A 113,805-nucleotide genomic window follows, 5' to 3' on the forward strand; every position below is an offset into this window, starting at 1 on the left:
GATCTCGTCGGCCGCCTTGTCCTGCCAGTACTTCTGGTCGCGGCGGAACCGCAGGAAGTGCATCCATGATGAGCAGGCGAGCTGGTATGAAATCAGTCCACCGTCTCCACCAAGACGCCGGGCCGTATGCACATAACCGTGATGCGGGCGGTAGGAGTGGTCCGTCTGCTGGATCCAGAGTGTGACCGGCTGGGCGATCAGCGTCTTTAGCTGGACGTCGCCGGACGTGGACACGACATCAATCGTCCACGTGAAATCGCGCCCGATCCGTGAGCGTCCGATAGCCCGCTGGGGAAGCAGGACATTATTTCCTGCCGGAGTGTCCAGTTTAAGCAGGCGGTCCTGCTGTGCAAGGCCGCCCCTGATCGCCCCGATTATGTTCTGGGTATCCATACCGCCTCTGACTTTATTTTCAGCCCGAATCGCGCAATTCTACAGACCAATTGTCGGCAGGAAAATCAACCAACTCCAAAGAAATGTCAAACGGATGAAATTCACGATATTTATATGCACGGCGAATCAGATGCCCGCATTAAGGTCAACGGCCGTGACATAGGGCGAACGTCCGCGAGATGCGTTCGAGCAACGCGCTGCAAAGTCACTTTGCCGGAGATCGGGCACGAACGCTTTCGTCTTATGCTGACGGCCGGACAGTCAGAATAATCCGACCGGTTGCGTGGATTCGTCCCAGCTGAAAATAATCAGTTCCTTCCGAGCAGCCGACCGATCAGCGCCGCCAACGATGTAGTTAATGTCGACGGTCTCAATGTGAAAGCCGTCAAATGCGCGCCGGATATCCGGATGATCATTCAAACTCACGATCGCCCTGCCTTTCAGTGAACGGAGTCGTGACGCCATCTCCACGTACTCGGGGTAAGGGAACGGCACGCCATAGCCTTCCGTCTCCCAGTAAGGCGGATCGAGATAAAACAGCGTGTGTGGCCGATCGTACTTGTCGATACAGGTCTTCCAGTCGAGCCGTTCGACGTAGGTGTTTGACAGGCGGAGATGCGCCTCCGACAGTGTCTCCTCCAGCCGCAGCAGGTTGAGCTTCGGCGGGGAAGTCGTTGCGGTGCCGAATGACTGATTCTCAACCCGTCCACTGAAGCAATTTTGCTGCAGGTAGTAGAAGCGGGCAGCCCGCTGGATATCGGTGAGCGTTTCCGGGATCGTGTCCTGCAACCACTTGAACACCTGCCGGCTCGACAGTGCCCACTTGAATTGCCGCACGAACTCCTCGAGGTGGTGTTGCACGACACGGTAGAGGTTCACCAGCTCGCCGTTGATGTCGTTGATCACCTCGACCTTTGCCGGCGGACGCATGAAGTAAAGCGCGGCCCCGCCCGCGAAAACCTCGACGTAGCACTCGTGCGCCGGAAAGCGCGGGATGATGTGATCTGCCAGACGGCGCTTGCCGCCGATCCATGGAATGATGGGTGTTGCCATATGTGGATTGCCTTGTTGGGAATTTGTTAGAATTCGCCCCGCCTACCGGTAGATGTCAGGGCCTTGGCTAATTCACTGGCACAAGCAGTGGAAAGGCGGCCGGGAAGATGCTCGAACATCGCCCCGGTCGCCCTGTCTTCTTTTGCGTCGCAAAGACGCGGTCAAAGTTACTTTGGTACGGTCCGCCACCGACGGCGGACAGCAGGGACAAAATACTGTATGTTTACACAGTGACCCGCCTTCGTTCCCCCGTCGCTGGCCGAGCTGCGCGCACTCTGGCGTGCGCACCGGGGCAACCATGACATCGAACGGCTGATCCTTGAGATCCTGCATCAACGCCAGACGCTGATGCAGATGCGCTCGCTCGTCGATGCGAGCGTCAAGGAAGTGCGCTCCGTTGCTCTGGCGCCTGTCGATCACGCCTCGCCGCTGATCGCGCTTCAGACAAGGCTGGTCCACGAGGTCATGCACGCGAGTGAATCGGGTGGTCATTTGCCGCCTGTGCGATATCACGGCAGGAAAAGCTCACTCGACGAGGCATGAATGGAATCGGAACCATTTCATACTGTCTGACCGCGCGACGCGGCCCTACGATTGCGCTCGCGTTCAGAGTTGTCTCTCCCCGGACGCTTGCGCCCGCTCGTTTGAGCGGGCGTCTTTTTACTTCAATCGTCGCACCCACCCGCAATGCGCTGCGCCGGCTTCGTCATGCGCAAGGATCGCCTGCGCAGTCGCATCGGTCAGCACATCCAGCGCGCTCACGTAGATCGGCCGCGACCAGCCGCATCCCATATCAATGATCCGGGTCTTGGCCTGCACTTCCGGCTGTACGATCGGCGCCATCGCCACGCGACCACTGGTCGAGCAACCGCTGCTGAGCACCACCAGCAGGCAAAGCGCTAATAACGTTTTCCACATGGGTTCTCTCCTTTACGGCTTGCTCCGCCGCCTGTGCGGCCGTCGCGTTCGCCTGTGCCTCGGCATCACGCACCTCAGCGGTTTCGGTCTTCGCCTGAGCGGCGACGGTCTGCGCTTCAGCAACCTGCTGTGCGGATCGCGCGACCTTTGTATCGGCCGTCCTGCCCTTCACAAAGGCATAGAGGACACTGCCCGCTGCGACGGCAGCCGCGACGATGACGGCCCACGCGGAACTGAAAACAGCCGTCAACATGGATTTCCTCCGTTGAGAATGAAGGAAGCACGCAGCGTGTCGAGCGCGTGTTGCGGCTGCCCATAGCCGTTGCCGGGCAGGGACGCCCAGATGTTTGCGCATCGCGCAATCGCGGTGGCCAGATCACCGTCGAGCAGCGGCTGGATCGCGCGCCGCTCCTTGAGCAACTGGATACACCAGCGGTCCTGCGACAACGGTCCGAAGTCAGGCAGACGAAGCAGGTCACGGTAGTGAGGCCAGTCCCTGAGCATGTGCTGGTAACGGCCGGACGCATTCGACGTGAGCCCCCTGCTGTTCACGACAATCGACGAGCGCCCGTTCGCGAACGGGTGCGTCGAGAAGTCGTCGAAGCGATGCCGGCCGTCGACGCCAGTCACGATGACGTCGTAGCCGTCGCATCGGGTGATCGGGCTCGCACTCGTTCCCTCGGCCACCGCGAGCATCTCCATGAACGCGACGACCTGCGTGCCGCCGGCGGCGTCACTGCTGATGACCGTCATCCGCATCCTCCCTTGACTCCTCCTTCGGCACGCGGCGGATCGCCGTGTACCGTACGGCGACGATCGACGCGAACAGGATCGCGTACGCGATGGCCTGCTGTGCGTGGGCCGGAATGATGGCCTTCAGGTCATCAGGAACGTTGTGCCAGGCGTCACGAATAGCAGGGCCGAAAGCCGATACGGCAGCAAGCGCAGTCGACAGCATCACGCTGCCTCGCATATGCAGGCGCCGCCAGCCATCAGCCAGCGTCAGTTTGAGTTTCATCGGGTCCATCCTTTGGTATCCGGCCGCTGCCCTGCCCCGGCCCTGTTGTAGAGGAGCTGGTCGAGCTTCAGATTGGTGTCCTTGATGTCGGAACTGATGCCCTTGAGCTGGTCCTTTACGTCGCTGCGCAGCGCGGCCTGGTCACGCTCGATGTTCTGGAAGTGGACTTCCTGCTGACGGTCGCGCTCCTCGAGGATCAGCACGCGCTCGGCGACGTTGTTGTAGAGCCCGACACAGAAGCCGGTCGCGCAGACCGCCGCGCCGATGACCGAGATAACGGTCGGGATGTTGATGGTTCCGTCGAACCAGGTCCGACGGGCGTCGGGAGGGTGCTGCGCTGAAGACATGGAATCCCCGGTAAAAAAGCCACTTTGAAAGCGGCCATAAAAAAACCGCCCGAAGGCGGTTCGCGAAACGTTGTAGTGTTCTACTGACGGTTTATCTGGGTGGTGATGGCACAACAAGGTTGATCTGCTTCGTCGCCTTCTTCCCGTGCCCGGCCTTCGTCTTGCCGTTGTTGCCGGCATTGAGTTCGACCCGCGTTTCCCAGCTGCGCCCGGCATAGTCGTGCGTGACCGACTCGATCAGGAAATCGCCATCCGCCTCTTTCTTGAAGCCCTTGAGCGTGACGGTCTTCTCGGCAGAGAAGTCCGAGCGCCCCTGCATCGACATCGTGCTCTTCGCCGTGTGGTGGTTTAGCTTCTGCAACCGGGCGGCCGCCGCCGCTTTCGCTGCCTCATGGCTCGCGAAGGCATGCCGTTCCGTATGCACCGCTGTCGCCCCCTTCGGCGCATCAGGGTTCGGAATCACGAGATCGATTTTCTGGCCGGTTCTGGTGTCATGCACGCGTGTCCGGACTGCGGCAAAGCTGGCCCGGTCGGCAAACGTGATCTCGTACTCGAGCAGCATGTCCGGTGTGAGAGTGATCGACGGCAGCGGCAGGCCGCTCGCGCTCGTTCCCGCACCGCGAGACGCGACGATCAGCTTGCCCGCCCTCACCGTGGCTGTCGCCCCATGCTGACGCGACAGGCGTGTCAGAAAGTGCAGATCGCTCTCCCCGAACTGGTCGGCTCGCGGCACGGTCACGTCGATTGCACACGCCGCCGTCCACCCGTTGCGCCGCGCGATGTCGCCCACGATATCGGCCAGCTTCGCGTTCTCCCGGCTACCGTACCGGTGGGTTTTCGAACCCGCCCGCATGTTCGACGGGCGGCCGCGAATGATCACCGATGCCGGCGGCCCCTTGAGCGCTATCTCGTCGATCGTGTATTCGCCGAGCAGGGCGAGACCTTGCCCCTGCCACCCAAGCGAGATCCGGAGCGTCGCCCCTTTGGGCGGGAATTCGATCTTCCCGTCCCGGTCGTCGAGTTCGATCTCACACTCGTCGGAATCGAGCCCCGGCTTGTCGACCGTATGAATGCGCAGCACCCGGTCCTCGATCACCTTTGTAATGTCATCGCCATTGGCGACGATCTGGAAAACTGCCTGCATGCTGGTTTCCTTGTTTCATGCCGCTCCTGGTTATGTCCACAACTGCACCGGCTCACTACGCGGCGCGTCCACGTCCGGCAGCGTGATCGTGATGCCGGCGACGAATGGCTGGTCGTGCGCCGCAAGACCGGGATTGGCCTCATAGACCGCCTCCACCATCCCCGTCACCGAGCCGTATACCGCGTGGCAGATCTTGTCGAGCACGTCGCCATCGCAAGTTCTAAACGTTCTTATAGTCTTCGCCATAGCGGCCAAACTCCAGGCTAAAGGTCTGTTTGCGGGGGGCACCATCCGACATCAGTGCCTCCTGCTCCTCATCGACACCCTGCAGATACCAGCGGCCGAGTACCTCGCCGTAGCCGGTCGTCAGCAGCACCGGCATCATGCGGCCGCCGATCGCGCGCAGAGCGTCGAGCTGCCGCATACCTGGACTACCCGCACTACGTCCCGCACCGAAGGCCGCAAACACCACACCCGAGAGCGTGATGGTCTCGCCACCCTGGCTGACCGCCTGAAGCGCTTCCTGACGGTTCAGACGCTCCTGGGAGGCGACCTTGTATTTCGTGGTGCGACGCAGTTTGTCGAAGGCCGCGGTCGACAGGTTGAAGTGGAAGGTGTCGCCCCTGTCCGAACCCAGCGTCAGGAGGTGGGGCGTCGCGCTCGACGCCCCGTCCAGCAGACCGGAGAACAGTGCGCCCGCACCGGTCGATGTCGCGAGAGCAGACGGTGCAGGCGTTCCCTTGATGCCTGCCCACGCGTTGAACTTCGTTCGAACATCGCCCAGCGCGCTGTTGACCGCTTCAGCGGAGGATCTGATCGCGGGGTTACTGGACGCCGTTGCCATTTTGAGTACGCTGCCGACCGACGACTGCACGGCGTTAAGGCTGCGCACGACCGTCCCGACCTTCGGATTCACGTCGCTCGCGACCGACAGCGCACTGCTTGCACCCGAAAGAAGTTCGGCCGCATTATCGAGGTTGCCCGTCGCCAGCTTCTGCAGCACGGCCACCGTGTTCGCGCTGGCCGGCTGGTTACGCTCATACACACGGTTCATGCTGCGCACGCGCTCGGTGGCGATACTGGCCTGCGTCGCCGCCTGCGTGATCTGTGTCTGAAAGTCCATGACATATCCTTCTGTTCTGCTACAGATGCGGCGAGTCGAACATCGCCGAGCGGTTGCTCTTCGCGAGCTGGTCTTTCATCATGCGCTGCAGCTGCGGCGAGACCTTCGCGAGGAAGCGGTCGGCCGCATCGCTACCGTTGCCACCCTGGTCGCCCTGCAACACCACGTGGAAGACCGGCGCAAAGGTGTTTTTCTGGTCCACTTTCACGACCGGCTTGTCCACTGCACCCGGCTTATCCAGTGCCTTCGCCTTGACCAGTGCATCCGCTGCAGGCTGAGCGTCCCCACGGGAGAACGCCCATTTCGCAGCAGCGCCCAGCGCCTTCTCGCCGGCATAGGTTCCGATTGCGCCGCCAATGAGTCCACCGATCGCCACACCGATCGGGCCACCCACAGCGCCCACCAGTGCCCCGGCCTTCGCGCCGAGCACACCACCTGCGAGACTGCCAGCGATGCCAGCGAAGCCTCTGGCCTTCTCCGCCCGGTTCCCGTCGCCCGTTGCAACCGCCCACCCGCGACCGCCGCATGTGACCATGATTCAAGCCGGCGAAATGCTCGGCCTTAGTCGACACACTATAAGCAAGATGGTGAAGGCAGGCCAACTCAAGCTCAACAAGTGCGGCCTGATCCCGGTTGCGCAGGTAGACGCGGCCCTCGAAGCGGTTTAAAGCCGTGCCGCGATATCCTTCGCCGACTCGCGGTAATAGACATCCAGCAGCATCTTCAAATCCTTGTGCCCGCTGATCTTAGCCAGCGTCATAACGTCCACCTTGCGGGCCAGTCGCGTAAGCGCCTCGGCCCGCGAGTCATGAAAGTGAAGCCCCTCGACCATTACCCTGTCCCGCGCCTTTCGGAACAGCGTGGCGAGTGAATCACTCCCCACCGTGAAGCACCTCCCCTTACCCGCCACTGGCTTTAGCAGCCGCACGGCATGACGCGTCAGGGGAATCACACGCGGCTTCTTCGTTTGGTACTGCATCTTGTGCTTCACGGTCGCGGTGCGATCCGCGAGGTTCAGCGTGTCGTCGCCGAGAGTCAGAATCTCGCCTGCACGCATGGCGCTCCTGAGAGCCACGAGCCACGCGAGCGCAACCTCCTGGCTTTTCGTTTCCGGCGCCTTGCCGCTCACGTAGCCAAGCGCGCGCACAATAGGCCGCACCTCGCGCCAAGGGTCGACGCGCCGATCACGCGGGGCACCCTCGCCGGGATGCCGGAAGCCTTCGAACGGATTGTGCTGCATCCAGTGCCATTCGAGCCGCGCAACCGAACAAGCATTGCGCAACCAGTTCACGTCACGCTGAACCGATGCGGGCGCCACCTTCACTACCTTGCGGCCGTCTGGCGCCTCGAACCCGGCGAGCCGAGCATCGCGCCACTTCCCGAGCACGGGCGTGGTGAGCTGCCCAAGCAGCAGGCCCGATATATTCGGAAAGTCACGAATAAATGCCTTGATGCGTAATTGCTCGTGGCGGGCGCCTTCTTTCTTCTCTGATATCTCCTCGCTGTAGCGCGTCAGCATGGCTCCGACCGTGTGCTTTTCAGATTCAGGCTTGCCGGCGGCCGCGCGCAGTTCTGCCTCGCGAGTCGCGCCCCATGTCTTAGCCTCGCGCATCGTACGGAATGTCAGAGAATCGCGCTCTTTGCCTACCTTGACTTGGACGCGGTAGCCGTCTTTGTGGGGTGTGATTGATGCCATCGTAGGGAGTCTCCGTGGGGCCGACCGTGGGGCCGAAATGGGGCGAACGAGCCGCATTTTATACCTTTCAATGCAGAAAGGTGCGTGGAGACATGGCAAGACAATCAGCTTAAGTCATTGTTTCTACAGAATTCTACCTTCCATGCATTATTACGGAAACCCTACATGGTGCCGGGGACCGGACTCGAACCGGCAAGCTGTTAAGCGGCGGATTTTCGTCACACCACGTCTTTCGACGCCGACGATACCGGGCGGCATCCTCGTTCGTGCGCTGGACTATGCCTTCGCCATCGCGGCTACGCTGCGCTGCAAACCCGCCAGCACTCACCGCCTTAGGCGCCCCCCGTCTAGTCTCTACACCTTCCGCACCCTCGCATGCTTGCGACGGCGGGCTTGGCTCGGCGTTGCCTCGGTTATGCGCAGTGCACAAAACCAGGGGTTTCACCGAATTTGAGGGGTTCTGCACCGGCCGTTTCCGGTCGGGCACTCAATTTTTTAAGTCCGCTATGTTTACCAATTTCATCACCCCGGCAGGGGCGGACGCGATTCTACCATCGCGTCGCGGCTGCACCAAACGCACGCCTTGCCATGTCATCCGAGTCATCGCCAAGTCACAAAGGATCCCGATAATTCCCCTCACGAAAACGTTTACAACTGAGCGGAAACCCCAGTGATGACCCCCACCATCAAGGATGTCGCGGCACACGCAGGCTTCTCGATTGCCACGGTTTCGCGCGCCATCAACGCGCCGCACACCGTCAACCCCGTCACGCTCGACAAGGTCCGCCAGTCGATCGATGCCCTCAATTTTCGTCCTAGCCCGCTCGGCCGTCAGTTGCGCGGCGAGCGCACCCGCCTGATCGGCGTCGTGCTGCCCACGCTCGCCAACCCGGTATTCGCCGAGTGCCTGCAAGGCATCGACGAGCTGGCCTGCGCGTCCGGCTACCGGCTGATGCTGATGACGACCCAGTACGACGCCGACCGCGAGCGCCACGCCATCGAAACGCTGCGCGAACACCGCGTCGAAGGCCTGATCCTGACGGTGGCCGACGCCGATACCCACCCGCTGCTCGACGAGCTCGACCGCGCGGGCATGCTCTACGTGCTGATGCATAACGACACAGTACGCCGTCCGTCGGTCTCGGTCGACAACCGCCTCGCCGCCTACGACGGCGTGCGCATGCTGATCGCCCACGGCCATCGCCGTATCCTGATGCTGGCGGGCACGCTGGCCGCCTCGGACCGCGCCCGTCTGCGCCACCTCGGGTACGCGCAGGCCATGCAGCAGGCGGGGCTCGCGCCCGCCCCGGCGCTTGAAATCGATTTCAATGCCGACGAGCTGGCGCCGTCCGTGCTCGCGCATCTGACGAGCGGCCCGAACCGCCCCACCGCCCTCTTTTGCAGTAACGATCTGCTGGCGATGGTGGTGATGCGCGGCCTGCGCCGGGCGCGCCTGCAGATCCCCAACGACATGTCGATTCTCGGCTTCGACGGCCTCGCCATGGGCGAGCTGCTGCAGCCGCCGCTCGCCAGCATCTGCGCGCCGAATCGCGAGATCGGCTGCGCGGCCTGGCAGCGCCTGCTGGCGCGCATCGACGGCAGCTATACGGACGCCTCGCTGTCGCTCACGCTGCCGCACTCGCTGCGCGAAGGCGCCACCATTGCCGCGATTTCCAGCAGCAGCACGACCACCGGCGATATCCAGCGCGCGCGCTCGATGCAACCGCTGGTCTAACGGCACGCGCCATGCCCGTGCGCGTGCGCGTGCTGATGCATCCGCTCACGCGCCGGCCCAGCCCTGTAACCCTTTCCCCACGCGGCTGACCGCCTCGCGCGTCCCGCCGCAGTACGATCGTGTAATGCACCGCCTCTCGCACCTTTCCTTCCAAGGAGACTCGCTGTGACTCGCCGTTCCTCCAGTTTTGGTTCTCTCTTGCACGCCGCGACCGGTTCCCTGACCGGCCGCCTCACCAGCGCCCTAAGCACCACGAGGCGCACGAGCGCCGCCGTGCTGTCGGCCTCGGCCCTCTGCGCCGCAGCACTGACAAGCCTCGTCGCGCCAGTCGCGGCTCATGCCGACGAAACCGCGATCTGCTACAACTGCCCGCCCGAATGGGCCGACTGGGCAAGCCAGATCAAGGCGATCCAGGCCAAAACCGGCATTCGCGTGCCGTTCGACAACAAGAACTCCGGCCAGGCCATCGCCCAACTGATGGCCGAATCAAAGAGCCCGGTGGCGGACGTCGTGTATCTCGGCGTCTCGTCGGCCTTCCAGGCGAAAGACAAAGGCGTGATCCAGCCGTACAAGCCGGCGCACTGGGACGATATCCCCGCCAACATGAAGGACCCGCAAGGTTACTGGGTTGCCATCCATTCGGGCACGCTGGGCTTTTTCGTCAACAAGGACGCGCTCGAAGGCAAGCCGGTGCCGCGTTCGTGGGCCGACCTGCTCAAGCCTGAGTACAAAGGCATGATCGGCTACCTCGATCCGTCGAGCGCATTCGTCGGCTATGCCGGTGCGGTGGCGGTAAACCAGGCGCTGGGCGGCAGCTTCGACAACTTCCAGCCGGGCCTCGACTGGTTCCGCAAGCTCAAGGCCAATGCGCCGATCGTGCCGAAGCAGACCGCCTATGCGCGCGTGCTCTCCGGTGAAATTCCGATCCTGCTCGACTACGACTTCGACGCCTACCGCGCCAAGTACAAGGATCAGGCCAACGTCGAATTCGTGATTCCGACGGAAGGCACGATCTCGGTGCCGTACGTGATGAGCCTCGTGAAGGGCGCGCCGCATGAAGCGAACGGCAAGAAGGTGCTCGACTTCGTGCTCTCCGACGAAGGCCAGAAGCTGTGGGCCAATGCCTATCTGCGTCCGGTTCGCGCCAATCAGATGAGCCCGGAGGCGGCGGCGAAGTTCTTGCCGGCGAGCGATTACGCCCGCGCCAAGGCGGTCGATTTCGGCAAGATGGCCGAGAAGCAGCAAAGCTTCGGCGAACAGTATCTGCAGGTGATGCATTGAACGACGTCACGTTCCCGCTACGCTGGCGCATCGCTCTGATCGCGCCGGCGCTGGCGGTTTTCATCGCGTTCTGGCTGCTGCCGATGGGCGCGCTCGCGCAGCTGAGCGGCAACGGTCACGCCTTCGAGACCTATCGCGCGATGCTCACCAACTCGCGCTACATGTCGAGCCTCGGCGCGACCGTGCTGCTCTGCGCGGCGGTCACGGCGACCACGCTGGTGCTCTCGGTGATCTCTGGACTGCTGCTCGCGCGGCGCGAGTTTCCGGGCAAGCGCACGCTGCTCGCGCTGCTGACCTTTCCGCTGGCGTTTCCAGGCGTGGTGGTCGGCTTCATGGTCATCATGCTGGCGGGGCGCCAGGGGCTGATCGGCGCGCTGTCGCTGAAGCTGACCGGCGACCGCTGGGTGTTCGCGTATTCGATGAGCGGCCTGTTTCTTGGCTATCTGTACTTCTCGATTCCGCGTGTGATCGTCACGGTGATGGCCTCGGCGACCAAGCTCGATGCATCGCTGGAAGAAGCGGCCCGCTCGCTCGGCGCGTCGCCGTGGCAGATCATGCGCGACATCGTGCTGCCGGCGCTCTCGCCAGGCCTGATCGCGGCGGGCGCGGTGTGCTTCGCGACTTCGATGGGCGCGTTCGGCACTGCCTTTACGCTCGCCACCGATATCGACGTGCTGCCGATGACCATCTACACCGAGTTCACGCTGAACGCGAACATGGTGACGGCCGCAGGCTTGTCGATCGTACTCGGTCTCGTCACGTGGCTGGTGCTCGCACTGGCGCGCAGCGTCACCGGTTCGGCTGTTGCGGCCAGCGCCTAGCAGGTGAGCACGAGATGCGCGCGCAGACACTGCTGAATGGCCCTTCGAGCCGCTATCAACCTAGATGAAAACACCCCGATGAATTCCGTGACCCAAACCGCCGGACCACCTGCCGCGCCGCCCACGGCGCCCACGACGCGGCGCCGCGCTTTGCCGCGCCTGTCGTCGCGCACCCTGCTCGCGGCCGGCCAGTGGCTCGTAACACTGCTGCTGTGCGCGTTCCTGATCGTGCCGGTCGTGATGTCGATCATGGCCGGCCTCACCGTCAACTACTTCAAGGGGGTGTCCAGCGGCCTCACCCTGCGCTGGCTCATCGAAGTGTGGACGCAGTATCACGGCTCAGTGTTCCTGTCGCTCGAAGTCGCGGCGGCGACGCTCGTCGTCACGCTGCTGACCGGCGTGCCGGCAGGCTACGTACTGGCGCGCAGCAAGACGCGGCTGTCGCGCATCATCGAAGAGTTTCTGGTGCTGCCCATCGCCCTGCCCGGTCTCGCATCCGCGCTCGCGCTGCTGGTGGTCTACGGCGGCATCACGATGTTCCGCATGAGCATCTGGTTCATCGTGGTCGGCCATGTGGTGTTCACGCTGCCGTTCATGGTGCGCGCGGTCGCCGCCGTCTGTGCGAGCGCCGACCTGCGCACACTCGAAGAAGGCGCCGCCAGCCTCGGCGCGAGCTTCATGCAACGCTTTCTGACCATCGTGCTGCCGAACGTGCGGCCCGGCATCGTCGCGGGGGCGCTGGCGGTGCTGACGCTCTCGATTGGCGAATTCAACCTTACGTGGATGCTGCACACGCCCGACACCAAGACGCTGCCCGTGGGTCTTGCCGATACCTACGCGTCGCTGCGCATCGAAATCGGCAGCGCCTACACGATCCTGTTCTTCATCATGACGATGCCGTTGCTGGTCGCCATGCAATGGCTCGGCGTCGACGCCACCGGCCAGCGCAGCAGCAAGCCCGCCCGCAGCAACGCCGCTCCGGCACGTTCAACCCGTTCCAACGACACACCATGAAACTCGCTCCTGTTCCCATCACGCTCACGCAATGCGCCAAGACGTTTCGCGGCACCCGCGTGCTCGAGCCGCTGGACCTGCAGATCGGCGCCGGCGAAACCCTGGTGCTGCTCGGACCGTCCGGCTGCGGCAAGACCACCACGCTGCGCATGATCGCCGGCCTGGAAACGCCCGACGCAGGAGGCACGATTGCCTTTGGCGAAGAAGACGTCACCGCCTTGCCGATCGAAAAACGCCAGGTGGGCATGGTGTTCCAGAGCTATGCGCTGTTTCCGAATCTGACCGTGCGCGGCAACATCGGCTATGGGTTGAAGATCAAACGCGTCGCCGCGGACATCGCGCGTCAACGCGTGGACGAACTGCTCGCGATGATGCGGCTCACCGTCCACGCCGACAAGCCGATCGATCAGCTCTCCGGCGGCCAGCGCCAGCGTGTCGCGCTGGCGCGTGCGCTAGCGATGCAGCCGCGCGTGCTGCTGCTCGACGAGCCGCTGACCGCGCTCGACGCCCGCTTGCGTGATGCCTTGCGCGGCGAGATGAATACGCTGCTGCGCGAGCTCGGCATCACCACCGTCTACGTGACGCATGACCAGGCCGAGGCGATGGAACTGGGCGACCGCATCGTCGTGATGAGCGCCGGGCGGATCGAACAGATCGGCACGCCACGCGATATCTACTACCGGCCGGCCAATCGTGCGGTGGCGCAGTTCGTCGGCACGATCAACCGTCTCGCCGGCGAACGCCGCGACGGCGTGCTGACCACCACGGGCGGCGCGGTGCCGCTGCCATTGCACACCCCCGGCGCGCCGGCGGCCGCGCAACACGAACTGTTCTTCCGCCCCGAAGATGCCTACCTCGCCGATCCGGCCAGCGCCCATCTGCGCGGCACCATCGAAGGCGCGGCCTTCCTCGGCGAGCGCACGCGGCTGACGATCGGCGGCGCGGCGCCCGATGCGCTGATCGTCGACGTGGCAGGCCGCGTCGAACTGGCGCGCGGCACGCCGGTCGGCATTTCAATCGCTGCCGAAGCGCTGATTGCGCTATCGTGACGTTGGCGACTCCCCAAGCAAAGCCAGGCGAATCCACAAGGACATCCTCATGTTGCTAGCCCAGATCAGCGACCTGCATATCAAACGGCCCGGCGCGCTCGCTTACCGCCGCGTCGACACCGGCGCCGCCCTCGCCCGCTGCGTCGCGGCGCTCAATGCACTCGAACCGCGTCCCGACGTCGTCATCATGACCGGCGACCTCGTCGACCAGGGCGACCCGGAGCAATACGCCCACCTCAAGGCGCTGCTCGCGCCACTTGAAATTCCCTACTACCTGCTGGTCGGCAATCACGACGACCGCACCGCGCTGCGCGATGCGTTCAGCGAGCGCGCCGAGTTGCGCTCCGGCGGCGACTTCGTGCATTACGCGGCCGATATCGGCCCACTGCGCCTGATCGCGCTCGATTCGATCGTGCCGGGCCAAAGCGCGGGCGACCTGTGCGAGGCGCGTCTTGAATGGCTCGCCAGACAGCTCGACGAAGCGCAGGGCAAGCCAGTGGTAGTCGCTCTGCATCATCCGCCGTTCGAATGCGGTATCGGACATATGGATGCTCTGCGCCTCGACCCGCAGGCCGCGCAGAAGCTGGCGGCGCTGATCGCGCGCCACCCGAATGTCGAGCGGGTGATCTGCGGCCATGTGCACCGGCCCATGTTCGTGCGCTTCGGCGGCACGATCGCCTCGGCGGTGCCGGCGCCCGCGCATCAGGTGGCGCTGGACCTGCGCGAGGACGCGCCGTCCGCGTTCATGCTGGAGCCGCCTGCGTTTGCCCTGCACCGCTACGACGCCACAACGGGGCTGGTGACGCATCACGCATATGTCGATGCCTCCGAGGGACCGTATCCTTTCTATGAACCTGAAGGCGCGTTGATCGACTAGGAAGCGGTGACGAAGAACGACGACCAGAAGGTCTTGCAGCATCAGCAAGACCTTGTGGCCGATACACGCTCAGTGCGCCGCGAGCCCCGGCACACCTGAAGCAGCCGCCGTCACCGCGCCATGCGCTTTGACGTACCAGTAGTCGACGACCCAGTCCACGTCGTGATAGGACTTCGGCACGATGGCCGGCCAGCCGAACGTCGTCTTGTAAGCGATGCGCGCATTCGGCGCGTAGAACTCCGGCACCATGTAATACGCATTGATCAGCACGCGGTCGAGCGCGCGGGTGGCGGCTTCGAGATCGTCGAGGGTCTGCGCGGACAAGGCGGCCTGAATCAGCGCATCGACCACCTTCGAATGCACGCCTACATAGTTCTCCGATCCCACTTCCGACGCCGCCGCGCTGCCGAAGCGGCGCAGCAGTTCGACGCCGGGCACGGGGATCGGCAGATAGCCGCCGGTGGTCATGTCGAAGTCGAAGTTGTCGAGCCGCTTCTGGTACAGCGCGCTATCCACCTCGCGCCATTGGGTATGGATGCCCAGCGTGTTCAACGCCTGCATGTAGGGCAACAGCAGCCGGTCCATCCCCGGTTCGTCGTCGAGCACCTCGATCGTCATGGCGGTGCCATTGGCATCGCGCAACGCGCCGTCGCGGTAGTGCCAGCCCGCCTCAGCCAGCAGGTCGCGCGCCTCGCGCAGATTGCCGCGCAGCGAGTTGGGCGGCAGCGTCGAGGGTTGCTTGAGCATCGGGCCGAACACGGCGGCCGGCAGGCTGGTGCGATATGGTTCGAGCAAGGCCAGCTCCTTCGGGCCAGGCATGCCGGTGGCGCCGAACGTGTCCGGGTCGAAATAGGTGGTCGAGCGCCGGTACTGATCGTAGAACATCATCCGGTTCATCCAGTCGTAGTCGAACGCGAGCGTCAGCGCATGACGCACCCTCACGTCCTGAAACATCGGCCGGCGCACATTGATGACGATGCCTTGCATATACGGAGGACCGTTGGGAAAGATCCCTTGCTTCAGCTCGCCATTTCGAAACTTCTCGCCGACATAGCGGCGCGCCCAGATGGTAGCGCTGCCCTCGACGTTGACATCGAGATTGCCCGCCTTGAAGGCTTCGAGCGGTCCGAAGTTGTCCAGAAAGAGCTGGAACGTCACGCGTTCGAAGCGAAACATGCCGCGCCGCGACGGCAGATCCGCCGCCCAGTAGGCCGGGTTGCGCCGGTAGGTGATGGTCTTGTCGTTGCTGCGGCGCTCGATCAGATACGGGCCGCTTGCGATCGGCGGCACGTTGGCAAGCTGGTCGAAGGGCGGGCGCGTCCCGTCTGGCCGCATGCCCCACTTCGGCGAGAACACCGGCAGGTCGCCCGCGATCAACGGCGCGTCGCGTTCGGGACGCCTGAAATCGAAGCGGATGGTCGACGGGTCGAGCACGGTTGCGCTCTTGATGACCTCAAACTGGGAATTGAAAAGCGGCGAGGCTTGCGTACTCGTTAGTATGTCGAACGAATATTTGACGTCGGCTGCCGTGATGTGGTCGCCATTGGAAAAGCGCGCCGCCGGATTGAGGTGGAAAGTCGCGGACGTGAGGTCCGCCTGCACCTGAACATCGTCTGCGATCAGCGGATATTCCGAGGCGGGTTCGTCCCAGCTACGCTGCATCAGCGTATCGAACATCAGGTTGAGAATGTCCGGGGCCGGCGCGCCGCGCAGCAGAAACGGATTGAGCGAATCGTAGCTTTGCAGTGCGTTGTAGTTGCCGATATTCAGGACGCCGCCGGCGGGCGCGTCCGGGTTCGCGTAGTCGAAATGGGTGAAGCCGGCAGGGTAGCGTGGCTCACCGAACTGGGCGATCGACGGTGCGGCGAATACCGGCAGCATTATCAGCAGCGTGAGCGCGGCGAGGACACGGCCTGGCATAGCTGGCAGTGAGGGCAAGCTCAGGAGCCGCAGGCGGGGAATGGCGGCAGGCGCGTCATGACGCGCTGGGATGACATGAGGCAACCTGAACGTCGCGAGCTTCATCGGCAGTCCACCTGGAACAGTGGACGCTATTGTACGAGAGCCGCGACTAAAAAGAATTGGCGTGCCGCGCCCGGGACGCAGAGCGGATCAGCGGGCAATGAACGTATTGCGCACGCGTTGCGATTGCCTGAGATATGGAATGATCAGAACCGCTGTCACAACGGCGATTACGAAGCCATCGCAAGGAATGGCGATGGCGATCGCAATCGCGTGGCTCATGTAGTCACCGACCAGCCACGCGATGGTACGCATTGCAACGATGGCAAGCAGCCACGCCTGCAGATGCACCGGAAAGCGCGCCGAGCGGCGCCACGCGAGCAACAGCAACCAGCCCGCGCCAGCCACGATGAACACGCCGGCCGCCACGTCCATGCCGACCATCGCGATCACGGTGCGATACCAGCCGTGCGTTTGCGGCCGGACAAATACAGCGAGAAGTTCCCATTCGAGCATCATCTTGAGCGGGTCGTGCAATTCGATGACGGTGGCGAGCACCATTGCCGCGAGCCCAGCAAGCGCCAGCAGCAGACAGCCGCCGAAGCCATTCGGTTGCCGTTCCGTTGTGTGTCCAAGCCTGTTCATGTTGTGCCGTGCCGCGCCGAAAATTGCCAATAGCCCCACACGGGGCCGGGCGATTGTACGGACGGAAAGCGAACGACCATCTCATTTTCACGGGGTGCGCACGGCTCGGAAGGTTCGGGGAAGTCCGCGAGCTTCACCCCCGAAAGGACAGCGCGTCAGCACGATCCGCCCCGCTCCGGTATGATCGGCTCGCCTGGAGATCGTCCATCCTGGTAGCCCATCAAACGCCCCCGCTTATGTCCACTTCCGATTCCGCCGCACCCGTCACCACTGACCGCTCGCTGCGGGCGCTGCTGCTTCTGCTCGCCGTCATCGCGGGCGTCTCCGTCGCGAACATCTATTACAACCAGCCGCTGCTCGACAATTTGCGCGAGTCGTTCCCGAAGAGCGCGTCGTGGGTCGGCGCCGTGCCGGCCGTGACACAGTTGGGCTACGCCGCCGGCATGCTATTTCTGGCGCCGCTCGGCGACCGCTTCGACCGGCGCTTGCTGATTCTTCTGCAGATCGCCGGCATCTGTGTGGCGCTGGTGATCGCCGCGAGCGCGCCGAGTCTCACCGTGCTGATCGGCGCCAGCCTCGCGATCGGCGTGCTCGCCACTATCGCGCAGCAGGCCGTGCCGTTCGCCGCCGAACTCGCGCCGCCCTCGGGCCGTGGTCATGCGGTCGGCACGGTAATGAGCGGGTTGTTGCTGGGGATCTTGCTGGCGCGAACCGCGGCGGGCTTTATCGCCGAGTATTTCGGCTGGCGCGCGGTGTTCGGCGCCTCCGTGGTGGCGCTGCTGGTGCTGGCCGTCGTCATCTGGCTGCGCCTGCCGAAAAGCCGGCCCACCTCGACGCTGCCCTACGGCAAGCTGATGGTGTCGATGTGGCATCTGATCGTCGAACACCCGGGCTTGCGCGAAGCTTCGCTTACCGGTGCGTGCATGTTCGCGGCCTTCAGCATCTTCTGGTCGGTGCTGGCGCTGCTGCTGGCAGGCGCGCCGTTCCATCTCGGACCGCAGGCCGCGGGGCTGTTCGGCATTGTCGGCGCGGCCGGAGCGCTCGCCGCACCGCTGGCCGGCAAGTTCTCGGACCGGCGCGGGCCGCGCACGATCATTTCGCTGTCGATCGGGCTGGTGGCCGTGTCGTTCGTGGTGTTCGGCCTGTCCGGCGCGAGCATCGCCGGGCTGGTAGTGGGCGTGATCATCCTCGATGTGGGCGTGCAGGCCGCGCAGATTTCCAACCAGTCGCGCATCTACGCGCTTTCGCCGGATGCCCGCAGCCGGGTGAATACGGTCTACATGGTGGCGTATTTCATCGGCGGCGCGGCGGGTTCGGCGGTGGGCGCCGTGGTCTGGTCGTCGTTCGGATGGATTGGCGTGAGCATCGCCGGTCTGGCGTTCGCCGGGCTCGGGGCGTGGAATCATGCGCGCCGGCCAGCACGGCCGGTGGCGGCTTCCTGAGCGCTGAGCCTGATCAACGCATCGGCGCGTAAGCAATGCCGGCCGCGTCAGGCGCCCGGCTGCTCTCCCTGGCTGCGCGTCTGCGCATAATCATGCAGCGCATCGATCACGCGATCGAACTCAAAGGATTTGTCGTAGAAATGGCGCACGCCGTATTGCAGGCAGCGCTCGCGGTAAGCCGGCAGCGCATGATTGGTCAGGACCGCCGCAAAGGTCCGCTCGATCAGACCCTCGCGCTGCAGGTAGGCCAGCACCGGCACCCCTGAGCCGTGCTTGAGTTGCAGGTCGATGATCACCGCGTCGAAGCTCTCGCCGTTCAACAGCGCGATCGCCTCGTCCGACGTATCCGCATAGGCCACGACATGTAGCACCCCGGACGCGTCGATCGCTTCGACAAGACTGCGGCGGATCAACGCCGAATCCTCGATCAGCAGCACCCGCAAAGGCGGCTGGCCGGCGTTGGGGGAAGTGGTCGAATCGCTGCTCATTGCTATGGGTCCGCACGGGGCTCCGCATCACTCGATCAGGCCGTTCTTGATCGCGTAGTAAGTCAGGTCGGCGTTGTTGGTCAGACGCATTTTCTCCAGCACCCGCGCCCGGTAGGTGCTCACCGTCTTCACCGATAAATGCAGCTCTTCTGCAATGTCGGTCGGAATCTGCCCGGCGGCAAGCTTGCAGAAGATCTGGAATTCCCGCTCCGACAGCGCCTCATGGGGGCGGCCGGCCGCCGGCTTGTCGAGATTGTCGGCGAGCGTGTCGGCCACCGCCTCCGACAAATAGCGATGCCCGCGCGCCACCGCACGGATCGCCCGCACGATTTCGTCGGGCTCGCAATCCTTGTTCAGGTAGCCGTTCGCGCCCGCGCGCAGCAGATTGATGGCGTACTGGCTCTCGGGATAGCCGGAGAGGATCAGCACGCCCTGCTCCGGGCGCACCTGCTTGATGATCCGCAAGGTGTCGATACCGTTCTTGTCGGGCATGGCGATATCGAGCAGTACGACGTCGAAGGCCTGCTCGCGCACGAGGCTGATGGTTTCGTCGCCGGTCGCGGCTTCCGCAGCCACGAACATATCCGGCTCGTCGGCGACGAACTGTCTGAAACCGCCCCGGACGATCGCGTGATCGTCGGCTATCAACACTCGAATCATCGGCTTCCTGTCAGTGCGGTGGAGAAACGCTGCACAGTCCACATTGTAATGACGTCCCGCCTCAAGCGAGGCGAAACGTCCGGGCAGGCCCTGCGCCCCTCGCTCACTCGCGGCCCTCGAGCAGGTCGGCCATGTCGTCGGCATGCTCTTCCTCGACGGCGAGGACTTCCTCGAAGATCCGGCGCGTGGTCACGTCGTTATCGCCGAGGTAGCGAATGATCTCGCGATAGGTGTCGATAGCGATCCGCTCGGCCACCAGGTTCTCGCGAATCATGTCGGTCAGGTTGGCGCCTTCCTTGTACTCGGAGTGTGAACGCGTCTGCAGACTCTCGGGGGCAAAGTCCGGCTCGCCGCCCAGTTGCACGATGCGCTCGGCAAACCTGTCGGCATGCTCCTGCTCCTCGCTGGCGTGCTCGGCGAATTCGGCCGCGACCGCTTCCGAGTTGATGCCCTTGGCCATGAAATGATGCCGTTTATAGCGCAGCGTGCAGACGATTTCGGTGGCGAGCGCGTCGTTCAGCAGCTTGAGCACGCTCTGGCGGTCGGCGCCGTAGGTCTGCGTCACCGGCCCATCGGACATATGCTTGCGGGCCTGTTCGCGGATTTTCTGCAGATCCATCACGAACGGATCGTGGGACTGGGTTGAGGTACTGGAAGACTTCGACATTGAGCTTCTCCTTGATCCGGTATGGGGGAACTGCACATCCCGCACGAAACGCGCCTGATGCGCCGGGGTTGGAAGCCGTGCCGCGACTACGTCCGGATTACGCCGAGCAGCAGCGTGACGACGAACACGACCAGAAAAATGTAGAACAGGATCTTGGCGATCTCGGCCGCGCCTGCCGCGATGCCGGTAAAGCCGAACACGGCGGCAATGATGGCGATGACGAAGAATACGACTGCGTAGTGAAGCATGGCGGCTCTCCTTCCTGAAGTGGCTGTTGTTGTTTCAGCATGATGGATTGCTCCTGAAACGCGGAGCGAAGTGACACAGTCATCCTAGTGATCTGGACGGCATACCGCATTCCGACTCACGCCGTTTTTCGTGTGAGAATCCGCCGACATTGCATTACAGGGGCTTTACGGGAGCGGGGCATGCGCCGTGCTGCGGGCCGGGTAACCCCACCCGCAATGCGCGCTGCTTCGGCAGTCAGACAGACAGGACAGCTGCCCCACCCGGCGCTGCGACCGCTACACTGGTGCCTCGGGAAAGGAGCGAGGCGTGCAAAAGGTGAAAATGGTGCGAATGGTGCAAAAGGTCCAAAACCTCGCCGCGGCGACGAGACTCAACGACTGGATGCGCAACCGCAGCTGGGCGATAGCGATGACGGTCGCGATCGTCATCACGGTGGGCGGCCTCGTGATTCTCGAGACCGCTCGCGAGCGCATCGCCGCCGAATACGAGAGCGCACTCGAAGCACGCGACGTCAGCGTGCAACTGAGCACGCTCGAAAGCCAGCTTGCGCGGCTAGGCGCCTACCAGAGCGGCTTTCTTCTGACGAAGCAGGCCGCCAGCGCGCAGGCCTATTGCACGACGGCGGCGCGCCTGCGGCAGACCGCCCAGCAACTGAACCTCTACTACCACCGTCGCGAAGCGGGCAGCGCGGGAACCGCGAGCTTCACCGAGATCGCGGCGCAGATCGACGCGCGCATTGGCGCCGGCGCCGCTGCAATGCAGCAGGCCGCGCCGCAACCGCTCGGACTCGCCGCCTGCGGCACCGCCAGCGACGCGGGTCTGGTGGACACGGCACTGGTCGACAGCACGCTTTCGCTGCTGCGCGACAACGAGGCGCGGCGCGCCCAGCATGCGCTCGACGCGAGCCGCGCCGATCAGCGCGTTTCAACCTTCGTGGCGGCTGGGCTGTCGGCGTTGAATATCGTCTTGTTCATCCTGCTGTTTCGCAACCTCGGCATCCAGATCGACCGCCAGGCGCGCGTGCAGCGGCAACTGATCACCCAGCAGGAAGAACTCGACCAGCTCGTCAACGAGCGCACCCGCCAGCTCGAAGCGCTGGGCTGGCATTTGCAGGCCGTCAGCGAAAACGAAAAGACGCAACTCGCGCGCGAGCTACACGACGAACTGGGCGCCATTCTCACGGCGAGCAAGATGGATGTCGCCTGGGCCAACCGCAAGCTGAAGGACAGCGAGCCGGCGATCTCCGAGAAGCTCACCCGGGCGCTTGCCAACCTCGATCAGGGCATTGCGCTCAAGCGCCGCATCATCGAAGACATGCGGCCCACCGTGCTGGCGAATTTCGGTCTGGTCACTGCGCTGCGCACGCTTGCCGACGAAGCGGCGCAACGCAACAACTGGGTGCTCGACCTGCAACTGCCCGCGGACGACATCCAGCTCGACGAGCAGACCGAGATCGCGCTGTTCCGGGTCGCGCAGGAGTCGCTGACCAATGCGGCGAAGTACGCCCGCGCGTCGCAAGTCTCGATCGGTCTGCAGGTAGAGGATGCGCAGGTCGCGCTGTCGATTGCCGATAACGGTGTGGGCATCATGCCCGCCGATCTGAAGCGCACTCACACGCATGGTTTGCTCGGCATGCGCCAGCGTGTGGCGGCGCACGGCGGCCACTTCGATATCCGCCGTGGCGTGCCGAACGGTACCGATATTCACGTGGTGATGCCCTGCGTCCGCGCGAGCGTGCCCGAGGCGCCGCCGGCCGGCACTTCGCCAGGCTCCGTCTAGCCCTGTCACGCAGAACCGCGCATGTAGGACTGCTCCGACACAAACAACGGAGCACACCTACAAGAAAATCGCGGGCGCGCTGACAGCGTCGCGACCGCTCATTTTTTAAGATGCAATCAGACCGGATCGGCTGGCGTGATGCCCGGTCGGACGCCAGGGAGGGTGCCGAAGTGGCGGCGCGTCCATCAATGCATTCTTCAAAAGGAGAACACTCATGACTCGACTCATCGCTTTGCTTCTCATTGCGGGGACTGCGGCACTCGCCGGCTGCAATACCATGGCAGGCGCCGGTCAGGACATTTCGAACGGCGGTCACGACCTGTCGAACGCTGCGGAACAAGCCAAGTAACACGGCTTGACGGCGCCCGAACGGCGCCGTCGGCATCGATTCAATCTCAGCTGCAAATCGGGCCCGGTGCGTTCGTGCGTCGGGCTCTTTTTTATGCGTGCTGCGCTGCTTCGGCCTCGTCAAAAAACAAAGCGGCGATCCACCCGTGATGGACCGCCGCCCCGCCCCTCCCTCCTATGCCCATTGTCGTCCCAGCGTATTGGACACTTATCGAGCCCTTTTCGAGCCTTGCTTGAGCGCCTATTGCCCCGTCAGCGAGTTGGTCAACTCCAGCGCCGGCTGGCTGGTGTTGCCGCCCTGCGCCACCAGCAAGTGAATCTGACCCGGCAGCAACTGGCTCAACGTGCCGGCGATCGGCACCGTCGTCACCAGCCAGTCGGCATTGTTAGCAAGACTAAATACCGCCGACTGGAAGATCGGCGTTTTGCTGCCCGCCGCCGTGGCGATCGCGATATAGGTGCCGCCTGACAGATAGAGCGAGTCCTGACCGCTTGCCGGCACCGCGTTGCTGAACGAGACGCCCGCCATCGTCGGGCTGACCGTGTTGATGTTGGTCCCCGAAGGCACGATATAGAGGTCGAGATTGGTTGCGTTCGCCGAGGCGTTGAACGCCCGCACCCGCGCGTCGCTCGAGAGCAGGCCCTTGTCGAACGGATCGTCGATCAGCCCGATACCCGGCGAAGTGAGTCCAGGCAAGGCGATGACGGTGTATTCATGACCGTTGGCGGTATCCGGGAAATTGCCGCTCGCGAGCGCCGTGGTCGTGCCGGTGTTGGCGTAGCCGACATTGGTCGATCCCGTGCCGATGTTGGTGAAGTTCGTCACGCCCAGATAGTTGACATTGGTTTGTCCTCCAGGCGCCGTCCCGTTGACGAGGAGGTCGTAGGCCGGAGCGCCAGGAACCGCGTTTTCGAAGTGGATTTCCGGATCAGTGATCCCAAGCGTTTTCGCCGCGTCACTGCCGCTGCCGCCGCACGCCGTCAAGACCGACGCAACGCCAATCATGGCCGCCATGGTTCGGATGAGCTTCATATAATCACCTATATCGATGTCGGGTCTCTGACCCATTAGTTGTATGAGCGCCCCACCCGCCGGATGCCGTGTTCGTTTTTCATTGGAACGGCTTCTAGCCAGGCGTCACGGGGACGCTCTCTCCTATCCCTGTTGCACATCGGTTCGGTTTCGATGCGCGTGATACGGACGCTCGCATTCAGCAATCGGTGTGCCGCATATGCCAGATCGTGCCTGGCACCGTCAAGACAGGCTTGATGCCCAACGAGTCAGGCGGATTAGAATTTTTCCTCGGAAGTCTGGCCCGGCCGGCAGTGTATCGTTCGGGCGCGTCCCACTTTTACAAGGCCCGTTGCATGCCTTACCGACTCTTACTCTCCGAACTCGACCTCGGCTTCACGACCCTGCGCAACCGCGTGGTCATGGGTTCGATGCATACGGGCATGGAAGACCGCTTCTGGAATTACCCGAAGCTCGCCGCGTATTTCCGTGAGCGCGCCAAGGGCGGCGCCGGCCTGATCATCACCGGCGGCATCTCGCCGAACCGGCAAGGCTGGCTGCTGCCGTTCGGCGGCACGCTCAATTCCGTGTTCGATCTGCGCAATCACCGCCTGGTCACGGATGCGGTACATGCGGAAGGCGGCAAGATCGCGCTGCAGATCCTCCACGCGGGACGCTATGGGTACCAACCGTTCGTAGTGTCCGCTTCGGCGCTCAAGTCGCCGATTTCGAAATTCAAGCCGCGTGCGTTGACGCTTGCAGGCATCGCCAGGACGGTGCGCGACTACGCCCGCTGCGCACGCCTCGCGCAACGCGCCGGCTACGACGGCATCGAAATCATGGGCAGCGAAGGCTATCTGCTCAACCAGTTTCTCTGCCCACGCACCAACCAGCGTAGCGACGCTTACGGCGGCAGCCTCGAGAACCGCCTGCGGCTTGCGCGCGAGATCGTCGAAAGCGTACGGGCCGTGTGCGGCGCGCGCTTTATCGTGGTGTACCGGCTCTCGCTGATCGACCTTGTGGAAGGCGGCAATACCTGGGACGAGACCGTGCAGGTCGCGCAAGCGCTGGAGGCGGCCGGCGTCACGATGTTCAACACCGGGATCGGCTGGCACGAGGCGCGCGTGCCGACCATCGTGACCTCGGTGCCACGTGCGGCCTTTGCACCGCTCAGTGCGCGCCTGAAGGCGGCCGTCAAGGTGCCGGTGATCGTCTCGAACCGCATCAACACGCCGGAGCTTGCCGAAGACCTGCTCGCCCAGGGCATGGGCGACCTGGTGTCGCTCGCGCGGCCGATGCTCGCCGATCCGGACTTCGTCGTGAAGACCGCTGAGGGACGCACGCACGAAATCAACACCTGTATCGCCTGCAATCAGGCCTGTCTCGATCACACGTTCCAGAACCGGCGGGCAAGCTGCCTCGTCAATCCGCGCGCGGGACGCGAGACCGAACTGGTGTACCGGTCGCTCGCGGGCAACCAGCCGCCGCGTTCGATCGCGGTCGTCGGTGCGGGTCCGGCGGGTTTGTCGGCGGCGACGGTGGCCGCCTCGCGCGGACATCGCGTCACGCTATTCGATGCAAGCGCAACCATCGGCGGGCAGTTCAATCTCGCCATGCGCGTGCCCGGCAAGGAAGAGTTCAGCGAAACGATCCGCTATTTTCAGAGCCAGTTGCAGCGGCATGGCGTCGAGGTGCGGCTCGCGACCCGTGTGGATGCGGCGTTGCTCGCCGCCGGCGGCTATGACGAGGTGATCCTCGCCACCGGCATCGTGCCGCGCCGCCCGGCGATTGCCGGCATCGAGCATGGCAATGTGCTGTCCTACGTCGACGTGCTGCGCGGCGCGCCGGTCGGCCGCAGTGTCGCGGTGATCGGTGCGGGCGGCATCGGCTTCGACGTCAGCGAGTTTCTGCTGCATCACGCGGGCGAACCGCTGCCGCAACCGCGCGACGCATGGCTAGACGAATGGGGCGTGGACCTGGCCGTGCGCGAGCGCGGCGGCCTGAAAGCGCCGCGGCCTGCGCAGCCGGTGCGCGACATCTGGCTGCTGCAGCGCAAGGCCGGCAAGCTCGGCGCGGGCCTCGGCAAGACCTCGGGATGGGTCCATCGGGCCACGCTGGCGCGTAACGGGGTGCGCATGCTCGACGGCGTGTCGTATCTGGAGATCAGCGAGCGCGGCCTGAAGATCGCGCGTGAAGGCGTCGAGCAGTGGCTGGAAGTGGAGACGATCGTGATCTGCGCTGGGCAGGATTCGTTGCGCGATCTACAACCGGCTGCCCCGCCCGCCAACGGCCCGCGCTATCACGTGATCGGCGGCGCAGCGCTCGCCAGTGAGCTGGATGCGAAGCGCGCGATTCGCGAAGGCGCGGAACTGGCGGCGCGGTTGTAGCGAGGGCGCGCGCGGGATAGCCGCGCGCGTGCGGCAACGTACGGCTGCCGTGGGAGCGGCTCATCAGCAGCGGGCTGTCACACCCCTGGTGCGCCGCTCACGCCAGCCCGCGGCGCCGGTAATCGAACCAGAACGACAAGCCAACGCTCGCGAGAATCACCACGGTCGCAATCACCGTCGCGCTCGTCACCGGCTCGCCGAGCAGCAACGCGCCGAGCGCGACCGCCACCACCGGGTTCACGTACATGCAACTGCTGGCAATGATCGGGCTGGTATGACGGATCAGATACCCGTACGCGACATACGCGGCCATGGTGCCGACCAGCATCAGGTAGAGGAACGCCAGCACCGGCAGGAAGTGCACCTCGGCCATGCGCTCGCCGGAGACCCAGGCGACGACCGTCGACATCGCGCCGCCCAGGCCGATCTGCAGCGCGGTGGACAGGAACAGGTCCGAGGGCAGCTTCAGACGCCCGGCCAGATGAGCGCCGCCGGCCCAGAAGAGCGCTCCGCATAGGATGGCGAGACTGCCGCCGGCCGAACCCGACGAGCCGCCGCCGTGACGCAGGATCGCAATGCCGACGAGGCCGAGGCCCACGGCAAACCATTCGCCCCGCCCTATCTTGCGTCCCGCGAACGCGGCGATGACGGTCGCGAACAGCGGCACGGTGGCGACCATCACGGCAGCCGTGCCGGTGCCGACCGTGCGCATCCCGTAAGCCAGCATCCCGCTCGACAACCCGACCAGCATCGTGCCGACCAACCCGGCGTTGCGGACCTCGGACGCGCTCGGCCAGACCGGATTGCGGCGCGCGGCGAAGACGAACAGGCCGATCCCCGCAAACAGGTTGCGCAAGCCGGACAGCAGCAGCGGCGGAAACGAGCCGAGCGCGACGTGCACGGCCAGATAGGTGGAGCCCCAGACGAGGTAGACGACGGCGAGCGCGAGTGCGATCCGGCCGTTACGGGACTGGGGAAGGCGCAGCGGAAAACGCTCAGGAAGCGACAGCGGCATGCCTTCAGCCCACCCGTGCCGTTCGAGGCGCTGCGCCTGCGCTCATGACCCGAAGGCCGGATGGCGGGCGCCGCATCGCGAATGCGGCCTGACAGGCAAGGCTGGAAGACATGGTGGTCGAGCAGGGAGAAGGACGTGGGAAGCAAACCTGGCCGGTCAAGGCGGCCGGGCCGTCACGATACGCTGTGCTCCCCGCGCCGCCTGAAGGCAGCGGGCGTTCGCTCCAAAACCGGCGAACACCCCGGCGCGCCGACCGTTCGGCGCACCCGCAGCATTATGCAGGAACACCGTTGGACGTAAATGAAAGATTCGTAAGTTGTGTATCCGCAACACGGTCGGGCCAGAGCCATGCCCCAGCCCGACCTTGCCAGACGGCACGGGTCAGGCGAACCCGCCGCAGTGGCTTCAGTTGGCCATCGCACCCGAGGCTTCGTGCTTCATGCCCATTGCATCGCCGCCCTTCTTCATCTTGTCCTTGGACATGGCGTCTTTCGACATCGTGTCCTTCGACATCGCATCTTTCGACATGCTGTCCTTCTTCATGGTGTCGTGCGACATCGCATCGTTCGACATGGCGCCGCTCGCCTGGGCGAAGGCAGCCGTGCCGCTCGTCAGAAAGGCGACGGCCAGTGCTGCGATTGCGTACTTCTTCATGGGATTGCTCCGTTTGTTGTGGGTCAATAGTGCCGGTCATGCCGGCGTGTTTCCGAAGCTTCTGCCGCTCGCGGGTCGGGCCCAACCCGCGCGCGTCAGGAGCCTCCGAACCAGTTGTAGCCCTGGTCGACCCAATAGCCGCCAGGGTAGGTGTTGGTGACGAACATCTCGACGATGTGCTTCGGATTCTTGTAGCCGAGCTTGGTCGGCATGCGCAGCTTCATCGGGAAGCCGTATTTCGGCGGCAACTGCTGGCCGTCGTATTCGAACGTGAGGAGCGTCTGCGGATGCAGGGCGGTCGCCATGTCGATGCTTTCGTAGTACTCGTCGGCGCATTTGAAGCCGACGTACTTCGCGCTCGTGTCGGCGCCCACGCGCCGCAGGAAATCGGCGAACGGCGTGCCGCCCCAGCGGCCAATCGCGCTCCATCCCTCCACGCAGATATGCCGCGTAATCTGCTCGGCATGCGGCAGCGCATACAGTTCGGGCAGACTCCACGTACGCTGGCCGGTGACGAGGCCGCTGAGTTTCAGGCGGTAGTCCGAAGCATCGACCTCGGGCACCGAGTCGACGCCATAAAACGCGTTGAAGGGAAACGGCCGCGTGATCTGCGCTTCGGTGTAAGTGGGCGCCAGTTGCTTCGGATCGAAGATGAACGCCTGGGCGCTGTCGTTCAGACGCGAGACGGCACTCAGAAACGTATTCACCGATTTGTCGTCCGTGAGCGAGCAACCGGTCAGCATCGACAGGCCGCCGAGCGTAAGCAACTGCTTGCCGAACAGGCGCCGCGACGGCAAGGCGAGTTCGCGGCGCGCGTCGATCAGGATCGATTCGCGGTCGAGCTTGCTCGCGAGGATGCGGCGCGCCGGTTTCTTGTCTGGTGTGGTCATAGTGATCTCCTTAGCGGCCGCGCAGCATCGCGAGCAGCGAGCGCGGGACGAGCGCCACCATCGCCAGATGCACGACGATGAAAGCCGCCATCAGCGACATGGCGCAAAAGTGCACGACGCGTGCGTTGTCATAGCCGCCCATCAGTTCGCGCAGCAGCGGAAACTGCACCGACTTCCAGATCGCGAGGCCCGAGAGCACCAGCACGATCAGGTCGCACACCACGAACACGTAGGCGAATCTCTGCACCGCGTTGTAGACCCGCAGATCGGCGTGCGAGAGCTTGCCGGTCAGCGCGGCGATGAAGTCGTGCAGGATGGCGCGCGGCGAGAGCGGCAGGAACTTGCGGAAAAAACGCCCGCTAAAGAGGTTGAGCGCGAGGTACACGAGGCCGTTGAAGACCAGCAACCACATCGCCGCAAAGTGCCATTGCAGCGCGCCGCCGAGCCAGCCGCCGAGCGTGAGCGAAGGTGGAAACATGAAGCCCTTGAAAACCGGCGACGCGTCGTAGATGCGCCAGCCGGAGAGCATCATCAGGATCGCCGCGAGCGCGTTGAGCCAATGGGTGACACGCACCCAGACCGGGTGAATCGTGCCGCTGCGCGGCGTAGCGGGCGGCGCCGTGTCGGTTAGCGTGTGAGGGGTTGCCATGTGAGTCTCCCAAAGTGGCTGGCGGCCTGTTTCAATGACAGGCTGCCAGTTCAGCCACCTGCAATACCTCGCCGGTGGCGGCGTTTTCGACAAAGGCCACGACGCCGAACTTGCCGGGCTGCGCGTTGGCGTCCGCCGCCTCGGCAGCGTCAAGCGCGATATCGCGGTGAATCTGTGCGCTGCCGGCCGCGAGCGGCACGGGGCCAATCCATTGCCGCACCACGCGCTCATGATGGAGCGTAGCACCGCTGTTTTCGCCGGCGCGCACCTGCGAAGTCAGCGCGTTTTCGTAAACCGCCACATAAGCGTTCAACGGCTCGCTGATCACAGCCTTCGCGGTAAAGCGCGCATCGACGTTAAAGCCGGTGCTGCCTTGAGCGGGCGCGGCCAGTGCCAGCGCGATATCGGCCTGGGCCGGCTCGGCGGTCACCTTATGGATGCGCTCTTCAAAGCTCTCGGGTTGCGACCAGCCGCGCAATTCGCGACCCGATACGAAGACTTCCGGCGTGTAGATGGTGTGAGCGCCGGCGAGATCGGTCAGGCTCTGCTGACGCTCTGTGAAACGGTGCTGCGAAAAGCGGTCGGTCCAGCCGAGGCTGTTCCAGTAGTCCACATGCAAGGCGAGCGGCACGATGCTCTGCGACGTACCACTGTCTTTCCACTGGCTCAGCCACCGGTCTGCGGGCGGACAGCTATTGCAGCCCTCGCTGCTGTAGAGCTCCACCAGAGCGACGCGGTGGGCCGGGCTGTGGGCCGTGCACATCGACGCGGCCGCCTGAGCGGCGCCGCTCGTGGCGAGCGCGGCGAGCAGCGCGACTGCGCGCACGAAACGCGAGTCGGCAAAGCGGCGGGTGACGGGATGCATGACAGGCTCCATGAGGAAATCTGCACGTTTGTCGAACTGCGCCATCGGTTATGACAGCGGTTTCGAAAATATTTTTCCGGCAAGCGCAGGACGGACCAGGCTGGGTTGCCGAACTCGTCTTTGATACGATCGACGCCGACAAAGACAATGGTTATGGCCTTCCCGTTCGGAATACACACTGCGCACATGTCCTTGCCCACCCCGACGCTGCATACCGTTCGCCTGCTACTGCGCCCTTTCACGCAAGCCGACACGGACGCCATCTTCGCGCTGCACAGTAGCCCACGCGTGTTGCGCTACTGGGATCCCGGTTATCGCAGCGCGAGGATGGGCTACTGCCTCGATGACGCGGCATGGGGCCAAGGCTTCGCCACCGAAGCCGCAGGTGCTGTGTTGCAGTGGGCCTTCTACACGCTGGACCTGAACCGCGTCCAGGCCGAGGCCGACACGCGCAACACGGCATCGGGCCGGGTGCTGGAGAAGCTCCGGTTTGTCCGCGAAGGTACGCTGCGCGAAGATTGCATTGTGGATGGCGAGGTGTCGGATTCCTGGGTGTATGGGCTTCTCAGGCGGGAATGGAAGCCGTTGCAGCCCGGGTCGGCGGCAGGCTGAAACGGTGGCAAGTGCGATCTCACAGGAATCTCCCCAGTTCTCAGTGGCTACCCATGAGCCGGCTGGCGGGTAAGTGTGGGGCCTAACCCCTCGCCTCGAACCGACCCACTTCGACCTGCGTCAAAAAGCGTCGCCCCGGATTGTCGAGCGTCTCACCGTGCGCGTGCTACTATCAATGATCCTCTTGTGCCGCTTCGTTCGGCATTTATTTTTACGATAACTCCCGGCTTCCTGATGCGTACTGCATGCTACCGTGCCCTGTCCCGACTGCGCCTTCGCGGCGCGGCTGGATATGCGCGCGCCACAGCCTTGCGCGAAGCCATCCCCCACCGCCAGCCCACGCTCCCGCTCTGCGCCGCCCGGCGTCCGACCTGAACGATTCTCCGCACCGGAGCCCGTCAGCCGGGCTCCGGGCCGATCTCATCCGCAAGCAGTACCTTTTTATGCAGATCGAAATGGAGAACCGTCATGAAGAAGACGAAAACCTGTTACCTCACCGAACTCGACGTCGCCCGTCTCGAGAAACACGCATCCATGCCGGGCGCCGACGCCCGCATGCAAGACATGCTCGATGAGCTATTGATGCGCGCCGTCACCGTGGAGGCGCGCGACATCCCCGCCAACGTCGTCACGATGAATTCGCGCGCCACGCTCGCCGACGAAGCGACCGGCGAGCAAATGACCTGGACGGTCGTCTACCCGCCGAACGCGGATGTCGGCAGCGGCCGGCTGAACGTGTTTTCCCCCGCGGGTCTCGCGCTGCTAGGCGCGAAACGCGGCGAACGGATCCGCTTCACCCCGCCGAGCGGCGCGGAGAAAACGCTGAAAATCGAGCAGATCCTGTTTCAGCCGGAAGCCGCCGACGATTTCACGCTCTAAGCGCGGCTACCTTTCATGCTGCGGCGCATCACTGCGCGCCGCCCAATAGAGATAAGCCTGATGGCCTGTAAGGCGGCCACTCATGGCGTGCCGCCCATTTCGAGACCGGTTGCCAAGCACCGGTCGGCCGGTGTATCGTTTGGCCTGCTAACGCGGGGGTCCTGCGTCGCACGGAGGTAGGAGGTCTGTGCTGCGTGGGTGAGAAATACCCTTTGAACCTGATCTGGATAATGCCAGCGCAGGGAAGCGTACGGAATTCGCCGCCGCTCTACCGCTTCATCCTCTAGCGAATTCCGACTACTTCCGTCTCGTCTCCTGCTTAGCCGCCCCACATAGCTTTGCATGGGACCCGAGTAAGGTGCTAACGCGCCAACTCGGGTCGACACAGGAGAAATAGATGAACGCCAACCCGAAGTTTCTTTCCGCCGACGCTCACGTCGATGCGGCCGCTGTCGCGCCGCTGCCGAATTCCCGCAAGATCTACGTCACCGGATCGCGCTCTGATATCCGCGTGCCGATGCGTGAAATCACCCAGTCGGACACACCGGACAGCTTCGGCGGCGAGAAGAACCCGCCGGTCTTTGTCTACGATACGTCGGGTCCCTATTCCGATCCGGAAGCGACGATCGACATCCGTGCCGGTCTGCCGGCGCTGCGTCAGCGCTGGATCGAAGAGCGCGGCGACACCGAGGCGCTGACCGGCCTCTCCAGCGACTTCAGCCGCGAGCGCGCCGCCGATACGGCCACCGCCGAGCTACGCTTCCAGGGCCTGCACCGCACGCCGCGCCGCGCCGTCGCCGGCAAGAACGTCTCGCAGATGCACTACGCCCGCAAAGGCATCATCACGCCGGAGATGGAGTACATCGCGATTCGCGAAAACCAGCAGCGCGCGGCGTATCTGGAAACGCTCAAGACGAGCGGCCCGAACGGCGAAAAGCTCGCTGCGATGATGGGCCGCCAGCATCCGGGCCAGGCTTTCGGCGCAAGCGCATTCGGTCCGAACGGCCTGACGGAAATCACGCCGGAATTCGTGCGTGAAGAAGTGGCGCGCGGCCGCGCAATCATCCCGAACAACATCAATCACCCGGAAAGCGAGCCGATGATCATCGGCCGTAACTTCCTCGTGAAGGTCAACGCGAACATCGGCAACTCGGCCGTGACCTCGTCGATCGGCGAAGAAGTCGACAAGATGACCTGGGCGATCCGCTGGGGCGGCGACACGGTGATGGATCTCTCCACCGGCAAGCACATCCACGAAACGCGCGAATGGATCATCCGCAATTCGCCGGTGCCGATCGGCACGGTGCCGATCTATCAGGCGCTCGAAAAGGTCAACGGCAAGGCCGAAGACCTGACCTGGGAAATCTTCCGCGACACGCTGATCGAACAGGCCGAGCAAGGCGTCGACTACTTCACGATCCACGCCGGCGTGCGTCTGCAGTACGTGCCGCTGACGGCCAAGCGCATGACGGGTATCGTCTCGCGCGGCGGCTCGATCATGGCGAAGTGGTGTCTGGCTCACCACAAGGAAAGCTTCCTGTACGAGCACTTCGAAGACATCTGCGAAATCATGAAGGCCTATGACGTGGCCTTCTCGCTCGGCGACGGCCTGCGTCCTGGCTCGATCTACGATGCCAACGACGAAGCGCAACTGGGCGAACTGAAGACGCTCGGCGAACTCACGCAGATCGCGTGGAAGCACGACGTGCAGACGATGATCGAAGGCCCGGGCCACGTGCCGATGCAGCTCATCAAGGAAAACATGGACCTGCAACTGGAATGGTGTGACGAAGCACCGTTCTACACGCTCGGACCGTTGACCACCGACATTGCCCCTGGCTACGACCACATCACGTCGGGCATCGGCGCTGCCATGATCGGCTGGTTCGGCACGGCGATGCTCTGCTACGTGACGCCGAAGGAACACCTGGGTCTGCCGAACAAGGACGACGTCAAGACCGGCATCATCACGTACAAGCTGGCAGCCCACGCAGCGGATCTGGCGAAGGGCCATCCGGGCGCGCAGGTGCGCGACAACGCGCTGTCGAAGGCACGCTTCGAATTCCGTTGGGAAGACCAGTTCAATCTCGGTCTCGACCCGGACAAGGCGCGTGAATTCCACGACGAAACGCTGCCGAAGGACTCGGCCAAAGTCGCGCATTTCTGCTCGATGTGCGGCCCGCACTTCTGCTCGATGAAGATCACCCAGGACGTGCGCGAGTTCGCGGCACAGCAAGGTGTCTCCGACGACGAAGCCTTGAAGAAAGGCATGGAAGTGAAGTCGATCGAGTTCATGAAGAAGGGCGCTGAGATTTATCAGCGTCAGTAAGGCCAGCCAGGCGGCGCTCGCAAGAACGCGCCGCCCGCTTGTCATGCATGAGAGAGCCCGCCACCGGCGGGCTCTCTCATTTGCGCAGACTGCTCGCCGGCGCCGTCATCACAAGCCGGATAGCCGCTTCCATCTCTGAAACAAGCGGTAACGAGATTGCAACCTGAGGCAAGCCGCGACGGCGTAAGCTGAGCGGATGATGCCGTTTTTTAGAATCATCAACACCAACCGCCGCGGCATCGAGAAGCATCAGGAGCGTGCCATGATTTCCCTTTCCGCCACCACCCGCCTCGCCGCCGCGGCTATGGTGCTTGCCTTGTCCGGCTGCTATTACCCCTACGGCTACTATCCCTACGGCGCGAACGGCTATTACGCAACCGTACCCGCTTCGTCGACCCAGGCGGCCGTGCCGGTGACAGCGAACGGCGAGCCGGTCGGCGCACTGAGCCAGCATGGCCCGATCCCCGCCCCGCCGCCGCCCTCGGTCACAACCTCCGGTTCGTATAGCGTGCCGTCCATGTCGAGCGCGGCGCCCGTGGCGACCCAGCAGGTCTACGTGCCGGCTCCGGCGCCCGCGCCGGTCTATCCCGCTTACTATCCTTATCCCGCCTATCCGGCTTACCCTGCCTATTATGGGTACGGCTACCCCGCTTATTGGGGCCCATCGGTTTCGATCGGCTTCGGCGGCTATTGGGGTGGCGGTTGCTGCTGGGGCGGCGGACATTGGGGCGGCGGCTGGGGTGGCGGTTGGCACGGCCACTACCACTAAGACAGCTACGCCAACCAGGCCAACTAACAAGCCAGACCAAGCGCGCCGGGCAGCGGCTCACGTGAATACGTTGCCCGGCGCTGCATCACCGCCTCACCGCATCACCATCTAATCGCTTCACCGCCTCATCGCTCCACTCCCCCATTGCGCTACCGCCCCCTCATACCTCCGAGTAAACGCAGCGCCATCCATTCGTGACGTGCTCGTCATTTCCCGGCCACCGCCAAGCCATCGTCGCGCCACCTGCACCATTCGCTGCCAGCCCGCCCGTAGTTTCCCGTCTTGACTGCGCCAGCCCGAGTTCTATGCTGGAACTGCCGCACGCACTATCTGTTTAAATACGCGATTCCGGTGCTGTACCCACACGCAGCCATACCGTCATCCGTCCTGCTCCATCCGACGCGTCATCTCACGCGCAGTCCGTCGCGTCGACTCGAACAACAACGAAGGAGACGTGATGTTTCACCAACTGTTGACCCCTATCGGCAATTCGCTATTGCCGTCGTTCCTCGTCGCCGCGCTGCCGATCCTGGTGGTGCTGGTGCTGCTCGGCTGGGCCCGGCGCCCGGCATGGCAAGCGTCGCTCGCCGGTCTGATCGTCGGGTTGCTGGTGGCGATCTTCGGCTGGCAGTTTCCCGTCGGCCTCGCGCTCAATACGGTCGTCGCCGGCGCGGTGTTCGCGCTGTGGCCGATCATGTGGATCGTCGTCGCGGCGATCCTGCTCTACAACATCGCGCAACGCTCGGGCCGCTTCGCCGCGTTTCGCATGTGGATGATCGACAACCTGCCGAACGACCGGCGCATCGTGCTGGTGGTGATCGGCTTCTCGTTCGGCGCGCTGCTCGAAGGCATCTCCGGCTTCGGCACCCCGGTGGCGATCACCAGCTCGCTGCTGATCCTGCTCGGCTTCCCGACGCTCGAAGCCCTCACCTTCACGCTCATCTTCGATACCGCACCGGTCGCCTTCGGCGCGCTCGGCGTGCCGATCACGGTGCTCGCCGCGGTCACCCACCTGCCCGCCGACAGCCTCGCCAAGATGGTCGGCCGGCAGTTGCCGTTCTTCGCGTTCCTGCTGCCGTTCTATGTGATCGCCGTGTATGCCGGCTTTCGCAACATGCTGCGGATCTGGCCGGTGCTGCTGGTCGCGGGCGGCAGCTTCGCCGTGACACAGTTCGTCGTCTCCAACTACGTGAGCTACAGCCTGACCGACGTGCTCTCGTCGCTGGTCTCGCTGATCGTGACGGTCTCGTTCCTGAGGTTCTGGAAGCCCGCAGCCGATCCAAAGTTCGCGGTCAACATCGACCGTATCGGCGAGGTTCGCGGCAAGATCAGCGGCGCTCAGGGCTGGTATCCGTGGATCATCGTGTCGGTAGTCGTGATCATCTGGACGATCGCCAAGGTCTTCACGATCGGCGACATCAAGGTGCCCTGGCCGGGCCTGAACAAGGCGGTCTTCATCACGCTGTACCACACGCCGTATGCCGCCGTCTGGGACTTCCAGCCGCTCGCCACCGGCACCGCAATCCTCGTCGCGGCGATCATCACGGCGCTGCTGGTGCGGCTATCGCTGGCCGAATTCGGCCGCGCCATCGTCGATACCTGGGTGCAGACGCGCATCGCCATCCTGACCGTGGCGACCATCGTTGCGCTCGCCTACCTGATGAACTACTCGGGACTCACCTATACGCTCGGCCTCGGTGTGGCATCGGTTGGCGCGTTCTTCCCGCTGGTGTCGGCGTTCCTCGGCTGGGTGGCGGTGTTCCTGTCGGGCAGCGACACCTCCGGCAATGCCCTGTTCGGCAACCTGCAGGTGGTGGCCGCCAATCAGCTCAATCTCAATCCGATCCTGATGGCCGCCACCAATTCGTCAGGCGGGGTGATGGGCAAGATGATCTCGCCGCAGAACATCTCCACCGGCGTGGCGACCACCGATCTCAAAGGCAAGGAAGGCGTGGTGTTCGCAAAGACCTTCAAGCACTCGGTGATTCTGACGATCGTGCTCGGCATCATCGTGTGGTTGCAGCAGAACTACCTGCAAGGCATGATCCCGCATTGACCGCACGCGGCTCGATGTGAGCAAAACAGGCACGCTCGCGGGCGTGCCTTTTTTGTTGCTTCTTACGCACGGCCGCCGTCGCGCTGCCAGCCGGCGCTTCTGTCAATTTTTCTCACATATCCGTGAGAATTGCTCGTTTTACGCCAAGCCTCGCGACGCTTACGCTTAGCCCTACAGGACAAGGTTCGGCAAGAATATCTTGCTGTTTCATTCCAGCCTGAAACATCCGCAAACTCGCGCTGTTACCATCGATTCGCGTCTCGACTCAACTGCGCGAGACGCGCCTTCCATGAATACCAAAAACCTGCTTCAACTCCTGATTCTCGCGGCCCTATGGGGTGCGTCGTTTCTGTTCATCCGGGTCGGTGTGACCGACCTCGGCGTGGCGCCGCTGATGGCGTTGCGCGTGGGGATCGGCGCGCTGTTTCTGGTTTTCCTGCTGGTGGCACGGCGCCCCGTGCGCCAATCGGTGGCCACGATACGCGAGCGCGCGTGGCCCCTGCTGGTGGTCGGCATCCTGAATTCGGCCGCGCCGTTTTGCCTGTTCGCATACGCAGAATTGACGCTGTCGGCAGGTGTGACTTCGGTGATCAACGCCAGCACGCCGCTATGGGGTGCGCTGGTGGCGTTCCTCTGGCTCAGGGACCGGCTGAGCGCGCTGCGCAGCGCAGGCCTCGCGGTCGGCTTCCTCGGCGTGTTGATGCTGGTCTGGGATCAGATCGCCACGCCCCACGGCGGCGGCGCTACGGCGCTGACCACCGCGCTGGCCGCGGCAGCCGCACTCGGTGCAACGCTGCTGTACGGCATCGCTGCCAACTACACCAAGCGCTATCTGACTGGCGTCGATCCGCTTACCGTCGCCGCCGGCACCATGAGCGGCGCCACCCTCGTGATGCTGCCGCTCGCCGTGATCTACTGGCCGGCCACGCCGGTCTCGCTGCACGCGTGGGGCGCGGTCATTGCGCTCGGCGTCGCCTGCACCGGGCTCGCCTATATGCTGTACTTCAATCTGGTGGCAGCCATCGGTCCCGCGCGCACGATCACCGTCACCTTCGTGATTCCGATCTTCGGCATCCTGTGGGGCGCGCTGTTCCTCAGCGAAAGCGTCTCGCCGGGAATGCTCGAAGGCTGCTTCGTGATCCTGATCGGCACCGCGCTCGCGACCGGCGCCATCAAACGCGTCCCGTGGCTCGGGCCGCGCCGCCCGAGCGGCGCGGACACCTGAGCAAGGGCTGACAAAACCACCCGCGCAAAAAAATAGCCCGCGCTCCATCGGGGCGCGGGCGAAACCGTCGCCCTACGAGGATAGGCGACGGGGCCACCGAGGCCGCGCGCCACGCGCGCGGGCCGTCATCGGGCAACGCGCCGGTTCGTCGCCGGCGCGCAATCAACGTGTTTCGAAGTGGGTCGGCGCCATGCGCAGCAGTCGCAACCGAGGCTGCCGCGCGGCCATCCGGCCCATGAGGTAGATAAAAGCAGCTTGCGTGCCAGGCTGAAATGCCGTTGACACGCAATCGCAAGCCATTGATTTTTTTATTTATTTTTTCTCTGGCGTGGGAAAGGGAGAGGGTTTTTGCGGCGCGTTACGGCGTAACGTCACGTTACGTGCTTCGAGAGCGCCGCACCACACACCAGCGCGAGAACGAGCAGGCTGGCAGCCCACATCCAGTAGGGAATCACGTCGAACATGGCAGGTCTCCTTGGTCTTGGTGCGGCCAGAGAAGCAAGCTCCATGCTCAGTGCGGGGATTCATTAGAGGACGTCTCAAGTCCACTCGCGCAAAGACAGCGGCGATAAAAAAGCCCGCCTGGAAACCATCCCAGGCGGGCTTTTGAGCGAAGCGCGGTGGATCAGCGCAACTGATCGACCACGAGACTCATGATTTCCTTGGCCGGCCTCGACGAGTCGACGTTGCCCTTGTCGTCGACCACCGCCACGCGGGTCTGGTCAGGGGTGACCGCGCGCACGTTCACGAGGTACTGCTTGGCGACCTTCTCGGTCTTGCCGTGGAACACCTGGCTCCAGAAGCCCTGCTCAGCCGCCGTCAGGTCTTTCGGATCCACGTAGCGCACGGAATACAGGCCACGGGCGCGGTCGCGATTGTCTACCGTGAAGTTGCTGCGATCCAGCGCGATGCCCACACGCACCCAGGCACGGTCATACGGCTCGCCGAGCGTGAGTTCGGTTGACGTGTATTGCGCCGAGGTGTTGCCCGCGTCCTGGTCCGGCATAGGCGGCTGCGCCGGTTGCTGCGCCGCCAAGGCGACGTTTTGCGCCGCCGCTTTGGCCGCAGCCGAGTTCGCGCCTGCCGCTGCGGCAGCCGGCGCCATCTGCGTGCCGGCCGGCGACAGAGCCGCGCTCTGCGCGTCGCCTGCGGTGGCACGCGCATCGGCCTGTGCCAGCGAGGCCATCAGACGCTTCAGGTATTCGGTTTCCAGACCCGGATCGTTCGGCTTGGGCTGCCACGTAGTCGACTCGTTGTTGGCGCCGCTCAGGGCTTCCTGCATGCCCTTCTGGCTGACAAACACGTAGGTACCGCCGCTCGGCGCGGTTTCGAGACGGGTACGGTACTTGTTGCGCTCGGAGGCGACATACGTGTTGCCCATGGCCTTCGACAGCGTGTTGCGGATCAGGCCGTCGTTGATCTGCGCATGGGTTTCGTTCCAGTCGGTCTCCATCACGCCCTTGTCGCGCTGGTCGACCACCAGCAGGAAGCCCTGTTCCTGCCAGAAACGGCGGATCTGCGGCCAGACCTGATCGGGCGTCTTGCCGTCGATCACCAGCCAGCTTTCCGTGCCGTCACGCTGGATATGCATGCCCTTAACCTGCGGCAGCACGCTCAGGTCGGAGACCGGCGCCTGGTCCTGCACCTGCTTGAGCGTGGACAACGAGGTCTCGCCGCCCTGCGGCGGTAGCGAGCGCTGATCGGACGTCTCATCGATCATGTTCGGCGGCACAGCCAGCGACACCTGCTTCGATCTGGAATCGCTCTTGTAGTCAATCTGGGTCGGCGACGAGGTACCGCAGCCGGCGACCAGCCCGCCTGCCATCAGCAATACTGCAAACCGCTTGGTAAGACGAAGATCAGTCATGTTCAGGGAATCCTTCCGCTACGCCACGGCAAGTTTCCGTGGATCAACCCGTGATTTTACCGGTCCCGGACGAACCTGTGCAAAAAGCCGGTATGGCCCCCGCTGGAGGGGCTCGTAAAGGCGGTTTTCCGGCGTGTTTCGACCACCCGCCAAGCCGTTGCTCGCTGCATCGAAACGGCCCTTTCGCCACACACAAAAATCGCGCAACCGGCACACCTCAACGGCCCTCATGGCACGCGCAATTTAACAATTGGCAACATTCCTCACACCAATGTCGGACAATCCTGTCAGATACGCTATCTCATTGTTTTTTCGCGCAATTCAAAGATAGCACGATCATTCTTTTTGAGATTTCAGACCACCACGTTCGGCCTTGTCAGCGTTGCTCAAAAAACCTCGGTGATATCTTGAATTCACAGTTTTAAAAAATGAAGAGGTCAGCCATGCGGGTATCGAGGATCGTCCCGAAATCGTTCAACATCAGTGCCGCACGGGCGGCGGCGCTTTCCATCTTGCTTCCCATGACCTGCGCTCACGCGGCGCTCGGCGGTGCCATCGACACCGGCTCGAGCGGATCCGCGGGCGCGCCGGTTACGCTGCTGAACGGCGTCGTGGTGATGCGCACGAGCGTCGACGCGGGCGGCACGACCATCAACGAATACGCCTCGAACACCGGCGAAATCTTCGCCTACACCTGGCAAGGCCCGACCATGCCCGACCTGCCGGCCCTGCTGGGCGCCTACGACGCCTCCTACGTGGCGGGCAACGCCGTGGAGCGCGCAAGCTCGAGCGATCTGCACGACTCGCGTGTGGTTCAGCCCGATGTGGTCGTGGAATCGGGCGGCCAGATGCGCAGTTACGTTGGGCGCGCCTGGCTGCCCGGCGCGCTGCCCGCCGGTGTGACGCCTGACCAACTGCCTTGAAGGAGCACGCTCATGCCGACCCGCTCCGGATTCCTCTCTGTGTTCCTGTTTCTCATCGGCAGCGCACTATGCGGCGCCCTCGCCGCCTGCGGCGGCGGTGGTGGCGGTGGCGCCAACAGCACCGCCACCGGCGCGGCAGCCGCACCGGCCACCGCCAGTGCGCCGCTTGCCGCCACCCCGCCTGGCAGCGCCGCCAGCACTCCAGCGGCGATCCCCCAATCCACCACACCGAACGTGCAGCCGATCGCCGTGAGCGCAGCGCCCGGCTTGACCCGCAATATGCTCACGACCAGCGTCACGATCTGCGTGCCCGGCACCAGTAACTGCGCGACCGTCAACAACGTGCAGGTCGACACCGGTTCGCAGGGGCTGCGCATTCTTGCCTCGGCGCTGCCGTCCACGCTACAACTGCCGGCGCTGCAGGCGGGCGGCGGCAACGCCGGCGAGTGCGCGATATTTGGCGGCGGCTACACCTGGGGCGCGGTGCGCAGCGCAGACGTGCAGATGGCTGGACAACTGGCTGCCGCGCTGCCGGTCCAGGTGATCGCCGATCCTACGGTGCCGAGCGTGCCGTCCGACTGCAGCGGCACCGGCCTTGCCATGCAAAGCTCCACCAGCTTGCGCAGCAATGGCATCCTCGGCGTCGGACTGTTTGCCGCGGATTGCGGCGGCACCTGCGCGAATAGCGCCGCGCCGCGCTGGTACTACAGTTGCAACGCAAGCGGCGCCTGTCAGGCGAGCGCCCAACCGCTCTCCCAGCAGGTCACAAACCCGGTGAGCGCCTTTGCTCTCGACAACAACGGCGTCGTGATCGACCTGCCTGCTGTGGCCGCCACGGGGGCGCCGACGGTGAGCGGTTCGCTGATCTTCGGCATCGGCACTCAGGCGAACAACGTGCTGGGCGGCGCGACGGTACTGCGGGCGAATGCGCAGAGCGGCTACGTCACGACAGTCAGCAACAACCAGACGTACTCCCTCAGCTATCTGGATAGCGGCTCGAACGCGCTGTTCATTGCCAACGCCGGGATGCCGCAATGCGGCTTGTGGTACTGCCCCGCCACGCCGCAGGCCGCAAACGCGACGATTACCGGCAGCGACGGTACGAGCGCAGCGGTGTCCTATTCGGTGGGCAATTCGACGGCGCTCTTCAACTCCACCAACAACGCGTTCGCCAACCTGGCCGGCATCTCGAGCAACAGCTTCGGCTGGGGTCTGCCGTTCTTCTATGGACGCCGTATCTATACCGCCATCGAGTCGCGCCTTACCTCGGCCGGCGCTGGTCCGTACTACGCGTTCTGAGTGAATCGCTGGCAGTGAACCGGTTATCCGCTGACGGTGGCGGCGGACCGGTTCTCCGCCTTGCGCCATCCAACTCCTACATACCATCTCGCTATCTCCTGCGGGGCTCAGCCAGATTCCAGCAGGCCAGATCTCACGCGCCCTACACAGAAAATTCCCAAAATCCGGGCTCAAGCATATTTGATACGGGCCAACTGCGATAATCCGATTCTGGACCGACACCATCTCAATATTGTTAGTCCTGCATATCTTTAAAGAATCGGAATCATGGCATTTACCTTTTCGCTCGATGAGTTCGAGCAGCTCGTCTATACCCGGGAGAACCACGTCGCGTCATTCCGGTTGATCGGTGCGCTGGCGCTGCTCGAATACAATCGCGGCGAGGTCGATGCGAACTTCCTCGCCTCGGACCTGAACCATCTGCCGCCCGAGCAGCGCCGCGAGCGTTACTGCACGCGCCTCGCCAGTGCGATCTCAACGCTGTTCTCGCGGCCCGATTTCACCCCGGTTGACAACTGCTACCGGGTGCTGCTGACCCTGCACCGCTGGCTGGGCGAGATCTTTGCCGCCACCGCGTTCGGCAACGCGGATCACGTGATCCGTTATCTAAATCCGCGCGGCCCCGAAGACCGGCGGTTTCTGCCAGGCGACCGCTTTACCGACAAGCTGTGCCTGCTGTATTCGAACGAATCGGAACTCGAAGTCGATCTCGCCGCGCTCTGGGCGCACGACAAGACCACCGCCGCGCGCCTCGCCCTTGTTATGCTCGCGCCGGTCTTCCAGGGTTCGGCGCACGCGCACGGCAAGCGTGAAGCGCTGCTGGAGTGGCTGCCCGGCAAGCTGCAGCAGATTGACGATCTGGACGACCTGCCCACCGCCGTGCTGCACCATGCCTACATGTACTGCAGCTACGCCGACACCCCGGCGCGCCACGCCATCAAGCGCGACATCAACGTACTGGTGCGCCGCAAGCTGGAGCAACTGGACCTCACGGACCTGCCCGCGCACAAGCCTCGCCCAAAGCACGTTGAGGCAAACACGCGCAAGAAACCGTTGATGCTCGTGGTCACCGAATGGTTCAGCGGTGTGCATGCGATCTATCGCACCCACTCCCGAACCATCGAAGCCGCGCGCGAGCACTTCGAGGTGGTCGGCTTCGGCTTCGGCTACGCGATCGACGACGCGGGCCGCGCGATCTTCGACCGTTTCGTCGAACTCGAAGAGCCGGACTATCTCGGCGAATGCCTGAAGACGATCCGCGCTTTCGCCGAGGCCGAGCAGCCGGACGTGCTGTATATGCCGAGCGTCGGCATGTTCGCGCTGACCGTATTCATGTCGAACCTGCGCGTCGCGCCGTTGCAGATTGCTGCGCTTGGCCACCCTGCCACGACACATTCCGACAAGATCGATTACATCAGCGTCGAGGAAGACTACGTCGGCGACCCCGCCTGTTTCAGTGAGCGCCTGCTGAAGCTGCCCAAGGACGCCCAGCCGTACCGGCCGTCGCTCGCGCTGCCCCCGGTCACGCCTGGCGTGCCCGAACGGCACGCGACGATCCGCATCATCGTCACCGCCAGTTCGATGAAGGTGAACCCAGCGTTTCTCGAGGCCTGCCGCCAGATCCAGGCGCGCGCCAGCCTGCCAGTCGAATTCAGTTTCATGGCAGGCGTGATTACCGGGTTGCCGCTCGAGCACATGCAGCGCGTCATCACCCGGATCGTACCCGGCGCCACGGTCCATGGGCTGCATGACTACCCGGCCTATCTGGCTGCCGTCGACGCCTCGGACCTGTTCCTGAGCCCATTCCCGTTCGGCAACACCAACGGGATTGTCGATGCCTTCACGCTCGGCTTACCAGGCGTATGCAAGACCGGTCCCGAAGTCTTCGAGCATATCGACGGCGCGCTGTTCGCGCGCGCCGGCATGCCCGCCTGGACCGTCGCGGAAAACGTCGAAGCCTATATCGAGGCCGCTGTGCGCATGATCGACCAGCACGACGAGCGCGAGGCCTTGCGTCGCCAGTTGATCGAGACCCGGGCTGTCGAACGGTTCTTCGAGGGCCGGCCGGAAGTCTTCGCTGAGCGCGTCCTGCAACTCGTCTCGGAGCAGCGTTCGGACGTCCCGGCGGCGCCGTGAATTTCCGCTGTGTTTTCCCGATGTGCTTCCCCGCTTTGCGCCCCATCTCCGGCTAGCGTCATCACAAGAGCGTTAGCCGCACCCGTTTCTATAGAAGATTGAACCCATGGAAGAGAAAGAGATTTTCTCGCTCGACGAGTTCGAGCAACTCGTACACACCCAGGCGCACGATCAGGCCGCGCTCAAGTTCATCGCTGGGCTCGCGCTGCTGCACAGAAAGCGTGGCCGCCTGGACGAGGACTTTCTCGCCTCGGGCATGACCGGCCTGTCGCCGGACGAGCAGCACCAGCGTTTCTGTACGCGCCTGACCAGTGCGGCTGCAACGCTATTCGCCAACCCCGGGTTCCGGCCCGCCAACGAATTCTTCAGGCTGATGCTGACCCTGCACGAATGGGTTGGCGTGCTGTTTTCCGCCACGGCGTTCGGCCATGCGGACCACGTCACCCGCCATCTGAATCCTCGCGGACCGGCGAATCGACAATTTCTGCCGGGCGACCAGTTTATCGAGAAGCTGTGCGTGCTCTATTCGAGCGAATCGGAACTGGAAATCGACTTCGCAGCGCTCTGGGCCTACGATAAAACCATCGCGGCCTCGCTCGCGCTGGTCCTGATGGCGCCGCTCTTCCATGGCTCGGCGCATGCGCATGGCAAACGTGAAGCGCTGCTGGAGTGGCTGCCCGGCAAGCTGCAACAGCTCGACGATCTGGACGACCTGCCCACCGCCGTGCTGCACAACGCCTATATGTTCTGCAGCTACGCCGACACGCCGCGGCGTCATGCGATCAAGCACGACATCAACGTGCTGGTGCGCCGCAAGCTCGACCAGTTGGGCCTGACCGATCTGCCTGCGCCTTCACCCGCCGCCGCCCGGAGCGGCACACGGCGCGGCAAGAAACCGTTGATGGTCGTGGTGACGGAATGGTTCAGTGGCGCGCATTCGATCTATCGCACCCACTCGCGGACCATCGAAGCCGCGCGCGAGCACTTCGAGGTGGTCGGCTTCGGCTTCGGCTATGCGATCGACGACGCAGGCCGTGCAGTCTTCGACCGTTTTATCGAGCTCGAGGAACCGGAGTACATCGGTCACTGCCTCAGGACGATCCGCGCTTTCGCCGAGGCCGAGCAACCCGACGTGCTGTATATGCCGAGCGTCGGCATGTTCGTGCTGACGATCTTCATGTCGAACCTGCGCGTCGCGCCGCTGCAGATCGCCGCGCTCGGCCACCCGGCCACGACACATTCCGACAAGATCGATTACATCAGCGTCGAGGAAGACTACGTCGGCGACCCAGCCTGTTTCAGCGAACGCGTGCTGCGACTGCCCAAGGACGGCCAGCCCTACCGGGCCTCGCGCGCGCTGCCGGAGGCGCTCACCCCGCGCGTGCCCGAGCGGCGCGAGACGATCCAGATCATCGTCACGGCAAGCCCCATGAAACTCAACCCGGCCTTCCTCGGCGCCTGCAGGCAGATTCAGGCACGCGCCGGTATTCCCGTGCAGTTCCACTTCATGACCGGCAACAGCCAGGGCTTGCCGTTCAAGCATATGCAGCGGGTTATCGGCGAGGCCGTGCCGGGCGCCGTGACGCATGGCTTTCACGACTATGCCTCCTATCTCGCGCGGGTCGACAACTCAGATCTATTTCTGAGCCCGTTCCCGTTCGGCAATACCAATGGGATTGTCGACGCCTTCACGCTCGGCTTGCCCGGCGTATGCAAGACGGGACCGGAGGTATTCGAGCATATCGACGGCGCGCTGTTCGCGCGCGCCGATATGCCGGCGTGGACCACCGCGGAGACCGTCGAAGCCTATATCGAAGCCGCCGTGCGCATGATCGAGCAGCACGACGAGCGCGAAGCGTTGCGCCGCCAGTTGCTCGAAACCAGGGCTGTCGAACGGTTCTTTGAAGGATGCCCGGAAGCATTCGGCGAGCGCGTTTTGCGGCTGGTGCGCGAGAACCGTAAGCAGAATGCGAAGCCGGCTCAGGCCGTGAACGCGGTTTGAGGATCGGGGGGCAAGCAAGCCCCTGCTGAACGAGGATGGGCGCGGGCGCCGAAGCACCGATGCGCCGTGCGTCGGAACACGGCACAGCGTATCGAAACCCGCGCCATGCGGAGCAATCACATCAGGGGAAACGAGCTGCCGAGTGCAGCGGCGGTTACTCCGCGCTGTCGCTTGCAGCGTCCTCGTTGGTCTTCACGAGTTCCGCCGGCGCCAGCCAGCGGAACGACGCCAGATTCAGCCCCGTAAAGGTGCACTCGACGGCAGCGGCTTTCACCACCTTTTGGGGTTTGACCGGTTTGGCGGTTGCCACGACGGCGGAGGCACCCGAGGCGCCGTTCGGCGCGGACGCCGCCGCCACTTCCGAAGCGGTCTGCATATGCGAGAGCGAGCCCTCGACAACGACTCGCGAGCCGTGAATGCCCGTGCCCGTATGGTCGACGGACAGCTTGTCGATCGATGCCTCAGGCAACTGGTCGGGCGACACGTCAGCCAGTTTGCTGCGCATCATCTGTTCACACGCGTCGGTGTTCTTGTAGACGGCCGTACACCCCGCGAGCAGCACGGCGGCGGTCGTTACGCATGCGAGAGACAAAGTGCGGATCTTCATTGATATTCCGGTTTTCAGGCTGTCGGCATTGTAGCGCACGGGCCGCGACGCGCGCACGCCGGCACCCGCCGCGCTGCGCCCGCCCGGAACAGCAATGCCAGGGAGCGTGCGCTCGCCCGCCGAGCCTGGCCGGAATCATCGTCATCCCACCTTCAATCCACCTTCAATCAGTTCGACGGCGGCGGTTGCACATAGGTGCGCACGCCGGCCAGCGGCGAGCCGTAGCCGCCCGCCTCCGCATTGTTCGGCAGTCCATTGACAAGCTGTGCGCGGGGATCGACCGGGTTGAGGTTCATTTCACCCGCCTGCTGGTTGCCGTGCGACGGGTATTCGCTGCCAAGCGGCGCGTTCGGCATCAACTGCTTGCCGTTTTGCGGCGCATTCACATCGTCCTGCGGGGTGAGGCCTTGCGCACCCGCCTGAGCGGCGACGCCCAGCGCTGCCGCACACAGTACGGCCTGCAATAGCTTCGAGCCTGGTTTCATGATGCCTCCGACACGGTGAAATGGGTCGCGTACGGCCCGCATGGGCCGCCGCCAGATATAGACCGGACATTGCCTATCAGCATAGGCGAGCGAAGACAGACCTGCAGGTGCATGACTGTCTAGCGCTCGTAACTTATACGTGTGACGGCGGCAACTGGTTTCAACTATCGCGATCCCGCCAGGCACAGCGCTTGAAAGCGCCGCGTGGCTCACGTTTTACCCTCGTTTCAGGGGCGCCATCACCGGTTGCGCTCAAGCGCGGAAAAAGCGGTTTTCCGGCCGCGGCAAACCGAGATTTTCGCGCAGCGTCGTCCCTTCGTATTCGCGCCGGAAAATGCCTCTGCGCTGCAACTCCGGAATCACCTTGTCGACGAAATCGTCGAGCCCGCCTGGCAGATAGGGGAACATCACGTTGAAGCCATCCGAGCCCTCGCCGACGAGCCACGCTTCCATCTGATCGGCGATCATTGCGGGCGTGCCGACCATTTCCAGCCCCGAGTAGCCGCCAATGCGCTGCGCCAGTTGGCGGATCGTCAGCTTGTCCCGCTCGGCCCACTCCACCACACGCTGCCGGCTCGTGCGGCTCGCGTTGCTCTCGGGGATCTCCGGCAGCGGGCCATCCGGGTCGAAACCGGACACATCGTGTCCGAGCGCGATCGAGAGCGAGGCGATGCCGCTGTCGTAATGCACGAACGTGTCGAGACGGGCGCGCTTTTCCAGCGCTTCATCGAGCGTGTCGCCCACCACCACGAACGCCGCGGGCAAGATCTTCATATGGTCGCGCGGGCGCCCGAGTTTCTCCATGCGGCCTTTGACGTCTGCATAAAACCGTTGGCCATCAGCGAGCGTCGTCTGCGCGGTGAAAACCGCCTCGGCAGTTTCCGCGGCGATCTGCCGTCCCGCTTCGGACGAGCCGGCCTGCACGATCACGGGCCACCCCTGCACCGGACGCGCGATGTTAAGCGGTCCGCGCACCGAGTAATACTTGCCCTTATGGTCGAGCACATGCAGTTTGTCCGGATCGAAGAAGATACCGGACTCGACATCGCGAATCAGTGCGTCGTCGGCCCAGCTATCCCATAGCCCGATGACGACGTCGAAGAACTCACGCGCGCGGCGATATCGTTCGTCGTGCTCAACGTGCTCTTCGAGGCCAAAGTTAAGCGCCGCATCCGGGTTCGAGGTGGTGACGAGATTCCAGCCCGCCCGGCCGCCGCTAATGTGATCGAGCGAGGCGAAGCGGCGGGCGACGTGATACGGCGCGTCGAACGTGGTGGACGCCGTGGCGATCAGGCCGAGGTGCTCGGTCACGGCTGCGAGTGCCGGCAGCAAGGTCATCGGCTCGAACGAGGTGACGGTATGACTGCGCTTTAACGACGCCACCGGCATGTTCAGCACGGCGAGGTGATCGGCCATGAAGAAGGCGTCGAAGCGTCCGCGCTCGAGTGTCTGCGCGAAGCGCTTCATATGCGCGAAATTGAAATTGGCATCGGGGTAGGCACCCGGATAACGCCAGGCGCCGGTGTGAATCGTCACCGGGCGCATGAAGGCGCCGAGGCGCAGTTGGCGTGGCGGGCGTGGCTGGGAAGACGTAGACATGCAAGACTCTCCGCGTGAATCGACGATCCCCGCTCACCCTGCAGGCGACGCGGGATTGATGTGCGTGCTGCGATCCTGGCTATTCCATCGGCAGCGTATAGCTCACTCGCGAAATACCATACGCTGAATCCGCGCGACGTGCAGAACACGCGGCGTGCAAAACGCGCCGCAAACGCTTATCGTTAGGCCTGTTACCGCTTCTGCCGCTTCTGCCACGCTTCATCGCGGCCCACCCGAACCCATCCCAGGCGCCATGACTCACCACTCCACTCCGCTGCTTCGTCCGCTGCGCTACACACTCGCCGCGCTATCCGCCGCACTGTTGCTGGCGGCCTGCGCGTCGGCTCCATCCATCCAGGCCTCGCTCGCCGCAGCGGTCGCCGGTCCGCAGCGTAGCGAGGCCGCGAAGGCACGCGACGTCTACCGTCATCCGCAAGGCACGCTGCAATTCTTCGAGATCGCGCCGACCCAAACGGTGCTTGAAATCGCGCCGGGTGGCGGCTGGTACACGGACATACTCGCGCCTTACCTGCACGATCAGGGCACGCTCTACGAGGCCGAATATGTGAGCCCGTCGCCCGCCGCCGCGGCGGAAGAACAGGCCGGCCATGCCGCGCTGGCACGCAAGCTCGCGGCGACTCCGCCCATCTATGGCAACGTGGTGGTCGGCACGCTCCAGGCGGGACAGTTCAGCGGGTTTGCGGCGGACGGCAACGTCGACCGCGTGTTCACCTTCCGCAATATCCACAACTGGATCAAGGACGGCCAGCTCGACGCCAACCTGCGCGCCTTCTATCGCGCGCTCAAACCAGGCGGCATCCTCGGCGTCGAAGAGCATCGCGCGGCGCCGGGCACGTCGCTGCAGCAGATGATCGATAGCGGCTACGTCACCGAGGCTTTTGTGATCGAGCATGCGCGCGCCGCGGGCTTCGAACTTGCGGCCAGCAGTGAGATCAACAGCAACCCGCGCGACACCAAAGACTATCCGCATGGCGTGTGGTCGCTGCCGCCCACCTACGAAGGCGGCAGCGTCGACAAGGCGCGCTTTGCGGCGATCGGCGAATCGGACCGGATGACGTTGAGGTTCGTCAAACCGAACTGACGACGGCAGTGTGGCGGACGGCGCGTGCTGGCACGGACGCGTGCGTCCCTGCGAGCAAAGCGTTCGTACCGTCAATGCAACATCATTAGCGATGCTATAGCGCCGACAAACGCCGCCCCCGCTCCGGCACGCGTGCAATATCGCTGCCGCGGGTTTCCTTGTGATCTTTCCTTGGTTACCGAACGCCGCGTCTTTCATTACATTGATCGGTTCACACACCTCGATCTCTGGATACTGGGAGACCAAACATGAAGCGGTTCTTCAATCGTGCGCTGGGCCGGCTGGCCGTGCTGGCGTCGGGCCTCGCGACGATGGCGGCGGCGTATGCCGCGACACCGCCGGAGATCCGCGTCGACTACGCGTACTACTCGCCGGAAAGTCTCGTGATCAAGCGCTATGGCTGGCTCGAAGACGAATTCAAACCCGATCATGCGCAGATCAAATGGGTTTTGAGTCTCGGCAGCAACCGCGCGCTTGAATATCTGAACAGCGGCGCCATCGATATCGGTTCGACCGCGGGTCTCGCCGCTGTGCTCGGCAAGGCGAACGGCAATCCCATCCGGACGGTGTATATCTTCTCGCGTCCCGAATGGACCGCGCTGGTGGTGCGCAAGGATTCGCCCATCAAGACGCTGGGCGACCTGAAGGGCAAGAAAATCGCCGCCACCAAAGGCACCGATCCGTTCCTCTTCACCTTGCGTGCGTTGCATACGGTTGGTCTGACGCGCGACGACGTCGAACTCGTCAACCTGCAGCATCCGGACGGGCGCACCGCGCTCGCGAACGGCCAGGTGGATGCGTGGGCGGGGCTCGATCCGCATATGGCGGCCGCGCAGATCGACGACGGCGACCGCCTGCTCTACCGCAACGTCGACTTCAATACGTACGGCTTTCTAAACGCGCGCGAAGCGTTTCTGCAGCAGTATCCCGAGACGGTGGCGCGTGTGCTGAAGGTCTACGAAAAGGCTCGCGTGTGGATCATCGCGCATCCCGACGATGCCGCAAAGATCGTTGCGGAAGAATCGAAAGTCTCGCTGCCGGTTGCGAAGCTGCAATTGCAGCGTAACGACTTCAGCCAGCCGGTGCCGGGCGCGCAACAGATCGCAGCGCTCAAGGCTGCCGCGCCGATCCTCGCGCAGGAGCAACTGGTCAAGCCCGGCACCGACCTGTCGCAGGTGATCGATGCGCTGGTCGACTCGCAGGTCGCGCAGCCGGTGGTGACGGCGGCAAGAGCGCAGTGAGTGCAAAGATGGCATCGACTTCTGACGAGACTTTGCCGTTCGAGGTTGACGAGGTGCGCAGACTTGGCACCCATGCGCCTTTGGCGGATGGCGCAAGCCATGCGCGGCCCTCCGCGGGACAGCAGCAGCCGCAACTGCGGCGCAGCCTGCGCCGCTGGCAGATCGCCGGTCTGCTGCTGCCGCTTGGCTTGCTCGCGCTCATCGAAGTTCTGGTGCGCACGCACGTCGTACCGGATCATCTGCTGCCCGCCCCTAGCACCATCGCCGAGACGCTCTGGCAAATGGGTGCGGCGCGCCTCGGGCGCCATATCGCCGCCAGCACGCTGCGTGTACTGGCGGGCTTCGGCATCGGCGCGGCGCTCGCGCTCGTGCTGGGCGCCGCGATGGGTCTGAGCCACCGGCTCGATGCGCTGCTCGAGCCATGCTTTCAGGCGCTGCGCTCGATTCCGTCGCTAGCGTGGGTGCCGGTGTTACTGCTGTGGATGGGTATCGACGAAGCCCCCAAGATCACGCTGATCGCGATTGGTGCGTTCTTCCCTGTGCATCTGAGCGTGGTGGCGGGGATTCGCGGCGTCGATCGCAAACTGGTGGAACTCGGTGCGATCTACCGGCTGACGCCCGCTGCGCTATTCCGGCGCATCCTCTTGCCTGCGGCGCTGCCGCAGATTTTCACGGGTCTGCGCACGGGCTTGAGCCTCGCCTGGATGTTCATGGTTGCCGCAGAACTGATCGCCGCGACTCGCGGCCTCGGCTACATGCTGAGCGACGGTCGCGAAACCGGCCGCCCCGATCTGGTGTTCGGGGCGATCCTGCTGCTTGCCGTGCTCGGCAAGCTGAGCGACGGCGCCATGCGCTGGCTCGAACACAGCGTGCTCGGCTGGCGCGACGCCTTCGATGCTTTCAACGATCAATCACGCGCAGGAGAGAAACGATGAGCGCGTCATCTCAGCCGGCCCTGCTGGAAGTACGCATCGAGGCCAAACACTATGCGGCCCGCACCGTGCTCGAGCATTTCTCGTTGCGCGTCGGGCACGGCGAGATTGTGAGTCTGGCCGGCCCGAGCGGTTGCGGCAAAAGCACCCTGCTGCGGATCGTTGCCGGACTCGACCGGCAATATCAAGGCGACGTGCGTGTGAATGGCGCGCCTCAACACGGACCGTCGCCGCAGATCGGCGTGATCTTCCAGGAACCGCGCCTGCTGCCATGGCTCACGGTGGCCGACAACGTCGGCTTCGAAGCAGGCCGCAACGGCGGACGCGATCCGCGGGTGGCGCGTTTGCTCGGCGAGGTCGGGTTAGATGGCCAGCAGCATGCGCTACCCAAGGCGCTCTCCGGTGGCATGGCGCAACGTGTCGCGATTGCCCGAGGACTGTTCTCGCAGCCCGAGTTGCTGTTGCTCGACGAACCGTTTAGCGCCGTCGATGCAATGACGCGCATGCGCCTGCAGGCCCTGCTGCTCTCGGTGACCCAGGCGCACGGCACGGCCGCCCTGCTCGTCACACACGATCTGGACGAGGCCTTGTATCTGAGCGACCGCGTGCTGTTGATGGCGGCGGCTCCGGGGCGTATCGACCGCGAATACCGGGTGGCCAGGCCGCGGCCGCGCGAGCGGCGCGACCCTGTGCTCGCCGATCTGCGTGCGCAACTGCTCGAACGGCTCGACTCCTTCGAAGCGGTTTGAAAACGCCTCACTCGACCCACGCATCCGGCAGACGCTGCGTGAGCGTCGACACAAAGCGCGCCGTCTCCGCTTCGCGCGGCTGCGTAAAGATCTGCCGCGAGGCCCCCGCCTCCACCACCGCGCCGTTGTTCAGAAACACGACGTCGCGTGCAATCGACGCGGCAAGACGCAGATCGTGAGTCGCCATCAGCATGGTCATACCCTCGCTGGCCAACTGCCTGAGCACCTCGACCACTTCAGCAGCCAGGCCCGGATCGAGCGCCGAGGTCGGCTCGTCGCACAGCAACACCTCCGGCGAAGGCGCCAGGGCACGCGCAATCGCGACCCGCTGTTGCTGCCCGCCGGAGAGCGTCGCGGGCCATGCATCCGCCTTATGGGCAATGCCGACCTTGGTCAGCAGTTCATGCGCACGCTCGCGTGCCCGCGCCTTGTCCCACTTCTGCACGGTCAGCAGCCCTTCCATGACGTTCTGCAGTACCGTCAGATGCGGGAACAACTGGAAGTTCTGAAACACCATGCCGGTGCGGCGCCGGATCGCCAGCACCGCGTCGCGCGCGGGTTTGTGCTCGCGGCTGAACTCGAGCCGCTGCGTGCCGAGTTCGAGCGAACCGCCCTCGGGAATTTCCAGCAGGTTCACGCAGCGCAACAGCGTGCTCTTGCCGCTGCCCGACGGGCCGATCAAGGCGGTGACATTGCCCGGCGCCAGCGTCAGATCGACGCCACCCAACACCCGATGTTCGCCAAAGCACTTCTCGATTTTTCCCAGCTTGATCATGCGTTGCCTGCCTGGAAAAGCGCGTGACGACCGAAGCGTTGCTCGAGCCTGACCTGCGCCGACGACAATACCGAACTCAACACCAGATAAACCAGCGCCGCCTCCGTGTACAGAATCAGCGGTTCATAGGTTACCGAGGCAATCCGCTGCGCGGCCTGAAACACTTCGGGCACCGTCAGCACGGCCGCAAGCGAGGTGTCCTTGACGAGCGAAATGAACGAGTTGGACAAGGGCGGCAACGCCACCCGCGCCGCCTGCGGCAGGATGGCGCGGCGCAACGCTTCGCCGCGCGTCATCCCCATCGAATACGCCGCTTCCCACTGCCCTTTCGGGATCGACTCGATCACCCCGCGAATCACTTCGGAGTTGTAGGCCCCGACATTCAGCGAAAAGCCGATGATGGCCGCCGTCAGCGGGTCGAGCACAATCCCCACATTCGGCAGGCCGTAGAAGATCACGAACAGTTGCACCAGCAACGGCGAACCGCGAATCAGCCAGACATAGAAACGCACGATCGCCACCGCCCAGCGCGGGCCGAACAGGCGGATCAGGGCGACGGCGAACGCCAGCACCAGGCCGAGCGCGAACGAAACGAGGGTGAGCGGCACAGTGAACACGAGCCCCGCGTAGACGAGGGGCCACAGCGACTGTGCCATCAGATGCAGCCAGGCTGGCATGATTCGGACCTATCCCGGGCTTACTGGGAGACGTCCTTGCCGAAATACTTCTGCGAGATCTTCTCGTAGGTGCCATCCGCCTTGATGTCGGCGAGCGCCTTGTCGATTGCCGCGACCAGGTCCGGGTCGCCCTTGCGCAGCAGCACCGCCGATTTGTCGCTATCCGAGGAATTGTCGAGCGCGACGATCTTCACCTGCGCGTCCGGCTTGTGCTTCTTGAAGTCGAGGAACGACAGCGAATCGTTGACCGTCGCATCCACGCGGCCCGAGGTCAGCAAATCGATCGACTCGTTAAAGCCCTGCACGGGCACAACATCCGCACCGTGGTCCTTGGCGATCTTGCCGAAATTGCTGGTCAGCGTATTGGCCGACTTCTTGCCCTTCAGGTCGTCGAAGCTCTTGATGGTCGTGTTGTCCGAGCGCACGATCAGCGCCGCATGCGAGGTAATGTACGGGGTCGAGAAATCGTACTTGACCTTGCGTGCATCGGTCACGGCGACTTCGTTGATCACCGCGTCATAGCGTTTCACGTCGAGGCCGGCGATGAGGCCATCCCATTTGCCTTCGACAAACTCCGGCTTGACGCCGAGGCGTTGCGCGATCGCGGCGGCGATCTCCACGTCGAAGCCGGTCAGCTTGCCCGATTCGTCGTGGTACGTGAACGGCGCATAGGTGCCTTCGGTGCCGACCTTTAGTACGCCAGTCGCCTTGATCTGGTTAAGTTCTTCACCGGCGAATGCCGAGGTAACCGCAGCGGCTTGCAGGAGGGCGATCAACAGCATGGAACGAATCGGCTTCATGAAAAAGATGCTCCGTAGAAGTTATTGTATGAAGATACCGGTGCAGTGTAATTCGCCGCCCCGGTAAGGTGGGCGGACTGTAGCAAACGGCCCCTATATCTACAAAGCATCAAGTTTTCGAAGAATATGCGTCCTTGTGATAAGCCGCTGGCGCAAGGGTTTGCGCGCCAGCGGGCGCCGCTTGCTTACCGCCCTTGTTGCTGAAGATACTGCCTGACGTCGCTCATGGTCACACTCCCCTTGTGGTTCGCATCGATCGCGTCGAAATGCTTGGCCACAAAGCCGAGCCCCTGCGACTGCGCCTGCGCTTTGGTCACTGCCGCGCCGTTGCTGAGCGCCGTATTGGCGCCGAGGCGCGCTTCGAGGCGCTGCTGCGCCTGCTGCTGCAGCGTCGAGCCGGTCGACGCCGTAACAGGCGCCGCACGATTCTGCGGAAAGAACGGGCCGTCGACGCCGCGGGCTCCGTTAGGCAGCGTCACGGGCGCCACCGCCTGCGGCGGCAGGGCATGCGCGCTGCTGGCGAGGCAACCCAGCACGATCAACGGAGAAATACGTCGCAACACATCGAATAGAGACATGATGACTCGCATTGTTTAAGTGAACGGAGTACCAGCAAGGTTTCACATCCCATCGGTCACGGTGCGGCCTGCGCCGTGGCGGTCGTCGGCTGGCTCGCCGGGCTTTCGTCGGCCCACGGCGGCGGCAGGGTCCACAGTGCCAGCGCATCCGGTAGCGGCGTGCCGCGGTAAAAGCGCACCAGATCCCGCTTCATCCCCGGCCGGGCCACGTCATCCAGATAAATCATATGCCCACCCTGGAAGAAGTTGACCTGCAAGTCCGGGTTCAAGCCGGGCACCGTCTGCAAGCGCGCCAGTTGCTTCTCGGTATTGAGGAACGGCGTTGCCAGATCGTGGAAGCCGTTTTCCGAGAGCACTCTGAGGTGAGGGTTCAACGTCAGCGCACCCAGGAGATCGGGAATCGTATCGGGCAACGCCTGGCCATCGTGCGAGAAATTCCACACATTGATGATATTGTCGTTCAAAGGCATATACGTCGCATTCGGCGCCGAATACCCAAGATAGTCCGGCATCTGCGTCGCGAGAGCAGTCGTGAACGGTTGGGAGATCAAAATATCCGACGGGTCGGAATCGTTCTGCAGCCGCGGATCCGAATTCGGCAACGACACACGTCCGTCATACCGGCCTATCGTCGTGCCGGGAAGCAGGCTGGTCGAGAACGGATTGGCGTTGAAGTAGCCTTGCAGCGCCTGCAACGTCAGACCGGTTGGCAAGGTCCAGTTCTGTAGCGTCGATTGGCTGGGGAACACGGGGGTACCCAGGTAATCCGGGGCGCCAAGCTGGCTCAATACCCACGACTGGGAATAGCGCTTCAAGCGGTTGTATTCGGCCGTGACGAAAAGGCTCGTCTGGAATGCATAGAGATCCTGATTGAGCGGCGTCGGCGACACCTGGTTGTAGTAGGCGGCAACTTCCGCATAGCTGGGGAAGTAACCTGCCAGCGTATCCGTATCGAGTGCGAGTTCGCTCGTCGAATTGGTGATGGCCACCGCCTCGATCGCATCGGCAAAATAATTGAGAATCGAAGACTGCAGCACGATCCCCGTCAGATGCACACCCGCCGATTCCAGTGCGAGCGCCAGCATGTCGGTGCGCGGCGTACCGTACGACTCGCCGTACAGATAGATCGGCGAGCTGCTGCGATTATTCACCGTCACATAGCGCTCGATAAAATCGCGCATGATGTCGACGTCCGCATCCGTGCTCCAGTAAGTCTGGTTCGTATTAGGCAGAATCGCCTCGGAAAGCCCGGTTCCGGGAGGGTCGATATACACCAGATCCGTGGTGTCGATCAGGCTATCCTTGTTGTCGACGAGCGGGTAATTCGGCCAGTTGCCGAACAGCGGGTCCGGGGTAGCCACTCGCGTCGGCGCAAACGATCCGAGCCGCAACCAGATCGAAGCGGATCCCGGTCCGCCGTTGTAGATAAAGGTAACCGGCCGCGGCGAGCCGTTGGTGCTCGGCGCCGTATAAGCCACATAGGACATCGTGGCTTCGGGCTTGCCGGTCGAGTCAGCAGCGGTCAAATGTCCAGTGGTGGTCGTGTAATTCACGGGCGTGCGGCCCAGCGTCCATTGGTAATGCATGACGGCCGCCTTCTCCGCAACCTGCGACGCCGCCAGACCATCGGTTGCATTGCTCGAATAGGCGACCGGGTCGAGATACGGCTGATTCGCCGTTTGCGACTGCGCTTGTGCTTGCGCCTGCGCCTGCGACTGCGACTGCGACTGCGCTTGTGCTTTTGCCTGCGACTGAGCCGCGCTTTGCTGGTTCGCCGCGCTCTGCTGCGCATTGGCAACGGTACTCGCCGCCGACCCGCCGTCGCCACCTCCGCATCCGCCGAGCAGCATGGTTACGGACGCTACAGCCACTAGGGACGGCAAAAAATGCCGACGGGGCCGGCGCTTGCCGGTAAAACCCTTATCTCGTTTCATCTCAATCCTTGGCGGTGGATTCAACTACCGTTTCACAAAGGGCGCCGTCGTCGAAGCAAATCCATTGGAGCCGAGCTCGCGCGGATAGCACTAGACAGCGGGTGAGAGCCAACTTGATTCAATGGGCATAGATTCAAGCAGGAATGTCAATTAATTAGCATTCCTGCTTATTCAGATTGGATAAATCGCTCGATTTTGCGGGGACATCATGCAGTTGAATCGTCGTGTTTTGACTGCAGATGAAAAATAGGTGACGCGGTACGCATTTGTCAAGGAAGCAAAGCGGTACCGTCAATTGAAAACACAGGAGGCTCAAGCTGGAAGGCGAAGACACGGATAACGCGAAGCGATAGCCGGAAAAACGAAGTTATTCGGTATGCCGCGATGGAGTGCATGAGCGCGCAGGCGCGCTACCGCCTGTGCGCTCATCCGCTGATCACCGCTCTACCGCGTGCGGCTCCTTGAGTTTGTTAGCCACGCGAATTGCGTCAAAATACGCGGCGTTAGGCGGACGCTTCAGATACTGCCCCGCGCCTCTGACCGCCCGCAGATCGCCGTCGGTCCACGCCAGCGCGCCGCGTGTGAGCGTATGCATTGCCACGCCCTGCACCGTCATGCCTTCGAAGACATTGAAATCCACCTTCTGGTGATGGGTCTTGACCGAAATGGTTTTGGTCGCGGCCGGGTCCCACACCACCAGGTCAGCGTCCGCCCCAACCTGCACGGCCCCTTTACGCGGATAGAGGTTGAAAATCTGCGCAGCATTAGCCGAGGTAATCCGCACGAACTCGTTCGGCGTCAGACGCCCCGAATTCACGCCGTGATGCCATAGCACCGACATGCGGTCTTCCACCCCGCCGCAGCCGTTCGGAATCTTCGTGAAGTCCTCGCGGCCCATGGCCTTTTGCGACGCGCAGAACACGCAGTGATCGGTTGCGGTAGTGTGTAACTGCCCCGCTTGCAGTCCGCTCCACAGCGCCTCGCGATGCTCGGCGGAGCGAAACGGCGGGCTCATCACATGCGCCGCGGCGCGGGTCCAGTCGGGATCGCGATAGACGGCCTCATCGATCACCAGATGCCCCGGCAAGACTTCGCCGAACACGCGCAGACCTTGACTGCGAGCCCGTGCAATCGCATCGACCGCATCCTTGGACGACACGTGCACGATATACACCGGCACGCCCAGCACCTGGGCAATCCGGATCGCACGATTGGCCGCTTCACCCTCCACTTCCGGCGGCCGCGAGAGCGGATGCGCTTCCGGCCCGGTGATGCCTTTCGCCAGCAACTGCCGCTGCAACTGGAACACCAGTTCGCCGTTTTCTGCATGCACGGTGGGCAAGGCGCCCAGTTCGAGCGAACGTGCGAAGCTGTTCACCAGCACTTCGTCGTCCGCCATGATGGCGTTCTTGTAGGCCATGAAGTGCTTGAAGCTCGACACCCCATGTTCATGCACCAGCGTGCCCATGTCGCGATGCACCGATTCGTCCCACCAGGTCACCGCCACATGAAAGCCGTAGTCCGCAGCAGCCTTCTCGGCCCAGCCGCGCCACGACTGAAACGCTTCCATCAGCGACTGCCGCGGGCTCGGAATCACGAAATCGATGATGCTCGTGGTGCCGCCCGACAGGCCCGCCGCCGTGCCCGTATAAAAGTCGTCGCTTGCCGTGGTGCCCATAAAGGGCAACTCCATATGCGTGTGCGGGTCGATGCCGCCGGGCATCACATACTGTCCATGCGCGTCGACAATCGACGCGCCCGCCGGCGCCTCCAGGTCCGGGCCAACCTGCAGGATCGTGCCGCCGTCCTGCGGGTCGGCACACAATACGTCCGCCCGCCAGCTACGGTCCGCGTCGATTACCGTGCCGCCGCGAATCAGGGTCGTCATCTTGCTGCCTCCTCATTGACTGCTATGTGTTCATTGCCACTGCCAAAGCCTCATGCGCTCGCCACCCGCGCACTGGGCCCCTTGCTCAGCTTCATCCACGCGCTATAGACGATAGACGCCAACGCGAGACCCACGAACCATGCATACGTGTACAGCGTATTGAAAAACGCCGGCACGTTGGGAAACGCCGCCGGAAACGCCGTATGCAGAAAGCCCGGCAGATTCGGCAAGACGCCCACCAGCAACGCCACCACCGCGCCGATATTCCAGCCGCCCGTATAGCTGTATTCGCCGTTCTCGTCGAACAGCTCGCGCGGGTCGAGCCGTGTGCCGCGAATCAGGAAGTAGTCCACCATCAGAATACCCGCCACCGGGCCGAGCAAGGCGGAATAACCAACCAGCCACGTAAAAATGTAGCCTTGCGTCGTGGCGAGAATCTTCCACGGCATCATCACAATCGCAATCGTCGCGGTGATCATGCCGCCGACGCGATAGGTAATGCCCTTCGGCCACAGGCTCGAAAAGTCGTAAGCAGGACCGACGAGGTTGGCGGCAAGATTGCAGCACATCGTATCGAGCGTCAGAATCACCAGCGCGACACCCACGCCGATGCCGGTCATGCGGCTTGTCAGATCGATAGGATCCCAGATTGCCTTGCCGTAGATCACCACCGTAGCCGAGGTCACCACCACCGAGATCACCGAGAGCAGCGCCATCGGCGCCGGCAAGCCGATCGACTGGCCGATCACCTGGTCGCGCTGCGAACGGGCAAAGCGCGTGAAGTCGGGAATATTCAACGCGAGCGTGGCCCAGAAGCCCACCATCGCGGTCAGCCCCGGCCAGAAGGTCACCCAGAAGAGCCCTTCTTTCTTGCCGCCCGCCACGAATTGCGACGGCGCGGCCAGCATCGTGCCGAGGCCGCCGGCCTTCGAGGTCGCCCACCAGACCAGCGCGATGCACATCACCACCTTGATCGGCGCGGACCAGCTTTCGAGCCAGCGGATCGAATCGGTGCCGTGCAAAATGAAGTAAATCTGCAGCGCCCAGAACACGAGGAAGCACGCCAGTTGCGCAAGCGAGATGTCGAGAAACGGCAGTGCCTCGCCATGCAGTGCATTGCCGGTGAGGATATTGAGCAGCGTATAGATCGCGCTGCCGCCTAGCCACGTCTGAATACCGTACCAGCCGCAGGCAACGATAGCCCGCAGCATGGCCGGCAGTTTCGCGCCCTGGGTGCCGAACGACGAGCGCACCAGCACCGCATACGGAATGCCGTGCTTCGCCCCGGCATGGCCGATCAACAGCATCGGCACCAGCACGATCAGGTTGCCCAGCAGCACGGTGAGCACCGCCTGCCACGGTGACATGCCCTGCTCCGTCAACCCGGCAGCAAGCATGTATGAGGCGATATTCATCACCATCCCCACCCATAGCGCCGCGAAGTGATACCACTTCCAGGTACGCTGCGCGGCGCCGGTCGGCGCCAGGTCGTCGTTATAAAGACTGCTGCCTTGCACGCCGGCCGCTAGCTGCGGTTCGGCGCCTTGCGCTGTCGGTTTCATTGAACAATCTCCAGTTCGTCGTTGTGGCCCGCGCCCCTCTAGGCATGTTTGCGGAGGCGTCGGGCCGGTCAGGAACCCACATCGTTACAAGCGCATCGTGTGCTGCAGTTCTGCTTTGTCACTCAGGCCGCTTTCGCGGTGGCGTGCTGGGCCGCGGCTTGCTCCGCCGGTTGCCCGGCTTGCGCTTCGCCTGCATCCACGCGCGCCGGGTTGTTCGGGTGCGTGGTCCAGTTCGCATACTCGCCCGTGTCGACCCGTTCCATCGTGATGCATTGATCGACCGGGCAAACATGCATGCATAAATTGCACCCGACACACTCGGAGTCCACCACTTCAAAATGCCGCACGCCATCTTTTTCGCGTGTGATCGCCTGGTGCGAGGTGTCCTCGCAGGCGATATGGCACAGGCCGCACTGGATACACTTGTCCTGGTCGATGCGCGCCTTGATGTCGTACTTGAGGTTCAGGTACTTCCAGTCCGTCACGTTGGGCACCGCGCGGCCACGAAAATCGTCGAGCGTCGCGTAGCCTTTTTCGTCCATCCAGTTCGACAAGCCGTCGGCGAGGTCGGAAACGATCCGGAAACCGTAGTGCATGGCCGCCGTGCAGACCTGCACGCTGCCCGCGCCCAGCACGATGAATTCCGCCGCATCGCGCCAGGTCGAAATGCCGCCGATGCCGGAGATCGGCAGATTGGGGGTTTCGACGTCGCGGGCGATTTCGGCCACCATGTTCAGTGCGATCGGTTTGACCGCGGGCCCGCAATAGCCGCCATGCGTGCCCTTGCCGTCGACAATCGGCATCGGGGCCATTACGTCAAGGTCCACGCCGACGATCGAGTTAATGGTATTGATCAGCGACACACCATCCGCGCCGCCCTTGTAGGCTGCGCGCGAGCCTGTGCGGATGTCGCTGATATTCGGCGTCAGCTTCACGAGACAGGGCAGCTTGGTGCCCTCCTTCACCCAGCGCGTGACCATCTCCACGTATTCGGGCACCTGGCCCACCGCCGCGCCCATGCCGCGCTCGCTCATGCCATGCGGGCAGCCAAAATTCAATTCGACCGCATCGGCGCCGGTGTCTTCGACGAGCGGCAGTATCCATTTCCAGTCGCGCTCGTTGCACGGCACCATCAGCGAGACAATCAGCGCGCGATCCGGCCAGTCGCGTTTGACCTGGGCGATCTCGCGCAGGTTGACGTCGAGCGGGCGGTCGGTAATCAGTTCGATATTGTTCAGGCCGGCGATACGTTGCCCGTTCCATTGCACCGCGCCGTAGCGCGAGCTGACGTTGACCACATGCGGGTCGAGGCCGAGCGTCTTCCAGACCACGCCGCCCCAGCCCGCTTCGAAGGCGCGGTTGACGTTATAGGCCTTGTCGGTCGGCGGCGCGAAGGCGAGCCAGAAAGGGTTCGGCGAGGTGATGCCGGCAATCGTACAGCGCAGATCGGCCATGTTCGGCTCCTTGGGGACTCTGTTTTATCGTGGTGTCGGTTTGTCGCTGGGTGGCTTGATGGGCTTTGCCAGGTGCAAGCACGCGCCTTAGGGATCGCTAAGCGGCCTTGACTGCCGTGCGGGCAAACTGCGCATCGATCGCGGCGGCGGCAAGCTTGCCGTCCTGCACCGCCTGCACCGTCAGATCGACACCGCCCGTCGCAGCGCAATCGCCGCCGGCCCACACATCCGGCAAGGAGGTCTGCCCGTTCGCGTCGACGGCAATCCGGTTGCCGTCGAGCGTCAGCAGATCGCGCTCCACGCCCACTGCCACCAGCGTCTGGCCGATGGCCTTCAGCACCATGTCCGCCTCGATAGTGAAGCGCTCCACGCCCTCGGCGGACGCACGTTCGAACTCGACGTCCGTCACCGTGCCGTCGCTGCCGATTAGCCGCACCGGCTTTGCATGCGTGATAAGCGTCACGCCCTGGCTCTGCGCGAATTCGCGTTCGGCCCAGGTTGCGCTCATGGTCTCCACGCCACGCCGGTACACCATCGTCACCGTCGTCGCCCCGAGCTTGCGGCTCTGCACGGCGGCATCCACGGCCGTATTGCCGCCGCCGATCACCACCACCCGGCGCCCCACCCGCACCGTCGCGAGGTCGCTCGCCTGACGCACCTGCTCGATGAAATCCACCGCGTTGAGCACACCATCAAGCGCCTCCCCTTCCAGCGCCAGTTCGCGCACGCCGGTCAGGCCAATGGCGAGAAACACCGCGTCATGTTGCTTGCGCAAGGCATCGAGACTCACGTCGCGGCCGAGCGCCACCCCGGTCTTGAGGGCGATGCCGCCCACCGAAAGCAGCCACGCCACTTCACGCTGCGCAAAATCGTCGACCGTCTTGTAGGCGGCAATGCCGTATTCGTTGAGCCCACCTGCCTTGTCGTGCGCGTCGTAAATCGTCACCGTGTGCCCGGCCAGCGCCAGACGATGCGCGCACGCGAGGCCAGCCGGACCGGCACCGACCACCGCCACATGACGCCCGGTTTCGGCTGCCCGCTTGAACAGCACCTCGCCGCGCGCCATCGCCCAGTCGGTCGCGTGACGCTGCAACGCGCCGATCGCCACCGGCTTCTCGTCCTGATGGTTGCGCACGCAAGCACCTTCGCAAAGAATCTCGGTCGGGCAGACTCGCGCACACATGCCGCCCAACGGATTCGCCGAGAGAATATCCACCGCGGCGCCCTTCAGATTGCCGTTGCCGATCTTGCGGATAAAGCTGGGAATGTCGATCTGCGTCGGACATGCCTGAATGCACGGCGCGTCGTAGCAGTAGTGACAGCGGCTCGCCGCGACCGCTGCGGCGGCCGGATCGAGCAAGGGCGCGATGTCGCTGAACTCGCAGGAAAGCTGCTCGGGCGACAGGCGCTGCGGGGCAATGTCGCCGGTATGCTTGATGGCCATACACGTTCCTTCTTCAATGTGAGGACGTAGCCGTGCCCGCCGGCCGCACTTCAGCGCGGTCGGGACGACGTGTTTTATAGGCGATACAGTCAGGCTTGTTCTAAAGGCGCCAACGCTTACTGAGTGAAGCTGGACCTGTCAGCGAGGCGCCCCGTTATCCTTACGCTGTCATGAAGCCGGCTCGCAGGCACGCTCCACCATGGCGTGCAGCAAGACATTGGCGCCCGCCTCGATCCATTCGAGCGTGGCGTCTTCGATCTCGTTGTGACTGATGCCGTCCACGCAGGGCACGAACACCATCGAAGTCGGCGCGACCTGCGCCAGATAGCAGGCGTCGTGTCCCGCGCCTGACACCATGTCGCGATGCGGATAGCCGAAGCGCTGCGCAGCGGCGCGCACCGACTTCACACAAGCGGCGTCGAACTTGACCGGTTCGTAATAGAAAATCTGCTCGAGCTGGGTTTCGAGGCCAATGCCGCCCGCAATCCGCTCGACGCCTTCGCGCAGCGCCGCGTCCATCTTCGCGAGCACGGCGTCGTCGGGATGGCGAAAATCCACCGTGAAAAACACCCGCCCAGGAATCACGTTGCGTGAGTTCGGATACACCTGCATCATGCCCACCGTCGCGCAGCCGAACGGCGCATGATCGAGGCCGATGCGGTTGACCAGATCGACCACGCGCGCCGCGCCGAGCAGCGCATCGCGGCGGCGCGGCATCGGCGTGGGACCAGCGTGCGCTTCCTGGCCAGTGAAGGTGATTTCGTACCAGCGCTGACCTTGCGCGTCGGTGACGACGCCGATGGTCTTGTGCTCCGCTTCGAGAATCGGTCCTTGCTCGATGTGCAATTCGAACGCGGCATGCACGGGCCGGCCGCCGCAGGGCTGATCGCCGGCATAGCCGATGCGCTTGAGTTCCTCGCCGATGGTCTTGCCGTCCACGTCCTTGCGCGACAAGCCGTACTCGAGCGTAAACACGCCGGCGAAGACCCCGGAGGCCACCATCGCCGGCGCGAAGCGCGAGCCTTCCTCGTTGGTCCAGATCACCACTTCCACCGGGTGTTCGGTCTCGATGCCGTGATCGTTCAGACTGCGAATCACTTCGAGCCCGCCCAGCACGCCATAGATGCCGTCAAAGCGTCCGCCAGTGGGTTGCGAATCCGCATGCGAGCCGGTCATGACCGGCAGCGCGTTGGGATTGCGCCCCGCGCGGCGCATAAAGACATTGCCCATCTGGTCGACCGTGACCGTGCAGCCCGCCTCCTTCGCCCAGCTCACGATCAGGTCACGCCCCTGCCTGTCGAGATCGGTCAGCGCCAGGCGGCAGACCCCGCCTTTCGGCGTAGCGCCGATCTTCGCCATCGTCATCAAGCTGTCCCACAAACGCTTGCCATCGACCTTGATCGACGTATCGGGTTCAGCATGCTTTAACGCCTCGGATACCGCGTTCATTCGTCTCGCTCCTTTCAATGAACCGACCATGCATTCGACCACCAACTGGTGCATCTGCGGCGGATTTTGGGGCGTTGCCGCACGGCTGCGGTGCATGCACCGCCGTCTTCGGTAGAAGACACACCCGGGGCAAACCCTGGGGTACCGGCCGCTCATCCAATCCTGTCCAGTTGGACAGGTTGTAGACGATTAACTCCGCCAAATCAATGCCTTTCGTACGGGAGAACACAGAGCGAGAAGCGTGCCATTGCAACGCAACATGGCATTTTTGCGTATCGCGAATCAGTGTGCCGCGGGTAACGCAATCCGCGCTCAAACGACTAGAATGAAGCGCGACGCGGCATGCGCGCCGCGCGAGGCCAACAATGAGACACGACGACGTGGCAGCCGACATTGCGGAAAACGACGAGACCCCGGCGCCTTTGCGGCGGCGCAAGGCGCACATTCGCGAATCGAACGAGGCCCATCTGCTGGCCTGCGCGGAGGCCGTATTTGCCGAGCGCGGCCTGGAAGGCACCAGCACGGCGATGATCGCCGAACGTGCAGGCTTGCCGAAAGCCAACCTGCATTACTACTTCCCGACCAAGCTCGCGCTATACCGCCGGGTGCTCGAAGACCTGTTCGAAGACTGGCACCGGGCTGCCGATACCTTCGAGGCCAGTGACGATCCAGTGGAAGCGATCAGCGGCTATGTGCGCGCGAAGATGGAGTTGTCGCGGCGGCGCCCGCTTGGCTCGAAGGTGTGGGCCAACGAGATCATCCACGGCGCGGAGCATATGCAGGACATCCTGACGCAGCGCGTGAAGCCCTGGCTCGAGAGCCGGGTGACGGTGATCGACGAGTGGATCGCGCGCGGCCTGTTGGCGCCGGTCAGTGCGCAGACGCTGATGTATATGATCTGGGCCACCACGCAGCACTACGCGGATTTCGATGCGCAGATTGTGGCGCTGGGCGGCAAGCGCGCGCTCAGCCAGAAAGCGTTCGACGCGTCCACTGAGGAAGTGGTGCAACTGGTGATTCGCGCGTGCGGTGCGGTGTCGCCGCAGCGACGCGAAGTGAACGAGTAAAGGAGCAAGTAAAGGAACGAGTGATGAGTGGCGCGAGCCGGAACAGCCCGCGCCGCCTCAAGTGCGCAGGCCGACTCGCGTCTGCGCACTGACCCATGCCTGTCAATACGTCTCGAGATGCAGCCGCCCTTCCCGCTTCAGGCGTGCCCACAGGCCTTCCCAATCGAGTCCATGCAGTTCGCCGATTTCCTTGAGCGCCTGCAGCACACCGTCTTCCATGCCCTTGAGCCCGCACACGTAGATATGCGTGTTGTCGTCCTTGAGCAGTTGCGCGACATCCACCGCACGTTCGCGCATCGCATCCTGCACATAGCGTTTCGGCTGGCCAGACGTACGTGAGAAAGCCAGGTTGGTATCGATGAAATCCTTCGGCAGATTGGTCAGCGGTCCGAAGTACGGCAACTCTTCTTTGGTGCGCGCGCCGAAAAACAGCATCAGCTTGCCGGTTGCGCCCTTCAGGCGACGACGTCTACGATACTCGGTCATCGCCCGCATCGGCGCGGAACCCGTACCGGTGCAGATCATCAGCAAATGCGAGTTCGGATGGTTCGGCATCAGGAAGGTGCCGCCAAACGGCCCGATCACGTTGACGACATCCCCCTTCTTCAGATCGCACAGATAGTTCGAGCACACCCCGGTCGTGGCGCTGCCGCCATGATCCTCGGTGACGCGTTTGACCGTCAGGGAAACGTTGTTGTAGCCGGGACGCTCGCCGTCGCGCGGGCTTGCGATCGAATACTGGCGTGCATGATGCACACGGCCGTCGGCGCTCGCGCCCGGCGGCAGAATGCCGATCGACTGCCCTTCCAGGACCGGAAACGGCATCGAGCCGAAGTCCAGCACGATGTGATGGATGTCGCTTTCGGTCGAGACGTCGGTGAGCCGGTAGTTGCCCACCACCGTCGCGGTGGTGGGCGCCTTGTGCGTGTAAAGGTTCACATAGGGCTTGGCGGCGGACCACGGTGGCACGGTAGAACCGCGTACCGTATCCACTTCGACACCCACCGCATCCGGCGACGCATCGTCTGCCGCCGCTAACGCACCTGCGTCATCCGCCGGAGAGACCGCCATGGTGCCCTGCTCCGGCAGCACGTCCCAGCCGAACTGCTCGTCGATGCTGTACGCGTCCGGCTTGAGCACCATGCGCCAGTTGTCGATTGCGCCAGTCGGACACGGCGGCACGCAAGCCATGCAGCCGTTACAGAGGTCCGACTTCACGACGTAGTTGTTTTCGTCGTGCGTGATCGCGTCCACCGGACAGGTCTCTTCGCAGGTGTTGCAGCGAATGCAGATTTCCGGATCGATCAGGTGCTGCCTGAGGATATCGATCGATACTGGGCCGTTCATGCCTACCTCCTACATTGTTTCCGCACGACTCGCGCAAAGCCTGCTACCGCGCAAGATCAGTTAAAGCGCACGTATTCGAAATCGACCGGTTGACGATTCACACCCATCGCCGGCGGCGCAATCCAGTTGGCGAACTTGCCGGCCTCCGTCACGCGGCCCATCAGCGACGCCACATAGGCGCGGTCTTCGGCGCTCGGCAGCCATTTCGCTTCATTGGCGGCCCATTCGGTCGCGCTGATCACGCGGCCATCCGGCGACACACGAGTGCCGGCGAAGGTGCCGATCTGGCGGTTGAACGCTTTATGCGGCACAGTGAGACGGAAATCGATGCCCGCTTTCTCCAGCACCTTGTTCCAGCGGTTCACGCCCGCCACCGAATCCTTGATGTAGTCGTCGCGCAGCACTTCGTTCATCGCGTTGAGCATCGGCACTTCGCGCTCGACCAGCTTGCCCTCCTGCACGTCGAGCAGTTTGTAGCTCTGACCGTTGAGTTGATGGTCGTCGTCGCGCTTGCTTTCCTCATAGCGGCCCTTCAGGCCCGAGCTATAGAACGTGGCAGCGTTCGATGAATGATCCGCGCCGAACAGATCGATCGTCACCGAGTAGTGGAAGTTCAGATAACGCTGGATCGTCGGCAGATCGATCACGCCCGCGGCGCGAATCTTGTTGACGTCGTCGCTCTTCAGTTCGTTCATGACCTGCGCAGTACGCTGTACTACGCGCGAGACGCCAGACTCGCCGACGAACATGTGATGCGCTTCCTCGGTCAGCATGAATTTCGTGGTCCGCGCAAGCGGATCGAAACCCGATTCGGCGAGCGCGGACAACTGGAACTTGCCGTCGCGATCCGTGAAATACGTGAACATGTAGAACGCGAGCCAGTCCGGCGTTTTCTCGTTGAAGGCGCCGAGAATGCGTGGATTGTCGTCGTCGCCGGAGCGGCGTCCCAGCAGCGCTTCGGCTTCTTCGCGGCCATCGCGGCCAAAGTAACGATGCAGCAGGTACACCATCGCCCACAAATGCCGGCCTTCTTCGACGTTCACCTGAAACAGGTTGCGCAAGTCGTACATCGACGGCGCCGTCAAACCGAGGTGACGCTGCTGCTCCACCGAGGCCGGTTCCGTGTCGCCTTGCGTAACGATGATGCGGCGCAGGTTGGCGCGATGTTCACCGGGCACGTCCTGCCATGCCGCTTCGCCCTTGTGCTCGCCGAACTGGATCTTGCGGTCCTGCTCGCCCGGCGTGAGAAAAATGCCCCAGCGGTAGTCGGGCATCTTCACGTGATCGAAATGTGCCCAGCCGCCGGCGTCGACGCTCACCGCGGTGCGCAGATAGACGTCGTAGTTGTGCGAGCCGTCCGGACCCATATCGCCCCACCACGCGAGGAAGTTCGGCTGCCACTGCTCGAGCGCGCGCTGCAGTGCGCGGTCGTCGGCGAGGTTGACGTTGTTCGGGATCTTTTCGCTGTAGTTGATCGTAGACATGTTCGGTTCCTTGGTCGGGAAACAGGCGTATTGGGTTCGAGAGGCGCGTATCGATGCGCTGGAAGCAATGGGGCCGATAGGTGCTACAGGTGCAAGCGGTACAGAGAAGGCAACGAGCTGCAAACGCGCGCTGTCAAACCCGCGAAACGTCGAATTGCGCCTTGCTGCCCTTGCCGTACACCTTGAGCGCACCCTTCTCGCCCACCGCGTTCGGCCGGTTGAAAATCCAGTTCTGCCAGGCAGTGAGGCGGCCGAAGATACGTGTCTCCATCGTCTCGGGGCCGTTGAAACGCAGATTCGCTTCGAGGCCGGTCAGCGCATCCGGCGACATCGCCGTGCGCTCTTCCAGCGCGATGCGGATTTCGTCGGCCCAGTCGATGTCGTCCGGCGACGCAGTCACGAGCCCGAGACGCTCCGCCTCGACCGGCTTGATGGCCTGGCCAATCTGCGCGCGCACGGCATCGAGCGGTGCCGCTTCTTCATAGAAACGGCGCGCCAGCCGCGATTGATGCGTAACCATCGGATACAGGCCGAAGTTGACTTCCGAGAGCGTGAGTGCCGGCTCTTCGTCTTGGTTGCTCGGCAGCGCCGCCATGTAGCTGCGATCCGCTGCGAGCGCGAGTTCGGCGAAGGTGCCCGCGAAGCACGAGCCCGGTTCGATCAGCGCGAACAAGGAACGCGACGAGACGTCGATGCGCGCCAGCGTGCGGCGCAACAGGCCGATCGTTTCGCGCACGAACCAGTGGTCCTTGTGTTGCATCAGCGTGGCGTCGGCGGCGAGCACGTTGCGGGCATCGCCCTCGGTCCTGAAGATCCACGTGCCGATCTCTAGTTCATTGGTGCGCATCGACAGGATCGCATCGTCGAGTTCGCGAGCGAATTGCAGCGGCCACCAATGCGCGCCGGCTGCGACGATGGCGTCGATGCCGGTGGGTGGTGGGCTGGCAGGCGCCTTCGCGGTGAACGTCGCGATGCGCTTCGCACGGTCGATGCTGATATCCAGCGTCGCGTAACCAAGTCCGTCTTCGCGCTCGATGCGTTCGATGCGCGTCAACGCCACGCCCTGCGCCTCGGCAGGACGGTCGCTTTGCGCAGCCAGTTCCAGCGCGCGGGCCTGAATCGCTTGATCGAACTGGTTGGGCTTCACTACCTCATCGACCAGGCGCCATGTTTTCGCACGTTCGCCGCGAATCCCTTCGACCAGCGTGCAGAAAATGTCCGCACGGTCGTGACGCACATGGCGCTTGTCGGTCACCCGCGTGAGACCGCCTGTACCCGGCAGCACACCCAGCAGGGGCACCTCCGGCAACGACACCGATGACGAGCGGTCGTCGACGAGGTAAATCTCATCGCACGCAAGCGCCAGTTCATAACCGCCACCGGCACAGGCGCCGTTCACCGCCGCGAGGAACTTGAGGCCCGAGTGGCGCGACGAGTCTTCAAGACCGTTGCGCGTCTCGTTGGTGAACTTGCAGAAGTTGACCTTCCACGCATGCGTCGACAGGCCCAGCATGAAGATGTTCGCGCCCGAGCAGAACACGCGGTCCTTCAGGCTCGTCAGAACCACCGTCCTGACTTCGGGATGCTCGAAGCGGATCCGCTGGATCGCGTCGTGCAGTTCGATATCGACGCCGAGGTCGTAGGAATTCAGTTTCAGCTTGTAGCCGTCGCGAATCCCGCCGTCCTCGGCGATATCGATGCCGAGCGTCGCGATAGGACCGTTGAAGCTCAGTTTCCAGTGCTTGTACTGAGAGGGGTCGGTGCGATAGTCGACTGGGGCAATGAGGGTTTGCGTTGCGGACATGGGCGTCTCCTGGACAATGCCTAACTGTTTTTTGAACAATAGTGCATTGCCACACACACGTAAAGCACTTTAATGCATGTTTACGTGTAAACCCTCAACCTAACCGGCCCCAAGCGGATACGGTTGAGGGCGCTCAGCCCGCCTGAGTGTCCTCGATGGTTTCCGCCTCCAGCCGCGCAGCCAGCCGGTCACGCAATTGCAGATAGGCGTCGGCGAGGGTTTTCTCGCTGGTGTCGAAGCTCATGTCCGCGCGGCCGTACAGCTCGCTGCGGCCGGCGAGAATGCGCTTGAGGTCCTCCATCGCCTCCTTGTTGCCGGAGATGGGCCGCAGATCGCCCTGCGCCACGACGCGCCGCATATGTTCTTCCGGCGTGGCCTGCAGCCAGACGGTGTAGCAGTGCGCGAGCAGCGCGCTGAAGGTGCCCGACTCCGACACGAGGCCGCCCGGCGACGCGATCACCGCACGCTCATGCTCCTGAATCACCGCCTCCAGCGCCCGATGCTCGTAGCGGCGATAGGCTGCTGCCCCATATAGCGAATGGATCTCCGAAGGCGGACAGCCAGCCAGTTGCTCGATCACACGCGTCAGTTCGACGAACGGCACCTTGCGCTCCTGCGCGAGCATCCGCCCGAGCGTCGACTTGCCCGCGCCGCGCAGGCCGATCAGCGCAATGCGGTCCTTGCGGTGCGGGTCGCGCGGCGCCTGCGCGAACATTTCGGCGAGCGCGATACGGGCCCGCTGCAACGCCGCCTGGTCGCGCCCCTGCAGCAGCTCGCGGATCAGCAGCCATTCGGCGGATGAGGTGGTTTCGTCGCCGATCACCTCGGCGAGCGGGCAATTGAGGGTGGTGGCGATCTGCCGCAACACCAGCACCGACGCGTTGCCGACGCCCGACTCCAGATTCGCCAGGTGCCGCTCGGACAAGCCTGTTTCCGTGGCCAAAGTTTTCCGCGTCATGCCGCGGCGAGCCCGCAACAGACGCACGCGCTCACCCATTGCCGTCAGGAACGGATCGCGTTCTTCCCGCTCGCCCCGTTCCTCGCGTGAGCGGTCGTCCGCGTGTTCGTCGGATGACGCGGCAGTGTCATTCTGATTCATGTTTTACGCTCCCAATACCACATTACATGTATTATAGTGCTTGACAGGCACCGGGTGACCGGTTAATTTTCGCCAAATATTGATCCAATAACAAACGCCGCGCGCTTTTTCTCGCGGCGCATCGGAGACGGGCGGCATGCGCGCATGAAGTAAGGTGCGTGTGCGCCGTCGCTGGAGGCTCACATGTCCCCTGAAGATTTACAACGCCTGATCGAAGGCGTGACTGCCCAGCTCGACGGCCGGCCGCTCGATAGCGAGCTGGAGGCGTGGCTGAACACGACGTGGCCGGCTGATGCCCCCACCTTCCGTGCCCTCGCCGACGCCTGCCGCGCGGGCGTCGCCGCAGGCTGGCTATGCAACCGCGAAGGCGGCGGCATCCGCTATGGCCGCATCTTCAAGGCGCTGCCGGCCACGCACGGTTTTTCCGTCGACGTGGTCGACATGCAAGACATTGCCGGTCCACACCACATCCACCCGCACGGCGAGATCGATCTGATCATGCCGCTCACCGAGGGTGCGACCTTCGACGCTCATCCCGCGGGTTGGTGCGTGTACGGCCCCGGCAGCGCGCATCGTCCGACCGTCGCCAACGGGCGGGCCCTGGTGCTGTATCTGCTGCCGCAAGGCGCGATTGAATTCACCCCTGAACCCCTCGCTGAGACCGCCCGCCATGACTGAGTTACTGAACAACTACGTGGCCGGCCAATGGCTTGCTGGGACCGGTGCAGGCGTCACACTGAGCGACCCGGTGACGGGTGAGGCACTGGTGCGCGTGTCGAGCGAAGGGCTCGATTTGCCGCATGCCTTCCACTTCGCCCGTGAGGAGGGTGGCGCCGCGTTGCGCGCGCTGACCTACGCGGCACGCGCCGCGCGCCTCGCCGAAATCGTCAAGCTGTTGCAAGCGAAGCGCGACGACTACTACGCCATCGCTACGGCAAACGCCGGCACCACCCGCAACGATTCGGCAGTCGATATCGACGGCGGCATTTTCACGCTCTCTTACTACGCGAAACTCGGCGCGGCGCTGGGCGATGTGCATGCACTGCGCGACGGCGAGGCCGCATCGCTCAGCAAGGACCAGACGTTCAGCGTACAGCATGTGCTCACGCCTACGCGTGGTGTCGCGCTGTTCATCAACGCGTTCAATTTTCCGTCGTGGGGGCTGTGGGAAAAAGCGGCCCCTGCGTTGCTCTCCGGCGTGCCGGTGATCGTCAAACCCGCCACTGCCACCGCGTGGCTCACGCAGCGGATGGTCGCGGATGTCGTCGATGCAGGCATTCTGCCGGCCGGCGCGTTGTCCGTAATCTGCGGCAGCTCTGCGGGGTTGCTCGATCAGGTGCAGGCCTTCGATGTGGCGTCGTTCACGGGCTCGGCCACCACCGCCGCGACGCTGCGCGCGCACGCCGCTTTCGTGCAGCGCGGTGCGCGTTTGAACGTCGAAGCCGACAGCCTGAACAGCGCGATCCTCTGCGCGGACGCAACGCCCGAAACGCCCGCCTTCGAACTGTTTATCAAGGAAGTCGTGCGCGAGATGACCGTCAAGTCCGGTCAGAAATGCACGGCGATTCGTCGTGTGTTCGTGCCGGACGCGGCACTCGCGGCGGTCGTCGACGCACTCAAAGTCAGGCTCGCCAAAGTTGCGGTTGGCAATCCGCGTAACGAGAGCGTGCGCATGGGGTCGCTGGTGAGCCGCGAGCAGTATGAAACCGTCCTCGCGGGCATCGCCGCGCTACGCGAAGAGGCGGTGCTCGCCTACGACGGCTCGGCCACGCCGTTGATCGATGCCGATCCCGCCATCGCGGCTTGTGTGGCGCCGCATCTGTTCGTCGTCAACGATCCGGATCAGGCCACGCTGTTGCACGAGCTCGAAGTGTTCGGCCCAGTGGCCACGGTGGCGCCATATCGCCCCGCTGCTGACGCGAGCGCATTGCCCGAAGCTCATGCAATTGCCCTCGCGCGCCGCGGCGAGGGGTCGCTCGTCGCCTCGATCTATTCGAACGACGATGCGCATCTGGCGCGTGTCGCGCTCGAACTCGCCGATTCGCACGGACGCGTTCACGCCATTTCGCCATCCGTGCAGCAAAGCCAGACCGGTCACGGCAACGTGATGCCGATGTCGCTGCACGGCGGCCCCGGCCGAGCCGGTGGCGGCGAAGAACTCGGCGGCTTGCGGGCGTTGGATTTCTATCACCGCCGCTCGGCCATCCAGGCGTCGAGCGCGTGCATCGAAGCGTTGACGCGCACGACGCAGTGAGCAGACACGTGAGCGCGAGCGCGTCGCCGCCCCTCGTCGGCGGCGAGCGTCAGAGCCAAAGCCCGGTACCCGGCCTTAGTACCAGGCCGTAGTAGCAAAAGTCAGCACCAGACCTTAGTACCAGGCGTTAGCACGAAGCAATCGCAGGCCCCCCACGCCTCACGAGTGCAAGCCGCCCCACCGCTGGAGGAAACATGGAAGCCCTGCTGGAATCGCCTGCTAGTCAGCCCGAGCGCGCCTTGAGCGTCGAGCCGCCGCCGGCCCAGTTCAATTTCGCCGCGCACCTGTTCCACCTCAATCAGGCACGCGCCAGCAAGCCCGCCTATATCGACGACCGCGGCATCACCACCTACGCGCAGCTCGAAGAGCAGGCGCGCCGTTTCGCCGCGGTGCTGCGCACGCTCGGCGTGCACGCCGAAGAGCGCGTGCTGCTGGTGATGCAGGACAGCGTCGAACTACCGATCGCGTTTCTGGGTGCGCTGTACGCGGGCGTCGTGCCAGTGGTGGCGAATACGCTGCTGACCTCGGCCGACTACGTCTATATGCTCACGCACAGCCACGCTCGCGTCGTAATCGCTTCGGGCGCCGTATTGCCGGTGGTCGAGCAGGCACTGAGCGCGGCAGACCACGACGGCTGCCTGCTGATCGTGTCGCAGCCGCCCGCAGGCGTTGCGCCGCGCTCGCCGGTGTTGAGCGAACTGCTCGACGCGGCCACAGCCGCGCTCAAACCCGTCGCGAGCGGTGGCGACGATATCGCCTTCTGGCTTTATTCGTCGGGCTCGACCGGCAAGCCCAAAGGCACGGTGCATACCCATGCGAATCTCTACTGGACGGCCGAGCTGTACGGCAAGCCGATCCTCGGCATCGTCGAAAGCGATGTGGTGTTCTCCGCCGCCAAACTGTTCTTCGCGTACGGCCTCGGCAATGGGCTGACTTTTCCTCTCTCGGTCGGCGCCACCGCCGTGTTGATGGCCGAGCGCCCCACCGCCGAGGCGATCTTCGCGCGTCTCACGCGGCACAAACCCACGGTGTTTTACGGCGTACCGACTCTCTACGCGAGCATGCTGGCCGCGCCCAATCTGCCCGCCCGCGCGGATCTCGCGTTGCGCATCTGCACCTCCGCCGGCGAAGCGCTGCCGCGCGAGATCGGCGAGCGCTTCACCGCCCACTTCGGCGCTGAGATTCTCGACGGCATCGGCTCGACGGAGATGCTGCATATCTTTCTATCCAATCGCGCCGGTCATGTCGAATACGGCACCACTGGCCGTCCCGTGCCGGGTTACGACGTCGAACTTCGCGACGAGAGCGGGCACATCGTCGCCGATGGCGAAGTGGGCGACCTGTTCATCAAGGGGCCGAGCGCCGCGCTCATGTACTGGAGCAATCGCGAGAAATCGCGGGCGACCTTTCTGGGCGAATGGATCCGCAGCGGCGACAAGTACCGGCGACTGCCGAACGGCTGCTATGTCTACGCGGGACGCAGCGACGACATGCTCAAGGTGAGCGGGCAATACGTGTCGCCCGTGGAAGTGGAGATGGTACTGGTGCAACACGACGCGGTGCTGGAGGCGGCAGTGGTCGGTGTCGATCATGGCGGCCTCGTGAAGACGCGCGCCTTCGTGGTGTTAAAGCGCGATATCGCCGCGTCTGGCACACTGGCGGATGAACTGAAGGCCTTTGTGAAAGAACGCCTTGCGCCGCATAAGTACCCGCGCGATATCGTGTTCGTCGACGATCTGCCGAAGACCGCGACCGGGAAAATTCAACGCTTCAAACTACGCGAACAGCTTTAAGGTGGTCCATGCCCAACCGCGCGATAACAGACGAGACAAGAGACCAGGCACCAGCGGCTCCCACGCTTGCCGCCGGCAGCCAATTCGCACAGCTCCCAGCGACAGCCACGCGCGGCCCGCTCGATATCGAATGCCGCTGGCTCAATCCCGAGCTGAGCGCCGCGCCTATCGCATTGTTTCTGCATGAGGGACTCGGCTCGATCGCCATGTGGCGCGACTGGCCGCAGGCGCTGTGTGATCAGCTAGGCATGCGTGGGCTGGTGTATTCGCGTCCCGGTTATGGGCGTTCAACACCGCGGCCTCATGACGAGAAATGGCCGCTGGATTTCATGAGCACCCAGGCACGAGACGTGTTGCCGGCGCTGCTGGATGTGCTCGGCATCGAGCCTGAAGAACGCGCTCGCATGTGGGTAATCGGTCATAGCGACGGCGGATCGATCGCGCTGCTTTATGCCGCGTCATTCCCCACCGCACTGGCAGGCGCCGTGGTGATTGCGCCGCACGTGTTCGTCGAAGACGTCTCAGTGCAAAGCATCGCGCAGGCGAAGCTTGCTTACCAACAAACCGATCTGCGTGAAAAGCTGAGCCGCTATCACACCGACGTCGATTCGGCCTTCTATGGCTGGAACGACATCTGGTTAAGCCCTGCATTCAGGGCGTGGAGTATTGTCGATACGTTGCCGGCCATCCGCTGCCCCTTGCTCGCAGTACAGGGACATGACGATCACTACGGCACCATGGCGCAGATCGACACGATCGCCACGCAAGTGCCGCAAGCGCGGCTCGCCAAACTCGACGCTTGCGGACACTCGCCGCATCGCGATGCGCCAGCGGCGCTGAATACGGCGATTGCTGCGTTTATCGAGGCGACCCGGCAGGCCTGACGCCATCCGCTCCATCCAGGTGCCTCACGCACGCCGGGGCACCGCACACCCCGGCAGCAGAAACAACACCGCGGCAAAGTTCCGCTTTCGATTGGATCCGGCGTACCTGCCGCGGCCCACTCAGCCGACCACTGCCGACAATCCCAACGTGAACACCAGCGCCGTCAGCGAGATGATCGTCTCGCACACGGTCCACGTCTTGAAGGTCTGCGGCACCGTCATGCCGAAGTACTCCTTGACGAGCCAGAAGCCGCCATCGTTCACGTGCGACAGAATCAGCGACCCCGCACCGGTGGCAAGCACCAGCAGCTCGGGACGCACGCCACCTGTGCTCGCCGCCGCAGCCGCGATCGGCGCAATGATGCCCGCTGCGGTCGCCATGGCCACCGTGGCAGAGCCGGTCGCGACCCGGATCAACGCCGCCACCAGCCACGCCAGGATCAGCAGCGGCACGTGCGCGCCGGTCGCCACATCGACAATCGCCTTCGACGCGCCGCTATCGATCAGGATGCGCCCAAAGCCGGCGCCCGCCCCCACTACGAGCGTGATGCCCGCGGTCGGCGCCAGACACTCGTTGGTGAACTTGAGAATCTGCTCGCGACCAAAACCGCGCGCCGTGCCGAAGGTATAGAAGCTCAGCAATACCGCCAGCAACAAAGCCATGTCCGGGTGGCCAATCAGATGCAAAACGTTGTTCGCGGTCGATTTCGCCGGCACGATTAGATCGGCCCAGCTCCCCAGCAGCATCAGCAGGACCGGCAGCAGCACCGTCAACAAGGTAATGCCGAAGCCCGGCAACTGCTGCTGCGCTCGCTTCGCATCCTGTTCGATGAACTGCTGCGCCATCTGGTTCACGCCTTCCAGCACCACGAAACGGCTAATCAGCTTCGAAAACAGCGGGCCGGCAATCGCCGCAGTGGGAATGCCGACAATCAGCGCATAGAAGATCGTATGGCCGATGTCCGCGTTATACGCGGTCACCGCCAGCAAGGCCGCCGGGTGCGGCGGAATCAAACCGTGCACCACTGAAAGACCTGCCACCATTGGAATGCCGACACGAATCATCGAGGTGCCGGTACGCTGCGTCACGTTGAAGGCAATCGGAATCAGCAGCACGAAGCCGACTTCGAAGAACACCGGCAGGCCGACCAGAAAGGCGATGCACATCATCGCCCAGTGGACGTTCTTCGGCCCGAACAGCTCAATCAGCGTGCGGGCAATCCGCTCGGCCCCGCCCGACTCGGCCATCATCTTGCCGAGCATGGTGCCGAGCCCGACCACGATGGCAATATGGCCGAGCGTGCCGCCCACACCGGCTTCGAACGATTTGAGAATCGACGTCATCGGCATGCCGACCGCGAGCGCCAGCGCGACCGACACCATCATCAAGGTGATGAACGGATTCATCTTGAAGCGTGCGATCAGCACAACGAGCGCGATGATCGCAATCAATGCGTAGACGAGTAACAGACTTCCTTGAACGGTCGCCATGGGTGCTCCAGGTGAGTGAGATCGGCCACGCGCGAGGCGAGCGCACCGCACCCGCTGGGTGCAGTACCTGCGCCTGTGCGCGTGTGCAGGCGGCCGCGCTTGCAGCGAGGCCCGGACGTTGGCCTCAGAACTTGTGGCGGATGCCGGCGACGGTGACGAATTGCCCGCTGGTGCTCGACGGGTTCGAAATCCCTTCGATCCATGCCTTCGAACCGGCGGCGTTCTGATAGATGCCGTTCAGGTAGAGGTCGGTGGTCTTCGAGAGGAAGTACTCGTCGCCGACGCTGATCTGGTTGTAATGCGCGCTCGGTGCGGTGGACGAGCTGCTGTTCTGGCTCGTGTAGATATAGCCGAGCGCGAGCAGCGTGGCGGGCGTCAACTGGTAACGCACGCTCGCTTCGTAGTTGGCAAAGCGCAGGCTGCCGCCGGTGATCAGCTGGAACTGCGAGTTCGTGTACAGCAGCGCGACCGTGGCAGGACCGAATGTGTAAGCACCGCCGCCGCCAAACACCTGATTGCGCGAGACATTGGACGTGCCGATGATCGAGGAGCCGGTGCCGTAGTAGTTGTCCGAAGGCGCCGCGCCGGTCGTGTTGCTGGCAGGATTATCGACCAGCGAATACGCCGCATCGAGACGCAGCGGGCCGTTCACGTAATCGGCGCCGACGCTCCACGCGCGGTTGTTGGCGAACTGACCGGCCGTGTTCGAAAACGCGTACATGGCGTTGGCGGTGAAGCCGGCGATCGTCGGCGTCGTGTACTTGACCGCGTTGTCGGTGCGGTAGGTATTGTTGAGGTCGTCGTTATCGTAGATCCCGTTGCCGTACTGGCTCATTGCGCCGACGCCGTTGATCTGCAGATTCGACAGATAGTCCTGCACGCTGTTGTACTGGCGCCCGAGCGTGATCGTGCCGGCGCGGTCGTTGCTCAGCGCGACCCATGCGCCGCGCCCGAACATCCTGCCCCCACCGCCCAGCGCGCCCGTTTCGGCGCTGAAGCTGTTTTCCAGCCTGAACAGCACATGGTTGCCGCCACCCAGATCTTCGCTCCCCGTCAGGCCCCAGCGCGAGCCCTGCACATTGCCCTGAGTCGCCTGATAGGCCGACTGCCCCTTCTGGTTGTTGGTGTAGGTAAAGCCGGCATCGACAATGCCATACAGCGTGACGCTGCTTTGCGCGTGAGCGGCGGCGGCGCCGAGCCCGGTTACGGCGATGGCGAGCGCCGTGCGAAGAGTCTGCTTGTGCATCATGGTTTCCTCAAGTCTCAAGTCGAAAGAACAGCAAACACCGGTGGTTAGGGATTGTCCCGGCTATATAAGGTGTACTAAATGTGAAGCACAAAGCGACACCGGAATGACTCCGGTGTGACGGTCAAACAATCTGGTTTTCAGTGCAGCGCTTACAGCCGCGCCGGTCGCATTAACTGCGTCTGCGCATCCCGCGGGTCAGTCCGGCCAGTTGCGGCGACCCGCCAGACGGCGCGCATCGCGTTGGTGAAACGGCGTAACCAGCGGCTCAGGCGCGGCTTGCGCCCGCTCGAGCTCGGCCACGAGCCGGGCCAGCACGACCTGTTCCTCACCGGGATGCAGGTTGCACGGGTCGACAAAGAAGAAATGCTGTTCGGCTTCATGGTCACGCACGATCACTGGGGCCACACCAGCCGGCGGACGCGCGAGCGCATCGGCAAGATCCCAGGCAGTCGTGCGCGCTTCGCGCGGATCGATCTGCAGCTTCAGACGCTCGAGAGGATTGCCGGTCGGATCGGCATCGAGTTCGGCGCGCACTCCGGCGCGGCCGTTCAGCGCGTCGCGCCAGAGCGTCAAATAAGCGTGTTCGCGCGAACGGACCGCGGCATGATCGCGCTGCTGCCATTGCTCGAGCGCGGCCATTGCACCGACGATGCCCTCCTTGCCGACTTTCATGCCGCGGCCGATACCGCCGTTCTGGAAGTAGGCCGCCCGCACCAGCGCCTTGCCGCCGGCCACGATGCCGGCGGTGAGACCGCCGAGAAACTTGTGCGCCGAGTAGAGCGCGAGATCCGCACCCGCCGCGATAAAGCGCTTCAGGTCGTATTCCGAAGCGGCATCGACAATCACCGGCACGCCCCGCGCGTGCGCCACGGCGATAAATTCTTCGAGCGGGATCATGCCGTACTGCACCGCGTGATGCGAGACGACATACAGCGCCGCTGTGGTGCGCTCGTTGATAGCGCTGGCCAACTGATAGCCGTGCGCTTCAGTGGCGGCACCCACTGGAACCACGCGCGCCCCGGCGAGGCGGATCGCCTGATCGATGGGTGCGCCATAATTGACAAGGTGCCCCGTCTGGATCACGACTTCGTTGCGCAAACCGCTGGTGTCCGGCAGCCGCTCGATCAGGCCCAGGTCGTCGCCCGTCATGCTGGCCGCGATGCTCAAGGTGATCGCCGCCGAACACGAAGCGGTGATATAGCCGGCTTCGCTGCCGCACACCTCGGCGATCGCGGCCGAGGCCTTGCGCTGCAGGTCGTCGATCTCGACGAACTCCGGCAGAATCTGCGCCACTGCCTCGCTCACCGGCGCGGGGACAATGGACGCGCCGAGGCTCGTCATCGTGCCCGACGCATTGATGACGGGGCGTAAGCCGAAGCGAGTGCGGATGTCCATCGAGAAGCGCCTCCAAGCGAGTATTTCTTAATTATGGAATATATGTTGTAATTGAGGATCAGTCTAGCATACAATGACCGAGCGTCAACTGGACAAAAATCATTAGGCATACGTCAGGCATTCATATGCCGGCATCCGAGGAGCACGATGGCCCGCACGCCCCGACCCACCGCCGCTGAGCTCAGCGCGAGCACCCCTGAAACGGCCGCCGGCGCCACGGCGCAAGCCAACCCAGGCGAGCCGGCCGCTCAGGCGCCCCGCACCCGCACCAGCGCGATCGACCGCGCCGTGCAGATTCTCGACGCGCTGCAAGCGGCCAACCGGCCCGCCACCGCCTATGAGGTGGCACGCATGGTGGGCGCACCGCTGTCCACCGTCTATTCGATCATCAACGACCTGGTGGAAAAGAACCTCCTCGCGCGCCGGCTCGACGGCGCCATCTGGCTCGGCTCGCGTCTGTATGGTTACGGCCTGACATACGCCGGCTCGATCGACTACCTCGCGGTGGCCGCCGAGGAAATGCAACGGCTATCCGTCGAAGTGGAAGAGACCGTGCAGGTTTGCGGACTCGAAGAAGGCATGATGGTGGTACTGCAAATGTCGGAGGGGCCAGGGCATTTTCGTGTCACCTCGCGCGTAGGCAGTCGCGTGCCGCTCAACTGGACCGCCTCGGGCCGCTTGCTGGTCGGCCATTTGCCCGACGCCGAGCGGATCGCGTTTTTTACCCAGCACGCCCAGCCTTCGCCCACCGGTCGCGCCGAAACCCGGCCCAAGGTGCTCGCGCAGATCGCCAAAGACGCACTCGAGGCGCGCCTGTCGATCCAGATCGGCGAGTCCGATGCGTCAGTGGCTTGCCTTGCTGCCCCTGTGCTCGATAACGCAGGCGTGTGCGTGTTTACGATTTCCATCGTGATGCCCGAAGCGAAAGCCGCACTCGGCACCGAACGCTACGCGCAAGCCGTGCAAGCAGTCGCCGCGCGCATCGAAGCGCGGCTCGGCTGGCGCCAGCGCGAATCGTGACCGCCGCGTGAAGCTTAAGTGAACGAAGCTTTCAAGTGCCCTGCATGGAACCCTACAGCGGCTTGAGCGCAGCATGATCGCCACAAGAGTGCAATCGCGCTGGGCCAAGCCCTCTTCAGAACGTCCGCTCTCACTCACTCGAACCCAGATGAACTGTTATGAACGGCTGCATTCGCGCGGCCTAAAACTACCGCAGGTGCCTTCACCCATCGGCAATTTTTGCCACTGCACGCGCGCCGGCAATCTGCTGTTTCTCTCTGGCCAGGGACCGCTCGACGAAACCGGCGTGCTCATGACCGGCAAGGTCGGCGCAAGCGTCACTACCGAAGAAGCGTATCGGCACGCGCAACTGGTCGGACTCAACCTGCTCGCGGTGTTGCATGACGAACTGGGTGACCTGCAACGAGTGAAGCAGATCGTCAAGTTGCTCGGCATGGTCAACGCCGCACCTGAATTCACCGAACATCCGCGTGTCATCAACGGCTGCTCCGATCTGTTCGTCGACGTGTTCGGCGACGCAGGCCGCCACTCGCGCTCGGCAGTCGGCATGGGCTCGCTGCCAGGAAACATTACCGTCGAGATCGAGGCAATCGTTGCAGTGTGGGAGTGACGCTCGATTTAACGTTTACCGTCTCGAAACCGTCATTTTGCAAATTCCGCAAACCTGCACAATCACAACTTCTTACCCAACATTCACAAATCTTACACAGGTAAGTAGTTATCCTTCGACGGTGCTGAGCCGAGGTCCATAGACCTCGCCAGCGTCCCCCAACACCGTCAAAGGCCTCCCATGTCCACCAGGTCTGCGCGCAGCGCGTTGTTCGAAGCCAAACCGGCGAGCAAACGTTTGGCTGCAGCCTCGCGCGCGTGGCCATGCACGCGAATGTCGACGGTGTTGACGAGCGCCGCATTGACGGCAGCGTTGTGTATAACGCTCGCCGCCTGCAGCAACGACGACGGCAGCAAAACGCCCGACACCAGCACGACATCCGCCGAACAGATCAACGCCGCCCCGCCGGCGCCTTACGCGGTACCGCAAACCAGTTCCGCACAACCGGCACAGTCGGCCCAGGCCATCCTGCCAGCACAAACCATCCAGACTCCGCCGCCGACCTCCGCGCAGGTTGGCGCTGCCGCATCCGACAGTCTTGTAACACCCGTGATTCACACCGTTGATTGAGGTCGTCGCACTCCCCGCGCCGGTTCTGCCTGTTTGATCACCGTCGCGCATATTCCTTCTCCTGAAGATCGAAGCCCAACATGACATCAAAAAATCGCCGTGATTTTCTGCGCGCAGCCGCTTCGGCTGCCGGTTCCGCAACCGCGTTGAGCATGCTGCCGCTCGGCATTCGCAACGCGCTCGCGATCCCCGCCAACAATGCCACCGGTAGCATCCAGGACGTCGAGCACATCATCATCCTGATGCAGGAAAACCGTTCGTTCGACCACTACTTCGGCACGTTGCGCGGTGTGCGCGGTTTCGGCGACACACGCGCCATCACGCTGCCCACCGGCAACCCGGTGTGGTATCAGCCGCTGTTCGAAGGCGCTGTCGAAGATCTCGGCCATGTGCTGCCGTTCCGCCCGAGCGCGCCGAATCTCGGCCTGCAGTTCCTGCAGGATCTGGCGCACGACTGGAACAGCACGCACACGGCCTGGAACGGCGGCCTGTACAACCAGTGGGTGCCGGCCAAGGGCACCACGACGATGGCCTACATGACGCGCGACGACATTCCGTTCCACTACGCGCTGGCCGACGCCTTCACGATCTGCGACGCGTATCACTGTTCGCTGATGGGCCCGACGGACCCGAACCGCTACTACATGTGGACCGGCTGGGTGGGCAACGACGGCAACGGCGGCGGCCCGGTGATCGACAACTCCGAACTCGGCTACGGCTGGTCGACCTATCCGGAAGTGCTGCAAAACGCCGGCATTTCGTGGAAGATCTATCAGGACATCGGCACCGGCCTGAATGCCAGCGGTTCGTGGGGCTGGACCTCGAACGCGTACATCGGCAACTACGGCGACAACTCGCTGCTCTACTTCAACCAGTATCGCAATGCAACGCCGGGCAACCCGCTGTACGACAACGCGCGCACCGGCACCAATGTGGCCAACGGCGGCACTTACTTCGATGTCCTGAAGCAGGACGTGACGAACAACACGCTGCCGCAGGTTTCGTGGATCGTCGCACCGGAAGCCTACTCCGAGCACCCGAACTGGCCGGCCAACTACGGCGCGTGGTATGTCGACCAGGTGCTGCAGATCCTGACGTCGAACCCGGAGGTGTGGAGCAAGACGGTGCTGCTCGTCAACTACGACGAGAACGACGGTTTCTTCGATCACATGGCGCCCCCGTTCGCGCCGGCTACGAGCGCCAACGGCTTGTCGACGGTCGCGATCACCAACGAGATCTATGGCGGCAACGGTCAATACACGGCGGGCGAATATTCGAACGGCCCGTACGGCCTCGGACCACGCGTGCCGATGCTCGTGGTGTCGCCGTGGTCGAAGGGCGGTTATGTGTGCTCGCAAGTGTTCGACCACACGTCGGTGATCCGCTTCATCGAGAAGCGCTTCGGCCATAGCCACAATCTGGCCGAGTCAAATATCACGCCGTGGCGTCGCGCAGTGTGCGGCGATCTGATGACGGCGTTCAACTTCGTCAATCCGAACGACGGGACGCCGGCGCTGCCGAGCACGTCGGGCTACGTGCCGCCGGACCAGTCGCGTCATCCGGACTACGTGCCGCTGCCGCCGCTCATCCAGGCCGTGCCGAAGCAAGAACCCGGCGTACGGCCGGCGCGTGCCCTGCCCTACGAACTATTCGTGCGCCTGCACAGCGAAGCGTCGCAAGGCAAGATCGCGATCCGCTTTGTCAACAGCGGCAAGGCGGGTGCGGCGTTCCTCGTCTATTCGACCAATAGCGGCGCAGCGCCGCTCAGCTATACGGTAGAGGCCGGCAAGCGTCTCGACGGCCATCTGCCGCTGAACGCCAACGGCACCTACGACTACACCGTGTACGGTCCGAACGGCTATCTGCGCCGCTTCGCAGGCAGGCCGCCAGCAACGTCGACCTGGTGGAACCCGCAGGAAGTGGCCCGCCCGGAAGTGGCCGAGGGTTACGACGTCGCCAACGGCAACCTGCAGTTGCGTCTCGAGAACCCGGGCACGGCGAAATGCGAGTTCACCATCACCAACGCGTACGATCCGAGCATGCTGGTCAAGCGCACGGTGATCGGCGGCAACAACGAGGATATCTACCTCGACCTGCGCGCGGCCTACGGCTGGTACGACCTGACGGTGACCGTCGATACGGACCCGGCCTTCACACGGCGCCTGGGTGGCCACGTCGAAACGGGACGCAGCAGCATGAGCGATCCGGCCTTGGGTAGCTAAGCTGCAAGGGTGCGTGCGGGGTGCGCGAGTTCGCGCAGTCCGCACGGCTCTCGCCCGTCACAACCCTCCATCACTCAAACGATTCAGGCCGCGAGCGTCGCGCAGGTTGCGGCCCGCTCGCGCTCGCGCGCCAGAATCGCCTGCACGAGATACTCCGCGTCGCGCGCAATCCCCGAGAAGCGCCCTGATCCCCAGGTGTGCAGCCACGGCAAACCTACGAAGTAAAGTCCTTGCAGCGGCGTGACGCCGCGCTGATGGGCCGGATAGCCGCGGCCGTTGAACACCGGCGCATCGATCCAGCTAAAGTCCGGCGTAAAGCCGATACACCAGATGATCGCGGCAATGCCGCTGCCTTCGAGTGCGAGCGCCGTGCGTTCGTGCGGCGGCTGCCATACTGGTTCATAGACGCCGCCCGGCGGCGCATCGATGCCCTGCTTTTCAATGAAGCCATCGATGCTCGCGTTGATGCGGTTATAGGTATCGTCCGCCTCGTCGAGATTCGCCGCGAGGTTCGCTGCGAAGTGCAGTTGCCCGTCGCGCAGGTCTTCGAGGCGCCCGTATAGCTGCATGCCTTCGGCGGCGAACTTGCGCAGATCGATATCGCGCCCGCCGTCGCGGCCGGTCACGTAGTGATTGGTGTTGTCGCGCACGCCTTCGCGCAATGGATGCTTTTCCACCGGCATGTCGTAGTACTGCATATCAGCCAGCCAGTCCACCACGTCCCTGCCGCGATAAAAGCGCGCGCAGCGCGGCGCTTCGCCCACCGCCAGCACCACCCGGCGGCCAGCCAGATGCAGGTCCTCGGCAATCTGCGCGCCGGACTGTCCCGAGCCCACCACCAGCACCGCGCCCTCGGGCAGCGCCTGCGGATTGCGATACTCCGACGATTGCAACTGGACGATCTGCGCGGGCAGGCGCTCCGCCATGCGCGGCACGATCGGCGTGTGATAGCCGCCCGAGGCCACCACCACGTGGTCCGCGGTGAAATCGCCTTGCGTCGTGGTCACCGCATAGATGCCGTCATCGCGCCGCTTGACGCGGCCGACCGTGGTGCGCTCCAGCACCGGCGCGTCCACCATGGCGATGAAGCCGTCCAGATACGCGACGATTTCGTCCTTTTTCATGAAGCCGTGCGGATCGTCACCCGCGTACGGATAGCCGGGCAAGGCGCATTGCCAGTTCGGCGTGACAAGACAGAACGCGTCCCAGCGCTGCTCGCGCCAGCTGTGCGTGACGGTCTGCTTCTCGATCACGAGGTGATCCACGCCGGCCTGCTTCAGGTAGTAACTGATCGACAGACCGGCCTGCCCGCCGCCGACGACGAGCACACGGTAGTGTCCATTGCGGCGTGGCGCCGCGCTCGTGGAGTGCGCTTGATTCGACATGATGCGTCCTTGCATGAAGAAGATTGCTTCAGATCAGTTCAATGACTTTCACGGTAGCATCCGCGTGCTCGCGAAACCGCTCGGCATCGCGTTCGATCTGCGCGAGCTGATCGAGCGCCGCCGAGCAGGCGAACCCGTACTTCTGCCGCACCCGCTCCGAGGCGATATTGAGCGCCTCGCGCGAGCGTTGTACGAAGTCCTCGAGTGGGTACGCGTGACCCGGCGTAAAAAACTCGTTGACCACCTGCGACGGCGAATAGCAATTCGCTTCGTCGCCATCAGGCCATTGAATCCGGAAGTGCATGACAGGCATGGAAAATCCCTTGTGCGAAAGGCTTAATGAATGGCAAGCGGCTGCCGGGCGAGCCACGCGCGATACACCTCGGCATGGCAGGCGGCGCTAGCAGCCCAGCTATAGCGTGCAAGCAGCACAGGTACCGCATGAGCGAAATCGGTCGTGCTGTCGCCACGCAGCACGCGCAGCAACGCGGCGGCGATCGAAGCGGGGTCGGTGGGCGTCGCCCAGTTACAGGTGGCGTCGTCGAGATACTCGGTGAACGGTGCGATCTTCGACACCACCACGGGTGTGCCGCAGGCGAGCGCTTCGAGTACGACGAGACCGAAGCCCTCGCGTACGGAGACCATCGCCAGCAAGTGCGCACTGCGCATCAGCGCGGGTATCTCGGCATCTTCGAGCGGTCCTGTGATCACAACGCTTTCCCCAGGGCCGATCGACAGTCCGTGTCGCGCTGCCCGCTCGACAAAGCGCCGCGTATAGGCATCGTGGTCCAGCAGGCTCGCGCCGCCCGCTATCACCAGTTGCGCCGCTGGGACCACCGGGCGCAGCATGGCAAAGGCATCGAGCAAGGCCAGTGTGTTCTTGCGCGCCTCAATCCCGCCCACAGCGAGGATCAGCGGCCCCCCACCCAGTCCTAGCCGTTGTTTGAGCACGGCGTCCAAGGGGTTTGCCTGTGGGCTGAAGCGTAGGGTATCGACGCCGTTCGGCACCGTGACCGCGGCGATTCCGTAGCGCCGCTGCAACTCGCGCGTCCACGTCTGGCTGACACATAACACCTGGTCCGCGTCGCGATACGCGCGCTCCTGCCATGCCGCGAGACGCGGATCGTCGAAGTGATCGAGGTGATGCACGGTGCGCAGGAAGCCGCGAATCGCCCCCTCTGCCTTGAGTTCGGCCAGCGCGTTGCCGCTGATACTGTCCTCGGCATGCAAAACGTCGAAGGCGGCCGTGCCATGCGCGTGCAGACTGCGCTTCAAGGCGCGAATGCGCGCGTCGACCAGTGCCACCGTGCCAGCCTGCGATCCCACGATCTGCGCGTACACCACACGGCAAGCAGGCATGCGAAACAAGGTTTCGCCGTTCCTTGCGGGCGCAAACACCGTAACGTCATGACCGAGCGCACTGAGTGCGTGCGCCAGTTCAAGCGTATGCACCACGCCGCCGCGTGGATTGACCGAATGCGTGAGCAGTGCGATGCGCATGGGCCCCGTGCTCATCGCGGCACCTGACCGGTTGGAATGATGAACGGCTCGCCGCTAAAGTCCCACAGCACAGCGGTATCGTCGCCTCTGCGGACAACCACCTGGCGCGATGTGTCGACCGTACCGATCTCGGCGCAGGCCAACGAACGCGCATCGAATTGCGCGAGGACAGCGTCGACCTGTTCTTCACGTACCGCGAGCAGAAAGCCGAAGCTCGGGAACGCGGTGAGCCAGCGCGCGAGCGGCACGCTGGCGGGTTTGGGAAGCGCGTCGAGATCGATGCGCGCGCCCACCCTCGAGCACTCGAGCAACATCAACGCGGTGCCCAAGGCGCCTGCCATGCTGATGTCCTTGGCCGCGTCGCACAGCCCGCTCTCCGCGAGGCGCGGCAGCAGCTCCAGGTCGTCGCGCAAACGCGCGGCGGGCGCCCCCACCGACGCATTCCAGAACGGATACGGTTCCTCGAATTGGCCGCGCAGATCGACCGCCATCAACAGGCGATCGCCGGGCCGTGCGTTAAAACTCGACAACAGCGCCGTGGCGCGGCCGACAATCGACACCGCCAGTTGCGCCCGGTCGCTGCGCGCATTGGTGTGGCCGCCGACAATCGGCACGCCATACGCCAGCGACGCCGCCGCCATGCCCGCGAGCACCTCATGCGCGGCTTCGATGCCTTCGCTCCACAAGGCGTCGACCACGGCAAGCGGCCGTCCGCCCATCGCATAGATATCGCTGACGTTGACCATCACGCTGCTATAGCCCGCGAACCACGGCATGGCCTGTACGAAGTCGCTGACCATGCCTTCGATTGCGAACAGCAGGTAGCCGTCGCTGTCGGCCAAGGCCGCACAATCGTCGCCGAGCGCCACCGCCTGACCCAGCGCGCCGGCGCCGCCGGGCAGTTGCCGCGCCAGCGACGACACCACGCCGGCGATGTCGGTCTTGTGGCGAAAGCCGCGGCTCTCGCGCAAGCTGGCGACCAGCTCCGCCACACTCATGACGCACTCCGCGCTTGCGTGACAAAGCCGCTGCGCGGCGCCGTGCATGGCGGATAGTGGTCGAGCTGCGCCTGCATCAGGTGGTGCGGACGCCCCAACAGCATCTCCTCGGCGAGCGCATCCCAATGCAGCGCCCGAAACAAGGGCACATTCTGGCTCTGCACGTGCGCCAGAAATGTCTCGCAACCGAGTGCGTGAGCGCTCGTCACGGCAAGTCGGATCAGCGTCGCGCCGATCTTGCCGTGACGCCGGAACGCCGCGTGCACGGCAAGCCGCGAGCCGTACCACACGCCCGGCGCCTCCTGATGGATGCGCACTGTACCGACCACCTGCTCGGGCAGGCCGGCAATACAGCTCACCGCAACGAGTTGCTGGGCGCGCTCGTCGATCTCGTCACGGTCGTCGCCGACGAAGATGCCCTGCTCGATGCAGAACACCGCGCGCCGCAGCTTGTAGGCTTGCCCCGCTTCCCACGGCAGCGTGGTCCACTTGATGCGGTACTCGGTCGGCGTATACAACACCGGCGCCACGTCGAATTCTTCGGATACGCCTGCGATCGCTTCGCCAAACATGGTTACACCTCGTACGAAGACAGCGACGAACACGCGCCGCATTTGCCGCAACCGGCCTTGATGTCGCTCGAACGCAAGCCGGCGGCGGAGAGCATCGCGCCGAGCGGCTGCAGCACCGACTTCATGAACTCGGGCGCCGGCGCTGGATGATCTTCGAGCGGCGTGCCGCTGATCGGCACGAACGGCACCACGAACGGATATACGCCCAGTTCGATCAGCTCGCGCGAGATCGTCAGAATCGCTTCCGCGCTGTCGCCCAGGCCGGCGAGGATATAGGTGCTCACCTGGCCGCGGCCGAACACCGCCACCGCGGCCTTGAACGCTTCCATGTAGCGCGCTAGCGGCACACTCGATTTGCCGGGCATGATGCGTTCGCGCAGGGCCGGCGTCACGACTTCGAGATGCATGCCGAGCGTGTCGATACCGCTCGCCTTCATGCGCGCGAACCAGCGGTCGTCGTCCGGTGGCTCGCACTGCGCCTGGATCGGCAGGTCGACGGCTGCGCGAATCGCGAACGCGCTTTCGCAGAGGATCTGCGCGCCGCGGTCGCCGGTGGGCGGCGTGCCGGTGGTCAGCACCATGTGCCTGACGCCGTCGAGCAGCACCGCCGCGCGCGCCACTTCGGCGAGTTGCTCGGGGGTCTTGCGCGCAATCGTGCGGCCCGCTGCGAGCGATTGGCCGATCGCGCAGAACTTGCAGGTCTTGCGGCGGCTCTCGTAGCGGATGCAGGTCTGCAATACGGTGGTGGCCAGTACGTCGGCGCTGTGCAGCGTGGCGATATGCGAATACGGCACCCCGTCGAGGGTCTGCATGGCATAAAAGCGCGGTGCCTTCGGAAAGCTGATATTGGCAATCGGGATCGTGCCGCGTAGCAGCGCACTGACCCCGCTGGCGTCGGCGGGCCCCGCCACGAACGGCGAATGCCAGGCCGTGTTGGTATGCACCGGCACCATGATGGTCACGCCGTCCACAGTCACGGCCTTGTGGTCCGACGGCCCCGCGCCGCCGCGCCGGCTGGCGACGCCCGCGCCCGGATCGGCAAGCCGCAAGCCAGCCGACTGCAGCTCAGTCATCAATTGCCGGCTCGCGGCCGGCAGGGTCTCGTTGGCGTTCATCGCGGCATCCTTCGGTTGTTGGGTTGAAATCCGGACCGGCATAGGCGGCAAACGCGGCGCCAGCGGCGCCCCATGAAGGCATCGGCGACACCGTCGCAGCCGGCCGTTCGTTGATAACGAGGCTCAGCAGTTCGGGCCGCGCATAATGGCCGACCGAATCCATCATGCGTTTGCGCTTGGTGATCAGCGCCATGTCCAGATCGGCGATCACCATGCCCTCGCCCTCGCGCAGCGGCGCCGCCAGATGCTGCCCTTCGGGCGAAACGATCGCGGTATTGCAGCCGCCGCGCAGCGCCTTCTGCAGATTCGTGTCGCTCGTGACCGAAGCGATCTGCGCTTCGCTGAGCCAGCCGGTCGCATTGACGACGAAACAACCCGACTCCAGCGCGTGATGACGGATCGTGACTTCGATCTGCTCGGCGAAGATCGGCCCCACCAGCGAGCCGGGAAACTGGCTGCAGTGAATCTCCTCGTGCTGCGTCATCAGCGCATAGCGCGCGAGCGGGTTGTAGTGCTCCCAGCAGGCCAGCGCGCCGACCCGCGCAAAGGCTGTCTGCACGACCTTCAGCCCGGCCGCATCGCCTTGCCCCCAGATCATCCGTTCATGGAACGTCGGCGTGATCTTGCGGCGCTTGAGCAGCAACTGGCCGTCCACGTCGAAGATCAGTTGCGTGTTGTAGAGGCTGCCGTAATCGCGCTCGTTGACCCCGAGCACGACCACCATGCGATTCAGGCGGGCCCGCTCGGCGACGGCCTGCGTCACCGGCCCCGGCACCACCACCGCCTCTTCGTAGAGCCGCATGTGATCGGCGCCGGAGGCCACCGGCGGGCGCACGAACGAGAAATACGGGTAATACGGCACAAAGGTCTCGGGAAACACAATCAGTTGCACGCCGTCGCGCGCCGCCTGATCGATCGCCTCGCAGACCTTGTTGAGGGTGCCGTCGCTGCGCTCGAAGTCCGGCGAAATCTGCACGGCAGCGGCGCGGACAATGCGTGGTTCGGACATGGTGATGGCCGCCTCTGCTCAGACCGTCCAGGTGTGGATGATTAGCGCGTTCTCCTTGCGATGCAGAAGCTGGATATCGAGCACATCGAGCGGGCTGATCGGCCGGATTCCTTCGATCAGCGAAGCCTCGCCGTGCCCATACAGCGCCTGCAAGGCGAAGCGGCACGCGTATACCTTGCCGCCTTCTTCCATGAACTTGATCAACTGCTTGTTGAAGTTCAGATGCCCGGGAAACGCTTCGTCGCCGAGCGTCGGAAAGCCTCGCTGCAAGCCGAGCGTGACGCCCGGTCCGTACAGCAGCACGGAGGTATCGAAGCCTTTGCGCAGCAGCCGGGTCGCCTGCAGCAAATTGACGAAACCGATCGATCCTTCGAACGCCACTGTGTGAAACGTGACGAGCGCCTTTTCGCCCGGCTCGGCCTTCACGTCCTCGAAGACCTTCTCTTCGTAATCGACGAGGTAATCACCCTTCTGATGCAGCGGTTTGTTGACGGCTGGCATGGCATTCTCCAATGTGGTTTGCGTGAACAGAAATGTCGCGTGGTTGCGGACCAACGGGCAGCGCCACTCGACGTCTGCGCCGAGCCCACTTACGCAACGGCCGTGCCACTGATCGCCACCGCCGATGCGATCACTTTCCAATCAAACAGACGATCATTCGTTAAGCAAGCCGAAAAAATTTTTGGCCTGAAGCTTGCGTACAGCCAGCGCAGCCGATCAAGACGCCCATGCCGACGTCGATCGCACCAGCCGGGTGCGATCCAACTGGTGCAGGCGCGCATAACCGGTGCAGCCATTCACCAGATGCGATCAATCAGATCAATCGATACGATCGCTTTCTGGCCGCTGCGGTTAGCCGGTTTCGGCGCGCTTTCCGGTGCGAATGCCGCACTGTTCCCAATCGTCATTGACCTGTTGCGAAAACGATGAGTAGCCCGATACATCACTGGATCAAACGCCTTGCCGAACTCCGCAAGCCCGCTTACCTCGCGATTCCCGACCTGATCGAAGAGGACCTCGCCACCGGGCGCCTGCGGCCGCGCGACCGGCTGCCCGGCCTGCGCGATCTTGCCGGCGAGCTGGCGCTGAACTACACCACGGTGGCACGCGCCTACGCCGAAGCGAAGAAGCGCGGCCTGCTCGATTCGCGCGCGGGCAGCGGCACCTTCGTGCGCGGCCGCACGGCGACGCTACCGCTCTCGGGCGGCAGCAGCATCGAGATGACCATGAACACGCCGCCGGAGCCGGCCGACTATGCGGCGCGGCTGCGCGAATCGGCGGCGCGTTTGATGGCATCCAGCGACCCATATCAGTTGCTGCGCTATCAAGACTTCGGCGGCACGCCCGCCGACAAGGCGGCCGGCACCGAGTGGCTCAAGCGCCGTTTGCCCGATTGCTGCGCCGACCACGTGCTGGTGTGTCCCGGCATTCACAGCGCGCTGGTCGCGCTGGTCTCGCAACTGGCGCGGCCGGGCGGCATGATCTGTCTCGACACGCTGGCCTATCCGGGCATCAAGGCCATTGCCGCGCAACTAGGTGTGCGCTTGCAGGCGCTCGCACGCGACGACGAAGGGCCGCTCGCGCATGCCTTCGAAGCGCTCTGCAAGACTGACAAGCCGAGCGCGTTCTATTGCAACCCGACGCTGCAGAACCCGAGCACGCTGACGCTCACGCACAAGCGCCGCGAAGCGTTGGCGGACGTCGCGCTGCGTTACAGCGTGCCGATCATCGAGGACGACGCCTACGCGATGCTGCCGCTGCAGGCGCCCGAGGCGCTGGCGAGCTTCGCACCGGAGCTGACCTACTACGTGACAGGCTTGTCGAAGAGTCTTGGCGCCGGCTTGCGGGTCGCCTATCTGCAGGCGCCCACGCCACGCCAGACGCAGCGCCTCGCTGGCGCGTTACGTGCGACCACCGTGATGGCGAGCCCCTTTACCGTGTCGCTCGCGACCGAGTGGGTGAACGACGGCACAGCCGTTGAGATGCTCAACGCTATCCGCGGCGAATCGAAAGCGCGCCAGGCGATCGCGGTGCGTATTCTCGACACGTGGGCTTACGATGCGCATGCAGAAGGCTTTCATCTGTGGCTGCCGATTCCCGGCGAGGACGGCTGGAGTTCGTCGGAATTGGCGCTGCAATTGCGCAACCAGGGCATCGCCGCCGTGGCAAGCGCGGCGTTTTCTACCGATGGCAATCCGCCCAACGCATTGCGGGTGTGCCTGGGCGGTTCGAAAAGCCGCGAAGAATGCGAGGCGGCGCTGCACATCATCGCCGAGGCGCTCGAGCACCCGCATCATCTGCACTCGGCGATCATGTGAAACGCGGGGCGGCGCAGCCGGCGCGCTTAGCGACGGCTCGCCGCCGAAGCACACACTTGCGCTAAGTTCATACAAAAAGACCAGCGTTATCTACAGACGAATACAACGCAGCGCTTCCCCAGCGTGCGTTGAAAACGCAGAAGTGTCCGGCAAAACCGCTTGCCGACACAAAGTGCCTTCCCACAAGCGCTAAAACGGCTTTCTGTAATCTGCTGAAAGCCCCGGCCAGCGCATCCCGCTCAAGTCTGACGCCGCGCCGCCGTATACCCGGACGAGGCCGTTGCCTTGCCGATTCCTGCTCACCTCCGAAAGACGCCTACATGTTCTCCTCCATTCGCGCGCGCATCGTCGCCCTGTGCGTCGCCATCGTTGTCGTGGCCCTCGCAGCCAATGCAGTTCTCAACTACGTCGTTGCCAACGGATATAACGCCGATTCGATCGACAACAGCCTCACCGCGGTCGAGAGCGGTCACGTGGCCGGGATCAACGAATGGGTTGCCGCTAATAGTCTGATGATTAACTCGTTGCAGGACGCTGTGCTGCAGCCCGACCCGACTGCGGCTTTGAAGCTGATGGCAAGCGCCGGCAACTTCACCAACGTCTACGTCGGTTACGCCGACAAGACCGCGAAGTTCTCGGACCCGACCGGCATCCCGCCCGACTACGATCCGACCGGCCGCCCCTGGTACAAGCAGGCGGTCGCTGCCGGCAAGCCGGTGGTGACGCCGCCGTATGTGGACGCCGGCACGGGCCATCTGGTGGTGGCCTTCGCCTCGCCGGTGATCCGCGACGGCGCCGTGAAGGGCGTGGTGTCCGGCGACCTCGCCATGGACAGCGTGATCGCCAACGTCAAGGCGATTCATCCGACGCCGTCGAGCTTCGGCATGCTGGTGAACAGCAGCGGCCTGATCGTTGCGCACCCGGATGCGAAACTGACCCTGAAGCCGGTTACCGATCTGATCCCCGATCTGAGCGCCGACAAGCTCGCCGCGCTCGCCACGGCGGATCATCCGCTGCAGGTGGACGTGGGCGGCAGCGCCAAGCTGCTGCGCGCACAGCCGATTGCCGGCACCGACTGGATCGCCATCGTCGCGCTCGATAAAGCCGAAGCGACCGCCGGCATGCGTTCCCTGCTGACCACCTCGATCATCGCGCTGATTGTGATTGCCGGCATTGCCGCGGCCGTCGTTGCCGCAGTGACCGCGGTGTCGTTCCAGCGCCTCTCGAAGGTGCGCGATGCGATGGATGCGATCGGCACCGGCGAGGGCGACCTGACCCAGCGCCTGCCCGCGATCGGCGAGGACGAAGTCGCGCAGATCGCGCGCTCGTTCAACACCTTCATCGACAAGCTGAGCCGCGTAATGCGGCAGATTCGCGAAGCCAGCGAATCGGTGCGCGTGGCCGCTAACGAAATCGCCGCCGGCAATGTCGATCTGTCGGGCCGCACCGAGTCCGCTGCCGCCAGCCTGCAGCAGACCGCCGCTTCGATGGAAGAAATCACCGCCACGGTCGGCCAGTCGGCGAGCGCCGCCAGGCAGGCCGACGACACTGCCGTGTCCGCTTCGCGCGTCGCTTCGCGCGGCGGCGTGGTGATCTCCGAAGTCATCACGACGATGGGCGAGATCGAAAACGCCTCGGTGAAGATTGCCGACATCATCGGCGTGATCGACGGCATCGCCTTCCAGACCAACATCCTTGCGCTGAATGCGGCAGTCGAAGCCGCCCGCGCCGGCGAACAGGGCCGCGGCTTCGCGGTGGTGGCGGGCGAAGTGCGCAGCCTCGCGCAGCGCAGCGCGCAGGCCGCCAAGGAAATCAAGGGGTTGATCGAGTCGACGGTGGCGAGCGTGGCCTCCGGCTCGAGCCAGGTGCGCCACGCGGGCGAAACGATGACGGAGATCGTCAACAATGTCTCGAACGTGACCACCATCATTTCCGAAATCACCCAGGCGGCCAACGAGCAGACCCGTGGCATTCAGGAAGTCAATCGCGCGGTCAACCAGCTCGACGAGATGGTGCAGCAAAACGCGGCGCTGGTGGAGCAATCCACTGCGGCGGCCGCGGCGCTGCAATCGCAGGCGGTCAACCTCGCTGAGGCGGTCACCCAGTTCCGGCTCGATTGAGCCACGCACAGGCCGCCATCGGCCTATCTTAAGTAGTTCTAATACTCGAAATGTTTGTTTCAGACTTGCGGCACACCTTACCGTGTCGTAAGGTCCTGGCCAGCTGAACCGGCTCCAGCCGCCGCGCCGATGTCACAAGCGTGGGCGACAGGCGGCAAACCGCATAACGTATCAGGAGTTGCTGTGTCGTTTTATAGAAATCTGAAGATTGCCGCCAAGCTGGCGTTACTGGGCGCCGTGCTGCTGGCGGCGACGATGGTGGTCGGCCTGGAAGGATGGCATGCGCTCTCCGACACCCACGCGCTGCAGGTTCAGTCGGCCCAGACGCTCGAGCAGTACGCGCAGGCGGCCGATACGGCGCGCGTCGCCCAGGTCGAATTCAAGAAGCAGGTCCAGGAATGGAAAGACCTGCTCCTGCGCAGCAGCGATGCGGCGGCGCTCGCCACGCACCAGCAGGCGTTCGTCACACAGAGCGACAAGACGACGGCAGCCTTGCAGAAACTCAGAAGCCAGTTGAGCGCGTTAGGGGTGAGCCTCGACGGCGTGGACAACGCGCTTGCCACCCACGAATCGCTGCAAACCAGCTACCTCGGCGCACTGAAGCATTTCGACGTGGCCGATCCGAATAGCCCGCACGTCGTCGATGCGCTCGTCAAAGGTATCGACCGTGCACCGACCGCGGCAATCGACGCAATCGTCGCCTCGGTCATGCAGCAGGCCCAGGCCTCCGACCAACGCATCGAAGAAGCCTCCGCGGACGCCTACCGGCTCGCTTGCACGCTGCTGCTGGTGGTGGTGTTCGGCGCGCTGGGAATCGGCGCGACAGCGGTGTGGTTCCTGAGCCGCAGCATCACCGTGCCGGTCAAGCTGGCGGTGGGCGTCGCGCAAGCGGTAGCCGCCGGCGACCTGCGCGCCGACGTCGAAGTGTCGAGCAGCGACGAAACCGGCCAGTTGCTGGTTGCGCTGAACGACATGAATCACCGGCTGCGCCATATCGTCAGCGAAATCCGCGAAGGCGCCACGACGATCTCGTCGGCCACCCAGCAGATCGCCGCGGGCAATCTCGATCTGTCCGCGCGCACCGAACAGCAGGCCGCCTCGCTCGAAGAGACGGCCGCCTCGATGCAGCATTTCACCGACTCCGTGCAAACCAACGCAACCCATGCGCGCAATGCGACGGCGCTCGCGCAAACCGCGGCGCAAGCGGCTCGCGACGGCGGCACGGTGATGAGCGACGCCGTGCACAACATGGAGCAGATCAACGCTGCCTCGAAACGCATCGTCGACATCATCGGTGTGGTCGAAGCGATTGCGGCCCAGACCAACATTCTCGCGCTCAACGCGGCCGTCGAGGCCGCTCGCGCAGGCAATCAGGGCCGCGGCTTTGCGGTGGTCGCGAGCGAAGTGCGCAGTCTCGCGCAGCGCTCGGCGGACGCGGCACGCGAAGTCAAGGAGCTGATCCGCGAGTCAGTCTCGACCATCGAAGCGGGCACGCAACTGATCCATCGGGCGAGCAACACGATGGATGGCGTGGTGGAAAGCGCGGGCAGCGTCACACGCATTGTCGAGGCGATTGCCACTGCAACCGTCGATCAGGCCACCGGCATTGCCGAGGTGAACGACGCGGTGAACCAGATGGACCAGGTCACGCAAAGCAATGCGGCGCTCGTCGAGCAGGCTGCGGCGGCTGCCGATGCAGTGCAGGCAAAGGCATCGGGCCTCGTGCAGAGCGTGAGCTTCTTCAGGCTGGGGGCCGCCGCCTGACGAAGGTGAAAGCCGCACGTCAATAATCGTTCATCAAGCGCTGTTAGGGTAGCGCGGTTGTCCTGCAAGTCCGTCACTAATATTCACCCAATGTCGTACGGAGACTACAGATGCAAACCGCTGCCCTGCTTTGCCGCCTTTCTTCCGCCTTTTCTTCCCGTTCTGTTCTCAAAGCGCGAACCCCACTGGTCGCACTGACCCTGGTCGCCGCAAGCGCAAGCGCCTTCGCCCAGCAGTTTTCGTTCGATGCGGCGAGCCCGTTCTTTCCGGGCTTGCTGGTGGTGAGCCGCAGCGTGTACGACAATCTTTCGAGCAACGTGCAGGTCGGCCAGGTCTTGCCGCCGAACTGCGCGAGCACGACCGGCGGCTGCAGCGCCGCGAGTGGCGCCGTCAGCGACGGCACCTATCCGTACATCTGGAACAACGCCGGATACGACGGTAGCTTTGGCATCACCTCACGAATCTTCCTCGATCAGATCACACCGTCCGGCGTGCCCGTCAGCACGCTTGAGGTGCCAAACAGCCTGCAGCGAGGTGCCGGACCCAACCAGCTCGTGACGAGCTTCAGCTCCAAATCGGAGCTGGGCCTGCATCTGTCCACCGACGGCAAGTACCTCACCTTCATCGGCTACGTCGCACCGGTCAATACGCTCGACGTCTCGAACTCGAACACGCCGGGTGCAGTCGATCCGACCAACCCGGTCGGCGAAAGCTTCTACCGCGCCGTGGCGCGAGTCGATCGCGAGGGTCATTTCCACTTCACGGAAACCAACGCATATAGCGGCAACAACGGTCGCTCTGCAATCCTTAACAATAGCAACGGCCAGAATCTCTTTTACACGGCGGGCAATGCAGGCAACGGATCGAACCCGCAGCCGAACGGCGTGATTCTCGGCGCCGGTGCGCAACTGATCGATCCGACCAGGCAACCCGAAGCGCAGCAGGACCCGGGCACGCCGACGCCGGTCGGCAGCTTCTCCGTGACCGAACTCGGCGACAAAGCCGACAAGATCGGCAAGGACGACAACCTCCGCGGCATGACGATCTACAACAACGTCATCTACTACACCAAGGGTAGCGGCAGCAACGGCGTGAACACCGTGTACTTCCTCGACACTACCGGCAAGGCCTGTCCGTCGGGTGTCGGCGTACCGGCTGCCAACGCCAAGTTGCCGACCGCCCCGCTCGCCTATAACGCGGCCACCCTGCAGAGCACCGGTCTGCCGAGCAATCTGTGCATCCTGGCAGGCTTCCCGTCGACGCCGGTGAAAACCGCCACCACAATTTCCTACCCGTTCGGCCTGTGGTTCGCCAATGCCACGACACTCTATGTGGCGGACGAAGGCGACGGCTATACCGGCGGCGCCGACCTCTTCACGCATGCCGCCGCGCAAACCGGCGCTGGCCTGCAGAAATGGATCTACAGCGCCTCGGCGCAAAAGTGGACGCTGGCCTATACGTTGCAGGCCGGTTTGAACCTCGGTACCGAATACACGGTGCCCGGTTATCCGACGGGTTCGAACCCGGCCACCAGTCTGCCGTGGGCGCCGGCCACCGACGGCCTGCGTGGCCTGACGGGCCGCGTCGAAAACGACGGGACGGTAACGATCTGGGCGATTACTTCGACAGTGAGCGGCAACGGCGATACGGGCGCGGATCCGAACAAACTGGTGGTGGCGCGCGATCTGCTGAAGAACACCAGCGCCGCGGGTGCCGCCAGCGAGAAGTTCGTCACGCTGCGTAGCGCCGGTTTCGGCGAGGTGCTGCGTGGGGTGTCGTTCACGCCAGGTACCGGCGCGAACGGCTGGTTCTAATCACGCGCTCGCAGCCTGAACGCCGCCACGGTCTCATTCAGTTGCCGCCGCTGGTCTTCCAGCGAACGGGAGGCCGCGGCGGCTTGTTCGACAGGCGTCAGGCGCCGAAGTCGAGACCGCCTAACAGGACCTCGGGCTCAGCCTGGGTGTGCGAGCGAAAATCCACTTCGCGGGCGTAGCGCCACGCGTCGAGCTTGCGCGGGATGGCGTTCAGGTAACTCGCAAAGCGCGCCTCGCCGTCTTCGCCCATCAGGCGCTCGATCTCGTCGCTGTCCCAGGTCAGGTGCAGGTTGAGTTCGTGAGGATAGTGACGCAACGCTTCGATCGGCTCGGCCCAGACCTTCACACAGGTTGGATGGCCGTGGCCGCCGAACGGCACCACTTCGGCGTGAACGCCGGTGTCGAACAGTCCGGCAATGGTGGCGGCGATACGGGGGGCAAACTCGCGCTCGAACCTCGCGACGGTCTCCGGGTGCATGGGGGTCTCCTTCGTGCTCTGCGGGGCATCGTAGCATGGGCAGAACGATATAATCCGCGGCTCACCTGAATCTACTGGACCGTCATGCTGCAAACCCGTTTCGCCCTGCTCGCGTTGAGCCTGGGCGCACTTTCCACTCATGCGCTGGCCGACGAGCTGGTCGCCACCCGTCCGGGCGTCATGTGCGTGTCGGCCGATGCACTCGCCCGCCTGACGCTGCCCAGCGGCGACAGCCGCACGCACGCCGCGACCACCACGCCGGAACTGCAGGGTCTGGCGGCCTCGGGCGGTTGCATCGACATCCAGCCCGGCATGCGCGTGACGGTGCAGAAGGCCTTTAAAAACACCGCGGTCGTAACGTACCGGCCTGCGGGCGCGCAGAGCGATCAAACCTTCGTTGTCCCGAACATTGACTTTGCGCAGACCACGGGCGGTGCCGCCACGACTGGTGCAGCTACGGGCAGCGCGACGCCTGCGGCGGCACAAGCGGCACCGGCATCTGCCTCTGCCGCTGCGACTCCCAGATCCGCCGCAGCCGCGCCGGGTCTTGCACAAGGCTATCGCGTCGCGCAGCACATACCGGCCTCGGACCGCGCAGGCACCTTCCTCGAGATTCTCGAAGACGCGCGCATCACGCCCGGGTTGCACAAGACGCTCTGGGGCAGCGGCGCAGGCACCGACGGCCTGCCGGACGGCGTCAGTCACGCGCCGTTGCTGAATGCGCAAGTGCGCCTTGTCTCGGCGGCCGATACGGTGCTTGCCAGCCGCAAGCTGGACTACCCGCTCGCCAGCCTCGAAGCCGCGCCGCTGCATGGCCTGCCGTCCCCAACCTGGTTCCTGACCATCGACGCCACCGCGCCGATGGGCTCATATAGCGGTCCGGGCACCGAAATGCTGGTGCCCGCGCAAAGCGGCCTCGAAGCAGTCCGCTACACGTCGGCGCAAGGCGAGGCGGCACCGCTGGTTCTCGCACGCACCGGCAAGGCCGACTGGAAGATCGTGCCGGCACGCGCGGGCGGCATCGAGGAAATCGAAGACGTGTTCTGTGCGAACGCCGATGGCGACAATTTCGTTACGACGTACCGAACCTATCGCTTCGTCGACGGCAAATGGCAAGCTGCTTCACGGCAGTTGCGGGGACTGTGGGAAAGCGACCGCCAATTTCCTGCGCGGCCGGATTTCCCCTGATCGATCGAGCGGGAACCTGACGGGACGGGCGGCGGCATAAGGCACGCCGCCTGGCCCCCGAGCCATGGAGCGGCGCAACCGCGCCTGAGCGCGGCGCGCTCCACCTACTGAACCACCTGCTGCCCCTCCGCATAAACCTTGCACCCGGACCACTTCGACTGACAGTGCTCCAACGCATGCTGAGCGGCTTCCTGCGCGGTACGCTCCATCAGGTCGAGGTTGCAGTGGCCGCCCTCGGCGGTCACGAACGCCTTGCCCTCGTTGCGCCACGCGCCGTAATCGTTGAAGCTATCCTGGCAGCCGCGATTCAGACCTTGAGGTTGCGGCAACGCGGCCAGCGCGGGCAGTTCCACCACCACCTGGGTCGGCAGGTTCAACGACTTCAGGAAAGGCTCGACGGCCGGCCACCAGGCATCGGCCGGGGCTTCATAGAGCAGCTCGTGCCCATCCTCCTGAAACGCCGGCAGCACCGCGAGCTGCGCCTGAGCGCCGTGCGCGGTGTAGGCGCTCAGCATCTGACGCGCGAGATCGGGGCTGAAATAGTGATCGTTCTCCGACCAGACCCACTGGCTCGGAATCTTCGCGGTCGTGCCATATTCGCCGACCGCCGCGATCAGTTGGTCGGCACGGCATACATAGTCGGGGCGGCTCGAACCGCGGCCACCGGCGAAATCCAGCACGCCCAGCACGCCTTGCGGGTTGCGCGCCGCGGCTGCGAGCACTGCAAAACCGCCGGTCGATTTACCGAGCAGCAGCACGCGCTCGCCATCCACCCAAGGTTGCGCGCGCAACGCATCCAGCGCCCCGAGCACGTCGTCGGCAGACGCCTTACCCGGTCCGAGATAGTCCTCGTTGTGGCAGGAACCGCTGCTCTCCGCATACGGCCCGTCGGAATGACCGAAGCCGCGGCGCAACACCACCACGGCAGCGTAACCGTGCTGGGCAAAGGTCACCGCGGCATTCAGCAGCAATTCCGGCGCACGGTCCGTCACGCCAGCCCCTGAGCTGCGCGGCGTGCCGGGTGTCATCACGATCAACGGCCAGCGCCCGGGACGCTGCGGCCGCACGACCAGCGCTTCGAGCGTCGGCTTGGCGCCGTCGGGCAAGCTGATTGGCAGTCCGATATGCTCGCGCACCAGACCCGGCAGCAGGGAGACGGCGGCGGCGGATGTGCCGCTGGCCGGTTGCAACGCCACGGCAGTGGTCTGTGCGAGTGCGGAAAGCGGCGCGCCTGCCATTGCCAGGGATAGCAACAGCGCGTGAGCGCGCAGCCGGCGCGAAGTCCCGCGCAACCATTGTGCGCAACGCAGCCGGACGGTTTGGGCAGGCTTGTCTCTCATGCTTGGAGGCCTTTGCGGGTTAAGTGCCAGGGAACAGCGGCAGGCGCCGATGCTACGACGCCATCGCACCCGATTCTAGTGTGCGATTGGGCAAGCGGTCTATGCCATGCTGCTCCCTGGCCCACGCCTGCGGTGCATCCAGGTAGCGACGATGCATCCAGCATCGATCGCACCCAGCCCAACAAAAAAGGCCTACGGTTTGCACCGTAGGCCCCTGGTTCAACAAGCTGAGTCCTGGGCAGCCAGCCAGCCGCCCTGCCCGCTTAGAACTTGTGACGAATCCCGACGACCGCCACGTCCTGCGAGTTGCTGCCCGAATTCACGCCGAAGTCGCCGATCGAAGCCTCCGCGCTCACTGCCGCGCCGTTCGAGTTGAGCGTCTTGCCGCTCGCCTTCTGGTAGCCGAACAGCGCGTAGAAATCGGTGCGCTTCGACACGGCATAGTCGCCGCCCAGGTTGACCTGGTTGTAATGCGCCGACGACGGCCCCGTCAACGACGTGTAGTTGTAGCCCACGCCAGCACGCAGCGCCGGCGTGAACTGGTAGTTGAAGAACACCGAACCGTTGTTGAATCTGGCGGTTTCGCGGAACGCGGAGAACGCGTCGCTGCCGTACTGCGTGTTCGAGTAAGCCGCGCCGAACGTCGCCGCACCGACCACATACTGGCCGCCGGCCCGCACGATCTGGATCGACTTGGCGCTCGCAAAGCCCGAGTTGATCACCGTGTTGAACAGGCTGTCCGAGCTGCTGGTCCAGGTGCGCAGGCCGTTGGTCAGGCTGTTGCCGCCATTGGCGAAGAAATAGCCGGCGCCGAGCGACAGCGGACCGTTGCCGTAGGCCGCGCCGAAGCTGTAGGTGCGGCCGCTGCCGGTCGCGCCGGCCACGCCGCCGAGGGCGTACAGCGCTTCGACCTGCAAGCCGCCGAAGACCGGGCTGACGTATTTGATCGAGTTGCTGACGCGCAAGCTGTTGTCGTAGTTGTCGAGGTCGCCGGGTGTGCCGAACACGCCGCCGAAGTAGGCGTCTTCAGTCAGCCCCTGGACCAGATCGACGATCGGGTCGTACTGGCGGCCCAGCGTAACGGCGCCCCACGTGTTGCCGCTCAAGCCCACCACCGCCTTGCGGCCGAACTCGCGGCTGCCCTGGCCGAATGTGCCGGTGCCCGCATTGAAGCCGTTTTCCAACTGGAAGACGGCTGCCAGCCCGCCACCCAGGTCTTCCGTGCCTTTCAGGCCCCAGCGGCTGCCCGAGACATTGCCGCTGCTGAACTTGACCAGCGTGGACTGGTTCTGGCCGTTGCTGCTTTGCGCGTTGTGCACGTAGGCGATACCCGCGTCGACAATGCCGTACAGGGTGACGCTGCTTTGCGCATGCGCGCCGGCGGACAGGAGCATGCCGGCGGGCAAAGCCAGGAGAGAAAGGCGCTTCTTCATGTATTGATTTCCCGTAATCGAGGTTTTTCTTTTGATGACCGGGGTGAACGATAAGAGAAGCGAGCCGGGGCAGGAACAAAGGATTTCTTCGATCTATATGAATGTTGCAACCGCGCATCAGATCATCATTTATCATTCACGTTTCAGGCGAAGCCCGCCGCCCCACCGGCGCGGCGAGGCGTCGCCCCCCGCACCCCAATCGCCGCCCGACAACCCATGGTCTACCCCTCACTGCGCGACTGGCTGTTCTCAGTCAAGACCTTTGCGGCGGCCATGCTCGCGCTCTACATCGGGCTCGCGGCCGAATTGCCGCGCCCATACTGGGCCATGGCGACCGTCTATATCGTCTCGAATCCGTTTGTCGGCGCGACCCGCTCGAAGGCGCTGTATCGCGCGCTCGGCACCGCCATCGGCGCGTCGGCGGCGGTGCTGTTCGTGCCGCCCTTCGTCGAATCGCCCTACCTGTTCAGCGTGGTGGTGGCGCTCTGGACCGGCACCCTGCTGTATCTGGCCATCTCCGACCGGACCGCGCGCAGCTACGTCTTCATGCTGGCGGGTTACACCATGCCGCTGATCGCCTTGCCCGCGGTGTTCAACCCCACCGGTATCTTCGACCTCGCCATCACCCGCACCGAGGAGATCCTGCTCGGCATCGTCTGCGCGAGCGTCGTCGGCAGCGTGGTGCTGCCGAACCGGCTCGCCCCCGTCATCATCGAGCGCACCGACGGCTGGTTCCGCGATGCCATGCTCTACGCCACCGAAACGCTCTCCGGACGGATTGCGGGCGCCTCGATCTCGGCCTGCCGCCAGCGGCTCGCGGCCACCGTCAACGGCCTCGAGCTGCTGTTGAGCCAGCTCGCTTACGACCACACCCGTCCCGACATCCTGACCCGCGCCCATGCCCTGCGCGGCCGCATGCAACTGCTGCTGCCGATCATGTCGTCGCTCGCCGATCCGCTCATCGCCCTGCTCGGCAGCCAGCGGGAGCGCCCTCCCGGACTCGAGGCGCTGCTCGCCGATGTCGTCAAATGGTTCAACACGCCGTTGCGCGCGGCCCATGACGGTGTGCGGCTCGACCTCGCAGCCGATGCGCTGCGCCAGCGCGTCGCCGCGCTGCAGCCGGCGCCCGCCGAGCTGGCCAGTTGGGAAGGCGCGCTGCTGTCGAACGCGCTGTGGCGCCTGAAGCAACTGATCGACGTCTGGCAGGACTGCCGCGCGCTGCGCCACATCATCGTCCAGCAAGACGGCGAGGCAAGCAGCGCCTGGCAGCCGCGCTTCCGTCATTGGCGGCTCGGCGGCACCGAGCGCTATTTCGACCGCGGCATCATGCTGTTTTCAACCAGCTCGGCAGTGGGCGCGATCATCCTCGCCTGCGTGCTGTGGATCAGCTCGGGCTGGAACGACGGCGCCGGCGCGGTCACTCTGGCCGCCGTGGCCTGCTGCTTCTTTGCCGCGCTCGACGATCCCGCGCCACAAGTGTTCAAGTTCTTCACCGCGACCGCCGCGAGCGTCGCGCTTGCCGGCCTGTACCTGTTCGTGGTGCTGCCGCACGTGCACGACTTCCCGATGCTGGTGATCCTGTTTGCCGGGCCCTTCATTCTGGTCGGCACGCTGATCCCGCGGCCGCAGTTCAATCTCGCGACGATGCTGGTGGCCGTCAACACCGCGACCTTCATCAGCATCCAGGATGCCTACGACGCCGACTTCTTCGTCTTCCTCAACAGCAACCTGGCAGGTCTTGCAGGCCTGTTGTACGCCTTCCTGTGGACCCGGGTGACACGGCCGTTCGGCGCCGAACTCGCCGCGGCCCGCCTGATGCGTTCGAGCTGGGCGGACGTGGTGCTGAGCGCCTCGACCAATCCGATCGAAGATCAGCGCAATCTCGCCGCACGCATGCTCGACCGCCTGATGCAACTGATCCCGCGGCTCGCCGCGACCGACGACCACCGCCATCCGTCCATCGAAAGTTTCCGCGACCTGCGCATCGCCTTCAATGCGCTCGACCTGCGCCGTCTGCGTCTGAAGCTCGGCGGCGAGACGCCCGCCGCGATCGACGGGGTGCTCGACGGCATCCGCAGTCACTTCGAAACCTGTGTCGAGCGCCGTGGGCGGCAGCCGGTGCCCGAGAGCCTGATGTCCACCATCGATGCGGCGCTCGCCCGGGTCACCGCCCAGGGCCTCGCCAACGTGGCGAGCGGCACGCCGCTCTCCGCGCGCCAGTTGCGCGACGCGCTGCATGCGCTGGTCGGCTTGCGCCTGTCGCTGTTTCCGGCGACCATCGCTTCGCTGGCTCCGCCCGCTGCGCCTAAAGAGGAACCTGCTGCTTGACGAGACCCATGAGACCCATGAGACCCAGGAGCCACATGCGCCCCGTGAACCCCTTGACCTCACCTCAGCGATCCAGACCATGATCGGCGAGATCGATATCTTTGGCGTCTTCGTGCCGAGCGTGCTCGTGCTGATGTTCGTCGCCTATCTGATCAACCTCGTGCTGCGCACGCTGCTCGCGCGTACCGGCTTCTATCGCTTCGTCTGGCACCGCGCCATTTTCGATCTCGGCATCTATGTGCTGGTGCTGGGTCTTGTCGTCATCGTTTCGCACCGGCTCATAACGTGAAAAAAACCTGGTTCTCCATCGGTCAGATCGTGCTGACCCTGATCGTCGTCGTGATCGCGGGCTTCGTCCTGTGGAAGCTGGTCGACTATTACCTGTATTCGCCGTGGACCCGCGACGGCCACGTGCGCGCCGACGTCATCCAGGTCGCGCCGGACGTCTCGGGCCTTATCACCGAGGTCGACGTGGTCGACAACCAGCAGGTCAAGCAGGGCCAGACGCTGTTCGTGATCGACCAGGCACGCTACACGCTGGCGCTGCGGCAAGCGCAAGCCACCTTGCAGCAACGCCGCGCCACCCTCGATCAGGCCCGGCGCGAAGACGTGCGCAACCATCAGCTCGGCGATCTGGTGGCGCGCGAAGTGGCCGAAGAAAGCCGCTCGCGCGTCGAGCAAGGCGAGGCCGCGCTGGCGGACGCCACGGTGGCCGTCGATACGGCGAAGCTCAATCTGCAGCGCACCATCATCGTGAGCCCGGTGGACGGCTACCTGAACGACCGCGCGCCGCGCACCGGCGAGTTCGCGGCGGCGGGCCGTGCGGTGCTGTCGGTGGTGGACATGCATTCGTTCCGCGTCGACGGTTACTTCGAAGAAACCAAGCTGGGCGGCATCGACATCGGCCAGGCCGTGGACGTCAAGGTGATGGGCGAGCCGGATGTGCTGCGCGGCCACGTGCAGAGCATCGTCGCCGGCATCGAGGACCGCGACCGCACGCTGGGGTCGAACCTGCTGCCGAACGTGAACCCGGCCTTTAGCTGGGTGCGCCTCGCCCAACGGATTCCGGTGCGGGTCGCGCTCGACGACGTCCCGAAGGACTTCCGCATGATCGCCGGGCGCACCGCCACGGTGTCCGTGCGCGGCCTGGCGCCGTCGCTCGGCAACGGCAAGCACGAAGCGGCGGATCATACGGTGGCCTCGGGGGTGGCGCCGGAAGCGGCATCTGGGGTTAAGCCCGCAGCGCAGTCTGGGGCACAGGCTGGGTCGCAGGCCGCCACGCAGCCGCATCCACAGCCTGCAGCGAGCGCCGCACAATGAAACTGTCGCGCATACTCCCCGCTCTGCCGCTGGCGTCGCTCGCGCCACTGCTGCTCGCGCTATGCGGCTGCACGGTCGGCCCAAACTATTCACTGCCGAAGGCCGCGGTCGTCAACGCCCCGTTCGCCGACGCGCCGCTACCCGACGTCGACGGCCGGCACGTCTCGCAACAGCCCGTGCCGGGCGACTGGTGGCATCTGTACGATGATCCGGTGCTCGAACAGCTGGTCGACGAAGCCCTCCAATCGAATACCGATCTGCGCGTGGCCGCGGCGAATCTGGCGCGCTCGCAGGAAGCGCTCGGCGTCGCCCAGGCGCAAGGCGGTTTCTCCGGCAAGACCTCCGCGGCGTTCGATCGGGCCCAGGAGTCCGCTGAGCAATACCTGTTGGTCAACAAACTGCCGGTGGTGAATGAAGGCGATGTGGGCATCAGCGTCTCCTACGAATTCGATCTGTTCGGCAAGCTGCGCCGCGGTGTGGAAGCGGCGAACGCGGATAGCGAGGCAACCCAGGCAGCCGCCGATCTTGCGCGCATCACGGTGGTGGCGAACGTGGTGCGCGCCTATCTCGAGAACTGCTCGGCCGCTGAAGAACTGGCCATCGCGCAGCAGTCGGTGGCGCTGCAGAAGCAACGCGTGGACGTCTCGCGCCGCTTGCGCGATGCGGGGCGCGGCAATCAGCCGGACGTGACGAGCGGCCAGACCCAGGTCGAATCGCTGACGGCCGATCTGCCGCGCTACACCGCGCGCCGCAAGATCGCCCAATATCAACTGGCGATGCTGCTCGCCCGCGCGCCCTCCGATCTGCCGCCTGCGGTGCTCGCCTGCAACAAGGTGCCGCAGATCAAGCAGGCCCTGCCGGTCGGCGACGGCGCAGCCTTGCTCAAGCGCCGCCCCGATGTGCGCGAAGCCGAGCGGCAGCTCGCGGCCTCGACCGCGCGTATCGGCGTGGCGACCGGGGCGCTGTATCCGACTGTGAGTTTCGGCGCATCGGCCGGGTTGACCGGCATTCTGGAGGATCTCGGCACCTCACCCACCGCGCGCTGGAACTTCGGACCACTGATCAGCTGGACCTTCCCGACCAACGGTGCACGCGGCCGCGTGCGCGAGGCCGAGGACGCGAGCAGCGCGGCGCTCGCCCACTTCGATGGGGTGGTGCTCAACGCGCTGCGCGAAACCGAGACGAGTCTCGCAACCTATGTGGCCGACTACACGCGCGCCGACGCCTTGCGGGCGGCGCTCAAATCGGCGACGCAGTCGGCCAGCGAAACGCACCGGCTGTATGTGGGCGGACGTGAGTCGTTTATCGCGGATCTGGATGCAACCCGCACGCTGACCTCGACGCGCTCGCAGGTGGCGGCGGCCGAGGGTCAGGTAGCGCTCGATCAGGCCAATCTGTTCCTCGCGCTCGGCGGTGGGTGGGAGACGGAAACGGCAGCGCCAGCGCCAGCGCCAGCGCCAGCGGCGAAATAATCATAGAGCGGGCCCGATTTGACGGGCAATCTCGGTTGACATCATCAAAGCATGCCGCCTAACATCACCACAGATGACGAGGAGAACTCCAGCATGAATACGACATTGATGATCCTAGTACGAAGTCGGCGCATGGTCCGTTAGCGGCACCTGGCCGCCCCCATGCGCCCCCGACACGTTCGGGGGCTTTTTTTTGCCCTAAGCGAAATCGCTTTCGATTGGAAATGCCGATGACTTCCACACCATCGCCTCCCAGGCTCTCCACACTGATTCTGCTGTGCGCACTATCTGTGCTGCCATTGAGCATATTCCTGCCTTCGCTGCCGAACATTGCCACGGACTTTCACGCCGACTACGCGCTAGTGGGCCTATCGCTGGCAGGATATGCCACTGTCGCCGCCGCACTGGAATTGATCATGGGGCCGTTGTCGGATCGCTTCGGGCGGCGGCCAATCGTGCTGGCCAGTCTGACGGTATTCGTAGCCGGGTCGCTCGGCTGCGCGCTGGCGACCAATATCTGGACCTTTCTGGCTTTCCGCTTGCTGCAGGCTCCCATCACGTCCTGTTATCCCGTGTCGATGGCGGCCATCAGGGACACGACCGGAAAGGAGGGGGCAGCGAGCCGGATCGGCTATGCCGCTATGGCAGCGGCTTTCGCCCCCATGCTCGGCCCAACGGTTGGCGGCGTTATCGACGAAACCAGCGGCTGGCGTGCCATCTTCTGGGGCCTTGCCCTAGCCGGCATAGCACTCTTTGCAGTGTGCTGGTTTGGCCTCGGCGAGACTAACAGGAATCCATCGAACACCATCAGGCAGCAGCTTCGGGCGTATCCTGCGCTGTTCCGCGAACGTCGCTTCTGGGCCTATGCGCTGTGCATGGCGTTCTCAACGGGTACGTTCTATGCGTTTCTGGCCGGCGCTCCATTGGCCGCGAAAGCTGCGTTCGAGGTGCCGCCGGCAATGCTGGGCTTGTATATGGGCACCATCACTGCCGGTTTCATGCTCGGCAGCTTCCTGTCCGGTCGCTACGCCAACCGCTATCCGCTCACCACGACCATGACGACAGGACGTATCGTTGCTTGCGCCGGCCCCATGATCGGGTTGGCGCTATTCCTCGTCGGCGCCAGACATGCAATAGCGCTGTTCGGACCTTGCATGCTGGTCGGTGTCGGCAACGGCCTGTCAAATCCGTGCGCCCATGCGGGAGCGGTCTCGGTGCGGCCGGACCTGGCGGGAAGTGCTTCCGGTCTGGCTGGCGCGATGACCATTGCTGGCGGTTCTGCTCTTTCCTCAATGACGGGAGCTGTGTTGACGCAGAGCAACGCAGCTTACGCACCGCTTTGCTTGATGCTGCTCTCCTCTGTGATTGCTCTGTTGGCCGCATCTTATGTGCGGGTGTTGGACAGGCGTGAGGAGCCTCGATGTTCGAACGTTGACGCGTAGCATCCGTGACGAGTCACCCACACCTTGGCGGCGCTTCGTTTAGCAAGCACCCGAATAAACCGCTGCGCGTCAATCCATCTGCGCGAGCGCGGCGGCAAGGACCATCTCGTCGCAATTGGCGGGACGCTTCTGCCCTCGCGCGCGCGGCTTGAAGATCGCGTTGCCGCGTTCGATCCGCTGGCCCGTCAAGGCGCAATACCCGCCGTGGCGCGCCGTCACCTGAATCCACACCTGGTCGACGTAATGACACATAGTCGGATCGCACCATGAAACAAGGGCGGACGCGTCGTCCTGCCGCTCGATCGAGGTAATCTTGCTGCCGCAACCCGGCAACGGCCTGCCCAGATGGGGCTCAGGCGGCTTGTCCGCACAGCCTGCGGGACGCACCCTGCATCCGGCATGCCAGGCCTTCTCGGCAGGCGATTCTGCCCCGCCGGCAAGATGCGTTAGAAGCGAGACCACCTGGTTCCACGGGTTCACCTGTTCCATGTCCGTATGCCTCTCAGATAACCTCGGGAGACGCGCCGGAGCACTCCGGCGATCCATCGTTTGACCCTAATGCGGACGACCTCGAACGGCACCTGCTGTTGCCTGCATGCGCTTGCTTATGTCGGTTTTTGCCTGGTGTCGGCACAAGGAAGGATGCGGCGCCCATACTTCCCACCCTCATCGATCACCAGCCGAACTTGCCCTCTACCCCAACGTAGTCCGCGTTGTGCGCACCCAGCTCACGCAACGAATCGGCAATCTGAAAGTGCACCGCCTCCAGCGCCGCCGACACGTTCGCATTGACCGCCCAGTCCACCCGAAGCTGGGTGTACATCCCCGTCCATAGCCCGCCGTGCCCTGCCGTGTTCGGCACCGCCACGCCACCCTGCTGATAGACCGCGTCGCCGGTGGTCTCGCGCCACTGCAAGCCGACTGCCGCCAGCACCGTCACCGCCCGCGTCGGCTTGAAGCTCAGCGAAGGCTTGAGGTGCAGCACATTGCTATAACCGGTGTAACCGGCCAGCGTGAAGTAGTAGCCATTCGGAAACAGCGCATTGAAGGTGCCGAGACGGCCATCGCCGGGACGACGGTCGCCGGATGCGCCGTCAAACTGCAACGCAAGGCGCGGCGTGCCCGGCAACGCAGCCAGCGTATAGCCGGCAATCGAGCCGAACGCCCACGCCTGAATCGTGTCGGCGCCGACCCGGCCGGTCTGCAGCATCGATTCGGCGTCCCAGTCGAGCGGCTGCCGCTTGCCGGCATAACGCACATCGAACACCTCGCGATGCTCGGTCCCCGCCGCGTCGAGATATTGCCCGTTGCTGCGGTTAAAGCTTGCGTAGTAAGCGGACAGCTCGCCCGGTCCCACATCGCGACGCTCGACCCGTACGCCGCTAAAAGTGAAATGCTTGTTCGACACATCGTCGAACGGCTGGTCGTCGCGGTACTGCACCGGCTGGCTCGCGAAGGCCATGATGCGCCACCGCTGCACGGCCCATTCGGTCCATAGCGCGTCGAAGGCCTGACGGACATTCGGTCCGTCGCGCACCGACACGAAGCGCTGCAGATCGAAGCCCATCTCCTGGCGGCCGACACGAAACCGGAACAGACCACCGGCCAGCCCCACGGAGTAGGTCGCGAACGCCTGTTCCAGATCGAGCACGTCGCGATCGACCGGCGTCACGGCGTTCTTGCCGAACGGGCGCGCGTCTTCCAGTTGCACGAAAATCTGCAGATGCTGCTCGAAGTGCGCATCGGCATGAACCTCCGTGCGCTGGATCACGTAGGAGTCGTCCTGTCCTTTGCCGAGTCCGAACAATGCCGCATTGTTCATCTCGAAGCGCTCGCGCAGATTCATGCCGAGCGACAGGTAGTTATCCGGATCGTTGCCGAGCGCGATGTACTTCAGACTGTCCAATGGCTTGCGCGGGACGCACGGGTTGGCAAGCACCGACCAGTCCTCCTGCCAGCGGTTGAAGAGAATCGCGGGACGCTTGACGGTGCAGCTAACGGTCGTAGTCCCAGGCGATCTGGCCACGGCAGTCCTATCTGCGGCCGTGCCAGCGCCGGCGGCATCAACGGTACTAGCGGCACTCGCCGGCTGCCCAAGCGGCACGCCTTCGGCATTCGCGAAAGGCACATAAGCGCTGCTCCCCAGCGCAACGAGCAACGACCAGGCAGCGGGTATAGACGAAATGAATGCCACCGAATGAAGGTTCCTGGGAGGCTCGCGGTCAGGCAACCGCGAGCCGTCTGGACGACGCGCTGCGCGTTATGACTGCAGGAAGGCGAGCAGATCGGCGTTGACCTTGTCCGCCTCGGTCGTGCACATGCCGTGCGAGGCGCCCGGATAGACCTTGAGCGTCGCGTTCTTGACG

At 64.0% G+C, this 113,805-nt stretch carries 104 protein-coding genes, 1 pseudogene and 1 riboswitch (1 of these 106 only partly in view); of the genes and pseudogenes, 44 read left to right on the plus strand and 61 right to left on the minus strand.

The features are described from left to right. Both BLQ92_RS28450 and BLQ92_RS28455 read right to left on the minus strand, forming a co-directional pair. Window positions 1–393, minus strand: a 393-nt coding sequence (locus tag BLQ92_RS28450; protein ID WP_280517449.1) for a phage late control D family protein, incomplete at its 3' end; no start/stop codon positions are given. 261 nt (window positions 394–654) lie between these two features. Next, complete coding sequence (locus tag BLQ92_RS28455) at window positions 655–1,446, minus strand: DNA adenine methylase (RefSeq protein WP_090689627.1); 792 nt, start codon at window positions 1,444–1,446, stop codon at window positions 655–657. A 348-nt stretch (window positions 1,447–1,794) separates the two neighbouring features. On the opposite strand from BLQ92_RS28455, the gene BLQ92_RS28460 reads away from it, so the two are divergent. Beyond that, window positions 1,795–1,989, plus strand: coding sequence for a hypothetical protein (locus tag BLQ92_RS28460; protein ID WP_090689629.1), 195 nt, complete (start codon window positions 1,795–1,797; stop codon window positions 1,987–1,989). A gap of 117 nt (window positions 1,990–2,106) precedes the next feature. On the opposite strand, the gene BLQ92_RS41150 is transcribed toward BLQ92_RS28460, so the two are convergent. From BLQ92_RS41150 to BLQ92_RS28510, 10 genes are all read right to left on the minus strand, one after another. Continuing rightward, entirely contained in the window at window positions 2,107–2,238 is a 132-nt protein-coding gene (locus tag BLQ92_RS41150; protein ID WP_280517450.1) for a hypothetical protein, read from the minus strand. A 1-nt stretch (window position 2,239) separates the two neighbouring features. After that, window positions 2,240–2,617: a hypothetical protein gene (locus BLQ92_RS39610; RefSeq protein WP_143016678.1), complete on the minus strand. Its 378-nt coding sequence runs from the start codon at window positions 2,615–2,617 to the stop codon at window positions 2,240–2,242. Next, entirely contained in the window at window positions 2,611–3,117 is a 507-nt protein-coding gene (locus BLQ92_RS28470) for a glycoside hydrolase family 24 protein (protein ID WP_090689632.1), read from the minus strand. Before BLQ92_RS28470 ends, BLQ92_RS39610 begins: the two co-directional genes overlap by 7 nt. After that, window positions 3,098–3,382 (minus strand): DUF7940 domain-containing protein, encoded by a 285-nt coding sequence (locus tag BLQ92_RS28475; RefSeq protein WP_090689635.1) that lies wholly within the window; start codon window positions 3,380–3,382, stop codon window positions 3,098–3,100. The genes BLQ92_RS28470 and BLQ92_RS28475 overlap by 20 nt, the downstream gene beginning before the upstream one ends. Beyond that, window positions 3,379–3,729 carry a hypothetical protein gene (locus tag BLQ92_RS28480; protein ID WP_090689638.1) on the minus strand — a complete coding sequence of 117 codons (351 nt, stop codon included), beginning with the start codon at window positions 3,727–3,729 and terminating at the stop codon, window positions 3,379–3,381. Before BLQ92_RS28480 ends, BLQ92_RS28475 begins: the two co-directional genes overlap by 4 nt. 91 nt (window positions 3,730–3,820) lie before the next feature. Next, on the minus strand, window positions 3,821–4,873 hold the full coding sequence (locus tag BLQ92_RS28485; protein WP_090689641.1) for a phage late control D family protein: 1,053 nt from the start codon (window positions 4,871–4,873) through the stop codon (window positions 3,821–3,823). A 30-nt stretch (window positions 4,874–4,903) separates the two neighbouring features. Then, window positions 4,904–5,119, minus strand: a complete 216-nt coding sequence (locus BLQ92_RS28490; protein WP_090689644.1) for a tail protein X — start codon at window positions 5,117–5,119, stop codon at window positions 4,904–4,906. Next, complete coding sequence (locus BLQ92_RS28495; protein ID WP_090689646.1) at window positions 5,094–5,996, minus strand: phage tail protein; 903 nt, start codon at window positions 5,994–5,996, stop codon at window positions 5,094–5,096. Before BLQ92_RS28495 ends, BLQ92_RS28490 begins: the two co-directional genes overlap by 26 nt. A 19-nt stretch (window positions 5,997–6,015) precedes the next feature. Continuing rightward, window positions 6,016–6,531, minus strand: a complete 516-nt coding sequence (locus BLQ92_RS28500) for a hypothetical protein (RefSeq protein ID WP_176860781.1) — start codon at window positions 6,529–6,531, stop codon at window positions 6,016–6,018. A gap of 129 nt (window positions 6,532–6,660) precedes the next feature. Next, window positions 6,661–7,692: a tyrosine-type recombinase/integrase gene (locus BLQ92_RS28510; RefSeq protein ID WP_090689654.1), complete on the minus strand. Its 1,032-nt coding sequence runs from the start codon at window positions 7,690–7,692 to the stop codon at window positions 6,661–6,663. A 673-nt stretch (window positions 7,693–8,365) separates the two neighbouring features. Between BLQ92_RS28510 and BLQ92_RS28515 the strand changes: the two genes are divergently transcribed. The 6 genes from BLQ92_RS28515 to BLQ92_RS28540 all read left to right on the plus strand — a co-directional run bounded on the left by BLQ92_RS28515 (window position 8,366) and on the right by BLQ92_RS28540 (window position 14,469). Next, entirely contained in the window at window positions 8,366–9,427 is a 1,062-nt protein-coding gene (locus BLQ92_RS28515) for a LacI family DNA-binding transcriptional regulator (RefSeq protein ID WP_090689659.1), read from the plus strand. A 219-nt stretch (window positions 9,428–9,646) separates the two neighbouring features. Further along, a complete protein-coding gene (locus BLQ92_RS28520) occupies window positions 9,647–10,708 on the plus strand; it encodes an ABC transporter substrate-binding protein (RefSeq protein ID WP_176860785.1) in 1,062 nt (353 codons plus the stop codon). Further along, window positions 10,705–11,529, plus strand: a complete 825-nt coding sequence (locus BLQ92_RS28525) for an ABC transporter permease (protein WP_090689665.1) — start codon at window positions 10,705–10,707, stop codon at window positions 11,527–11,529. Before BLQ92_RS28520 ends, BLQ92_RS28525 begins: the two co-directional genes overlap by 4 nt. Window positions 11,530–11,607: 78 nt before the next feature. Beyond that, entirely contained in the window at window positions 11,608–12,543 is a 936-nt protein-coding gene (locus BLQ92_RS28530) for an ABC transporter permease (RefSeq protein WP_090689669.1), read from the plus strand. Further along, window positions 12,540–13,592, plus strand: a complete 1,053-nt coding sequence (locus BLQ92_RS41465; protein ID WP_090689672.1) for an ABC transporter ATP-binding protein — start codon at window positions 12,540–12,542, stop codon at window positions 13,590–13,592. Before BLQ92_RS28530 ends, BLQ92_RS41465 begins: the two co-directional genes overlap by 4 nt. 49 nt (window positions 13,593–13,641) lie before the next feature. Continuing rightward, window positions 13,642–14,469, plus strand: a complete 828-nt coding sequence (locus tag BLQ92_RS28540; protein ID WP_090689674.1) for a phosphodiesterase — start codon at window positions 13,642–13,644, stop codon at window positions 14,467–14,469. 69 nt (window positions 14,470–14,538) lie between these two features. Here the strand turns inward: BLQ92_RS28540 and BLQ92_RS28545 are convergent, their stop codons facing one another. Both BLQ92_RS28545 and BLQ92_RS28550 read right to left on the minus strand, forming a co-directional pair. Next, the gene (locus tag BLQ92_RS28545) at window positions 14,539–16,389 is read right to left on the minus strand and encodes an extracellular solute-binding protein (RefSeq protein WP_244896675.1); all 1,851 of its coding nucleotides are present in this window, start codon (window positions 16,387–16,389) and stop codon (window positions 14,539–14,541) included. Between the two features lie 192 nt (window positions 16,390–16,581). Further along, on the minus strand, window positions 16,582–17,076 hold the full coding sequence (locus tag BLQ92_RS28550; protein WP_090689680.1) for a DUF2569 domain-containing protein: 495 nt from the start codon (window positions 17,074–17,076) through the stop codon (window positions 16,582–16,584). Window positions 17,077–17,312: 236 nt separating this feature from the next. Between BLQ92_RS28550 and BLQ92_RS28555 the strand changes: the two genes are divergently transcribed. Then, complete coding sequence (locus tag BLQ92_RS28555) at window positions 17,313–18,518, plus strand: MFS transporter (RefSeq protein ID WP_090689683.1); 1,206 nt, start codon at window positions 17,313–17,315, stop codon at window positions 18,516–18,518. A 47-nt stretch (window positions 18,519–18,565) separates the two neighbouring features. On the opposite strand, the gene BLQ92_RS28560 is transcribed toward BLQ92_RS28555, so the two are convergent. The 4 genes from BLQ92_RS28560 to BLQ92_RS28575 all read right to left on the minus strand — a co-directional run bounded on the left by BLQ92_RS28560 (window position 18,566) and on the right by BLQ92_RS28575 (window position 20,581). Next, window positions 18,566–19,006, minus strand: a complete 441-nt coding sequence (locus BLQ92_RS28560; protein ID WP_090689686.1) for a response regulator — start codon at window positions 19,004–19,006, stop codon at window positions 18,566–18,568. 27 nt (window positions 19,007–19,033) lie between these two features. Further along, on the minus strand, window positions 19,034–19,666 hold the full coding sequence (locus BLQ92_RS28565) for a response regulator (protein WP_090689690.1): 633 nt from the start codon (window positions 19,664–19,666) through the stop codon (window positions 19,034–19,036). 103 nt (window positions 19,667–19,769) lie between these two features. Beyond that, complete coding sequence (locus tag BLQ92_RS28570) at window positions 19,770–20,333, minus strand: ferritin-like domain-containing protein (RefSeq protein WP_090689692.1); 564 nt, start codon at window positions 20,331–20,333, stop codon at window positions 19,770–19,772. Window positions 20,334–20,419: 86 nt separating this feature from the next. Continuing rightward, window positions 20,420–20,581 (minus strand): DUF1328 domain-containing protein, encoded by a 162-nt coding sequence (locus BLQ92_RS28575; protein WP_090689695.1) that lies wholly within the window; start codon window positions 20,579–20,581, stop codon window positions 20,420–20,422. 322 nt (window positions 20,582–20,903) lie between these two features. On the opposite strand from BLQ92_RS28575, the gene BLQ92_RS28580 reads away from it, so the two are divergent. Continuing rightward, window positions 20,904–22,361, plus strand: a complete 1,458-nt coding sequence (locus BLQ92_RS28580; protein WP_090690084.1) for a sensor histidine kinase — start codon at window positions 20,904–20,906, stop codon at window positions 22,359–22,361. A gap of 214 nt (window positions 22,362–22,575) precedes the next feature. Beyond that, complete coding sequence (locus BLQ92_RS28585; protein ID WP_090689698.1) at window positions 22,576–22,710, plus strand: entericidin A/B family lipoprotein; 135 nt, start codon at window positions 22,576–22,578, stop codon at window positions 22,708–22,710. Window positions 22,711–22,950: 240 nt separating this feature from the next. Here the strand turns inward: BLQ92_RS28585 and BLQ92_RS28590 are convergent, their stop codons facing one another. Next, window positions 22,951–23,742: a DUF4397 domain-containing protein gene (locus tag BLQ92_RS28590; protein ID WP_090689702.1), complete on the minus strand. Its 792-nt coding sequence runs from the start codon at window positions 23,740–23,742 to the stop codon at window positions 22,951–22,953. A gap of 335 nt (window positions 23,743–24,077) precedes the next feature. On the opposite strand from BLQ92_RS28590, the gene BLQ92_RS28595 reads away from it, so the two are divergent. Continuing rightward, on the plus strand, window positions 24,078–26,108 hold the full coding sequence (locus BLQ92_RS28595) for an NADPH-dependent 2,4-dienoyl-CoA reductase (protein WP_090689705.1): 2,031 nt from the start codon (window positions 24,078–24,080) through the stop codon (window positions 26,106–26,108). A gap of 97 nt (window positions 26,109–26,205) precedes the next feature. On the opposite strand, the gene BLQ92_RS28600 is transcribed toward BLQ92_RS28595, so the two are convergent. The 5 genes from BLQ92_RS28600 to BLQ92_RS28620 all read right to left on the minus strand — a co-directional run bounded on the left by BLQ92_RS28600 (window position 26,206) and on the right by BLQ92_RS28620 (window position 30,181). After that, window positions 26,206–27,123 carry an EamA family transporter gene (locus tag BLQ92_RS28600; protein ID WP_090689708.1) on the minus strand — a complete coding sequence of 306 codons (918 nt, stop codon included), beginning with the start codon at window positions 27,121–27,123 and terminating at the stop codon, window positions 26,206–26,208. Window positions 27,124–27,528: 405 nt separating this feature from the next. Continuing rightward, complete coding sequence (locus BLQ92_RS28605) at window positions 27,529–27,777, minus strand: pentapeptide MXKDX repeat protein (protein WP_090689712.1); 249 nt, start codon at window positions 27,775–27,777, stop codon at window positions 27,529–27,531. Between the two features lie 95 nt (window positions 27,778–27,872). Next, the gene (locus BLQ92_RS28610; RefSeq protein WP_090689715.1) at window positions 27,873–28,667 is read right to left on the minus strand and encodes a molybdopterin-dependent oxidoreductase; all 795 of its coding nucleotides are present in this window, start codon (window positions 28,665–28,667) and stop codon (window positions 27,873–27,875) included. A gap of 10 nt (window positions 28,668–28,677) precedes the next feature. After that, window positions 28,678–29,316: a cytochrome b/b6 domain-containing protein gene (locus BLQ92_RS28615; RefSeq protein WP_090689719.1), complete on the minus strand. Its 639-nt coding sequence runs from the start codon at window positions 29,314–29,316 to the stop codon at window positions 28,678–28,680. 31 nt (window positions 29,317–29,347) lie between these two features. Further along, complete coding sequence (locus BLQ92_RS28620; RefSeq protein WP_175772538.1) at window positions 29,348–30,181, minus strand: DUF1223 domain-containing protein; 834 nt, start codon at window positions 30,179–30,181, stop codon at window positions 29,348–29,350. Between the two features lie 186 nt (window positions 30,182–30,367). On the opposite strand from BLQ92_RS28620, the gene BLQ92_RS28625 reads away from it, so the two are divergent. The 3 genes from BLQ92_RS28625 to thiC all read left to right on the plus strand — a co-directional run bounded on the left by BLQ92_RS28625 (window position 30,368) and on the right by thiC (window position 34,001). Continuing rightward, on the plus strand, window positions 30,368–30,793 hold the full coding sequence (locus BLQ92_RS28625) for a GNAT family N-acetyltransferase (RefSeq protein WP_090689722.1): 426 nt from the start codon (window positions 30,368–30,370) through the stop codon (window positions 30,791–30,793). A gap of 468 nt (window positions 30,794–31,261) precedes the next feature. Next, window positions 31,262–31,672: a GreA/GreB family elongation factor gene (locus tag BLQ92_RS28630; RefSeq protein WP_090689725.1), complete on the plus strand. Its 411-nt coding sequence runs from the start codon at window positions 31,262–31,264 to the stop codon at window positions 31,670–31,672. Between the two features lie 144 nt (window positions 31,673–31,816). Further along, window positions 31,817–31,935: riboswitch (TPP riboswitch) on the plus strand. Between the two features lie 134 nt (window positions 31,936–32,069). After that, window positions 32,070–34,001, plus strand: a complete 1,932-nt coding sequence (gene thiC / locus BLQ92_RS28635) for a phosphomethylpyrimidine synthase ThiC (RefSeq protein ID WP_090689728.1) — start codon at window positions 32,070–32,072, stop codon at window positions 33,999–34,001. A gap of 76 nt (window positions 34,002–34,077) precedes the next feature. On the opposite strand, the gene BLQ92_RS40195 is transcribed toward thiC, so the two are convergent. After that, entirely contained in the window at window positions 34,078–34,251 is a 174-nt protein-coding gene (locus tag BLQ92_RS40195) for a hypothetical protein (RefSeq protein WP_176860782.1), read from the minus strand. 12 nt (window positions 34,252–34,263) lie between these two features. On the opposite strand from BLQ92_RS40195, the gene BLQ92_RS28640 reads away from it, so the two are divergent. The 3 genes from BLQ92_RS28640 (at window position 34,264) to BLQ92_RS28650 (ending at window position 38,051) form a co-directional block, all read left to right on the plus strand. Next, the gene (locus BLQ92_RS28640) at window positions 34,264–34,770 is read left to right on the plus strand and encodes a hypothetical protein (RefSeq protein ID WP_090690092.1); all 507 of its coding nucleotides are present in this window, start codon (window positions 34,264–34,266) and stop codon (window positions 34,768–34,770) included. A gap of 457 nt (window positions 34,771–35,227) precedes the next feature. Further along, entirely contained in the window at window positions 35,228–36,826 is a 1,599-nt protein-coding gene (locus tag BLQ92_RS28645; RefSeq protein WP_090689730.1) for an L-lactate permease, read from the plus strand. 289 nt (window positions 36,827–37,115) lie between these two features. Then, a complete protein-coding gene (locus tag BLQ92_RS28650) occupies window positions 37,116–38,051 on the plus strand; it encodes a DMT family transporter (RefSeq protein WP_090689733.1) in 936 nt (311 codons plus the stop codon). A 625-nt stretch (window positions 38,052–38,676) separates the two neighbouring features. Here the strand turns inward: BLQ92_RS28650 and bamC are convergent. Further along, window positions 38,677–39,918, minus strand: coding sequence for an outer membrane protein assembly factor BamC (gene bamC, locus BLQ92_RS28655; RefSeq protein WP_090689736.1), 1,242 nt, complete (start codon window positions 39,916–39,918; stop codon window positions 38,677–38,679). Window positions 39,919–40,361: 443 nt separating this feature from the next. Here bamC and BLQ92_RS28660 point away from each other — a divergent pair, with 443 nt between their 5' ends. The 4 genes from BLQ92_RS28660 to BLQ92_RS28675 all read left to right on the plus strand — a co-directional run bounded on the left by BLQ92_RS28660 (window position 40,362) and on the right by BLQ92_RS28675 (window position 46,278). Continuing rightward, a complete protein-coding gene (locus tag BLQ92_RS28660; protein WP_425194959.1) occupies window positions 40,362–40,841 on the plus strand; it encodes a DUF2844 domain-containing protein in 480 nt (159 codons plus the stop codon). Between the two features lie 12 nt (window positions 40,842–40,853). Continuing rightward, window positions 40,854–42,140, plus strand: coding sequence for a DUF3443 domain-containing protein (locus BLQ92_RS28665; RefSeq protein ID WP_090689742.1), 1,287 nt, complete (start codon window positions 40,854–40,856; stop codon window positions 42,138–42,140). A 267-nt stretch (window positions 42,141–42,407) separates the two neighbouring features. Then, entirely contained in the window at window positions 42,408–44,276 is a 1,869-nt protein-coding gene (locus tag BLQ92_RS28670) for a glycosyl transferase family 1 (protein ID WP_425312514.1), read from the plus strand. A gap of 106 nt (window positions 44,277–44,382) precedes the next feature. Then, a complete protein-coding gene (locus BLQ92_RS28675; RefSeq protein WP_090689747.1) occupies window positions 44,383–46,278 on the plus strand; it encodes a glycosyl transferase family 1 in 1,896 nt (631 codons plus the stop codon). 154 nt (window positions 46,279–46,432) lie between these two features. Here the strand turns inward: BLQ92_RS28675 and BLQ92_RS28680 are convergent, their stop codons facing one another. The 3 genes from BLQ92_RS28680 to BLQ92_RS28690 all read right to left on the minus strand — a co-directional run bounded on the left by BLQ92_RS28680 (window position 46,433) and on the right by BLQ92_RS28690 (window position 48,969). After that, window positions 46,433–46,885, minus strand: a complete 453-nt coding sequence (locus tag BLQ92_RS28680) for a hypothetical protein (protein ID WP_090689750.1) — start codon at window positions 46,883–46,885, stop codon at window positions 46,433–46,435. Between the two features lie 167 nt (window positions 46,886–47,052). Continuing rightward, window positions 47,053–47,370: a hypothetical protein gene (locus BLQ92_RS28685; RefSeq protein WP_090689753.1), complete on the minus strand. Its 318-nt coding sequence runs from the start codon at window positions 47,368–47,370 to the stop codon at window positions 47,053–47,055. Window positions 47,371–47,622: 252 nt separating this feature from the next. Beyond that, window positions 47,623–48,969, minus strand: coding sequence for an LLM class flavin-dependent oxidoreductase (locus tag BLQ92_RS28690; RefSeq protein WP_090689756.1), 1,347 nt, complete (start codon window positions 48,967–48,969; stop codon window positions 47,623–47,625). A gap of 253 nt (window positions 48,970–49,222) precedes the next feature. On the opposite strand from BLQ92_RS28690, the gene BLQ92_RS28695 reads away from it, so the two are divergent. From BLQ92_RS28695 to BLQ92_RS28710, 4 genes are all read left to right on the plus strand, one after another. Then, window positions 49,223–50,071: a class I SAM-dependent methyltransferase gene (locus BLQ92_RS28695; protein ID WP_090689759.1), complete on the plus strand. Its 849-nt coding sequence runs from the start codon at window positions 49,223–49,225 to the stop codon at window positions 50,069–50,071. Between the two features lie 248 nt (window positions 50,072–50,319). After that, a complete protein-coding gene (locus tag BLQ92_RS28700) occupies window positions 50,320–51,312 on the plus strand; it encodes an aliphatic sulfonate ABC transporter substrate-binding protein (RefSeq protein ID WP_090689762.1) in 993 nt (330 codons plus the stop codon). An 8-nt stretch (window positions 51,313–51,320) separates the two neighbouring features. Beyond that, window positions 51,321–52,247: an ABC transporter permease gene (locus BLQ92_RS28705; protein ID WP_090689764.1), complete on the plus strand. Its 927-nt coding sequence runs from the start codon at window positions 51,321–51,323 to the stop codon at window positions 52,245–52,247. Beyond that, window positions 52,244–52,993: an ABC transporter ATP-binding protein gene (locus BLQ92_RS28710; protein ID WP_090689766.1), complete on the plus strand. Its 750-nt coding sequence runs from the start codon at window positions 52,244–52,246 to the stop codon at window positions 52,991–52,993. The genes BLQ92_RS28705 and BLQ92_RS28710 overlap by 4 nt, the downstream gene beginning before the upstream one ends. 7 nt (window positions 52,994–53,000) lie before the next feature. On the opposite strand, the gene BLQ92_RS28715 is transcribed toward BLQ92_RS28710, so the two are convergent. The 10 genes from BLQ92_RS28715 to BLQ92_RS28760 form a co-directional block, all read right to left on the minus strand. Further along, window positions 53,001–53,768 carry an amino acid ABC transporter ATP-binding protein gene (locus tag BLQ92_RS28715; protein ID WP_090689769.1) on the minus strand — a complete coding sequence of 256 codons (768 nt, stop codon included), beginning with the start codon at window positions 53,766–53,768 and terminating at the stop codon, window positions 53,001–53,003. After that, window positions 53,765–54,445 (minus strand): amino acid ABC transporter permease, encoded by a 681-nt coding sequence (locus BLQ92_RS28720; protein WP_090689772.1) that lies wholly within the window; start codon window positions 54,443–54,445, stop codon window positions 53,765–53,767. Before BLQ92_RS28720 ends, BLQ92_RS28715 begins: the two co-directional genes overlap by 4 nt. A 20-nt stretch (window positions 54,446–54,465) precedes the next feature. Continuing rightward, a complete protein-coding gene (locus tag BLQ92_RS28725; protein ID WP_090689775.1) occupies window positions 54,466–55,245 on the minus strand; it encodes an amino acid ABC transporter substrate-binding protein in 780 nt (259 codons plus the stop codon). A gap of 185 nt (window positions 55,246–55,430) precedes the next feature. Next, window positions 55,431–55,835, minus strand: coding sequence for a 2-oxoglutarate dehydrogenase (locus BLQ92_RS28730; protein WP_090689778.1), 405 nt, complete (start codon window positions 55,833–55,835; stop codon window positions 55,431–55,433). Window positions 55,836–55,879: 44 nt separating this feature from the next. Next, window positions 55,880–57,757, minus strand: coding sequence for a S10 family serine carboxypeptidase-like protein (locus BLQ92_RS28735; RefSeq protein WP_090689782.1), 1,878 nt, complete (start codon window positions 57,755–57,757; stop codon window positions 55,880–55,882). A 436-nt stretch (window positions 57,758–58,193) separates the two neighbouring features. Beyond that, window positions 58,194–59,645, minus strand: a complete 1,452-nt coding sequence (hydA, locus tag BLQ92_RS28740; protein ID WP_090689785.1) for a dihydropyrimidinase — start codon at window positions 59,643–59,645, stop codon at window positions 58,194–58,196. Window positions 59,646–59,695: 50 nt separating this feature from the next. Then, window positions 59,696–61,207, minus strand: a complete 1,512-nt coding sequence (locus BLQ92_RS28745; protein ID WP_090689788.1) for an NCS1 family nucleobase:cation symporter-1 — start codon at window positions 61,205–61,207, stop codon at window positions 59,696–59,698. 122 nt (window positions 61,208–61,329) lie between these two features. Then, window positions 61,330–62,661 carry an NAD-dependent dihydropyrimidine dehydrogenase subunit PreA gene (preA, locus tag BLQ92_RS28750; RefSeq protein ID WP_090689792.1) on the minus strand — a complete coding sequence of 444 codons (1,332 nt, stop codon included), beginning with the start codon at window positions 62,659–62,661 and terminating at the stop codon, window positions 61,330–61,332. A 97-nt stretch (window positions 62,662–62,758) separates the two neighbouring features. Continuing rightward, window positions 62,759–64,105, minus strand: a complete 1,347-nt coding sequence (locus BLQ92_RS28755) for an NAD(P)-dependent oxidoreductase (RefSeq protein ID WP_090689795.1) — start codon at window positions 64,103–64,105, stop codon at window positions 62,759–62,761. A gap of 168 nt (window positions 64,106–64,273) precedes the next feature. After that, entirely contained in the window at window positions 64,274–65,554 is a 1,281-nt protein-coding gene (locus BLQ92_RS28760) for a Zn-dependent hydrolase (protein WP_090689798.1), read from the minus strand. 325 nt (window positions 65,555–65,879) lie between these two features. On the opposite strand from BLQ92_RS28760, the pseudogene BLQ92_RS28765 reads away from it, so the two are divergent. Continuing rightward, window positions 65,880–66,621 (plus strand): annotated as a pseudogene (locus tag BLQ92_RS28765) (TetR family transcriptional regulator C-terminal domain-containing protein). Window positions 66,622–66,723: 102 nt separating this feature from the next. Here BLQ92_RS28765 and boxA read toward each other — a convergent pair. The 4 genes from boxA to BLQ92_RS28785 form a co-directional block, all read right to left on the minus strand. Further along, window positions 66,724–67,968, minus strand: a complete 1,245-nt coding sequence (gene boxA / locus BLQ92_RS28770; RefSeq protein WP_090689805.1) for a benzoyl-CoA 2,3-epoxidase subunit BoxA — start codon at window positions 67,966–67,968, stop codon at window positions 66,724–66,726. A gap of 56 nt (window positions 67,969–68,024) precedes the next feature. Then, window positions 68,025–69,452 carry a benzoyl-CoA 2,3-epoxidase subunit BoxB gene (gene boxB / locus BLQ92_RS28775; protein ID WP_090689809.1) on the minus strand — a complete coding sequence of 476 codons (1,428 nt, stop codon included), beginning with the start codon at window positions 69,450–69,452 and terminating at the stop codon, window positions 68,025–68,027. Between the two features lie 133 nt (window positions 69,453–69,585). Beyond that, window positions 69,586–71,256 carry a 2,3-epoxybenzoyl-CoA dihydrolase gene (boxC, locus tag BLQ92_RS28780; RefSeq protein ID WP_090689812.1) on the minus strand — a complete coding sequence of 557 codons (1,671 nt, stop codon included), beginning with the start codon at window positions 71,254–71,256 and terminating at the stop codon, window positions 69,586–69,588. A gap of 133 nt (window positions 71,257–71,389) precedes the next feature. After that, window positions 71,390–72,355 (minus strand): helix-turn-helix transcriptional regulator, encoded by a 966-nt coding sequence (locus tag BLQ92_RS28785; protein ID WP_090689816.1) that lies wholly within the window; start codon window positions 72,353–72,355, stop codon window positions 71,390–71,392. A 183-nt stretch (window positions 72,356–72,538) separates the two neighbouring features. Between BLQ92_RS28785 and BLQ92_RS28790 the strand changes: the two genes are divergently transcribed. The 4 genes from BLQ92_RS28790 (at window position 72,539) to BLQ92_RS28805 (ending at window position 77,286) form a co-directional block, all read left to right on the plus strand. After that, entirely contained in the window at window positions 72,539–73,033 is a 495-nt protein-coding gene (locus BLQ92_RS28790) for a DUF4863 family protein (RefSeq protein WP_090689819.1), read from the plus strand. Continuing rightward, entirely contained in the window at window positions 73,026–74,609 is a 1,584-nt protein-coding gene (locus BLQ92_RS28795; RefSeq protein ID WP_090689823.1) for a 3,4-dehydroadipyl-CoA semialdehyde dehydrogenase, read from the plus strand. Before BLQ92_RS28790 ends, BLQ92_RS28795 begins: the two co-directional genes overlap by 8 nt. Before the next feature lie 194 nt (window positions 74,610–74,803). Continuing rightward, complete coding sequence (locus tag BLQ92_RS28800; protein WP_090689826.1) at window positions 74,804–76,402, plus strand: benzoate-CoA ligase family protein; 1,599 nt, start codon at window positions 74,804–74,806, stop codon at window positions 76,400–76,402. A gap of 8 nt (window positions 76,403–76,410) precedes the next feature. Continuing rightward, window positions 76,411–77,286: an alpha/beta fold hydrolase gene (locus BLQ92_RS28805; protein WP_090689830.1), complete on the plus strand. Its 876-nt coding sequence runs from the start codon at window positions 76,411–76,413 to the stop codon at window positions 77,284–77,286. Between the two features lie 120 nt (window positions 77,287–77,406). Here the strand turns inward: BLQ92_RS28805 and BLQ92_RS28810 are convergent, their stop codons facing one another. The 3 genes from BLQ92_RS28810 to BLQ92_RS28820 all read right to left on the minus strand — a co-directional run bounded on the left by BLQ92_RS28810 (window position 77,407) and on the right by BLQ92_RS28820 (window position 81,421). Next, window positions 77,407–78,777, minus strand: a complete 1,371-nt coding sequence (locus BLQ92_RS28810) for a GntT/GntP/DsdX family permease (RefSeq protein ID WP_090689833.1) — start codon at window positions 78,775–78,777, stop codon at window positions 77,407–77,409. A 124-nt stretch (window positions 78,778–78,901) separates the two neighbouring features. After that, window positions 78,902–80,023: a porin gene (locus tag BLQ92_RS28815; protein WP_176860786.1), complete on the minus strand. Its 1,122-nt coding sequence runs from the start codon at window positions 80,021–80,023 to the stop codon at window positions 78,902–78,904. 198 nt (window positions 80,024–80,221) lie between these two features. Further along, window positions 80,222–81,421, minus strand: a complete 1,200-nt coding sequence (locus BLQ92_RS28820) for an aminotransferase class V-fold PLP-dependent enzyme (RefSeq protein WP_090689838.1) — start codon at window positions 81,419–81,421, stop codon at window positions 80,222–80,224. A 147-nt stretch (window positions 81,422–81,568) separates the two neighbouring features. Between BLQ92_RS28820 and BLQ92_RS28825 the strand changes: the two genes are divergently transcribed. Both BLQ92_RS28825 and BLQ92_RS28830 read left to right on the plus strand, forming a co-directional pair. Continuing rightward, window positions 81,569–82,441, plus strand: coding sequence for an IclR family transcriptional regulator (locus tag BLQ92_RS28825; RefSeq protein ID WP_090689840.1), 873 nt, complete (start codon window positions 81,569–81,571; stop codon window positions 82,439–82,441). A 148-nt stretch (window positions 82,442–82,589) separates the two neighbouring features. Continuing rightward, complete coding sequence (locus BLQ92_RS28830) at window positions 82,590–83,051, plus strand: RidA family protein (protein ID WP_090689843.1); 462 nt, start codon at window positions 82,590–82,592, stop codon at window positions 83,049–83,051. 167 nt (window positions 83,052–83,218) lie between these two features. On the opposite strand, the gene BLQ92_RS28835 is transcribed toward BLQ92_RS28830, so the two are convergent. Continuing rightward, entirely contained in the window at window positions 83,219–83,446 is a 228-nt protein-coding gene (locus tag BLQ92_RS28835; protein WP_090689847.1) for a hypothetical protein, read from the minus strand. A gap of 255 nt (window positions 83,447–83,701) precedes the next feature. Here BLQ92_RS28835 and BLQ92_RS28840 point away from each other — a divergent pair, with 255 nt between their 5' ends. After that, entirely contained in the window at window positions 83,702–85,843 is a 2,142-nt protein-coding gene (locus BLQ92_RS28840; RefSeq protein WP_090689851.1) for a phosphocholine-specific phospholipase C, read from the plus strand. Between the two features lie 83 nt (window positions 85,844–85,926). Here BLQ92_RS28840 and BLQ92_RS28845 read toward each other — a convergent pair whose 3' ends face one another. From BLQ92_RS28845 to BLQ92_RS28880, 8 genes are read right to left on the minus strand one after another with little or no spacing between them, the layout of a single operon-like run. Continuing rightward, complete coding sequence (locus tag BLQ92_RS28845; protein ID WP_090690095.1) at window positions 85,927–87,228, minus strand: MSMEG_0569 family flavin-dependent oxidoreductase; 1,302 nt, start codon at window positions 87,226–87,228, stop codon at window positions 85,927–85,929. 28 nt (window positions 87,229–87,256) lie between these two features. Beyond that, window positions 87,257–87,541: an MSMEG_0570 family nitrogen starvation response protein gene (locus BLQ92_RS28850; protein WP_090689854.1), complete on the minus strand. Its 285-nt coding sequence runs from the start codon at window positions 87,539–87,541 to the stop codon at window positions 87,257–87,259. Window positions 87,542–87,564: 23 nt separating this feature from the next. Further along, window positions 87,565–88,743, minus strand: coding sequence for an MSMEG_0565 family glycosyltransferase (locus BLQ92_RS28855; RefSeq protein ID WP_090689858.1), 1,179 nt, complete (start codon window positions 88,741–88,743; stop codon window positions 87,565–87,567). Continuing rightward, window positions 88,740–89,726 carry a sll0787 family AIR synthase-like protein gene (locus tag BLQ92_RS28860; protein ID WP_090689861.1) on the minus strand — a complete coding sequence of 329 codons (987 nt, stop codon included), beginning with the start codon at window positions 89,724–89,726 and terminating at the stop codon, window positions 88,740–88,742. The genes BLQ92_RS28855 and BLQ92_RS28860 overlap by 4 nt, the downstream gene beginning before the upstream one ends. Next, window positions 89,723–90,298, minus strand: a complete 576-nt coding sequence (locus BLQ92_RS28865) for an MSMEG_0567/Sll0786 family nitrogen starvation N-acetyltransferase (RefSeq protein WP_090689864.1) — start codon at window positions 90,296–90,298, stop codon at window positions 89,723–89,725. The genes BLQ92_RS28860 and BLQ92_RS28865 overlap by 4 nt, the downstream gene beginning before the upstream one ends. Window positions 90,299–90,300: 2 nt before the next feature. Next, complete coding sequence (locus BLQ92_RS28870; RefSeq protein WP_090690099.1) at window positions 90,301–91,371, minus strand: MSMEG_0568 family radical SAM protein; 1,071 nt, start codon at window positions 91,369–91,371, stop codon at window positions 90,301–90,303. Then, window positions 91,364–92,422, minus strand: coding sequence for a Nit6803 family nitrilase (locus BLQ92_RS28875; RefSeq protein WP_090689867.1), 1,059 nt, complete (start codon window positions 92,420–92,422; stop codon window positions 91,364–91,366). Before BLQ92_RS28875 ends, BLQ92_RS28870 begins: the two co-directional genes overlap by 8 nt. A gap of 18 nt (window positions 92,423–92,440) precedes the next feature. Then, entirely contained in the window at window positions 92,441–92,923 is a 483-nt protein-coding gene (locus tag BLQ92_RS28880) for an MSMEG_0572/Sll0783 family nitrogen starvation response protein (protein WP_090690105.1), read from the minus strand. Window positions 92,924–93,025: 102 nt separating this feature from the next. Between BLQ92_RS28880 and BLQ92_RS39620 the strand changes: the two genes are divergently transcribed. The 5 genes from BLQ92_RS39620 (at window position 93,026) to BLQ92_RS28900 (ending at window position 100,438) form a co-directional block, all read left to right on the plus strand. Then, window positions 93,026–93,352 carry a hypothetical protein gene (locus tag BLQ92_RS39620; RefSeq protein ID WP_143016680.1) on the plus strand — a complete coding sequence of 109 codons (327 nt, stop codon included), beginning with the start codon at window positions 93,026–93,028 and terminating at the stop codon, window positions 93,350–93,352. After that, on the plus strand, window positions 93,349–94,740 hold the full coding sequence (locus BLQ92_RS28885) for an aminotransferase-like domain-containing protein (RefSeq protein ID WP_090689870.1): 1,392 nt from the start codon (window positions 93,349–93,351) through the stop codon (window positions 94,738–94,740). The genes BLQ92_RS39620 and BLQ92_RS28885 overlap by 4 nt, the downstream gene beginning before the upstream one ends. A 320-nt stretch (window positions 94,741–95,060) precedes the next feature. After that, the gene (locus BLQ92_RS28890; protein ID WP_090689873.1) at window positions 95,061–96,860 is read left to right on the plus strand and encodes a methyl-accepting chemotaxis protein; all 1,800 of its coding nucleotides are present in this window, start codon (window positions 95,061–95,063) and stop codon (window positions 96,858–96,860) included. 183 nt (window positions 96,861–97,043) lie between these two features. Then, window positions 97,044–98,624: a methyl-accepting chemotaxis protein gene (locus BLQ92_RS28895; RefSeq protein WP_090689877.1), complete on the plus strand. Its 1,581-nt coding sequence runs from the start codon at window positions 97,044–97,046 to the stop codon at window positions 98,622–98,624. Between the two features lie 110 nt (window positions 98,625–98,734). Beyond that, window positions 98,735–100,438, plus strand: a complete 1,704-nt coding sequence (locus BLQ92_RS28900) for a hypothetical protein (RefSeq protein ID WP_244896676.1) — start codon at window positions 98,735–98,737, stop codon at window positions 100,436–100,438. Between the two features lie 97 nt (window positions 100,439–100,535). On the opposite strand, the gene BLQ92_RS28905 is transcribed toward BLQ92_RS28900, so the two are convergent. Further along, on the minus strand, window positions 100,536–100,916 hold the full coding sequence (locus BLQ92_RS28905; protein WP_090689880.1) for a DUF5594 family protein: 381 nt from the start codon (window positions 100,914–100,916) through the stop codon (window positions 100,536–100,538). Window positions 100,917–101,000: 84 nt separating this feature from the next. On the opposite strand from BLQ92_RS28905, the gene BLQ92_RS40200 reads away from it, so the two are divergent. Then, window positions 101,001–102,104: a hypothetical protein gene (locus tag BLQ92_RS40200; protein WP_090689883.1), complete on the plus strand. Its 1,104-nt coding sequence runs from the start codon at window positions 101,001–101,003 to the stop codon at window positions 102,102–102,104. 104 nt (window positions 102,105–102,208) lie between these two features. On the opposite strand, the gene BLQ92_RS28915 is transcribed toward BLQ92_RS40200, so the two are convergent. Continuing rightward, entirely contained in the window at window positions 102,209–103,444 is a 1,236-nt protein-coding gene (locus BLQ92_RS28915; RefSeq protein WP_090689889.1) for a dienelactone hydrolase family protein, read from the minus strand. A gap of 263 nt (window positions 103,445–103,707) precedes the next feature. Next, window positions 103,708–104,877, minus strand: a complete 1,170-nt coding sequence (locus tag BLQ92_RS28920; RefSeq protein ID WP_090689893.1) for a porin — start codon at window positions 104,875–104,877, stop codon at window positions 103,708–103,710. Between the two features lie 216 nt (window positions 104,878–105,093). Here BLQ92_RS28920 and BLQ92_RS28925 point away from each other — a divergent pair, with 216 nt between their 5' ends. The 5 genes from BLQ92_RS28925 to BLQ92_RS28945 all read left to right on the plus strand — a co-directional run bounded on the left by BLQ92_RS28925 (window position 105,094) and on the right by BLQ92_RS28945 (window position 111,439). Further along, entirely contained in the window at window positions 105,094–107,205 is a 2,112-nt protein-coding gene (locus BLQ92_RS28925) for an FUSC family protein (protein ID WP_090689896.1), read from the plus strand. A gap of 79 nt (window positions 107,206–107,284) precedes the next feature. Beyond that, entirely contained in the window at window positions 107,285–107,494 is a 210-nt protein-coding gene (locus tag BLQ92_RS28930; protein ID WP_090689899.1) for a DUF1656 domain-containing protein, read from the plus strand. Further along, window positions 107,491–108,525: an efflux RND transporter periplasmic adaptor subunit gene (locus tag BLQ92_RS28935; RefSeq protein ID WP_090689904.1), complete on the plus strand. Its 1,035-nt coding sequence runs from the start codon at window positions 107,491–107,493 to the stop codon at window positions 108,523–108,525. The genes BLQ92_RS28930 and BLQ92_RS28935 overlap by 4 nt, the downstream gene beginning before the upstream one ends. Next, window positions 108,522–109,997 (plus strand): efflux transporter outer membrane subunit, encoded by a 1,476-nt coding sequence (locus BLQ92_RS28940; protein ID WP_090689908.1) that lies wholly within the window; start codon window positions 108,522–108,524, stop codon window positions 109,995–109,997. Before BLQ92_RS28935 ends, BLQ92_RS28940 begins: the two co-directional genes overlap by 4 nt. A gap of 224 nt (window positions 109,998–110,221) precedes the next feature. Beyond that, window positions 110,222–111,439 carry a multidrug effflux MFS transporter gene (locus BLQ92_RS28945; protein WP_090689912.1) on the plus strand — a complete coding sequence of 406 codons (1,218 nt, stop codon included), beginning with the start codon at window positions 110,222–110,224 and terminating at the stop codon, window positions 111,437–111,439. Window positions 111,440–111,508: 69 nt separating this feature from the next. Here the strand turns inward: BLQ92_RS28945 and BLQ92_RS28950 are convergent, their stop codons facing one another. The 3 genes from BLQ92_RS28950 to BLQ92_RS28960 form a co-directional block, all read right to left on the minus strand. Next, the gene (locus BLQ92_RS28950; RefSeq protein ID WP_090689916.1) at window positions 111,509–111,928 is read right to left on the minus strand and encodes a DUF3331 domain-containing protein; all 420 of its coding nucleotides are present in this window, start codon (window positions 111,926–111,928) and stop codon (window positions 111,509–111,511) included. A 184-nt stretch (window positions 111,929–112,112) separates the two neighbouring features. After that, window positions 112,113–113,585 (minus strand): alginate export family protein, encoded by a 1,473-nt coding sequence (locus tag BLQ92_RS28955; protein ID WP_425312518.1) that lies wholly within the window; start codon window positions 113,583–113,585, stop codon window positions 112,113–112,115. 114 nt (window positions 113,586–113,699) lie between these two features. Next, window positions 113,700–113,805: the 3' portion of an alpha/beta fold hydrolase gene (locus BLQ92_RS28960; protein WP_090689921.1), read on the minus strand. Its footprint extends 716 nt past the window's final position; only the last 106 of its 822 coding nucleotides appear in the window; its start codon lies beyond the right edge, outside the window — the gene reads right to left on this strand; its stop codon occupies window positions 113,700–113,702.

The organism is Paraburkholderia phenazinium, assembly GCF_900100735.1.
Classification (GTDB): Bacteria; Pseudomonadota; Gammaproteobacteria; order Burkholderiales; family Burkholderiaceae; genus Paraburkholderia; species Paraburkholderia phenazinia.

Bases quoted from the DNA above. Each gene is read 5' to 3' on its own strand.
- BLQ92_RS28455 (WP_090689627.1), bottom strand. From the start codon at position 1,446: ATGGCAACACCCATCATTCCATGGATCGGCGGCAAGCGCCGTCTGGCA.
- BLQ92_RS28460 (WP_090689629.1), top strand. From the start codon at position 1,795: ATGCAGATGCGCTCGCTCGTCGATGCGAGCGTCAAGGAAGTGCGCTCC.
- BLQ92_RS41150 (WP_280517450.1), bottom strand. From the start codon at position 2,238: ATGGGATGCGGCTGGTCGCGGCCGATCTACGTGAGCGCGCTGGATGTG.
- BLQ92_RS39610 (WP_143016678.1), bottom strand. From the start codon at position 2,617: ATGTTGACGGCTGTTTTCAGTTCCGCGTGGGCCGTCATCGTCGCGGCT.
- BLQ92_RS28470 (WP_090689632.1), bottom strand. From the start codon at position 3,117: ATGACGGTCATCAGCAGTGACGCCGCCGGCGGCACGCAGGTCGTCGCG.
- BLQ92_RS28475 (WP_090689635.1), bottom strand. From the start codon at position 3,382: ATGAAACTCAAACTGACGCTGGCTGATGGCTGGCGGCGCCTGCATATG.
- BLQ92_RS28480 (WP_090689638.1), bottom strand. From the start codon at position 3,729: ATGTCTTCAGCGCAGCACCCTCCCGACGCCCGTCGGACCTGGTTCGAC.
- BLQ92_RS28485 (WP_090689641.1), bottom strand. From the start codon at position 4,873: ATGCAGGCAGTTTTCCAGATCGTCGCCAATGGCGATGACATTACAAAG.
- BLQ92_RS28490 (WP_090689644.1), bottom strand. From the start codon at position 5,119: ATGGCGAAGACTATAAGAACGTTTAGAACTTGCGATGGCGACGTGCTC.
- BLQ92_RS28495 (WP_090689646.1), bottom strand. From the start codon at position 5,996: ATGGACTTTCAGACACAGATCACGCAGGCGGCGACGCAGGCCAGTATC.
- BLQ92_RS28500 (WP_176860781.1), bottom strand. From the start codon at position 6,531: ATGGTCACATGCGGCGGTCGCGGGTGGGCGGTTGCAACGGGCGACGGG.
- BLQ92_RS28510 (WP_090689654.1), bottom strand. From the start codon at position 7,692: ATGGCATCAATCACACCCCACAAAGACGGCTACCGCGTCCAAGTCAAG.
- BLQ92_RS28515 (WP_090689659.1), top strand. From the start codon at position 8,366: ATGACCCCCACCATCAAGGATGTCGCGGCACACGCAGGCTTCTCGATT.
- BLQ92_RS28530 (WP_090689669.1), top strand. From the start codon at position 11,608: ATGAATTCCGTGACCCAAACCGCCGGACCACCTGCCGCGCCGCCCACG.
- BLQ92_RS41465 (WP_090689672.1), top strand. From the start codon at position 12,540: ATGAAACTCGCTCCTGTTCCCATCACGCTCACGCAATGCGCCAAGACG.
- BLQ92_RS28540 (WP_090689674.1), top strand. From the start codon at position 13,642: ATGTTGCTAGCCCAGATCAGCGACCTGCATATCAAACGGCCCGGCGCG.
- BLQ92_RS28545 (WP_244896675.1), bottom strand. From the start codon at position 16,389: ATGCCAGGCCGTGTCCTCGCCGCGCTCACGCTGCTGATAATGCTGCCG.
- BLQ92_RS28550 (WP_090689680.1), bottom strand. From the start codon at position 17,076: ATGAACAGGCTTGGACACACAACGGAACGGCAACCGAATGGCTTCGGC.
- BLQ92_RS28555 (WP_090689683.1), top strand. From the start codon at position 17,313: ATGTCCACTTCCGATTCCGCCGCACCCGTCACCACTGACCGCTCGCTG.
- BLQ92_RS28560 (WP_090689686.1), bottom strand. From the start codon at position 19,006: ATGAGCAGCGATTCGACCACTTCCCCCAACGCCGGCCAGCCGCCTTTG.
- BLQ92_RS28565 (WP_090689690.1), bottom strand. From the start codon at position 19,666: ATGATTCGAGTGTTGATAGCCGACGATCACGCGATCGTCCGGGGCGGT.
- BLQ92_RS28570 (WP_090689692.1), bottom strand. From the start codon at position 20,333: ATGTCGAAGTCTTCCAGTACCTCAACCCAGTCCCACGATCCGTTCGTG.
- BLQ92_RS28575 (WP_090689695.1), bottom strand. From the start codon at position 20,581: ATGCTTCACTACGCAGTCGTATTCTTCGTCATCGCCATCATTGCCGCC.
- BLQ92_RS28580 (WP_090690084.1), top strand. From the start codon at position 20,904: ATGGTGCGAATGGTGCAAAAGGTCCAAAACCTCGCCGCGGCGACGAGA.
- BLQ92_RS28585 (WP_090689698.1), top strand. From the start codon at position 22,576: ATGACTCGACTCATCGCTTTGCTTCTCATTGCGGGGACTGCGGCACTC.
- BLQ92_RS28590 (WP_090689702.1), bottom strand. From the start codon at position 23,742: ATGAAGCTCATCCGAACCATGGCGGCCATGATTGGCGTTGCGTCGGTC.
- BLQ92_RS28595 (WP_090689705.1), top strand. From the start codon at position 24,078: ATGCCTTACCGACTCTTACTCTCCGAACTCGACCTCGGCTTCACGACC.
- BLQ92_RS28600 (WP_090689708.1), bottom strand. From the start codon at position 27,123: ATGCCGCTGTCGCTTCCTGAGCGTTTTCCGCTGCGCCTTCCCCAGTCC.
- BLQ92_RS28605 (WP_090689712.1), bottom strand. From the start codon at position 27,777: ATGAAGAAGTACGCAATCGCAGCACTGGCCGTCGCCTTTCTGACGAGC.
- BLQ92_RS28610 (WP_090689715.1), bottom strand. From the start codon at position 28,667: ATGACCACACCAGACAAGAAACCGGCGCGCCGCATCCTCGCGAGCAAG.
- BLQ92_RS28615 (WP_090689719.1), bottom strand. From the start codon at position 29,316: ATGGCAACCCCTCACACGCTAACCGACACGGCGCCGCCCGCTACGCCG.
- BLQ92_RS28620 (WP_175772538.1), bottom strand. From the start codon at position 30,181: ATGCATCCCGTCACCCGCCGCTTTGCCGACTCGCGTTTCGTGCGCGCA.
- BLQ92_RS28625 (WP_090689722.1), top strand. From the start codon at position 30,368: ATGTCCTTGCCCACCCCGACGCTGCATACCGTTCGCCTGCTACTGCGC.
- BLQ92_RS28630 (WP_090689725.1), top strand. From the start codon at position 31,262: ATGAAGAAGACGAAAACCTGTTACCTCACCGAACTCGACGTCGCCCGT.
- thiC (WP_090689728.1), top strand. From the start codon at position 32,070: ATGAACGCCAACCCGAAGTTTCTTTCCGCCGACGCTCACGTCGATGCG.
- BLQ92_RS40195 (WP_176860782.1), bottom strand. From the start codon at position 34,251: ATGCTTCTCGATGCCGCGGCGGTTGGTGTTGATGATTCTAAAAAACGG.
- BLQ92_RS28640 (WP_090690092.1), top strand. From the start codon at position 34,264: ATGATTTCCCTTTCCGCCACCACCCGCCTCGCCGCCGCGGCTATGGTG.
- BLQ92_RS28645 (WP_090689730.1), top strand. From the start codon at position 35,228: ATGTTTCACCAACTGTTGACCCCTATCGGCAATTCGCTATTGCCGTCG.
- BLQ92_RS28650 (WP_090689733.1), top strand. From the start codon at position 37,116: ATGAATACCAAAAACCTGCTTCAACTCCTGATTCTCGCGGCCCTATGG.
- bamC (WP_090689736.1), bottom strand. From the start codon at position 39,918: ATGACTGATCTTCGTCTTACCAAGCGGTTTGCAGTATTGCTGATGGCA.
- BLQ92_RS28660 (WP_425194959.1), top strand. From the start codon at position 40,362: ATGCGGGTATCGAGGATCGTCCCGAAATCGTTCAACATCAGTGCCGCA.
- BLQ92_RS28665 (WP_090689742.1), top strand. From the start codon at position 40,854: ATGCCGACCCGCTCCGGATTCCTCTCTGTGTTCCTGTTTCTCATCGGC.
- BLQ92_RS28670 (WP_425312514.1), top strand. From the start codon at position 42,408: ATGGCATTTACCTTTTCGCTCGATGAGTTCGAGCAGCTCGTCTATACC.
- BLQ92_RS28675 (WP_090689747.1), top strand. From the start codon at position 44,383: ATGGAAGAGAAAGAGATTTTCTCGCTCGACGAGTTCGAGCAACTCGTA.
- BLQ92_RS28680 (WP_090689750.1), bottom strand. From the start codon at position 46,885: ATGAAGATCCGCACTTTGTCTCTCGCATGCGTAACGACCGCCGCCGTG.
- BLQ92_RS28685 (WP_090689753.1), bottom strand. From the start codon at position 47,370: ATGAAACCAGGCTCGAAGCTATTGCAGGCCGTACTGTGTGCGGCAGCG.
- BLQ92_RS28690 (WP_090689756.1), bottom strand. From the start codon at position 48,969: ATGTCTACGTCTTCCCAGCCACGCCCGCCACGCCAACTGCGCCTCGGC.
- BLQ92_RS28695 (WP_090689759.1), top strand. From the start codon at position 49,223: ATGACTCACCACTCCACTCCGCTGCTTCGTCCGCTGCGCTACACACTC.
- BLQ92_RS28700 (WP_090689762.1), top strand. From the start codon at position 50,320: ATGAAGCGGTTCTTCAATCGTGCGCTGGGCCGGCTGGCCGTGCTGGCG.
- BLQ92_RS28705 (WP_090689764.1), top strand. From the start codon at position 51,321: ATGGCATCGACTTCTGACGAGACTTTGCCGTTCGAGGTTGACGAGGTG.
- BLQ92_RS28710 (WP_090689766.1), top strand. From the start codon at position 52,244: ATGAGCGCGTCATCTCAGCCGGCCCTGCTGGAAGTACGCATCGAGGCC.
- BLQ92_RS28715 (WP_090689769.1), bottom strand. From the start codon at position 53,768: ATGATCAAGCTGGGAAAAATCGAGAAGTGCTTTGGCGAACATCGGGTG.
- BLQ92_RS28720 (WP_090689772.1), bottom strand. From the start codon at position 54,445: ATGCCAGCCTGGCTGCATCTGATGGCACAGTCGCTGTGGCCCCTCGTC.
- BLQ92_RS28725 (WP_090689775.1), bottom strand. From the start codon at position 55,245: ATGAAGCCGATTCGTTCCATGCTGTTGATCGCCCTCCTGCAAGCCGCT.
- BLQ92_RS28730 (WP_090689778.1), bottom strand. From the start codon at position 55,835: ATGCGAGTCATCATGTCTCTATTCGATGTGTTGCGACGTATTTCTCCG.
- BLQ92_RS28735 (WP_090689782.1), bottom strand. From the start codon at position 57,757: ATGAAACGAGATAAGGGTTTTACCGGCAAGCGCCGGCCCCGTCGGCAT.
- hydA (WP_090689785.1), bottom strand. From the start codon at position 59,645: ATGACGACCCTGATTCGCGGCGGCACGGTAATCGACGCGGACCGTAGC.
- BLQ92_RS28745 (WP_090689788.1), bottom strand. From the start codon at position 61,207: ATGAAACCGACAGCGCAAGGCGCCGAACCGCAGCTAGCGGCCGGCGTG.
- preA (WP_090689792.1), bottom strand. From the start codon at position 62,661: ATGGCCGATCTGCGCTGTACGATTGCCGGCATCACCTCGCCGAACCCT.
- BLQ92_RS28755 (WP_090689795.1), bottom strand. From the start codon at position 64,105: ATGGCCATCAAGCATACCGGCGACATTGCCCCGCAGCGCCTGTCGCCC.
- BLQ92_RS28760 (WP_090689798.1), bottom strand. From the start codon at position 65,554: ATGAACGCGGTATCCGAGGCGTTAAAGCATGCTGAACCCGATACGTCG.
- boxA (WP_090689805.1), bottom strand. From the start codon at position 67,968: ATGAACGGCCCAGTATCGATCGATATCCTCAGGCAGCACCTGATCGAT.
- boxB (WP_090689809.1), bottom strand. From the start codon at position 69,452: ATGTCTACGATCAACTACAGCGAAAAGATCCCGAACAACGTCAACCTC.
- boxC (WP_090689812.1), bottom strand. From the start codon at position 71,256: ATGTCCGCAACGCAAACCCTCATTGCCCCAGTCGACTATCGCACCGAC.
- BLQ92_RS28785 (WP_090689816.1), bottom strand. From the start codon at position 72,355: ATGAATCAGAATGACACTGCCGCGTCATCCGACGAACACGCGGACGAC.
- BLQ92_RS28790 (WP_090689819.1), top strand. From the start codon at position 72,539: ATGTCCCCTGAAGATTTACAACGCCTGATCGAAGGCGTGACTGCCCAG.
- BLQ92_RS28795 (WP_090689823.1), top strand. From the start codon at position 73,026: ATGACTGAGTTACTGAACAACTACGTGGCCGGCCAATGGCTTGCTGGG.
- BLQ92_RS28800 (WP_090689826.1), top strand. From the start codon at position 74,804: ATGGAAGCCCTGCTGGAATCGCCTGCTAGTCAGCCCGAGCGCGCCTTG.
- BLQ92_RS28805 (WP_090689830.1), top strand. From the start codon at position 76,411: ATGCCCAACCGCGCGATAACAGACGAGACAAGAGACCAGGCACCAGCG.
- BLQ92_RS28810 (WP_090689833.1), bottom strand. From the start codon at position 78,777: ATGGCGACCGTTCAAGGAAGTCTGTTACTCGTCTACGCATTGATTGCG.
- BLQ92_RS28815 (WP_176860786.1), bottom strand. From the start codon at position 80,023: ATGCACAAGCAGACTCTTCGCACGGCGCTCGCCATCGCCGTAACCGGG.
- BLQ92_RS28820 (WP_090689838.1), bottom strand. From the start codon at position 81,421: ATGGACATCCGCACTCGCTTCGGCTTACGCCCCGTCATCAATGCGTCG.
- BLQ92_RS28825 (WP_090689840.1), top strand. From the start codon at position 81,569: ATGGCCCGCACGCCCCGACCCACCGCCGCTGAGCTCAGCGCGAGCACC.
- BLQ92_RS28830 (WP_090689843.1), top strand. From the start codon at position 82,590: ATGAACTGTTATGAACGGCTGCATTCGCGCGGCCTAAAACTACCGCAG.
- BLQ92_RS28840 (WP_090689851.1), top strand. From the start codon at position 83,702: ATGACATCAAAAAATCGCCGTGATTTTCTGCGCGCAGCCGCTTCGGCT.
- BLQ92_RS28845 (WP_090690095.1), bottom strand. From the start codon at position 87,228: ATGTCGAATCAAGCGCACTCCACGAGCGCGGCGCCACGCCGCAATGGA.
- BLQ92_RS28850 (WP_090689854.1), bottom strand. From the start codon at position 87,541: ATGCCTGTCATGCACTTCCGGATTCAATGGCCTGATGGCGACGAAGCG.
- BLQ92_RS28855 (WP_090689858.1), bottom strand. From the start codon at position 88,743: ATGAGCACGGGGCCCATGCGCATCGCACTGCTCACGCATTCGGTCAAT.
- BLQ92_RS28860 (WP_090689861.1), bottom strand. From the start codon at position 89,726: ATGAGTGTGGCGGAGCTGGTCGCCAGCTTGCGCGAGAGCCGCGGCTTT.
- BLQ92_RS28865 (WP_090689864.1), bottom strand. From the start codon at position 90,298: ATGTTTGGCGAAGCGATCGCAGGCGTATCCGAAGAATTCGACGTGGCG.
- BLQ92_RS28870 (WP_090690099.1), bottom strand. From the start codon at position 91,371: ATGACTGAGCTGCAGTCGGCTGGCTTGCGGCTTGCCGATCCGGGCGCG.
- BLQ92_RS28875 (WP_090689867.1), bottom strand. From the start codon at position 92,422: ATGTCCGAACCACGCATTGTCCGCGCCGCTGCCGTGCAGATTTCGCCG.
- BLQ92_RS28880 (WP_090690105.1), bottom strand. From the start codon at position 92,923: ATGCCAGCCGTCAACAAACCGCTGCATCAGAAGGGTGATTACCTCGTC.
- BLQ92_RS28885 (WP_090689870.1), top strand. From the start codon at position 93,349: ATGAGTAGCCCGATACATCACTGGATCAAACGCCTTGCCGAACTCCGC.
- BLQ92_RS28890 (WP_090689873.1), top strand. From the start codon at position 95,061: ATGTTCTCCTCCATTCGCGCGCGCATCGTCGCCCTGTGCGTCGCCATC.
- BLQ92_RS28900 (WP_244896676.1), top strand. From the start codon at position 98,735: ATGCAAACCGCTGCCCTGCTTTGCCGCCTTTCTTCCGCCTTTTCTTCC.
- BLQ92_RS28905 (WP_090689880.1), bottom strand. From the start codon at position 100,916: ATGCACCCGGAGACCGTCGCGAGGTTCGAGCGCGAGTTTGCCCCCCGT.
- BLQ92_RS40200 (WP_090689883.1), top strand. From the start codon at position 101,001: ATGCTGCAAACCCGTTTCGCCCTGCTCGCGTTGAGCCTGGGCGCACTT.
- BLQ92_RS28915 (WP_090689889.1), bottom strand. From the start codon at position 103,444: ATGAGAGACAAGCCTGCCCAAACCGTCCGGCTGCGTTGCGCACAATGG.
- BLQ92_RS28920 (WP_090689893.1), bottom strand. From the start codon at position 104,877: ATGAAGAAGCGCCTTTCTCTCCTGGCTTTGCCCGCCGGCATGCTCCTG.
- BLQ92_RS28925 (WP_090689896.1), top strand. From the start codon at position 105,094: ATGGTCTACCCCTCACTGCGCGACTGGCTGTTCTCAGTCAAGACCTTT.
- BLQ92_RS28930 (WP_090689899.1), top strand. From the start codon at position 107,285: ATGATCGGCGAGATCGATATCTTTGGCGTCTTCGTGCCGAGCGTGCTC.
- BLQ92_RS28940 (WP_090689908.1), top strand. From the start codon at position 108,522: ATGAAACTGTCGCGCATACTCCCCGCTCTGCCGCTGGCGTCGCTCGCG.
- BLQ92_RS28945 (WP_090689912.1), top strand. From the start codon at position 110,222: ATGCCGATGACTTCCACACCATCGCCTCCCAGGCTCTCCACACTGATT.
- BLQ92_RS28950 (WP_090689916.1), bottom strand. From the start codon at position 111,928: ATGGAACAGGTGAACCCGTGGAACCAGGTGGTCTCGCTTCTAACGCAT.